Genomic DNA, 115,343 nt, shown 5'->3' on the forward strand with positions numbered 1-115,343 from the left:
CCTGCATGGCCGCCAGCGAACCGGGCACCTGCTTGCACTCGGCCAGGGCGTCGCGCGCCAGTTCGACCAGCGGCCGGGCGCTGATCGCCTCGCCGAAGAACTGTCCGGCCAGTTCCGGCAATTGGTGCGCTTCGTCGACCACGAAGGCCTGCGCGCCGGGCAGGATTTCGCCGAAGCCTTCCTGCTTCAGGGCCAGATCGGCGAGCAGCAGATGGTGATTGACCACCACCAGGTCGGCGGCCTGGGCGCGCTGGCGCGCCTGCACCACGAAGCAGTCGGCGTACATCGGGCAGTCGCTGCCCAGGCAGTTTTCGGCGGTCGAGGTGACCATCGGCAGCAGCGGCGAATCCTCGGCCAGCGCCTCCAGTTCGGCCAGGTCGCCGGAACGGGTGCGCCCGGACCAGGCCACGATGCGCTGGAATTGCGCCGCGTATTCGCGGCTGGAGAAGCGCGGCTCGCCCTTGGCCTGCTCGGTGCGGTAGCGGCACAGGTAATTGGCCCGGCCCTTGAGCAGCGCGGTCTTGAGCCCGGTGCCGAGCGCGTCGCGCACCCGCGGCAGGTCGCGATGATAGAGCTGGTCCTGCAGCGCGCGGGTGCCGGTGGAGACGATGGTCTTGAGCCCGGACAGCAGCGCCGGGACCAGGTAGGCGAAGGTCTTGCCGGTGCCGGTGCCGGCCTCGGCGAGCAGGGTCGAGCGCGCCTCGAAGGCGTCGGCGATCGCGCCCGAGAGGTCTTGCTGTGCCGGGCGCGGGGCGAAGGCGGCGATGTTGCGCGCCAGGTCGCCGCCTTCGCTCAGCGCGGCACGACTGGCGACGCCAAGGCGGCTGGGTTCCATAGACGAAAGATCAGTAGCGTGGCGGTGCGGCGACCGTGCAGGTGTCGATGCGGGCCTGGGCCTGCTTGCGCGCTTCGGTCAATTGGCTGCGTTGCGGCAACAACGCATCGTAATGCTCTTGGCGCTGGGCCAGCTTCATCGCCGCGTTGACGCCGTCGAGCTTGCCCTGGCGGGCCTGGGCGATCGTCGCCCAATGACGCCGGCACAGCGGGCCGACCTGCGAACCGCCGTCGAAGGCCTGCTGGGCGTAGCGCTCGGCGTCGTCGAGCCGGTGCAGCAGCAAGGCGGTCTCGGCGCGTTCCTGCAGCAGCGCGGGGTCGCTGGGGTTGAGCTGCAGCGCCTGGTCGAGCGCGGCTGCGGCCTCGGGGTACTTGCGCGTGCGTTCCAGTTGCGCCGCCTGCTGGCGCAGATCCTCGACCTGCGGGTCGCGGATCGGCTGTACGTCGAGCTCGCGCGCGGCGGCGCCGCCGGCCGAACGCACCGCGGCGATCGCCGCTTCGCCGTTGAAATTGGCTTCGGCCAGGGCGCTGGGCTGCGGCGGTGCGACCGAACAGGCCGCGGCCAGGACGCTCAGTGCGAGCAACGCGGCGCCGCGGGGGACAGCGCCGGAAAAACTACGACTCATGACTCATTGCTCCGGGGGCGGGGGATCCGACGGCGCCGGCGGCGCGGGTTCGTCCTTGTCCCGGCCGAGGCCGAACCATTCGCGCCAGCCGCCGCCGGATTCTTCGCCGCCTTCCGGCTGCGGCGCCGGGCACGGCGCGTATTCCGGAGCGAAGCCGGCCACGAACGGGAAGCGGCGCGCGCCGGCGCAGCTGGCGTCGGTGACGTGGGTGCCGATCACCGACTGCCAGTCCAAGCCCTTGTCGGTGACCTTCAGCGGTGCGCTGGGCAAGCGGGTGAAGATCGACGACCACACCCGCATCGCGCCGGTGGCGCCGTACAAGCCGGTGGTCTGGTTCTGGTCGTTGCCGACCCAGATCACCGCCAGGTGATCGCCGGTCCAACCGGCGAACCAGCTGTCGCGGCCATCGTTGCTGGTGCCGGTCTTGCCGGCCGGCGCCAGGCGGCCGAGGCCGTCGCCGATCAGCTGGCGGCCGGTGCCGTTGCTGACCGCCTGCTGCAGGGCGATGGTGATCAGGCGCGCGGCGATCGCGTCGCCTTCCTGCGCCGGCGCCGGTTCCTTGTCGTAGCGCTTGACCGCCTTGCCGTTGGCGTCGAGCACGCCGCGCACCGCGTGCAGCGGCTGGATCTCGCCGCCGGACGCGAGGAACTGGTACAGCTGCGCCATCGCGTACGGGCTCTGGTCGACCGCGCCGAGGATCAGCGAGGGGTTGTTCGTCGCCTCGATGCCGGCCAGGGTCTTGATCAGGTCGGCGATGCGCTCCGGCGCGACCTTCATGCCGATCCGCACCGTGGCCTGGTTGTAGGACATGGCCAGCGCGTCGACCATGCGCACCATGCCGTGGCTGCGGCCGTCGGAGTTGCCCGGGTTCCAGTTGCGGCCGCGTCCGAGCTTGACCGTCACCGGCGAGTCGTCGATCCACGACGCCAGGTTGAACTCGCCCGGCTGCGCCAGCGCCAACAGGTACACGAAGGGCTTGAGCAACGAGCCGACGGGACGCTGCGCCTCGACCGCGCGGTTGAAGCCGTGTTGGGTGAATTCGCGGCTGCCGACCACCGCCACCACTTCGCCGTTGTGCACGTCGGTGACCACCAGGCCGGCCTGCAGCGGCGGGCGGCGCTTGCTGTCCAGGCTCTTGAGCGTGCGCGCGACCGCGCCTTCGGCCTGGGCCTGGGCCGAAGGCGCCATGCCGCTCATGACGCTGAGGCCGGCGCCGGCCAGCGCATCGGCCGGATAGTCGCGGGCCAACTGGCGGCGGACCAAGTCGACGTAGGCCGGGAAGCGGTTGGCGGCGATGTTGCCCGGGTTCTGGGTGATGCCGAGCGGAGTCTTGAGCGCGCGCTGGAACTCCTTGTCGTCGATCAGTCCGGTCTCGTGCATTTCGCCGAGGACGAAATTGCGCCGCTCCAGCGCGCGCTCGGGATTGCGCCGCGGGTCGTAGTAGGACGGGCCGCGGACGATGCCGATCAACAGCGCGATCTGTTCGGTGTTGAGATCGCGCAGGTCGCGGCCGAACCAGAACTCGGAGGCCGCGGCGACGCCGTGGATCGCCTGCGAGCCGCGCTGGCCGAGGTAGACCTGGTTGAAATAGGCCTCGAGGATGGTGCGCTTGTCGTAGCGCGCCTCGATCAACAAGGCATAGATGATTTCCTTGCCCTTGCGGGTCAGGGTCTGCTCCTGGCCGATGCCGAGCAGGCCGCTGCGCGCCAGCTGTTGGGTCAGGGTGCTGGCGCCCTGCTTGGCGCGGCCGGCGGCGACGTTCTTGAACGCCGCGCGCGCCATGCCGCTGAGGTCGATGCCGAAGTGGTGGTTGAAGTCGCGGTCTTCCACCGCCTGCAGGCCGGTGACCAACAGCTCGGGCACTTCCTCGATCCGCACCAGCCGGCGCTCTTCCTGCTTCTGTCCGTACAGGGTCGCGATCCGCGCCGGGTCCAGGCGCGCCACGCGCAGGGACTTGCGCGTGGTCAGGTCGCGCAACGCGGCGACGCGGCCGCCGGACACGGTGACTTCGATCCGGCGCGGCGCGACCTTGCCGTCGACGTCGTTGAAGCCGCGGCTGGCGATGGTGAAGCGGCCGCCGTCGCGGGCGTAGGTGCCCGGGCGGGCGCCGCCGTCCTCGCGGTAGGAGGCGGCATCGAGCTCGGTCTTCAACGTGGCGGCGTCCAGCGCCAAGCCCGGCGCCAGTTCCAGCGGGCGCGCATACACCCGGGTCGGGATCTGCCAACGCAGCTGGCCGAAGCGTTGCCCGACTTCGTGGTTGAGATAAAGCGTGTACGGAATCAGGAACCCCAGCCCCAGGCCGGCGACGGCCAGGCCCCAGGTCACCAGGCGGCGGCGCCAAGTCGGCGCGCGGCCGTCGTCGCTGTCGTCGTCGTGCTGGTCTTCGTCGTAATCGATGCGGGCCACGGGCTTACCGTACGGGGAGTCGCGGCAAGTCTAGCGCAGGCGTCCGCAGGCCGGGCCGGGGCCTGCGGCATGGTGCGCGGGCGTTCAGAAGGGGGGACGCGCGACGGGGATGGACGGGCGCTCGGCGGGGCTGTCGCCAGGATGGGCAAAGCGGCGAACGACCGGGTCCGGCGTGCGTGCGTCCGTTCGACCGGGTTCCCGGCAACGAGTGCCGGCATGGGCCCCTCGCTTCGGAGCGCGGCTTCGGAGTGGGGTGACGGATCGGGGCGGCGATCCCGGCGATCGGCCCGTCGGCATAGCGCGATTCGAGCCGAGCCCCCGCTCAGTGGCATGCGCCTGCGCGCCCCGGTTTTCGGCAGGAAGGCCCGGGCGCAGCTCTATCGCTTCGGATCGGAACCTCGGCCGTGGGCGTCGCCCGTCCGGCTCGGCATCGGCCCGTCGCGCCCGCACAGACCGTCGCGCAAGCCGCGCAGCATCGCCCGCACATAGCCCAGGCGCGGACGCAGGAACACTGCGGTGCCGGCGAACTTGAGCAGCAACCGCGGCAGATCTTGCGCCGCCCAGCGCAACGGCACTTCGGCGCGACGGTATAGCAGAACGCGGTTGCGCATCATGTAGTACAGCCGGGTCGGGCTGTGCACCACGGTGCGCAGCGGCAACCACGACGCCAGCGGCACCAGGTCGCCGATGCGGTGCTGCATGCCGGCGTCGCAGACCCCGTACAAGCGGTAGCCGCGGTGGCGCGCGCGCGAACTCCATTCGATGTCGACGTTGTCGATGAACAGTCCTTCGTCCATGCCGCCGACCGCGTCGAGCGCGTCCAAGGGCAGCAGGCTGCCGGAGGTGATCAGGAAATCGCAGTCCACCGTCTGTCCGGGCCCGCCGTAGAGCTTGCGGTTGAGCGGGAAGCCGATGCGCACGAACGGCGCGACCGCGCCGGTGCGGGCGTCGCGGAACTGCGGCCCGACCGCGGCCACCGGCCCTTGCGCGCGCAGCCGGTCCAGCGCCGCGCGCAGCTGCGCGACCATGTCCGGATCGACCGTGCTGTCCTGGTCCATCAACAGCACGTGCGCGAAGCCGGCGGCGCGCGCGGCGCGCGCGGCGTGGTTGATCGCGCTGCCCAGGCCGACGTTGCGCGGCGAGCGGAACACCTCGACGCCGCGCGCACGCAGACCGTCGAAATAACCGTCCAGCGCCGGATCGGGGCTGGCGTTGTCGAATATCCGCAATTGCCCGACCTGGCCCTGCACCGCGGCGACCACGCCGTCGAGCAGGTCGGTCTGTGGGTGATAGGTGACGATGACGGCGCAAACGTCGGCGCCGGGATTCGCGGCCGCGGCGCTCATCAACGCAACCCCAGCAGATCGCAGACCAGCGAACGCAGGCCGGCCGAATAGCGCCGGTAGCGACCGTGGCGCCACTCCTGGCGGATCAACGGCCACCGCTGCAGAAAGCGCGGCGACAAGCCCAGCCGCAGTTGCAGGTGGTTCAAGCGCTCATCCAGCATGGCGCGCTTGCCGGCGTCGACCGCCAGGCCGGCGCGGTCGATGTGGGCGCGCAGCGATTCCAGCTTGGCCACCATCGCCTGCATGTGCTCTCGGCGCTGCTTGCCGCCGCCGAGGCGCTCGGCCAGGCTGCGCCGGCGCGCACCGATCTGGTTGCCGCCGTGCTGGCGGTAATCGATCGTCGCCGCCTCGATGCAGTCGATGCGGCCGGTCGCGGCGGCGATCAACGCCAGCCATTCGTCGTGGACCCAGCCCAAGCGGCCGATGTCCAACGCCGGCAGGTTCGGAATCGGCAGCGCGCGATCGATCAGCTCGCGCCGCATCGCCAGGGTCGCGCCGGTGACGATGTTGCGCCGGACCAGCACCTCGAAACCGCGCCCCTCGTGCAAGGCCTGCAGTTCGGCCTCGGCGACTTCCAGGGTCTGGAACATGCGCCCGCCGAGGTCGCGGCCCTCGCCGTCGACCAGGCGCGAATCGCTGTGCAAGGCGATCAGGCCCGGGTCGGCGCGGAAACGCTCGACGAAATCGCCGATCTTGTTCGGATGCCAGACGTCGTCCTGGTCGCACAGGAACACCAGCCCGGCGCCGGCGCGGGCCAGCGCGGCCTCGAAGTTGCGCAGGTAGCCCAGGTTGCGTGGATTGCGCTGCAGATCGACCTCGATGCCGCGGGCGCGGGCGCGGGCGGCGAAGGCTTCGAGCAGGGTCCAGGTGGCGTCGCTGGAGGCGTCGTCGGCGATCGCGATCCGGTCCGGGCTGCGCTCCTGCGCCAACAGGCTGTCGAGCTGGGCGCTGAGATAGCGCGCGCCGTTGTACGTGCACAGCACCACGGTGACGCGCAGCGCCGGGTCGGCGTGGGTGTCGAAGCGGTTCATCGCCCGGCTCCGCACTCCGCCCGCGCGCGCAACGGCGACGGCGGGGACGGGATCGGGAAACAGGAGGCGGCAGGCACGGCGGGCGAGGCTCGCGACGGATCGGGGGCCGGCATTATCGCTCAGCCCGCCGGCGGCGCGCGTTCAGCCGCGGTCCAGCCGTCTCAGTTCGACGCCGCCTCGGCGCTGCGCACCCGCGCCGCCAGTTCCGCCAAGCCCGGTGCGGCGGCGTCGAGCGCATGCGCGGCGTCGACCGCGGCGCGCGCCGCGCGCAGTTCGCCGGCGCCCAGGCGCTCGTCGCCGACCGCGACCCAACGCTGGGCCAGGCGCACGGCCGCTTCGCGCACCGCCGTGCCGCCGCCTTCCAGCGTGCGGCGCGCGGCCAGGCACTCGCCGGCGCGCGACAAGCGGTTGCCGCTGAGTTCGCGCTCGAAGCAACGCCGCGCCGCCGGCAGCAGACGCGCCGCGGCGGCGCGCACCGCCGGGTCCTGCGGCGCGATCGCTTGCGCCGCGCGCAGCTTGTCGTAGGCACTGTCGCCCGGCGGCGTCAGCAGATCGCCGCGCTGCTCCGCCGCGGCGGCTTCGGCCAGCAGGCGATGCAGGGATTGCCGGCGCACGGCGGGCGGCTCCTGGTGCAGGCGCTTGCGCGATTCGCGCGCGCGCTCCAGGTGCTGGCGCGCGCTCGCCACCGCGGGCGCGTCGACCGCCAACGCGCGCGCGCGCGCCCACTCGGCCTCGGCCTGCGCGAGCCGGAAATCGGCGGCATAGCGCTCGCTGCGCGCGGCGTGCGCCTCGGCCACCGCGATCAAGCCGCGCCGTGCCGCTTCGTCTTCGGGATGCACCGCGAGCAGGTCCTGAAAACCGGCCGCGGCCTGCTCCAGGCGGCCGCGCTGCAAGGCGCGCTCGCTGTCGCGACGGCGACGCTCGACTAGGGTCTCCAGCTGCGTCAACGCGTCCGGCAAATCGGCATGGCCCGCATCGGCGGCCTGCACCCGCTGCACGCCCTGCGCGCCGCGCGCCAGTTCGCCGCGCTGCAGCGCGGCGCGCGCCTGTTGCAGCAGGTCGGCCAGGGTGTCGTCGCGCCCCTCCAGGGCGGCGTTGTGCTGCGGCTGCAGCTCCAGCACGCGCTGGTACAGCGGCAGCGCGGCGTCGGGCCCGCCATCGAGCCGGCCCTGCGCGCGTGCCGCGGCGGCGGCGGCGATCACTCCGTCCAGGCCGGCGTGCGCGGCTTCGCGCTCGCGCAACTTGCGCGCCAGCGGTTCGACCCGGTCGCGCGGGGTAGCCAGCTCGCGCGCTAGGGTCAGGCGTTCGCGGGCCTGATCGAATCGGCCACCGGCGATCGCCGCCTCGGCCTGGTCCAGCGCGGCCAAGCCGACCCGCGCCAGGCCGGCGCGGGCATCGTTGCGGTCCGGGTCCAGCGCCAGCGCAGCCTCGTAGAGTTCGCGCGCGCCGCGGCCGTCGGCGGCGCTGAGCCGCCCTTGCGCCAGCGCCTGCGCGGCCTGTTCGCGCAGCACCTGGGCGCGGGTGTCCGGCCACAGCCATTCCGACAGCGCCTGCCGTTCCAGAATCATCGTCAGCACGATCACCGCCGCCAGCGCGATGGCGGCGCGCAGGCCCCATTGCTGCAGGCGCGGCGGCGTCTCGCGCAGCGGCGCCGGGTCGTCGAAGCGCAACCGGCTCCAATCGCCCGATGCCGGCTCGATGCGCGTGCGGGAAACGGGGGACGGCGACGGCGGATCCGGATTCACCGTCACAGGATAGCGCCGACGCATGACTGTCGCGTCGCGACCGCGACGCCGCCGCGGCACAGCGCATCGCCGGCACGGCCGCGGCCGACGCGGATCACATTGCCGGCCCGTGCCGGCGATCGTTCCGATTCCGTGCCGCCCGGCTCAATGCCGCTGTGCGTACTCCACGCCCGGCAGCGAGGACAGCTTGCCGAGCAGGGTCGACAACTGGCCGTAATCGGCCACGCGCAGACGCAGGCGCAGCCGCACCTGAGCGCCGTTGCGCTCGACGTCGCTGCGGATGCTGACCACGTGGGCATTGCCCTGGGCGATCACGTTGGTGACCTCCTTGAGCAGCCACTTGCGGTCCAGCGCCAGCACTTCGACGTCGATCTCGTAGCCGCTGCCCTTGCGCCCCCACTCCACCGGCAGCACGCGCTGCGGCTGGGCCGCGGCCAGACGCTCGAACGCGCCGCAGCCGGGACGGTGCACGCTGACGCCGCGACCGCGGGTCAGGTAACCGACGATCGGCTCGCCCGGCAGCGGCTGGCAGCAACGCGCCAGCTGCACCAGCAGGTTGCCGACGCCTTCGACGGTGAAGTCGGTGCTCTTGCCCACCGACTTGCGCGGCGCCGGCGGGGTCAGCACGGTCGTGGTGCCGGCGCCGGTGCCCGGCGCGGGCGCCGGCGGCGGTGCGGCCAGGGCGCGTTCGTGCTCGAGCAGGGCGCGGCCGATCTGGTGCGGACCCAGGTCGCCGAGTGCGACCTGCACGTACAGGTCGCCGTCGTTGGCCAGGTTGAAGCGCTCGCGCGCCGGCGCCAGATCGGCGCCGAGCAGGCCCAGCCGGCGCAGCTCCTTGTCCAGCAGCTCGCGCCCGGCGCTCTCGTTGCGCGAGCGGTCGAGCTTGTGGAACCAGGTCCGCACCTTTTCGCGCGAGCGGTTGCTGGCCAGGAAGCCGTTCGCCGCGACCAGCCAGTCGCGGCGCGGTTCGCCGGTCTTGGCGGTGAGGATCTCGACCCGGTCGCCGCTGCGCAGCTTGTGGTCCAGCGGCACGATCCGGCCGTCGACCTTGGCGCCGCGGCAGCGATGGCCGACCTCGGTGTGCACGTGATAGGCGAAGTCCAGCGGCGTGGCGCCGGCCGGCAGGTCGATCACCTCGCCCTTGGGCGTGAGCACGTAGACCCGGTCCTCGACCAGTTCGGTGTCCAGCTCGCTGGCCAGCGCGGCCTCGTCGCCGCCCTTGGCGTCGAGCAGGCGCCGCATCCAGGCGATCTTGCGATCGAACGCGGCGTCGGCGCTGTGGCTGCCGACTTCCTTGTACTTCCAGTGCGCGGCCACGCCGAGCTCGGCCTGGCGGTGCATCTCGTGGGTGCGGATCTGCACTTCCAGGGTCTTGCCTTCCGGCCCGACCACGGCGGTGTGCAGCGAGCGGTAATCGTTGCGCTTGGGCCGGGCGATGTAGTCGTCGAACTCGCTCGGAATCGGCGTCCACTGGGCGTGGACCACGCCGAGCGCGGCGTAGCACGAGGCCAGGTCGTCGACCAGCACCCGCACCGCGCGCAGGTCGTAGAGCTCGCCGATCGGCACGTCCTTGCGCTGCATCTTCTTCCAGATGCTGTAGATGTGCTTGGGCCGGCCGGCGACATCGGCCTGCAGGCCCTGCGCCGCCATGGCCTCGCGCAGGGTGCGCTTGACCTGTTCGATGTAGCGCTCGCGGTCGCCGCGCTTCTCGTCGAGCAGGCGGGCGATCTTCTGGTAGGTCTGCGGCTCCAGGTAGCGGAACGCCAGGTCTTCCAGCTCCCACTTGAGCTGCCAGATGCCCAGCCGGTTGGCCAGCGGGGCGTGGATGTCGCGGGTCAGCGCGGCCAGCTCGCGGCGGGTGTCCGGCGCCAGCCGCTCGGCGTAGCGCATGCGCGCGAGCTGGCGCGCGAGCAGGATCGGCACCACCCGCAGGTCGCGCACGATCGCCAGCAGCAGGCGGCGCAGGCCCTCGGTGCCGGAACGCCGGCCCTGTTCGGCATGCAGCGCCCAGACCTGACCGGCGGCGCGCTGGCCGTCGAGCAAGGCCGCGACCACCGGGAAATCGCGCTCCAGCCCCGGGCCCAAGGCCGCCGCCCACCCCGGGTAAGCGTGCAGGATCGCGGCCGCGACGGTATCGCTGTCGGCATCGAGCAAGGCCAGTGCGTCGAGCGTCGCGGCGACCACCTCCGGCGCGTCCAGCGCGCCCTCGCCCGCCTGCGCCTGCGCCGCCGCAGCGGTCAGCGCCTTGCGCAGGGGCGCGGCCAGGCTGCGCGCGGCAGGCAGGGCCAGGACATCGGCGAGGGCAGGACGGGGTTCGGCGGCGGACGCGTTCACAACGGGGGCGGCGCAGGTGCGAAGCAAGGGGGACCAGCGACTACACTAGCGAGCATCCGTCCTGAGGAACAGCACAGATGTCCGCGATTCACTCCGTCCTGACGCGCCCGCTGCTCGCCGCCTGCATCGCCGCGGCCCTGGCGCTGGCCGCGCCGGCCGCGCTCGCGCAGGCCAAGATCGAGCAGCAGATGAGCGCCGAGCAGTTCAAGGCCGCCGGCCTGGACCAGCTCAGCCCGGAACAGCTCGCCAACCTGAACGCCTGGCTTAACCGCACTCTCGACAGCGAGACCAGCAAGGCCGTGGTCAAGGCCAAGGAAGAGACCCGCGAACAGGTCAAGCACGAAAACCGCGGCTTCCTCGGTTCGGGCTCGAAGGAGCCGGTCGAAGCGCGCATGACCGGCCCCTTCACCGGCTTCGGCCGCGGCCAGACCTATGTGCTCGACAACGGCCAGGAATGGCGCCAGGACGACAACGCCAACCTGCCCGGCGTGAAGCTGGATTCGCCGCAGGTGCGGATCACCCCGAGCCTGATCGGCAACGCCTGGTACATGGCGGTGCAGGGCTACAACACCCGCGCCAAGGTCACCCGCACCAAGTAAGCCGGACGAGCCGGCGCCGGCCGGCTTCGCCGTTTCTTCCTTATCGTCCCGTCTTCCGGAGTCCACCATGCGTGCGCTGTCTTCGTTGAGCCTCGCCGTCCTGCTCGCCGTTTCCGCCGCCGCGGCCGGCGCCGAACGCCAATACGTCCCGGTCGAACAGCGCTTCAGCGCCGAACAGATGAAGGCCACCGGCCTAGACACGCTGTCGCCCGAGCAGTTGGCCCTGCTCAACCAACTGTTGAGCCAGGAGCGCACCGCGACCGTGGCCGAGGCCAAGCGCGAAGTGCTGGCCGAACGCAACGACCCGTTCTCCAAGGTCAAGGCCGACCCGGTCAGCTCGACCGTCAAGGGCGATTTCCGCGGCTTCGCCAACGGCGACGTGATCCAGCTCGAGAACGGACAGCGCTGGCGCGTGATCGAAGGTTCGCTGTTCATCGGCAAGCCGGTCAGCGCGCCCAAGGTCACCATCCGCCCCGGCATGATGGGCGCCTGGTACCTGGAGGTCGAAGGCCAGATCCCGAAGGCCAAGGTCAAGCGGCTGGATTGAGCTGGGATTCGGGATTTGGGATTGGGGATTGGGGATTCGGGATTGGCAACGGCGGTCCGACGCCGTCTGCCGGCATCGCCAGTTGCCGTTGCCGTAAAGAGCTTGGCGCCGCATCGAACTTGCGAGAACGCCCTGACGCCCCGGAGGGCGGCCCGCAGGGAGGCGGGCCGTGCGCAGCCAGGCCAGGGATGGCCTGTGCGGAGCAGCCCGGCGAAAACCTCGTCCCATAGTGGCTTTTGACTCGAAACCGTTATGGCGTTTTCTTTGGTTACTTTCTTTGTCGCCTTGGACAAAGAAAGTGACCCGGCCGCTTGCGGATGGAAGCTTGGCTTCGGAGCTTTGAGCTTTGAAGCTTCACAGGCCTTCGAACGACAGACGCCGCGAGGCGAAAGGACGCGGTCGCGGCTTACGCCGCTCCTACAGGGGGCCCAGGACAAACACGCGGCGAGAGTGAAGGATGGCGGTCGCGGCTTGCGCCGCTCCTACAGGGCCCCAGGACAAAGCGCGGCGAGAGTGAAGGATGGCGGTCGCGGCTTGCGCCGCTCCTACAGGGCCCCAGGACAAAGCGCGGCGAGAGTGAAGGATGGCGGTCGCGGCTTGCGCCGCTCCTACAGGGGTCCCAGGACAAAGACGCGGCGAGAGTGGAGGATGGCGGTCGCGGCTTGCGCCGCTCCTACAAGAGGCTCGATCCCGAATTCCTAGCCTGAACGCAGCGACGCCAGCCGCTGCGCCAGCTTTTTCGGCGATACCCCGCCGCGTACGCCCAACTCTTGGGCGAACAGCGACACGCGCAGCTCCTCGATGTCCCAGCGCAGCGACTGCCAGCCAGGCTCGTCCGCGCGCCCCTGCGCCGAGGCCTGCGCATAGGCGTCGACGAAGGGCTTGAGTTCGAGCATGCGCGCCTGGTCGCGCACCGGATCGCGCAGGGCGCGCTCGCTGCGCACCGACAAGGCCTTGAGATAACGCGGATACTCGGCCAGCACCGCGGTCGGCACCGTACGCAGGAAGCCGGGCGGAGTCAGCGTCGCCAACTGCGCGCGCATGTCGTCGAGGTTGCCGCTGGCCCAGCCCATCAGCGGCGATTCCAGCCGCGCGCGCACTTCGGCGACCGCGGTCAGGATGCCCTCGGCCTGCTTCAGCCGCTCCATCGCTTCCGCGAACAGGCGCTTGGCGACCGCCTCGCGGCGCGCCTCGAACGCGGCCGCATCGCGCACCGCCAGCAACTCCTCGTCGCTGCCGAACAAGGACTGCAAGGCGCCGTCGACCAGGTCCTCGCGCAACCGGTCGCCGTCGCGCGGCCGGTCCTGCGCGGCGCGGCCTTGCGGCGTGGCGGCCTGCGCCTCGCGGGTCGCCGATACGCGCTCCTGGCGCGGCGCGGCCGATTCGATCGCCGCGTACAGCAAGCCGGTCTTGGGCTGCACCGGCAACTGCTTGCGCGCCTGCTTGAGCTTGTCGCCCAGGCCCAGCGCCAACAGCCGGCGCACGCCGTCCGGATGCGCGCGCTGCGCCGCCTCGCGCTCGGCGTGCACGCGCAGCGACACGCTGTCGCCGTCGTCGTGCAGGGCCGGAAACGCCGGCACCCCGGCCGCGCCGGGCACCGACCGCGGTATGGCCTGTTCCGGGAAGGCGGTCAGCCCGCGCTGGCCCAAGCCGTCGGCGGCGCGCGCCGCGAACGCGCGCGCAGCGCGCTCGCCGAAACGCGCGCGCAGCTCGTCGAGATCGCGCGACTCGGCCAGCACCGTGCCCTCGCCCTTGCCGCGCCCGGTCGGCACGTCCAGCAGGCACAGGTTCATGCGCAGGTGCGGCTCGATCGCGGCGGCGTCGAAGTCGGTCGCCGCCACCTCCACCCCGGTCAGCTTGCGCAGGAAACGCGCCAGCACGCCGGCCAGGTCGTCGGCCTCCGGCTTGGGGTGGGCCTCGCAGAAGGCCTTGGCGAAGTCCGGCGCCGGAACGAAATTGCGGCGCAAGGTCTTCGGCAACGACTTGATCAGCGCCGCCGCCTTGTCGGCGACGAAGCCGGGCGCCAGCCACGACAGCTGCGCCGGGTCGAGCGCGTTGAGCAAGTGCAGCGGCACCGCCAGGGTCATGCCGTCGTCGACCGCGCCGGGTTCGAAGCGATAGCGCACCGCCAGGCGCGCGTTGCCCAACTGCAGGTAAGGCGGGAACCGCGCCGCCTCGCTTTCGCCGCCGATCATCAGATCGTCCAGCGACCACTCCAGCGCCGCTTTCTCCGCCGCCGGCAGCTTGCCGTACCACGCGTCCAGCGCCTGCACGTTGTGCACCTGCGCCGGCGTGCGGTCCAGGTACCACTGCGCCATCCATTCGTCGTCGACCACCAGGCCGGCGCGGCGGCGCTTGGCTTCTTCCTCGCGCGCCTTGGCCAGGGTCGCCAGATTGCGCGCCAGGAACGCGGCGCGGGTGTTGATCTCGCCGGTCACCAATGCGTCGCGGGCGAAGATCGCCCGGCTTTCCTCCGGGTACAGCGCGCCGTAATGCACCGGCCGCTTCGGCGCCAGCACCAGGCCGAACAGACTGATCTGCTCGCTGCCGACCACCCGCCCCTGCGAACGCGCCCAGCGCGGATCGTGGTGGCGTCGCGACAGCAGATGCGGCAATTCCTGGATCGCCCAGTCCGGTTCGATCGCCGCATTGGTCATCGACCACACCCGCTCGGTGTCGAGCAGGGTCGCCGACAGGACCCACGGCGGCGGCTTCTTGGCCAGCGGCGAACCGGGGAACAGGGTGAACTTGCGCCCGCGCGGACCGTCGTACAGGCCCTTGTCGCCGCGAAAGCCGATCTGGGTCGGCAGGCCGGCGATCAGGGCCCGGTGAAGCGTGGCATACGCCTCGGCATGGGGTATGGGAGATTCTTCGCGGTCCAGGCTGGGGTGGGCCGCCCTTGCCTTTACCGATCCCGAATCCCCCATCCCGAATCCCGTCTCCTCACACACCAACTTCAACTGCCGGTGCAGCTCGCGCCACTCGCGCATGCGCAGGAAGCCGAGGAAGTGCTTGTCGCACCACGCGCGCAGCTTGGACTGGGTCAGTTCCTCGTGCGCGGCCTGGTAGGCCTCCCACAGCTTGAGGATGCCGACGAATTCCGAACGCGGGTCGGCGAACAGCGCATGCGCGTTGTCGGCGGCGGCGCGTTGGTCGGCCGGGCGTTCGCGCGGGTCTTGGATGCCCAGGAACGACGCGATCGCGATCATCTCGCGCAGGCAACCGTGCTGGTTGGCGGCCACCAGCATGCGCGCCAGCTTCACATCGACCGGCAGGCGCGCCATGGCGCGGCCGACGGCGGTCAGCTTGCGCTGCTCGTCGATCGCGCCGAGTTCGCTCAGTTGCTGCCAACCGTCGGCGATGGCGCGGCCGTCGGGCGGTTCCAGGAACGGAAACTCCTCGATCTGGCCCAGGCCCAGCGAAAGCATGCGCAGGATCACCCCGGCCAACGCGGCGCGGCGGATTTCCGGGTCGGTGTAGCGCGGCCGCGATTCGAAATCGGCCTCGCTGTAGAGGCGGTAGCAGGTGCCTTCGCTGATGCGGCCGCAACGGCCTTTGCGCTGGTCGGCGCTGGCCTGGCTGACCGGCTCGATGTGCAGCCGGTCGAGCTTGCCGCGCGGGCTGTAGCGCTTGACCCGGGCCAGGCCCGGGTCGACCACGTAGCGGATCCGCGGCACGGTCAGCGAGGTCTCGGCGACGTTGGTGGCCAGCACGATGCGCCGCTTCGGCCCGGGGTTGAACACCCGGTCCTGGTCGCGCACCGACAGGCGCGCGTACAGCGGCAGCACTTCGGTCTCGCGGTACTTGCGCCGCTCCAGCGCCTGGTGGGCGTCGCGGATCTCGCGCTCGCCGGACAGGAACACCAGCACGTCGCCGCGCGGATCCTCGCGGGTGATTTCGTCGCAGGCCGCGACGATGCCCTCGTTGACGCTCATCGCCGCCTTGGAGTCTTGCGACGAAGCGCCTCCCGTCCCGCGGCGTTCCGCTTCTGCCAATCCCGAATCCCGATTCCCGAATCCCGGCTCCAACGGCCGATAGCGCACGTTGACCGGATAGCCGCGGCCTTCGACGCTGACCACCGGCGCGCCGCCGAAGTGGGCGGCGAAACGCTCGGTGTCGATGGTCGCCGAGGTCACGATGACCTTCAGGTCGGCCCGCTTTTTCAGCAGCTGCTTCAGATAGCCGAGCAGGAAATCGATGTTGAGGCTGCGTTCGTGCGCCTCGTCGATCAGGATGGTGTCGTAGGCCGACAGCCAGCGGTCGGATTGGATTTCGGCCAGCAGGATGCCGTCGGTCATGAACTTGACCGCGGTGCGCTCGCCGACGTTCTCGTTGAAGCGCACCTGGTAGCCGACCGCGCCGCCCAGCGGAGTGTTCAGCTCCTCGGCCACGCGCCGCGCGACCGCGCGCGCGGCGATCCGGCGCGGCTGGGTGCAGCCGATCAGGCCGGCGGCGCCGCGGCCGGCGGCCAGGCACAGCTTGGGCAGCTGGGTGGTCTTGCCCGAGCCGGTTTCGCCGGCGATCACCACCACCGGATGCTTGCGGATCAGCTCGACGATGGTGTCGGCCTGGCCGGCGATCGGCAGCGCGGGGTCGACCGGCGCCTGCGGCAACGCCGCCGCGCGCGCTTCGCGCTGCGCGACCGACGCCGCCAGGGTCTGGGCGAACGCGGCCTGCGCGGCGGCGTCGCCGGGCTTGCCGCTCCAGCGCGACCACAGTCCGTGCAGACGCCCGCGATCGCGGCTCAGGGCCCCGTCGATCGCGCGCCGCGCTTGCCGTAACGCAGCGCTCGCATCGGCGTGGCTAGACTGTTTGGAAGACTCGGTATTCATCGATAGATCGTCTGCATCGCAGCGCCAGAAACAAACCATTTCACATCCGCGGCGACAGCGCCTATTGTCGCCGCTAACGCCCGGCACCATATCCGGCGAACGTCCACCCCATCCGCATCGGAACAGGAGTCCCGCATGGCCAAGTCCAACCAGTCCGACAAGAACAAATCCGGCAAAGCCAAGCCCGCCGGCCCCGCCGCGTCGCCGGCCCCGGGCGATCGCGCGCCCTCGATCGATATCGGGATTTCCGCGGCCGATCGCAAGACCATCGCCGAGGGCCTGTCGCGGTTCCTGGCCGACAGCTACACGCTTTACCTGAAGACCCACAACTTCCACTGGAACGTGACCGGGCCGATGTTCAACACCCTGCACGTCATGTTCGAAACCCAGTACACCGAGCAGTGGACCGCGCTGGACGAGATCGCCGAGCGCATCCGCGCCCTGGGCTTCAACGCGCCGGGCTCCTATGCCGAATTCGTGCGCCTGAGCTCGATTCCGGAAGAACCGGGACTGACCGACGCCGCCGACTGGCGCGAGATGGTCCGCCAGTTGGTGATCGGCAACGAGGCCGTGTGCCGCACCGCGCGCAAGGTACTCGACCAGGCCGACGACGTCGACGACGCCCCGACCGAGGACCTGCTGACCCAGCGCCTGCAGACCCACGAGAAGTACGCCTGGATGCTGCGCTCGCTGCTGCAGTAATCCGCTTCGCCCCGGTGCCGGCATGGCTCACCCTGCCGCCGGCGGCCGCGATCGCGGCCGCCGGCGCCTGAAGCGCGGAGGCGGCGGGCAGGCGCGGCGAAACGCCTGTCTGCGCATCATACCCGTCGCCGCCAGGGCCAATATCCGAACGGCGCCATGACCCCGCCCAGTCCCCATCCCTCGGGCGCCCGCGGCCTCGGCCTCGGCACAGGCGGCCGCGAACGCCGCCAGTCCATAGGCCATCGGCGCTGCGCCGCCGCTCCGCCCGCCACGGCCTGAATCCTTTACCCACGCCCAACCACGCCGCATTCCGCCCCCGCCCGGGCCCCTGCTCCGAACGGCGCCGCCGGGCCAGCCGTTAAACTAGCCGGCATGTCCTCCGCACTCGAACTGCTCCACCGCGTCTTCGGCCATACCGCGTTCCGCGGCGAGCAGGCGCAGATCGTCCAGCACGTGACCGACGGCGGCGACGCCCTGGTGCTGATGCCCACCGGCGGCGGCAAGTCGTTGTGCTATCAGCTCCCCGCGCTGCTGCGCGACGGCTGCGGCCTGGTGGTCTCGCCGCTGATCGCGCTGATGCAGGACCAGGTCGAAGCGCTGCGCCAACTGGGCGTGCGCGCGGCCTACCTCAACTCGACCCTGGACGCGGCCGCCGCGGCCGAGGTCGAACGGCAGTTGCTGGCGGGCGAGCTCGACCTGCTCTACGTCGCGCCCGAGCGCCTGCTCGGCGCGCGCTGCCTCAACCTGATCGACCGCGCGCCCATCGCCCTGTTCGCGATCGACGAGGCCCACTGCGTCTCGCAATGGGGCCACGACTTCCGCCCCGAGTACCGCGAACTCACCATTCTCCACGAGCGCTGGCCGCAGATCCCGCGCATCGCCCTGACCGCGACCGCCGACGCGCCGACCCAGCGCGAGATCGCCGAGCGCCTCAACCTGGAGGACGCGCGCCGCTTCGTCAGCTCCTTCGACCGCCCCAACCTGCGCTACCGGGTGGTGCACAAGGACAACGGCAACCGCCAGCTGCTGGATTTCCTGTCCGGCCACCGCGGCGAAAGCGGCATCGTCTATGCCTTCTCGCGGCGCCGGGTCGAGACGGTGGCCGAGCAACTGGTCGCCGCCGGCATCCGTGCCCTGCCCTACCACGCCGGCATGGACGCGTCCCTGCGCGCGGCCAACCAGCGCCGCTTCCTGCAGGAGGACGGCGTGGTCATGGTCGCGACCATCGCCTTCGGCATGGGCATCGACAAACCCGACGTGCGTTTCGTCGCCCACGTCGACCTGCCCAAGTCGATCGAAGGCTATTACCAGGAAACCGGCCGCGCCGGCCGCGACGGAGAGCCGGCCGAGGCCTGGCTGTGCTATGGCCTGGGCGACGTGGTCAATCTGCGCCAGCTGATCCAGCAGGGCGAGGCCGGCGAGGAGCGCAAGCGCCTGGAGCTGCGCAAGCTCGATTCGCTGCTGGGCTATTGCGAATCCACCGAATGCCGACGCCAATCGCTGCTGGGCTGGTTCGGCGAAGCGCATGCCGGCGCCTGCGGCAATTGCGACAACTGCCTGGACCCGCCGCGCAGCTGGGACGGCACCGAGGCCGCGCGCAAGGCCCTGTCCTGCGTCTACCGCACCGGCCAGCGCTTCGGCGCCGGCCACGTCATCGACGTGCTGCGCGGGGTCGAGAGCGAAAAGGTCTCGCGCTTCGGCCACGAGTCGCTCAGCACCTACGGCATCGGCCGCGACCTCGACGCGCGCCAGTGGAGCAGCGTGTTCCGGCAACTGGTCGCCGCCGGCCTGCTGGAAGCCGATATCGAACGCCACGGCGCGCTGCGCCTGACCGCGGCCAGCGCGCCGGTGCTGCGCGGCGAGCGCAGCCTGCGCTTCCGCGCCGAAACCGCGAAACCCAGCGGCGGCGCGCGCCGTTCGCGCAACGGCGGCGGCGCCGCAGCGGCGGCGGCGATGGAGCTGGACGAGGACGCGATGGTGCGCTTCAACGCACTGCGCGAATGGCGTTCCAGTACCGCGCGCGAGCAGAACGTACCGGCCTACGTGATCTTCCACGACGCCACCCTGCGCGCGATCGCCGAGCACTCACCGGAAGACCTGGACGAACTCGGCCGCATTCCCGGCATCGGCGCGAGCAAGCTCGAACGCTACGGCGACGCGGTGTTGCAGCACTTGTTCGACCACCGCTGAACGCCGAAAGCGGTACAGGCAAGGCAAACGGACGCAGGGGCCGAGCAGCACGCCCCCTGCGATGCCTTACTGCAGCCGGTACGAGAAAGTCAGGTTCCAGCGCGCCTTGCGATCGTCGGTTTCCAGCGGCAGGTCCGCGGTCGGCTTGGCGTAGGCGAAATCGACGTTGTAATGGCGGTTGTCCGACAACCGCACGCCCAGGCCGACCGAGCCCAGGTCGTCGATCGGCGGCCGGCCGGTGTTCAACGACACCCGCGCGTGCTGCACGACCAGATACGGCACCACCGACTTCATCCAGCGCGCCTGCGGACGGAAATTACGGCTCAGCTCCAGCGATGCGCCCCAGCCCTTGTCGCCGACCGCCTCGCCGGGATCGTAGGCCAGTGCGAAGCGCGACGCGCCGAAACTGATCTGCTCCGAAGAGGGCAGCCGGTCGCGGCTGTACTGCCCGGTCGCGCGCAGCACCGCCAGATAGCGCTGCTCCTGCCAGCTGCGGCTGTGCGCCAGGCCCAGGCTGTAGCGGGTGAAGGCCACGTCGCTGGGCGCCGGCAGTTGCACGCCGGGCAGGTTGGTCAGCGTCGCCGATTGCGCCCCCCAAGCGTCGAAGCCGCGGCCGATCGCCAGGCTGACTTGGCTGGCGCGATCCTTCTTGGCCTGGGCGTAGTCCAGCGAGACCTGCGCCACCCGGGTGCGCGATCGCTGGTCCAGCCATACGCCGTTGTCGAGGTTGCGGTAGATGTCGGACTGATTGGCGCCGTACAGGCCGGCGCCGACGAACAACGAACGCTCGGTGCGCAGCAGGATCGGATAACGCGCGCTCAACGCAAGGCGGTCCTGTTCGACCCGATGGTCGAGGACGTCCGGCAGCGGGCTGCGCGTGGCCGGTTCGCCGCGATAGCGGGAGGCGTCGGCGCGGCCGGTCCAGCCGTCGCTGCCGAACAATTGCGAATAGCCGGCGCCGTAGAAGCGCTCGTCGCCGCGTCCGTCCGGGTACAGCGCCGACAGCGTCCATTGCTCGGCCAGCGGCGTCAGCGCATTGAGGCTGAGGCTGATCAGCCCCTGGGTGCCGGGATGATTGAACTCCAACGCCCAACTCGCGTCGTAGCGCTTGGCGGCGACATCCAGTTCGAGCGTGGTCGCACCGTCGGTGGTGGTCGGCGCCGGCACGTTGATGCCCAGCGTCGCGCCGGGCAGGAAGCCGAGAATCTGCGAATAACGTTCGAAGGTGGCCTGGCGCAGCGGACGATCGTCGAGGATGTGCTGCGCGATCGCGCGGATCTTGCGCTCCAGCTTGCCCGGCTTGCCGCTCAGGCGCAGTTGCGCGACATAGCCCTCGACCGCGATCACCCGCACCACGCCGTCGGCGAAGTCCTGGGTCGGGACATAGCAGAAAGACAGCGCATAGCCCTGCTTGCGGTACAACTCGCTGCACGACTGCGCCGCGGTCAGCAGTTCGGCGACGGTGATGGTCTTGCCGGCGAGCGGACTGAACAAGGCGCTGATCTGTTCGGCCGGCACCGACTTGACCCCGGACACGTCGAACCGGCTCGGCGTGAGCTGCAAGGCCAGCAAGGCCGCCATTTCCGGATTCTGCTGCGGCGCTACCGTCGTGCGCACCGTCGGTTCGGTGCGCGGCGCGGGCGCCTGGGGAAGGGTTTGCAATGGGTTGCCGGTCGGCAATCGGGTCTGGGAAAACGCCGGGGCGGCGCCGCCTGCCGCCAGCGCCAACGCGAGTAAGCAATGCCGCTCCCACGCACTCGTCCGCATGCACGACCCCTGTGTTGTACGCCGGGCGGGCGGCTGCGCCGTCCCGCTCGCGTCTCGCTCGTGCGCGACGCCGCGTCCTCGTCCCGTGCGGCGCCGTCGCGATGCCACCGACGACTGCATCGCATCGTTGCCAAACCGGCGTGACGCCGGCGTCGCGACGCGGGAACGGACGTGACGTCCGTTCCCGCGCACACGCTCCCCTGCTCGTTCGCTTACTTCTTCTTGCCCAACAGACCGGTACCGAGCAAGCCGCCCTTGCCGTCGGTGCCGCTGACCGCGCCGCCGAGCAGGCCGCCGTTCTGGTTGTTGAGCGGGGTCGCCGCCGCCGCACCGTTGACCACGGTATTCAAGGCCTGGGTCACCGGCTGCAGCACGCCGCCGTTGGTCGCCGCCGCGGCAGTACCGCCGACCGTGGTCACGACACTGCCGGCGCTGGACACCGCGCCGCCGAGCGCGCTGGTCGCCGGCGCCAACGGCGTGGAGGCGCCGGCGCTGGCGACCGCCGCACCGAGATTGCCGACCGTGCCGCCGAGCCCGGCGACGCCGCCGGCCGTCGAGCCTACGGTGATGCCGGCCGGATTGGCGATGCTGCCGGCATTGCCCATGCCGGCGGTGATGCCGGCGCCGACCGTGCCGAGATTGCCGCTGACGCCCTGCACCGCACCGCCGACCAGGCCGGCCGCGCCGCCGGGTACCGGCGCCCCGGCGATCTGGCCGCCCAGAGTGCCGCCGGCGGCGGCTACGCCCGAGGTCACGCCGCCGACGCTGCGCGAGACATTGGCCACCAGGTTGCCGCCGCCGTTGCCGCCGGCCGTGCCGCCGTTGGCTTGGCCGATGCCGGCGACCGGATTGAGGATGCCGCTGACCGCGCCGGTCAGGGCCTGGCCGGTCGAGCCTTCGAGTACGCCGCCGACCTGCGCGCCCGCGGTCTTGATCGTGCCGCCCGCCGTCGATACCAAACTGCCGGCCGCGCTGGTCAAGGGCTGGATCGGCGAGCCTTGGAAGGCGCCGACCGTGGCTACGGTCTTGCCGAGGTCGTCGACCGCGGTGCCGGCATTGATCACCACCGTATCCAGACCGGCCGCCGTGGTGCCGACCGGATTGGCGATATTGCCGGTCTGGCCGAGGCCGCTGCTGGTCGCGGTGCCGAGGCTGCTGACCGTCTTGCCGACATCGTCGACGACCTTGGCCAGACTATTGGACGTCGGCGTACTGCCGCCGAGGATCACCTGGTTCGGAATCTGCCCGCTGAGCCCGCTGATGGCGCCGCCGACGGAGTTGAGCAGGTTGCCGCCGGTCGTCGCGACCGAACCAATCGGATTGCCGGGGGCCGAGGTACCGGTGCCCGGATTGCCCGGAGTACCGCCACCGCCGCCGCCACCGCCGCCGGAACCGCCGCCTCCCGAGCCGCCGCCGCCCGAACCGCCGCCGCCGGAGCCGCCGCCGCCCGAACCACCGCCACCGGAGCCGCCGCCGCCCGAACCGCCGCCACCGGAGCCGCCGCCGCCCGAACCATCGCCGCCGCCCGCACCGGGGTTGAAGTTGGATTTGACGCCCCCCGAACCGGAACACCCGGTGGTCGAGACCGTCGCCGCGGCGATGCACGCGGCGAGCAGGCTATAAGAAAGGGCCTTGAGCAGGGTCTGAGAGTCCATCACGTCCTCCTGTAGCGGCGCGCGGCCGCCTCGTGCCTGAGATGGTCAGCCAGGCCGCGCTCGCTGGGGGCACGACTTCGGGCCAGGCGCCGACAACACACTTTCGAGGTGCTTTTAAGTGTGCATCGCGATTTAGCCTGCTCCCGTTCATCGCAAATAAAATGTGATCAAAGTCTCTTTTTAGATAGAAGCACGCCACTTTCTGACAGCCGGCGCGCTTGGTGAGCGAAGGTGATTTTCGTTCATTTTCCCGGGCAGAAACGCAAATCCCCCGACCGGCAGGACAGTCCGCAGGTCGCTGCCGCGAGCCGGGCCGCCCGGGGTCTTTCGGCCGCCGAAGCGGCGGACCAACGACCACCCAAACGTGCACGAATGCGCTCCATGCGCGTGCGTACGCAAATTCGGCCAGGACCCGGGCGATGCGATGCAGACTCGCATTTGTTTACGCATCGTCTAGACATTCAGACATCGACTACGCATTCGGCTTGACCGGCAATGCGCGCATCGCGCGCCACATCGGCCGGACGCGATCGCGGCCCGTACGCCAGGCCGTTCACCAGATCAGGCGACCGCGAATCGTCGCCTGTACTTCGCCGCCGACCCACACCTCGCCGTCCTCGTCGACGCCCACCTCGACACGGCCGTCGCGGCCCAGCTCGCGCCCCTGACTGACCCGGTAAGCGCTGCCTGGCGCGACGCGTCCGGCCTCAAGCAAGGCCGCGGCGATCGCCGCGTTGGCGCTGCCGGTAACCGGATCTTCGTCGATGCCGTCGCCGGGACAGAACGCGCGCACCACGTAGTCCGCATCGGCGCCCTCGCCGCCGCGCGCGAACACCGCCACGCCCAGCGCATGGCCGTCGGTCGCGGCGCGGATCGCGGCGACATCCGCACGCAGACCGCGCACCGCGGCCTCGTCCGCCAGTTCCAGCAGCCACCATCGCGGTCCGTTGTCCCATAGCCGCACGTCCAGCGTACCGCGTGCGGCGCCGGCGAAAGCCCGCTCGATCGCGCGTGGCCGGACCTCGTCGACCTCGCAAGGCCGTGCGCGCGGCGCGCGCACGGCGATGCGGACGCGCGCGCCGCTGCGCTCGACCCGCACCGGCAAGCGACCGGCCGCGCAGTCCTGCAGCAATTGCCCGGCCGCAGCCGGCGCCCAGCCGGCGTCGAGCGCGGCCCAGGCCGCGCCGACGCTGGGATGGCCCGCGAACGGCAGTTCCTGCGTCGGAGTGAAGATGCGCACGCGGTAGTCCGCGCCAGGAGACGGCGGCAGCAGGAAGATGGTTTCCGGCAGATGGGTCCAGGCGGCGAAGGATTGCATCCGCGCGTCGTCCAGATCGTCCGCATCCAGCACCACCGCGAGCGGATTGCCGGCGCCGACCCGTTCGGCGAACACGTCCAGTTGCAGATAGCGGCGCGATCTCATGCGCGCAGCCTAACGCCGATCGGCGCCGTGCCGCGAGGGAGTTGCGCTCGCGGGGCATCGCGCATCCTGACGCCGCACGGCGCTCGAGCGGGACGAGAAAACCGCCGCACGACGCGCTGGAAGGACGACGCGACGGCGTCGCATCGCGCGGCAAGAAGACGGTGCGGCGCAGCCGCACCGTCCGCCATCGATCAATCGCAGTACCAGGTGCGCTTGTCGTAGGTCGCGGTATGGTCGCCCCAGGACAAGTATTCGCCGCTGCAGTGCGCGGTGGCGCCGCCGACGACTTCGCCGTCAGTGCCGAAGTACGTGATCGAATACCCCTGGCCCGGCGGTGCGGCCAGGACGTTGCCGGCCAGCGCGAGCGCGCCGGCGAACGCGGCCACGGCCGCGGCGGTGATGAAGTGACGCATGTGGGTCTCTCCTGTCGTGACGACGATCGGTAAGACGACTCCGCCCATGCGGCGGCGATCCATTACGAAAGGCCCGCTTCGACGGGCCCTCCGGCGACGTGGCCGTCGCGACGGCCGGCATGGGATCCGGCGCGCGGAACTCAGCTTTCGGCCGCGCAGCCCTGCACGAAGCGCTTGTTCTCGGTGACCTGGCCCCAACGGCCGTCGGCGGCGCCGCAGCCCGCGGTCCACTTGCCGACCTGCGCGCCTTCGGCGTCGTAGTAGTACCAGGTGCCCTGCCAGCTGAAGGCCAGAGCATTGAACGACACACTACCCGCCAGCGCCACCGCGAACACGGCAGCGAACATTCCGATACGACGCATGCAGTCTCTCCCTTTGGTGCGGCGCCAATTCGCCGCTCGCGCACCATAGGCCAGCCCTGCCGCACCGGCATAAAACCGGCGTTAAGCGATTGTCATCACTTTTCGCAAACGTGATTGCTATCGCGATTGCCGCGCGCCCCGCAGGAGCGGCGCAAGCCGCGCCAGGCAACGCGCAGAACAGACCACGACGACGCGCTGCCGTCGCCGGACGCCGCGAGGGCGACCGGGCACGATCGCGAACGCTGCAGAGCGACCACCGGGGCCGCTTGTTTCACCCGAGAAAACGGCAAAGGCGCAGCGTCGGATCGATGGCGGGCCGGACGCCGCGAAGCGATGCCGTCAGGCGGCGAACAGTTCCGGCAACTGCGTCGGCGAACGGGCCAGCCGCTGAGCGCCGGCCTCGCGCAGTTCGTCCTCGCTGCCGAAGCCCCACAGCACGCCGATGTGGCCCATGCCGTGCTCGGCCGCGCCCTCGATGTCCATGCGCCGGTCGCCGATCATCAGGCAGTCCTGCGCGCGCAATTCCAGACGTCGCAGCGCCTCGCCGATCAGGTCGACCTTGTGGGTCAGGCGGCCGTCGACGGTCGAGCCGACGACGTCGTCGAAACGATCGCCGAACGGCAGGTGGGCGAGGATCTTGCGCGCATTGTCCTCGTTCTTGGCGGTCACCACCGCCAGGCGATGGCCCGCCGCGTGCGCCGCATCCAGCATCTCGGATACGCCGTCGTAAACGGTGTGCTCGGTCCAGCCTTCGCGGCCGTAACGCTCCAGGTACAACGCCACCGCCTGCTCGACGCGCGCCGCGTCGCCGAGCAGGGGCAGGAAGCTGGTGCGCAGCGCCGGCCCGATCCAACCGCGCAAGGCCGCCTCGTCGGGCACCGGATGCTCCAGCCGCTCCAACGCGTAAGCGATGGAGCGGGTGATGCCGAGTGAGGAATCGATCAGCGTGCCGTCGAGATCGAAGAACAGCGCGGGGCGGACGCTCACGCTCAACCCGCGCGCTGCTTCAGCGCGGCCACCGCCGGCAGTTCCTTGCCTTCCAGGAATTCGAGGAAGGCGCCGCCGCCGGTGGAGATGTAGGACACGTCGCCGGCGATGTCGTACTTATCGACCGCGGCCAGGGTGTCGCCGCCGCCGGCGATCGAGAACGCCTTGGACGCGGCGATGGCGCGCGCCAGGGTTTCGGTGCCCTTGCCGAAGGCGTCGAATTCGAACACGCCGACCGGGCCGTTCCAGACCACGGTGCCGGCGTTCTGGATCAGCTCGGCGTAGCGGGCGGCGGTGTCCGGGCCGATGTCCAGGATCATGTCGTCGGCGGCGACCGCGTCGACCGCCTTGACCGTGGCCGGGGCGTCGGCGGCGAAGGCCGGCGCCACCACCACGTCGGTCGGCACCGGGATGTCCGCGCCGCGCGCCTTGGCGTCGGCCATGATCTGCTTGGCGGTGTCGATCAGGTCGGTTTCGACCAGCGACTTGCCGACGCCGTGCCCCATCGCGGCGATGAAGGTGTTGGCGATGCCGCCGCCGACGATCAGCTGATCGACCTTGGACACCAGCGAGGACAGCAGTTCCAGCTTGGTCGAGACCTTGGAACCGGCGACGATCGCCAGCAACGGCCGCGCCGGGTTGTCCAGCGCCTTGGCCAGCGCGTCGAGTTCGGCCATCAGCAGCGGGCCGCCGGCGGCGACCTTGGCGTGGCGGATCGCACCGTGGGTGGACGCCTGGGCGCGGTGCGCGGTGCCGAACGCGTCCATCACGAACACGTCGCACAGCGCGGCGTACTGCTTGGACAGGGCCTCGTCGTCCTTGCCCTCGCCGACGTTCATGCGGCAGTTCTCCAGCAACACCAGTTGGCCCGGCTGCACTTCGACGCCGCCGACCCAATCCTTGACCAGCGGCACCTCGATGCCAAGCAGCTCGGACAGGCGCTTGGCCACCGGCGCCAGCGAATCAGCCTCACTCCACTGGCCTTCCTGGGGACGGCCCAGATGCGAGGTGACCATCACCGCCGCGCCCTTCTCCAGCGCCAGCTTCAAGGTCGGCAGGGCGGCGAGGATGCGCTGTTCCGAAGTGATCCGGCCATCGTCGATGGGCACGTTGAGATCTTCGCGGATCAGCACGCGCTTGCCGGCGAGATCGAGATCGGTCATGCGGACGATGGACACGGGGCCTCCTGAGGCGATGCGGGGAATGCGGACGGGGGACGCGACCGGCGCAGCCGGCGCCGGGAACGACTATTGTCGCGGCGCGGGAGGCCGAAAGGAACCGTTGGGGCTGAATGGTGGGGATTGGGGATTGGGGATTGGGGATTCGGGATTCGGGATTCGGGATTCGGGATTCGGGATTCGGGATTCGGGGTTCGGGATTCGGGATTCGGGGTTCGGGGTTCGGGATTCGGGATTCGGGATTCGGGATTCGGGATTCGGGATTCGGGATTCGGGATTCGGGATTCGGGATTCGGGATTCGGGATTCGGGATTCGGGGTTCGGGATTCGGGGTTCGGGATTCGGGATTCGGGATTCGGGATTCGGGGTTCGGGGTTCGGGATTCGGATTCGGATTCGGATTCGGGGATTCGGGGATTCGGGGATTCGGGGATGGTCACTACAAAGCCATCGGATGGTCTGCACGATGGTCGGACACGGTGCTTAGCAATCAACGCCGGTAGTTGCCGTTGCCGTGAACAGCTTGGCGCCGCAGCGATCTCGCGAGAACGCCCTGAAGCCCCGAAGGGCGGCCCGCAGGGAGGCGGGCCGTGCGCAGCCAGACCAGGGCGGGCCTGTGCGGAGCAGCCCGGCGAAAACCTCGTCCCATAGTGGCTTTTGATCCGAAAACAGCCATGGCGTTTTCTTTGGTTACTTTTGACCGAAGGAAATCCAGTAGAACGTTGTCGCCTTGGACTAAGAAAGTGACCCGGCCGCTTGCGGACGGAAGCTTGGCTTCGAAGCTTTGAGCTTTGAGCTTTGAAGCTTCACAGGCCTTCGAACGACAGACGCCGCGAGGCGAAAGGACGCGGTCGCGGCTTACGCCGCTCCTACAGGGGGCCCAGGACAAAGACGCGGCGAGAGTGAAGGGTGGCGGTCGCGGCTTACGCCGCTCCTACAGGGCCCAGGACAAAGCGCGGCGAGAGTGAAGGATGGCGGTCGCGGCTTGCTCCGCTCCTACCCCGCGACGGTTGCGGGCTTCGATCGATGACGCCGGCGCCGAGATTTCTGCGCGTCCCGGGTCGCGGCGTGCGCCCACAGGAAATCCCTGCGGGACACCGCTTCCTGCTGGGAGCGACGCGGCAGGGTTACGCCGCCGGCGGCGGATTCGTGCGCAGCAGGCTGAAGGCGAAACCGGCGACGATCAGCGCGCCCGCCACCAGCACCGCCCACAACGTCCACGAACGCCAATCCCGCTTCGGCGCCGGGGGTACCAGGGCCGCGTCGCCCGCCAACGGCGCCGCCGCGCCCAGGCTCGCCTCGGCCGGCTGCCAGTCGCTGCCGCGGCGCTGGCGCAAGGTCTCGATCAATTCCGCCAACGGCGAGTCGGCGCGCGTCGTGCGCGCGCTGCCGGCGACCAGGGCGTAGGGCGGCGCACCTTGGGCCAGGAACACCGCGACCTCCGGCCGATAGCCCAGGCGCAGCACCGGTTCGCCCGGCACCGCGCCGTTGGCGCGCAGCCGCCAGTAGCGGTCGCGCACTGTCGCCGCCAATTGGCGCGCGGCGGAGCGATCGTCCACGCCCTCGCCGTCGACCCGGTACGCCATCCACGGGCCGGCGCGCGCGACCCAATGCCCTTCGGCCTCGTCGCGGCTGCTCAAACGCCACTCCAGCGCATGATTGCCCGGCAGGGCCACGTCGGCCTGCTGGATCGGGAAGCGTCCGTCGAGTTCGAATTCGAACTCGACCCGGCCTTCGCTCTGCTCGATCCGGCGTCCCTTCAACTCGCGCCATTGCAAAGGCGTGGTCGCCGCATCGGCGGCCAGTTCGGCCACGACCGCGCTGATCGGCACCGCCGCGTTCGGGTCCTGCGGCGTCAGGCGCAGATAGCGCGCCTGTTCGCCGATCGGATCGAACACGATGCGCCGTTGCACCAGGCGCTGGCCGCCGCGCTGCAGATCGATCAGGCGCCCGCTGCTGGACACGGCGCGCCATTGGTCGAGATCGTCGCTGGCCTCGACCCGGTACGCCGCCTCCAGTGCCGCGCCGGGCGTCCATTCCAGTTCCAGCGCCAGGATCGGCGAACGCACCCGGCTGGCATCGATCAGCAACGCCGTCTGCGGCGGGCGCGCGGCGCCGCCGGTGCTGCGCGCCTCGACCCGGCGCAAGCGACCGTCGCTTTCGACTTCGCTGACCAATTCCCAGCCCGCACCGGCGCCGTCCGCGGGCGCCGCCGGCAAGGCGAACCAGGGCAGGCCGGCGCGCTGCGGCGCGCGCGCCAAAGGCTGTTCGGGCGCGAACACCGCCGCCGGCACCGGCTTGCCGGCGCCGTCGAGCACGTCGAGATCGCGCAACCGCGCATCGCGCGCCTGCCGGTACACCGATTCGTCGAGCACGACCCGGTAGGCGCCGCCGTCGTCGCGGCTGAGCTGCAAGGGCCATTGCCGGGCGTAATCCTCGCGCGGCGCGGCGGAGGCGAGCGCGACCGGCAGCAGGCACAGCCAGGCCAGCGCGCGCGGCGCGCGGCGGAACGAAGCGGACAGAAGATTCAAACGCCGGTCTCCGCGGAGTCGGATGAGGAAGCGGTCGAGGACGAAGAACGCGGCGTCGGCGCCGAAGCGGACGGCGGCGCCGGAGCGAAATAGCCGACCACGGTGCACAGCAGGCCGTAGGCGATGAACGAGGCGATGCCGAGCAGATTGCCGAGATGACCGCGATCGACCAGCACCAGCTTGGCCAGCACCACCGCCATCAGCACCGCGCCGGCCAGCCACAGGCCGCGTTGGCCGCGACGCGAGCCGGCGATCCAGCCGGCCACGCCGAGCACGCTCCAGACCACGGTCAGGCTGGTCTGCACCAGGCTGGTGTCGAACATCGACGGCCCCCAGGGGGTTCCGCCCCAGGCATGCGCGCTGCGCAGCACTTCCAGGGTGATCAGGCCGAAACCGGCCGCCACCAGCAGCGGTACGCGGCGCCGCTGCAGCCCGGCATCGACCCACGGCGACGCCAGCCACGCGCCGGCGATCGCCAGCGCCGCCCACTGCAGCAGACCCAGCGGATTCAACAGCGGCAGCCACGGCAGCGGCGAAGACGACGCCGGGTCGAAGGCGTACGCTGCGATCGCGGCCCACGCCGCCAACAGGAACGAGGCCAGCGCCGGCGCACGCCAACGCGGCAATTGCGCCGCCACCGGCCAGCCGACGACGCGTGGGCGCCACAGCAACAAGGCCGCGCTCAACAACATCGGCAGCAGCACCGCGGCCGCGGTCCAGCCGCTGCCATAGATCTCGTCGAGCGGCACGGCGCGGCCGTCCGGACGCAGCCAGCGATGCAGGCCGATGCCGATCGCCAAGACCCAGGCCCACAGCCAACCGCTGTGCGCGAAACCGAGCTCGGGCCCGGCACGCTCGCGCAGCGCGGCCAGGCTGCGCGCGCCGCACAGCGCGTACACCGTCCAGGCCAGCCACCCCAGAGCGGCGAACGGCTGCCCGTGCGCTTCGACCTGGGCGAACAGCAGCGGCACGGCCGCGAGCAGGGCCAGGGTCGCGGTCGCCGACAGCGCGCGCCAATCGTGGCGACGGAACACCTCGGCCGCGGCCAGGCCGGTCGCGGCGACCAGCATCAGTACGGCGTCGACGCGTTCGCGCGCTGCGACAAATTCGGCGATCTCGCTGCCGACCGCGCCCAGCCACCAGGCCAGTCCCCAGACGTAGTACGGCAGCGCCAGCCGCGGCGCGGCGCTGCGGCGATGGCTCCAGGCGCTGGCGAAACCGGCGCCGGCGATCAGCAAGGCGCCGGCGAAGCTGGGGTTGAGCAACGGCCGCTGCGCGTCCCAGACCGCATCGCTGGCGCCGATCGCGAATGCGAACGCGGCGGCCAGTTGCAGGCCGGCGCCGGTCAGTTGCGGCAGCGGGCGCCGCTGGCGCAGCCCCAGCCAGACCAGGGCCGCGCCTTCCAGCGCGAACACGCAGGCGGTGGCCTCGGCGGCCAACGCCAGCGGGATGGCCAGGGTCGCGAAGCCGACCGCAAGCAAGGCATAGGGCGTGGCCAGGCCGAGGAAGCGCGGGTCGCGACGCAGGCCAACGGCCAGCAGCGCGTACAGCGCGCCCAGGCCCAGGGCGCAGAACGCCAGCGGCATGCGCTCGCCTTCGAGCAAGCCGGCCTGCAGCGAGAACGCGATCAACGGCGTGCCGAACACCAGGCAGCCGTCGATCAGATCGCGTCGGCCGGCGGCGCGGCGGCGCGCGTACAGCACCGGGATCAGCAGGTAGAAGGCGAAGAACAGCAACAGGAAGGGTTCGCTGCTGGCGAAATGCTCGGGCCGGTAGCGCAGCACGCCCCACAAGGTGCCGATGCCCCAGGTGAAAGCGAAGCCGAGCAGGTTCAGCGCGCGCCACGGCCGCCACCAGGCGATGGCGAAGATGCCGGCGTTGAGGACGGCGTAGTAGCCGAACAGGGCGACATGGTTGCCCGAGCCGGTCGACAGCCAGATCGGCGCGAGGAAACCGGCCAGTATCGCCAGCACCGCCAGCGCGAGCGCGTTCTGCCGCACCGCCAGCACGCCGGCGCCGGCGACCAGGGCCACGCTGAGGCCGAACGCGGCGCCGGCCGGGATCATGCCGTAAAGCTTGAACGCCGCGAACACCACCAGCAGCAGCACGCCGATCGCACCGCCCTGCAGGCTCAACGCGAACGCGCGCTTGCGCTCGCGCTGGCGCCAGCCGAACACCAGCCCGGCCATCGCCGCCAGGGCCACGCCGCTCAGGCGCAACTCCATCGGCAGGCGCATCCAGCCTTGATCGCTGGCGTACTTGAGCAAAGCCGCGACGCCGGCGAACAGCACCAGCACGCCGACCTTGACCGGCACGTTGCCCTCGCTGAACCAGCGCCGCAACCAGCGCAGGCCAAGGGTGAACACATCCGGCGGCGGCGGCGCGGCCGGCGCTCGCGGCGAGGCCGGGCGCGGCGGCAACGTGGGCGGCGCGACCGCCGGCGCGGCGCGCGCGGCGGCCGGCGGCGCGGACGGCAACGGCGGCGGCTCGGGGGCGGCGGGCACCGGACCGGCCTGGGCAGCGGCCGGCGCCGGGGGCGCCGGCCGTGGCGGCGCTTCGCGCGCCATGCGCTCGGCCAGGGTCGGCGCGCGCGCTTCGGCCTCGCTGCGCAGGCCGGTCAGCGCGCGCTCCAGCTCGGCCACGCGCGACTTCAGCCCGGCGATCTGGACCAGGGCGACCACCAGCAGGACCGGCACCAGCAGCACCGCCAGCGCCAGCAACACGAGTAGTGATTCCATCACGTTTTCCCGGTCCTTATGCCGCGCACGTTACACCATGCCGGGCTTGGCGATTAAGGGGCTTGACGCTCCCTGCACATCGCCTCCTCACCAGATATCGCGTTGACGGATCGACCGAACCACACTATGTTGTGCCCGTCGGTGCCGGTCGCGAGATCGGCTGAAAAGGGAAGCCGGTAGGGGCATGGCGTTGGACGCCGCCCGAAGCCGGCGCTGCCCCGCAGCGGTATGGGAAACGAACGGGTCATGGCACTGGGCGGAGCGCCTGGGAAGCGGCCCTAGTAGGAGGAACGAGCCGAGAGCGCAGAGACCTGAGCAGCGAACGAGCGGTCGCCCCGCTCTCACTCTCATGTCTCTGCGCTCTTTCTCGCTCTGAAGTCCCGAGCCCGAAGACCTGCCGACAGCCGCGCGCCTGCACACCGCGCGGTACCGGCCCAGGAGTCTTCGGGGGAAGACGGCCGGTGTCGCAACGCGAGGGCCTCACGGCCGTCGCGTCCGTCCGTTTCGGCGCCACGCGCGGAACGGACCGCGCCCGTCTCGGCGCGTGCGACACCCTGCCAGCACGCTCCGGAGTTTCCGCGCCCGCGGGGGCACGGCCGTGCCATCGGCGACGCCGCGCGCGCGGCCCGTCGCGATGGCGCGTCCGCGTCCTCCGCACGCCGCCTTCGCGGGAAGGTCCGGCGACCCGTGCGCCCTTGCCCCGGAGTAACGCCCATGACCACGCTCGCCACCGATCCTTCCGTCGCCGCCGCCCCCGCCGGCGCCGCTTCGCCCCGCCAGGACGCGTCCGCCGCGCCCGGCTTCGCCCTGACCCCGCCCGCGGCCAACCTCACCATGAGCGTGACCAAGCGCAGCGGCCGCCGCGAACCGGTCGATCTGAACAAGATCGTGCGCGCGGTGACCCGTTGCGGCGAGGGCCTGTACTCGGTGGATCCGATGCGCGTGGCCACCCGCACCATCTCCGGCCTGTACGACGGCGCGACCACGCGCGAACTCGACGAACTGTCGATCCGCACCGCCGCCCTGCTGACCGCCGAGGAGCCCGAATACGGCCGCCTCGCCGCGCGCCTGCTGGCGGGGGTGATCGAAAAGGAAGTCGCCGGGATCGAGATCCACGCCTTCTCGCAGTCGATCCAGCGCGGCCATGAGCTGGGCCTGATCAACCAGCGCCTGCTCGAATTCGTCCAGGCCAACGCGCGCAAGCTCAACGACGCGATCGACCGCAGCCTGGACGCCAAGTTCGACTACTTCGGCCTGCGCACCCTGTACGACCGCTACCTGCTGCGCCACCCGACCGCGCGCACCGTGATCGAAACCCCGCAGCAGTTCTTCCTGCGCATCGCCTGCGCGCTGAGCGAAGACGTCGGCGACGCGCTGGCGCTGTACCGGCGCATGGCCCAGCTCGACTACATCCCGTCCTCGCCGACCCTGTTCAACGCCGGCACCACCCACGAGCAGTTGTCGAGCTGCTTCCTGCTGGATTCGCCGGACGATTCGCTGGAAGCGATCTACAAGCGCTACATGGACGTGGCCAAGCTGAGCAAGTTCAGCGGCGGCATCGGCCTGAGCTACACCCGCATCCGCTCGCGCGGCTCGCTGATCCGCTCCACCAACGGCCTGTCCAACGGCATCGTGCCGTGGCTCAAGACCCTCGACGCCTCGGTCGCCGCGGTCAACCAGGGCGGCAAGCGCAAGGGCGCGGCCTGCGTCTACCTGGAACCGTGGCACGCCGACGTCGAAGAGTTCCTGGAGCTGCGCGACAACACCGGCGACGAAGCGCGCCGCACCCACAACCTCAACCTGGCCAACTGGATTCCGGACGAATTCATGCGCCGGGTCGAGGCCGATGGCGAGTGGTCGCTGTTCGACCCGGCCAAGGTGCCGCAACTGACCGACCTGTGGGGCGAGGCGTTCGAGCGCGCCTACCACGCCGCCGAAGCCGCCGGCCTGGCGACCAAGAAGGTCAAGGCGCGCGACCTCTACGGCCGGATGATGCGCACCCTGGCGCAGACCGGCAACGGCTGGATGAACTTCAAGGACAAGTCCAACCGCGCCTGCAACCAGACCCTGTGCGACGGCAACGTGGTCCACCTGTCCAACCTGTGCACCGAGATCCTCGAGGTGACCTCGCAGGACGAAACCGCGGTGTGCAACCTGGGCTCGATCAATCTCTCCCACCACGTCGAGATTTTCGAGGACGGCAAGGGCGCATTCGACTTCGACAAGCTGGCCGAGACCGTGCGCCTGGCCGTGCGCCAGCTCGACCGGGTGATCGACCTGAACTTCTACCCGATCGAGACCGCTCGCCGCGCCAACCTCAAGTGGCGCCCGGTCGGCCTCGGCGCGATGGGCCTGCAGGACGTGTTCTTCAAGCTGCGCCTGCCGTTCGACTCCGAACCGGCGCGCAAGCTCGGCCGCGAGATCGCCGAAGCCATCTACTTCCACGCCCTGGCGGCGTCGAACGAACTGGCGATCGAGCACGGCAAGCACCCCAGCTTCGACGACACCCGCGCCAGCGCCGGCGAACTGCAGTTCGAGGCCTGGGGCGTGGAGCCCTCGCAGCCGGAACGCTGGACCGAGCTGCGCGCGCGGATCAAGCAGCACGGCCTGCGCAACTCGCTGCTGGTGGCGATCGCCCCGACCGCGACCATCGCCTCGATCGCCGGCTGCTACGAATGCATCGAACCGCAGGTATCGAACCTGTTCAAGCGCGAGACTCTGTCCGGCGACTTCCTGGTGGTCAACAAGTACCTGGTCGAGGAGCTCAAGCGCCTGGGCCTGTGGACCGCCGACATGCGCGACCGGATCAAGATGGCCGAAGGCTCGATCCAGTCGGTGAACGAGATTCCCGAATCGCTGCGCCAGGTCTACCGCACCGCCTGGGAGCTGCCGATGCGCTCGCTGATCGACATGGCCGCCGACCGCGGCGCGTTCATCGACCAGAGCCAGTCGCTCAACCTGTTCATCGAGAGCCCCAACATCGGCCAGCTCAGCTCGATGTACATGTACGCCTGGAAGAAGGGCCTGAAGACCACCTACTACCTGCGCTCGCGCCCGGCGACCAAGATCGCCAAGACCACGGTCAGCGCCCCGGCGGCCGCGACCGCGCCGAAGCCGGAGTACACGCCCAGCGAAGCGATCGCCTGCTCGCTGGAAAACCCGGAAGCCTGCGAAGCCTGCCAGTAACGACCACCCTGTTCCTGTAGGAGCGACGCGAGTCGCGACCGCGACATCGCGCATACGGCGCGAGCTTGCGACCCCGCGGTCGCGGCTCGCGCCGCTCCTACAGGGCTGCATCAAGGAACCACGATGTCCATCGCTCCGCCCCGCCTGCTCGACCCCGGCTTCGATCTCACCCTGCGCCCGATGCGCTACGCGCAGTTCTACGAGATGTACCGCGACGCGATCCGCAACACCTGGACCGTCGAGGAGGTCGATTTCTCCCAGGACGTCAACGACCTCAAGCACAAGTTCGGCCCGGCCGAACGCCATCTGGTCGAGCGCCTGGTCGCGTTCTTCGCCACCGGCGACAGCATCGTCGCTAACAACCTGGTGCTGAACCTGTACCAGCACATCAACGCGCCGGAAGCGCGCATGTACCTGTCGCGACAGCTGTACGAGGAAGCGCTGCACGTGCAGTTCTACCTGACCCTGCTCGACACCTACCTGCCCGATCCCAACGAGCGCGCCAAGGCCTTCGCCGCGGTAGAGAACATTCCCTCGATCCGGGCCAAGGCCGAGTTCTGCTTCCGCTGGATCGACTCGATCCAGGGCCTCAAGCGCATCGAGACCCGCGAACAGCGCCGCCAGTTCCTGCTCAACCTGATCTGCTTCGCCGGCTGCATCGAAGGTCTGTTCTTCTTCGCCGCCTTCGCCTACGTCTACTACCTGCGTTCGCGCGGCCTGCTCAACGGCCTGGCCTCCGGCACCAACTGGGTGTTTCGCGACGAGAGCTGCCACATGGCGTTCGCGTTCGAGGTCATCCGCACCGCGCGCGAGGAAGAGCCCGACCTGTTCGACGCCGACCTGCGCGCGCAGGTGGTGAAGATGTTCGAAGAAGCGGTGGAGTGCGAGTACCTGTTCGCCCAGGACGTGTTGTCCGGCGGCGTGGTCGGCCTGTCGCTGAAGGACATGCGCCAGTACCTGCAGTACTGCGCCGACCAGCGCATGGTCCAGCTCGGCCTGCCCAAGCACTTCGGCGCGACCAATCCGTTCGCCTTCATGGATCTGCAGGACGTGCAGGAAGTGACCAACTTCTTCGAGCGCCGGGTCTCGGCCTACCAGGTCGGCGTGCAGGGCGAAGTCGCGTTCGACGAAGCGTTCTGATCCACGAAAGCCCCTCTCCCGCCGACGGGAGAGGGGCTGGGGTGAGGGCGCGCCTCCGCCCGGCGTCGTGGTCGCCCCCGTCCCTCTCCCCAACCTCTCGGCCCTGCGCTTGCTTCGCTCGCCGCCAGCGTGGGAGACGCCGTTACCTTGCGCTCTGGAATGTTCGAATTCATCGCCTCCCCCGCTGCCGACTCCGCCGCCATGACCGAAGCCCGCATGACCGAAATCGTCTTCCCCGACCACACCAACCACCTGGGCACGCTGTTCGGCGGCCAGGCGCTGGCGTGGATGGACAAGGCCGCGTTCATCGCCGCCTCGCGCTATGCGCGGCGCACCGTGGTCACCGCGCGCTCGGAACAGATCGACTTCCACACCGCGGTGCCCAAGGGCGCGCTGGTCGAGCTGATCGCACGCGTGGTCGATACCGGCCGCACCTCGATGCAGGTCGAAGTCGAAATGCACAAGGAAGATCTGCTCTCGGGCGAGTCGCAGCTCGCCACCCGCGGGCGTTTCACCATGATCGCGCTCGACGAGACCGGCAAGCCGACGCCGGTGCCGACGCTGCCGCGCTGAACGACGCGTAGGCCACGCGGCGGCCCACGTCCGCTTCGCCAGCGCAAACTGCGGATATTCCGCCTCCACCTCGCTTCCTAGACTGCGCGCACTTCCCCCCGACAGGAACTGCGATATGCGTCTGGACCATTACCGCACCCTCGGCCGCTCCGGCCTGCGCGTCAGCCCGGTCAGCCTGGGCACGATGACCTTCGGCGACGACTGGGGCTGGGGCAGCGACCGCGACGAAGCGCGGCGCGTGTTCGATCTCTACCTCGAACGCGGCGGCAACTTCTTCGACAGCGCCAACTTCTACACCGGCGGAAGCTCCGAGCGCCTGCTCGGCGAATTCGCCCGCGGCCGCCGCGACGCGCTGGTGATCGCGACCAAGTATTCGCTGAGCATGGACCCGGCCGATCCCAACGCCGGCGGCAACCATCGCAAGAATCTGCAACGCTCGGTCGACGCCAGCCTGCGCCGGCTCGGCAGCGACTACATCGACCTGCTGTACCTGCACGCTTGGGACGACACCACGCCGGCGGAAGAGGTGATGCGCGGCTTCGACGATCTGGTCCGCGCCGGCAAAGTGCTCTACGCCGGCGTTTCCGACCTGCCGGCCTGGCAGGCCGCGCGCATGCAGACCTTGGCCGAGCTGCGCGGCTGGTCGCCGCTGATCGCGCTGCAGATCGAAGCCAGCCTGGCCCAGCGCGACGGCGAGCGCGAACTGCTGCCGATGGCGCAGGCGCTGGGGCTGGGGGTCACCGCATGGTCGCCGCTGGCCTCGGGCGTGTTGACCGGCAAGTACGCGCGCAGCGACCTCGACCCGGCCAGCGCCCAGGGCCGGCGTGCGGTGGCGATCGGCAACGGCGCGCTGACCGAACGCGCGCTGGATATCGCCGAGGTGGTCAAGGCGGTCGCCGCAGAGCTGCAGCGCAGCCCGGCGCAGGTCGCGCTGGCCTGGTTGTTGCAGCGCCCGCAGGCGATCGTGCCGGTGATCGGCGCGCGCACGCCGGCGCAGCTATTGGAGAATCTGGACGCACTCGACGTGGCGTTCGAACCGGCCCAGTTGCGACGGCTGGACGAAGCCAGCGCGGTGCGCCTGGGCTTCCCGCACGATTTCCTGGCCCTGCCCGGCATCCGCCAGGCCATGCTCGGCGCACAGCCCATCCAGCGCGGCTGGTAATCCGCCAGGCGCCGACGCGACGGGCGCTTTAATCGCGGCGCTTGCCGCCGCCCTTGCGCGCGACGACCTTGTCGGCCGGTTTGTCGGTCGCCTCGTCGTCCGCGACCGCCGCCGCCAGCGGCGGCAGCGCGGGCTCGTGCAGGTACAAGTCGGCCGGGCTGTCGTTCGGGCAGCTGCGGTCCGGGAAACCATGGCGCGACTGCACGTCGCGCGCGCAATCGGGCAGTTCGCCGAAATCCTTGCCGGCGGCCATGCACTGCGCGTCGACCTCGCGCCGTACCTGTTCGCGCCTGCGCACGAAGTCCTCGCCGCATTTGCGGGTCAGGCGGATGCGGTCGAGATCGTCCTGGGCGGCGTTGCTGCCGTCCAGGCCGTACAAGGTCAATTCGTCGGGCGTGAGGATGCGCAGATCGCGGTTGGCGATGGTCATCATCAGATCGGCGACTGCGGTGGCGACGCCGTTGCGCTCCAGGTAGTCGCGCACTTCGCGGCTGATCGCGCGCAGTTCGCGGCTGAGTTCGGCGCGCGAGGTCGCGGTGGAACGGTCGCGCATCAGCCGATGGATGCCGACCTTGCCCTCGACCGAGCGGGTGTCGCCGGCGGCCAGCACCAGTACGCAGGCGCTGTGGCAGACCGCGCCGTCCCGGACCCAGATCGACCAGCCCGACTCGGCGATCGAGTCGCCGGCGCGGATCGCCTCTTCGACGTGGCCGCCGCTGGAATCGATGTCGAGGACCCGGGTCGGGATCTCCATCCGCGTCGCCATCGCCGCGACGCGCTGCACCAGGGCGGTGAAGCCGGCGCCGATCTTGCCTTCGTAGCGCACCCGCACCACCCCGGCCGACTGGCACGGCGCCAGGGCGTCGACCAGGCTGAAGAAATCCAGCCCGCTCAGGCGCTCGCCGTCGCCGTCGCCCAGGTAGTCGTAGCCGCAGCTGATCCGCGCACTGCCGTTGTCGAGCTTGGCCGGCGGCCAGTAGGTGCCACGCAAGACTTCCGCCTCGCTGGGCGGCGTCGAGCGCGCCGGTGACGCCGCCCGCGCCGGCTCGTTCTGGCTGCCCAGGGTCACCGCCTCGCTGCGGGCCGGATCGGGTGCGGCGTCCTTCGCGCAGCCTGCCAGGCCCAGCAGACACAAACCCAGCGCAAGCGACCATCTGTAAAACATGTTCCACCCATCGGATTCGGGATTGCGGGCCGTCCCGGGCCCGCCTCGCGCATCGTTGCGACGATGCCACGTTAGCCGCAGCCGTTATCCGACTCAACGGCGTCGCGACGCCGCAAGCGGCCGCCGCGGCCGTGCGCTTCATCTTCGTCGGCGCCGCATGAACGCCAGCCGGCGAAATCCGCCTCGCGCGCGCCCCGTCGCCGGACCCGTGCGCAGCCGGCAGACCGGGCAAAGCCGCGCGCACCGATTGACTCCGCCGGCCGCGCTGCGTAACTTGGCGTCGTTACGGTGAACATCGCTTCATAAAGATATAGCGATGCGACACGCCGCCACCGGTCCCCCGGAGGCGGCCAGAGGGAATCCGGTGCGAATCCGGAGCTGCCCCGCAGCGGTATGGGAAACGAACGGGCCTTGGCACTGGGCGGTAATGCCTGGGAAGCGGCCTCAGTAGGAGAAGCCTGAAACGGGAAACGCGTGGTCAGGAACGAGCCGTGCTCGTTCCTCCCCCCCTTCCCGGCTTCAAGTCCCGAGCCCGAAGACCTGCCGCGACCGGAAGGCTCGCCTTCCGTCCGACTCCGGCGCGTGCGCCGGTCGCGCGCCCTCGCGGCGCCGGCCGCCGCGCGCAGCCGGCTCGCCCGCGGGGGCGAAGGTCGAAACCAGGGTCGTCGCAGCCGGGCGCGCCAGCGCCGGGCCGGCGCCGCCGTGGTCTCCTTCGTTGCCCTGCGTCATGCCCACGCATCGCAGGTACTCATCATGATCAGCGTTACCCATCTCGGCTTCCCGCGCATCGGCGCGCGGCGCGAGCTCAAGCAGGCCCTGGAATCGTTCTGGAAAGGCGAGTCCGCGGCCGACGCCCTGTACGCCGCCGCCGCAGCGCTACGCGAACGCCACTGGCGCCTGGCCGGCGCCGCCGGCGCCGACAGCGTGCCGTGCAACGACTTCTCCCTTTACGACCAGGCGCTCGACACCGCGGTGCTGTTCGACGCGATTCCGGCCAGTCACCGCGAGCTGTACGAACACGATCCGTTGGCCGGCTACTTCGCCCTCGCCCGCGGCGTGCAGGACGGACGGCGCGATCTGCACGCGCTGGAAATGACCAAGTGGTTCGACACCAACTACCACTACCTGGTGCCGCAGTTCGAGCCCGGCCAACGCTTCGCCCTGCGCGCCGACAAGCCGCTGGCCGAACTGGCCCAGGCGCAGGCGCTGGGCCTGCAGGCGCGGCCGGTGCTGCTCGGCCCGGTGACCTGGCTCAAGCTCGGCAAGCGCCGCGACGGCGGCGACCCGCGCGAACTGCTCGAGGCCCTGCTGCCGGCGTATGCGCAGTTGCTGGAACGGCTCAAGGCCGCCGGCGCGCAATGGGTGCAGATCGACGAGCCGGCGCTGGTGCTGGACCTGGACGACGCCGACCGCGCCGCCTACCGCCGCGCCTACGCCGCCCTGGCCGAGGCCGACGCGCCGCAGCGCCTGCTGGCCACTTACTTCGGCGGGCTCGGCGACAATGCCGCGCTGGCGGCGCAATTGCCGGTGCAGGGCCTGCACCTGGATCTGGTGCGCGCACCGCAGCAACTGGAAAGCCTGCTCGCCCTGCTGCCGGCCGAGCGCGCGCTGAGCCTGGGCGTGGTCGACGGCCGCAACATCTGGCGCGCCGATCTCGATGCGGCGCTGAGCCTGGCGCGCCGCGCCGGCGAACGTGCGCGCTGGCTGGCGCCGTCGTGTTCGCTGCTGCACGTGCCGACCGATCTGGAACTGGAACGCAAGCTGCCCGGGCCGCTACGGCAGTGGATGGCCTACGCCAAGCAGAAGATCGAAGAACTGCGCCTGCTCGCCGACGCCCTGGCCGGCGACGAGCGCGCTGCGCGCGAACTGGCCGCCGCCGCGAGCGCGCGCGCCGCGCGCCTGGCCTCGCCGCTGCTGCGCCATCCGCAGGTGCGCAAGCGCCTGGCCGACGTGCGCCCTGAAATGGGCCGGCGCGCCTCGCCGTATCCGCGCCGCATCGCCTTGCAGCAAAAACGCCTCGGCTTGCCGCCGTTTCCGACCACCACCATCGGCTCGTTTCCGCAGACCGCGCAGGTGCGGCGCGCGCGCGCCGAGCACAAGGCCGGACGCCTGGACGACGCCGGCTATCGCCGCTTCCTGGAACAGGAAACCCGCGACTGCTTGAAGGAGCAGGAAGCGCTGGGCCTGGACCTGCTGGTGCACGGCGAATTCGAACGCAACGACATGGTCGAGTACTTCGGCGAGCGGCTCGACGGCTTCGCCTTCACCGCCCACGGCTGGGTGCAGAGCTACGGCTCGCGCTGCGTCAAGCCGCCGGTGTTGTACGGCGACGTGGCGCGGCCCAAGCCGATGACCGTGCGCTGGACCCGCTACGCCCAGACCCAGACCGAGCGTCCGGTCAAGGGCATGCTGACCGGCCCGGTGACGATCCTGCAGTGGTCGTTCGTGCGCGACGACCAGCCGCGCGCCGACAGCTGCCGGCAGATCGCCCTGGCCTTGCGCGAAGAAGTGCAGGACCTGGACGCGGCCGGCATCGCCGCGATCCAGATCGACGAGCCCGCGTTGCGCGAAGGCCTGCCGCTGCGCCGCGCCGACTGGCCGGCTTACCTGGCCTGGGCCGGCGACTGCTTCCGCCTCGCCGCCAGCGGGGTCAGCGACGCGACCCAGATCCACACCCACATGTGCTACGCCGAGTTCAACGACATCATCGAGGCGGTCGCCGCGCTCGACGCCGACGTGATCTCGATCGAGACCTCGCGCTCGCGCATGGAGCTGCTCGACGCCTTCGCCCGCTACCGCTATCCCAACGGCATCGGCCCGGGGGTCTACGACATCCACTCGCCGCGGGTGCCGAGCGAGGCGGAAATGCGCGCGCTGCTCGACAAGGCCCTGCAGGTGCTGGCGCCGGAGCAACTGTGGGTGAACCCGGACTGCGGCCTGAAGACCCGCGGCTGGCCGGAAGTGCGCGCGGCGTTGCAGGCGATGGTGCAGGCCGCGCGCGGCCTGCGCGAATCGGTCGCCGCACCGGCCTGAGCGACCGGCAAGCTTGCGCGGTTGCTGTTGCTGTTGCTGTTGCTTTTGAGCTTGGCGTCGCGACGGACTCGCCAGAACAAAAGCAGTCCCGGAGGGAGGCCCGCAGGGAGGCGGGCCGTGCGCAGCCAGGCCAGGGAGGGCCTGTGCGGAGCAGCCCTGCGCAAACCTTGCCCCATAGCGGCTCTTGATTCGAAACAGTTGTGGCGTTTTCTTTGGTTACTTTTGACCGAAGGAAATCCCGTGGGACGTTGTCGCCTTGGACAAAGAAAGTGACCCGGCCGCTTGCGGACGGAAGCATTGAAGCTCTGAAGACTTCGAAGCCTTCGAACGACAAACGGCGCGAGACCGCAGCAGTGCGGTCGCGGCTTACGCCGCTCCTACAGGGGGCTTGGACAAAGAAAGTGACCCGGCCGCTTGCGGACGGAAGCTTGGCTTTAGAGCTTTAGAGCTTTAAAGCTTCAAAGCTTTAAAGCTTTAAAGCTTTGAAGCTTTCGAAGCCTTCGAACGGCAAACGGCGCGAGATCGCAGCAGCGCGGTCGCGGCTTACGCCGCTCCTACAGGGGCAAAAGAAAAAGCCCCGCGGATGCGGGGCTCTTCCGGATCGTTGCCTACGCCGGGGGCGCCGGCGACCGCCGCTTACTTGGCGGCGACGACCTTGACCATTTCCAGGCACTTGTTCGAGTAGCCCCACTCGTTGTCGTACCAGCTGACCAGCTTGACGAAGGTGCCGTCCAGGGCGATGCCGGCCTCGGCGTCGAAGATCGAGGTGCGCGCGTCGCCGCGGAAGTCGGTCGCCACGACCTTGTCTTCGGTGTAGCCCAGCACGCCCTTCAGCGCGCCTTCCGACTGCGCCTTCATCTCGGCGCAGATCTCGGCGTAGGTGGCTTCCTTGGTCAGCTCGACGGTCAGGTCGACCACCGACACGTCCGAGGTCGGCACGCGGAACGACATGCCGGTGAGCTTCTTGTTGAGTTCCGGAATCACCACGCCGACCGCCTTGGCCGCGCCGGTGCTGGACGGGATGATGTTCTCCAGGATGCCGCGGCCGCCGCGCCAGTCCTTGTTGGACGGGCCGTCGACGGTCTTCTGGGTGGCGGTGGCGGCGTGCACGGTGGTCATCAGGCCGCGCTTGATGCCCCACTTGTCGTTCAGCACCTTGGCCAGCGGGGCCAGGCAGTTGGTGGTGCACGAGGCGTTGGAGACGATCGCTTCGCCCTTGTAGGTCTTGTCGTTGACGCCGTAGACGAACATCGGCGTGTCGTCCTTCGACGGCGCCGACAGCACCACCTTCTTGGCGCCCGCATCGAGATGCTTCTGCGCGGTGGCCTTGTCCAGGAACAGGCCGGTGGACTCGATCACCACCTCGGCGCCGACCTCGTCCCACTTCAGGTTGGCCGGGTCGCGTTCCTGGGTCAGACGGATCTTCTTGCCGTTGACGATCAGGGTGTTGCCTTCGACCGCGACCGTGCCCTTGAAGCGGCCGTGGACCGAGTCGTACTGCAGCATGTAAGCCAGGTAGTCCGGCTCGAGCAGATCGTTGATGGCGACGATTTCGATCTCGTTGCCGAAGTTCTGCACGGCCGCGCGCAGGACATTGCGCCCGATGCGGCCGAAGCCGTTGATGCCTACCTTGATCGTCATTGAGGTACTCCTGCGGCCGCCCCGGGGCGGGTCGTTTGGGGAAACCGCCATTCTAACAAGCCCCGCCCCCGGCCCGCAGGACCGGCACCCGACGGTCTCCGGGGCCGGGGGCCGGGGGCCGGACGGGCGGCAAGGGGGCCGGAAAGGACTGGGATCGGGGTCAAAGTTTGATTTTGCCGCCCCTCTTTAGAGTGCGCAGTGGCGCAAGCCCCGTTCAGCATGATTACAATCCGGCCTTTCCGACCACCCAGGGGACTCAAGGAATGAACCATCGTCTGATCGGCGGCGCCCTCGCCGCAGCCCTCGCCTGCGCGGCCCAGCCGGCCCTGGCCCAGCAAGCCGGCAACTTCACCGTCGGCATCGGCGTCCACCAGGTCAACCCGAAGTCCAACAACGGCACCGTCCTCAACGGTGCGGCCCAGTTGGAAATCGACGACAACGTCCAGCCGACCTTCACTTTCGAATACTTCATCCGCGAGAACCTCGGCATCGAGGTGCTGGCCGCAACGCCGTTCAAGCACGACATCGCGGTCAAGGGCGTGGGCAAGGTCGGCGAGACCAAGCACCTGCCGCCGACCTTCTCGCTGCAGTACCACTGGAACAGCCGCGGTACCGTCTCGCCCTTCGTCGGCGTCGGCATCAACTACACGACCTTCTTCAGCGAGAAGACCACCGGCGCGCTGGACGGGCTGGACCTGCGCCTGGAAGACTCGGTCGGCGTCGCCGCCCACGCCGGCATCGACTTCATCCTCAGCGAGCGCAGCGCGATCCGCGTCGATGCGCGCTGGATGGACATCCGCAGCGACGTCGAGCTGGAAGGCGAGAAGATCGGCAAGGCCGACATCGACCCGACCGTGTACGGCCTGGCCTACGTGATGAAGTTCTGATCCGCGGCGGGCTTCGGCCCGTCGTTCCGGCCGCCGCCGCGCCCGCGGCGCGGCCGTCGCGCGGCGACCGCGAGCGACGCCGCGCACCGCCATGTTCGGACAGTCGCGGCCCGGCCGGCTCGGCTAAAGTGCGTCCGATGAACGCATCCGGTCACCGCTCACGTCCGTCTTCCCTGGCCGCGCGCGCGCTGCGCCCGCTGGCCTGCGCCGCGCTGTTGCTGACCGTGCCCGCGCAGGGCCTGGCCTGGGGTCCGCAAGGCCATCGCCTGGTCGCTGCCCTGGCCTGGGACGGCATGACCCCGCAGGCCCGCGCCGAGGCGCTGCAGTTGCTCGCCGGCGAAGCCGACCCGAGCCTGCCCGGCATCGCCAACTGGGCCGACGAACTGCGGGCCAACGACCCCAAGCTCGGCAAGCTCAGCGCCAAGTGGCATTACGTCAACCTGGCCGAACGCACGGCCGGCGACGATTGCGGCTACGAGCCGGCCCGGCATTGCCCCAACGGCGACTGCGCGATCGAGGCGATCCGCACTCAGACCGCGATCCTCGCCGACCCCGGCCGCAGCCGCGCAGAACGCCGGCAGGCGCTGAAGTTCGTGGTCCACCTGGTCGGCGACGTGCACCAGCCGCTGCATGCCGGCTATGCCGACGACAAGGGCGGCAACGATTTCCAGATCCATATCGACGGCGAGCCCGAGCCCGCCGACGGCTACGGCACCAACCTGCATTCGCTGTGGGACAGCCGCATGTTGACGATGGCCCGGCTCGACGACGCGGCTTATCTGGCCAAGTTGCGGCGCAGCCCGGTGCCGGCGGCGAAGGCGACCGGCGTGCCGCCGGCGGCTGCGGACTGGGCCCGGCAATCGTGCCGGATCGCCGAGCGACCGGGCCTGTACCCGCCCAGCCATACCCTCGCCCCGGCCTATGTCGCGACCTGGCGGCCGGTCGCCGAGCAGCAGCTGCGGCTCGGCGGCGCGCGCCTGGCCGCGGTGCTCAATGCCGCGCTCGCGCCCAAGCGCTGAACCAGGGCCGCGGCGCCCTGCGGGCGCCGTATCCTTCGCGGTAGCCCCTCGTCGCAGGAGACCGGCATGACGCCGCAGGTTCTGCCCTTCCACCATCGAGACACCGGCACCTGGTCCTACCTGGTCGCCGACGCCGATAGCGGCGCGGCGGCGATCGTCGACCCGGTGCTGGACTACCAGGCGGCATCCGCGCGCACCGCGCTCGATTCCGCGCAACGCTTGCTCGATGCGGCCGCGCAGCGCGGTTGGCGGATCGAGTGGCTGCTGGAAACCCACGCCCACGCCGACCACCTCAGCGCTGCGCACGCGCTGCGCGAGCGCCTGCGCACCGCCGGCGGCGCGCCGCAGTTGGCGATCGGCCGCGGCATCGAGCAGGTGCGGCGCCACTTCGCGCCGCTGTTCGGCCTGCCGGCGCACGACCCGGCGCCGGCCTTCGACCGCCTGTTCGACGACGACGAACGCTTCCGCATCGGCGGCCTGCCGGCGCAGGCGATTCCGGTGCCCGGCCACACCCGCGACAGTCTGGCCTATCTGATCGGCGATGCCTTGTTCGTGGGCGACTCGCTGTTCCTGCCCGACAGCGGCACCGCGCGCTGCGATTTCCCCGGCGGCGACGCGGCCCAGTTGTACCGCTCGATCCAACGCCTGTACGCCCTGCCCGACGCCACCCGCGTGTTCGTCTGCCACGACTACGGCCAGCCCGACCGCGAACCGGCCTGCGAAACCACCATCGGCGAACAGAAGCGCAGCAACGCGCATGTGCGCGCCGATACCGGCGAGGCCGAGTTCGTGGCCCTGCGCCAGGCGCGCGACGCGACCCTGGCGGTGCCGGCGCTGATCCTGCCGGCGCTGCAGGTCAACCTGCGCGGCGGCGCCCTGCCCGAGCCGGACGCCGACGGCCAGCGCTATCTGAAACTGCCGCTCGACCGCCTCTGACGCGATCGCCCATCGGCGCGGAGGACGCTCTCCGGCGGCCGATCGCGCCGGCCGGATCGCGTCCGGCGCGGTGGGTGCGCCAGGCCGAATCGATCCGGACCATCGACGCGCCCTGAGCGCAGGCACGGCGGCGGCGCTTCGCGCTACTCTCGCCCTACCCCACACGCCGAGGCTTCGCGCCATGCTCCGCCCGTTCCGCCGCTTGCTCGGCGCCTTGTGCGTCGCCGGCCTGCTCGCCGGTCCGCTCGCCGCGCAATCGCGCCACGATGCCGCCCCGGTCACGGTATTCGCCGCCGCCAGCCTCAAAGAGTCGCTGGACGAAGCCGCCGCCGCGTTCCGGCGCAGCGGCGGCGCGCCGGTGCGGGTGTCCTACGCGGCCAGCTCTGCGCTGGCGCGCCAGATCGAACAGGGCGCGCCGGCCGATGCCTTCGTCTCGGCCGACCTGGAGTGGATGGACTATCTGCAAGAGCGCGGCCTGATCGACGTCCCCAGCCGGCGCAACCTGCTCGGCAACCGGTTGGTGCTGATCGCGCCGCAAGCCAGCCGCGCGCCCGCGGTGGCGCTCAAGCCCGGGGTGGATCTCAAGCCGCTGCTCGGCGACGGCCGCCTGGCCCTGGCCCTGACCGCGAGCGTGCCGGCCGGCAAGTACGCCCGCGCCGCCTTCGTCCGTTACGGCGTCTGGGCCGCGCTGCAACCGCGCGTGGCCGAAGCCGAGAACGTGCGCGCCGCGCTGATGCTGGTCGCGCGCGGCGAAGCGCCGCTGGGCGTGGTCTACGCCAGCGATGCGCGCGCCGAACCGAAGGTGCGGGTATTGGCGACGTTTCCCGCCGACAGCCATCCGCCGATCGTCTATCCGGTGGCGCGGCTGGTCTCGAGCAAGAACCCGGGCGCGGCCGCGTTCGTGCGCTGGCTGGGCACGCCCGCCGCGGCCACGATCTTCCGCCGCCACGGCCTGGCCGTATTGAAGTAGCCGCACTGCGATGGAGTTCAGCGACGCCGAACTGACCGCGATCTGGCTCAGCCTCAAGATCGCCACGGTCGCGACCTTGGCCAGCTTGCCGTTCGGCATCGGCCTGGGCTGGTTGCTGGCGCGCGTGCGCTTTCCCGGCAAGCTGCTGCTCGACACCGTGCTGCACCTGCCGCTGGTGTTGCCGCCGGTGGTGACCGGCTATGCGCTGCTGGTCCTGCTCGGCTCGCAGGGGCCGCTCGGCCGTTGGCTGCACGAGCAATGGGGCATCGGCTTCGCCTTCCGTTGGACCGGCGCCGCGCTGGCCAGCGCGATCATGGGCTTCCCCCTGCTGGTGCGGGCGATCCGGCTGTCGATCGAAGCGGTCGACCCGCGCCTGGAACAGGCCGCCGCGACCCTGGGTGCGAATCGCTGGCGAGTGTTCTTCGGCGTGACCCTGCCGCTGGCCTGGCCCGGCCTGCTGGCCGGCGCGGTGCTGTCCTTCGCCAAGGCGCTGGGCGAGTTCGGCGCAACCATCACTTTCGTGTCGAACATTCCCGGCGAAACCCAGACCCTGTCCTCGGCGATCTACGGCCTGATGCAGGTGCCCGACGCCGAGGCCGGCGTGCTGCGCCTGGCCGCGGTCGCGGTGGCGATCTCGTTCGCCGCGGTGCTGGCCTCGGAATGGCTGGTGCAGCGCCAGCGCGCGAGCGCGCAGCGATGAACGCGACGACCTTCCTGCTCGACCTGGAACTGCGCCGCGGCGGTTTCGCGCGCCGCATCGAGATCCGCAGCGACCGCCGGGTGATCGCCGTGATCGGCGAATCCGGCGCCGGCAAGACCTCGCTGTTGCACGCCATCGCCGGCCTGCTGCGGCCGGCGCGCGGGCGCATCGAGATCGCCGGCCAGTGTCTGTTCGACAGCGCCGCGCGCATCGACCTGCCGGCGCACCGGCGCCGCATCGGTTACGTGTTCCAGGACGCGCGCCTGTTCCCGCACCTGGACGTGCGCCGCAACCTGCTCTACGGCTGGCGCGGGGAGGCGCGCCGCGAAACCCGCTTCGAGTTCGACGCCATCGTCGAACTGCTCGGCATCGGGGCCCTGCTCGGCCGCGGCACCGCCGGCCTGTCCGGCGGCGAGACCCAGCGCGTCGCGCTGGGCCGCGCGCTGTTGTCGCAGCCGCGCATCCTGCTGCTCGACGAACCGCTGTCGATGCTCGACATGGACCGCCGCGACGAATTGCTGCCCTACCTGCAACGGGTCCGCGACGAGACCGCGCTGCCGATGATCTACGTCAGCCATTACCCCGAGGAAGTGCGGCGCATCGCCGAGGAGACCCACCGCATCGGCTGAGGCCGGCGCCGCAGCCCGTCGCGCGGATCATCGCCGGGCGTTCGCCGCCGGCGGCGCGCGGCGCTTGACGCCCGGCACCAGCCGCACCGCTTCGCCGCGGAACTGCGCGGCCAAGCCGAATTCGGCCTCGATCAGCTGGAATGCGGTTTTGGCGCTGACGCGCTGCAGATCGAACGTCAGCATCCGGCGGGTATCGTCCAGCGCTTCGGGGTTCTCCAGGCGCAATCCGGCCTCGGTCGCGACCCGCAAGGCGAAGCCACGCTGGCTGACCGGCCGTTCGATGCTCATGGTGATCAGCCGGTCCTGGGGCGCTAGCGTCGGTTGGGTCGCCCAGGCGGCGAATGCGGTCGCGCCGCCGAGCACGGCCAACGCGACCGCGCCGATGCGCGCCCGGACCGCACCGGGCAAAGGATGTCTGAGCATGGCGATTCGCTCCGTGATCGGATGGGTGGACGCCCACGAACACGTCAGCGGTGCGGCGCCGACGCGCAGCGCGCTCTTCAGCATCGCTTCGGCGTAGTAGCGCCGCGCACCGGGGTATCGACGCAACACGCGCGCATCGCAGGCGAATTCCTGATCGGCGCGGAAGCGGCCGACGGCGTAATGCAACAGCGGGTTGAACCAGTACAGGCAGGACAGCAGGGCGACGAAGGCGTTGAGGTGCAGGTCGCCGCGGACGATGTGGCTGCGTTCGTGGGCGCGCACCAGGCTTCGCTCGACGGCGCTGTAGCGCCGTTCGAAATCGCGCGGCACCACGATCCTCGGCCGCCACAGGCCGAACGCCGCCGGCAAGCCGCAATCGGTGCGGGCCTCGTGCAGGCCGTCGGCGCGGCGACGCAGCGCGCCCAGGCCGCGCACGAAGCGCCACTGCCGCCAGAGCAGCAGCAGCGCCATCACCGCCGCGCCCAGTGCCCAGACCGTGCCCAGCCCCCTCCAAGACTCCTGGACCACGGCCGCCGCCTGCATGCGCTCGGCATAGAGCGCAACCGGCTGCATCGCCATGGACAGCACGCCCGCGTCGCGGGGCGGCCAGGACGGCAGCAACACCGCCAGCATCGACGCAGGCACGATCAGCCAGGCCGCGTAGGCCACTCCTGCGCCGAAGCCGCGACGCAACGGCGCGCGCAGCAGCAGGACCAGCGCCAGGGCGGCGCTCATCGCCAGCGTCGTTTCGATCAGCGCGGCGCTCCAGTCGTGACGGCCCATCCTCCAACTCCTTCGGCAAAGCGCGCGCTCGGGCGCGGGAACCCATCGATCCGGCGACCGCGCAGACACCGCGGCCGCCGCGGGCGGGAGATCAGCGCTGCGCGCCCTTGCGGTAGAACATCACCGACTGCGCGCCGGGCGCCTGCGGGCGCTCGCCGGCGGCGAAGCGCACGCGGTCGCCGTCGATTTTCGCGGTCAGGCCGGTTTGCATCTGCAACAGGGCGAAGGCCATGCCCGCATCGATCTGGCTCAGGCGCGCCTCGCGCACCGCGACCGCATCGCTGAGGATCTCCGGATTGTCGATGCGCAGGCCGGCCAGTTCGGCGACATGCGCGGCGTACTGGCGTTGGCTCATCTGCGCGGTGTTCAGATCGAAACGGCGTTCGGCCGGCGCCGAGGCGGGCTGCGCCGCCCAGGCGCCGAAGCCGGTGACGGCGGCGAGCGCGATCAGGACGGCGGCGCCCAGGCGCAGGCGGGAAGCGGAGGGAGCGGTGCGATTGAGCATGGCGATACGTTCCTTGAGCGGATGCGAAGAGGACCACGTGCAGGCCAACGGCGACGGCCCGCCGCGCAAGCCGGCTTTGAGCAAGGCCTCGCCGTAGCTGCGCCGCGCCGTGGGAAGGCGGCGCAGCACGCGTTGGTCGCAGGCCAGTTCCTGGTCGCTGCGGAAAGCGCGCGCGGCGTAGTGCGACAACGGGTTGAACCAGTACAGGCACGACAACGACAGCACCGCGGCATTGGCGTACAGATCGCCGCGGGCGATGTGAATCCTTTCGTGCAGGGCGATGAGCCGGCGCTGGCGGGTGTCGTAGCGGCATTCGAAGTCCCGCGGCAGGACCACTTTCGGCCGCAACAGGCCCATCGCGGCGGGCAGGCCGTAATCGGTCTGCGCCTGCATGCTGCCGTCGGCGCGCGGATGCAGCCGGCCCAGGCGCCGCTCGAACCGGTGTTGCTGCCGCCATGCACGCAACGCCATCGCCAACGCACCGCTCAGCCAGAGCAGGCTCAGCGCGACCCACAGCGTGGCGACCGGCGCTTGCGGCGCGGCCGGCGCGAGCGCCATCGGCGCACCGGGCACGACCTGCCATGCCGTCGCCGTTGGCGGCCGCGGCGCGGCCGGCAACAGCACCGCCACGACCGCCAGCGGCACCAGCCACCACGCGGCATAGGCCACCCCGGCCCCGAACGCGCGTCGCAAGGGCCGGCGCAAGGCCAGCACCAAGGCGATCGCGAGGCTCATCGCCGCAGCGGTCTCGGCCAACGCGCGCAACAGTTCAACGGCGCTCATCGTCGAGCTCGTCCAGCAGTTTGCGCAGCTCGGCGATGTCCTTGCGGCTGAGCTTGCGGTGTTCGCTGAAATGCGCGACCAAGGGAGCGACGCGGCCGCCGAACAAGCGCTCGAGCAGCCCCTGGCTCTCTTCCATGACCCAGTCCTCGCGCTTGAGCAAAGGCGCGTAGAGATAACGCCGGCCGTCCTTTTCGGCGCGGATCGCCCCCTTGTTCAACAGCCGGTTGAGCAGGGTCTTGACCGTGGCCTCCTGCCACGACTGGGCGCCGGCCAGGGCCGCGACCACTTCTTCGGCGCTGAGCGGGTGGCGTTGCCACAACACGTCCATCACCACGGATTCGGCATCGCTGATCTGCATCGTTTACATCCGTAATTTTTTGTAGATTACATGCGTAAACGAAAATCGCAAGCGCCGTTCGTCGGCACGCCGGCCCCCGCCGATGAAGGCCGCCTCACCCGCCCGGATGCGATACTGCGGCCATGACCGCACCGCTCCAATTCGATTCGCTCGACGCCGCCGTCGACTTCCTTTACAGCCGCATCGACGGCCCGCTGCACCTGGGCGCCCCGCTCGGGCTGGGCAAGCCGCATCGCCTGCTCAACGCGATCTACGCCCGCGCCGAACACGAGACGGCGCGGCCGCTGCATCTGTACACCGCACTGTCGCTGGACCCGCCCGGCAGCGGCCGCGGCCTGGAGGGGCGGTTTCTAGCGCCGTTCGTGCAGCGCCACTTCGGCGCCGATTTCCCGCGCCTGCGTTATGTCGAGGCGCTCAAGCGCAACGCCTTGCCGGCGCACATCGAGATCGAAGAGTTCTACCTGCAATCCGGCGCGCTGCTGAACGCCGCCGCCAGCCAACGCCGCTACGCCAGCCTCAACTACACCCATGTCGCCCGCGCCCTTGCCGACCGCGGCGTCAACGCGGTGGTGCAGAAAGTCGCCGCCGATCCGGCGGGCAGCGCGCGCTTGTCGCTGTCGTGCAATACCGACCTGACCTTCGACGTGATCGACGCGATCGTCGCGCGCGGCCTGCCGCGACCGCTGCTGATCGCCGAGGTCGACCCGCAACTGCCCTGGCTCGGCGGCAACGCCGCGGTCGACGCCGACTTCTTCGATGCGGTCGTGCTGCCGCCGCCGCCCTACCCGGCCCTGTTCGGCCTGCCACGCCAGCCGGTGAGCGACGCCGACTACGCGATCGGCTTCTATGCCAGCACCCTGGTCCGCGACGGCGGCACCTTGCAGATCGGCATCGGCACTCTGGCCGATGCGCTGTGCCATGCGCTGGTGCTGCGGCATACCGACAACGCCGCGTATCTGCGCGTGGTGCGGGCGCTGGGGATCGAGGTCGCGGAAGAAACGACGACGCCGCTCGACGCGGCTCCTCTGCAGGGTGACCTGGCCGGAGACCGTAACGCGAAGGCGCCGGTTGCGCCGCTCGACGCGGCTCCTCTGCAGGGTGACCTGGCCGGAGACCGTAACGCGAAGGCGCCGGTTGCGCCGCTCGAGCCGTTTTACGTTGGGCTTTTTGGTTGTTCCGAGATGATCAACGAAGGCTTCCGGCGGCTGGTCGAAGTCGGCGTGATCAAGCGCAAGGTGGTCGACGACCTGGAACTGATGCGGCGCTTGCGCGAGGACACGGCGAGTGCGGACGACCGCGCGCGCTTGGAGCGCGAAGGCGAGTTCCTGCAAGGCGGGTTCTACCTCGGTTCGCCGGACTTCTACGCCTGGCTGCGCGCGCTGCCCGAAGCGCAGCGCCGCGGCATCGGCATGCGCCGGATCAGCGAGGTCAACGAACTCTACGGCGGCAACGAAACCCTGGAGCGGCTGCAGCGCCGCGACGCGCGCTTTTTCAACAGCTGCATGATGGCCACCGCGCTCGGCGCGGCGGTGTCGGATACTCTCGACGACGGCCGCGTCGTGTCGGGCGTCGGCGGCCAGTACAACTTCGTCGCCATGGCCCATGCGCTGCCGGACGCGCGCTCGGTGCTGATGCTGCGCGCCACCCGCGAAAGCGCCGGCGAAGTCCGTTCCAACCTGGTCTGGAACTACGCCCAGACCACGATTCCGCGCCACCTGCGCGACGTCTACGTAACCGAGTACGGCATCGCCGATCTGCGCGGCAAGACCGACGAGGACTGCATCCAGGCCATGGCCGCGGTCGCCGAGGCCGGCGCGGGCGTCGCGCTGCGCCTGACCGCGATGCGCCACGGCAAACTGCCGACGCATACGCCGCAACCGCATTCGCGCAACACGCCGCAGCACCTGCGCGAAGCACTGGCGCCGTTCCGCGCCGACGGGAGCTTGCCCGACTACCCGCTGGGCAGCGATTTCAGCGCGGTCGAACAGCGCCTGGTCAAAGCCCTGGGGTGGCTGAAGGCCCATACCGCGACCCGCGCGGCCAAGCTGCGCACGCTGCTGCGTGCGCTGACGGCGCCGTCGTCCGCGACCGATCCGGACGCGATGCAACGCATGGGGCTGCATGCCCCGCGCGGTCTCGGCGAACGTCTGGAGGCACGATTGCTGCGGCTGGGTTTGCGCGAAACCGCCTGACGCCGGCGGGACGGCGCCGCCTCAACCGGCCCGATCGGCCGCCGCCTGCGCCGGCAGCGCGCGCCTGCCGGCGTTCGCGCAAACGCGCGACGAGACGATGGCCGAGACGGATGCCGGGCTTCTCGATTCAGCGATAGATCAACCATGAGGCCGGCACGACCAGCGCCAGACTCAATGCCAGGCAGGCGAAATACGCGACGCCCGGCGGCCATTCGGCATGGAAGCGGGCGAACGCATCGTACAGGCGCGACACCAGGAACGGGGGCACCAGGTACAGCGAATAGCTGATGGCGCCGAAAAGCAGTTCAGCCGGTTGACCAGCCATCGGTTGCTCGCCAGCAACAGCCCCAGCAGCAACAGACCGCAGAACAGCGAGGCCAGGTACCAGCCGTCGCCGATCATCGGGATCGGCGGCAGCAGGCCGTAAAACAGGGTGCCGAGCCGCCCGATCGGGCAACCCGCGGCGCGCAGGTCCGGTGCGCCGGACCTGCCTGCGGGCAGGCTCAGCCCAGCCGCTTGACCGCCTCGACCACGCGCTCGACGGTGAAGCCGAAGTGCGGGAACAGGGCTTCGGCCGGGGCCGAGGCGCCGAAGGTGTCGATGCCGATCACCGCGCCGTCCAGGCCGACGTACTTGCGCCAGAAGTCGCTGACGCCGGCCTCGACCGCGACCCGCTTGCGGACCGCGTTGGGCAGCACCGATTCGCGGTAGTCGGCCGGCTGGCGATCGAACACGTCGCTGGACGGCATCGACACCACGCGCACCTTGACGCCTTCGGCGCTCAGGCGCTCGGCCGCCTGGGTGGCCAGGCCGACTTCCGAACCGGTGGCGATCAGGATCGCCTCCGGCGCGCCGTCGCTGTCGCGCAGTACGTAGCCGCCGCGCGCGATCTGCGCGACCTGCTCGTCGTTGCGCGGCTGATGGGCCAGATTCTGGCGCGAGAAGATCAGGCAGCTCGGGCCGTCCTGGCGCTCGATCGCCGCACGCCACGACACCGCCGACTCGACCGCGTCGCAGGGACGCCAGACGTCGTTGTCGGGAATGTAGCGCAGCGAGGCCAGGTGCTCGATCGGCTGGTGGGTCGGGCCGTCTTCGCCCAGGCCGATCGAGTCGTGGGTGTAGACGTGGATCGCGTGCGCGCCCATCAGCGCGCTCATGCGCACCGCATTGCGGGCGTAGTCGCTGAACACCAGGAAGGTGGCGTCGTAGGGAATGAAGCCGCCGTGCAGTTGCAGGCCGTTGCCGATCGCGGTCATCGCGAACTCGCGCACGCCATAGTAGATGTAGTTGGCGTTCGGGTCGCTGCTGGCGACCGACTTGCTGCCCTTCCACAGGGTCAGGTTGGAGTGGGCCAGGTCGGCCGAGCCGCCGACCAGCTCCGGCAGCAGCGGAGCGAAAGCTTCGATCGCCATCTGCGAGGCCTTGCGCGAGGCCACGGTCGGGCCGTCGGCCTGCAGCTTGGCGATGTAGGCGTCGGCCTGGGCGCGGAAGTCCTGCGGCAGCTCGCCGGCGGTGCGGCGGCTCAGTTCGGCGGCCTCGGCCGGGAACTGCGTGGCGTAGGCGGCGAAGGCGCGGTTCCACTCGTCCTCGCGGGTCTGGCCGGCGGCGCGGGAACGCCAGCCGTCGTAGATCGCTTCGGGGATCTCGAATTCGGCATGCGGCCAGTTCAGCGCGGCGCGGGTGGCGACGATCTCGTCCTTGCCCAGCGGCGCGCCGTGCGAGGATTCCTTGCCCGCCTTGGCCGGCGAACCGTAGCCGATGGTGGTGCGGCAGCAGATCAGGGTCGGCTTGTCGCCGTGCTTGAGCGCGGTGTCGATCGCGGTCTTGATCTCGACCGCGTCGTGGCCGTCGACGTTGCGGATCACGCGCCAGCCGTAGGCCTCGAAGCGGGCCGGGGTGTCGTCGGTGAACCAGCCGTCGGTGTTGCCGTCGATCGAGATCTTGTTGTCGTCCCAGAACGCGACCAGCTTGCCCAGGCCCCAGGTGCCGGCCAACGAAGCGGCTTCGTGCGAGATGCCTTCCATCAGGCAGCCGTCGCCCATGAACACCCAGGTGCGGTGATCGACGACGTCATGGCCGTCGCGGTTGAAGCGCTGCGCCAGCAGCTTCTCCGCCAGCGCCATGCCGACCGCGTTGGCGAAGCCCTGGCCGAGCGGGCCGGTGGTGGTTTCCACGCCCGGGGTCATGAAGTTCTCGGGATGGCCCGGGGTCTTGGAGTCGAGCTGGCGGAAACGCTTGAGTTCGTCGATCGACAGGTCGTAGCCGGACAAGTGCAGCAGCGCGTACTGCAGCATCGAGCCGTGGCCGTTGGACAGCACGAAGCGGTCGCGGTTGGGCCACTTGGGGTTGTTCGGGTTGTGGCTCAGGTAATCGTTCCACAGCACTTCGGCGATGTCGGCCATGCCCATCGGCATGCCGGGATGGCCGGAGTTGGCGGCCTGCACCGCGTCGATGGCGAGGAAACGGATGGCGTTGGCGAGGTCGCGGCGGCTGGGCGTCGTCATTGGGCTTGGGCGGCTGGAGGCTGGGAGGCGGAACTGGGAGGCCGGTCCCGCAAGCGAGCGCGGTTCGGGGAGCGGCGAAGAGCCGCTATTGTCCCATCCCGGGCCCCGCCCTGTCGCCCCAAGCCCCCGCTCGCGCCGGCGGCGATGCCGGTTCAGGCGGCGCCGCGCCCGGCTGCGACCGGGCTACGGCCAGGATCGGCATGCCGCCCGGGCGGTCCTGCCGGTCCGCGGCGGCGCCGAAACGCAACGGCCCGCCATGCGGCGGGCCGGACGAGCTGCGCAACGGGGACCCGGCTCAGTCGCCGAGTTGCTCCGCCGGCGGGTCGCTGACGCCGCGCGAAACCATCGAGGCGATGGCGATGTCGCCGGTGACGTTGAGCGTGGTGCGGCACATGTCGAGGAAGTGATTGACGCCCAGGATCAGACCGATGCCTTCCGGCGGCACCTTGACCATGGCGCAGATCATCGCCACCACCGGCAGCGAGCCCGAGGGCACGCCGGCGGTGCCGATGCCGCCGAGGATGCAGACCAGCATGACCATGACCTGCTGGCCCAGGCTCAGGTCGACGCCGAAGAACTGGGCCAGGAAGATCACCGTGACGCCCTCGAACAGCGCGGTGCCGTTCTGGTTGGCGGTAGCGCCGACAGTGAGGACGAAGCGCGACACCCGGCGCGGCAGCTTGAGCTCCTCTTCGGCCACGCGCAGCGCGGTCGGCAGGGTGGCATTGCTCGATGCGGTCGAGAACGCCAGCACCATCGCTTCCTGCACGCCCTTGAAGAACGCCGTCGGCGAGCGGCCGCCGATGAACTTCAGCGCCAGCGAATAGACCACGAACAGGTGGATCGCCAGCGCCGCGACCACCACCGCGACGTACTTGGCCAGCTTGAACAGCAAGTCCCAGCCGAACGCCGAAGCCAGGTTGAACATGAAGCAGAACACCGCGTACGGCGCCAGCTTGATGACCAGGCCGATCAGGGTCATGGAGATGTCGAACAACCCCTGGATGCCTTCGCGCAGCGTGTCCACGGCCTTGGAGCGGGTCAGCACCATGCCCACGCCGATCATCAGGGCGAAGAACATCACCGCCAGGATGGCGTCGTTGGCCGCGGCCTGGATCACGTTGCTGGGCACGATCGAGACCAGCATCTGGATGCCCTTGGGCGCTTCGGCGCTGCCCTTGACGATGCTCTGCGCGCGCTCGGCGTTCTCGCTCATCAACTGCTGGGCCTGGGCCGGATCGACCCCGGCGCCGGGCTGGAACAGGTTGACCATGACCAGGCCCAGCACCACCGCCAGCGAGGACATCAGGATGGTCAGGCCGAGCGTGCGCCAGCCGACCCGGCCGAAGGCGCGGATGTCGCCCATCTCGCTGACGCCCATGACCAGGGCCGAGAACAGCAGCGGGATCACCAGCATGAAGATCAGGCGCAGGAAGATCTCGCCCGCGGGGCCGGTGAGGGTCTCGGTGAGCAGCTTGAGCAGCGGCCGGCACTGCCAGATCTGCTCGGCGCCGGCGACCGCCGGCACGCAGGTCTGGCCGCCGAGCTGGGCCCAGGTGAGGCTGTTGAGGCCGGTGGCGTAGACGATCAGGCCGAGGGTGAGGCCGGCCAGAAAGCCGATCGCCATCTTCCAATGCAGCGGGAGCGACTTGCGCGCGTTCAGGGTTTCGCTCATGAATCCGGCCCGGCCAATACAGCCGGCAGGATACACCAGGGCCCACGGTCGGCCGCCGCAGCGGCCGGGCCCCGGCTCAGGCCCCGCGGCGCGGCGGGTACAGCGGCGCCAGCGGCGAGTCCGGTTCGGTCTCGGGGGCCTGCCAGCGCGGCCCGCGGGCGAAGGCGTCGCGCAGCAGAGCGCGCGCGGCGACGCCGTCGCCACCGCCCCAGCGCGCCCGGCGCAAGGCCTGCACGGCCTCGCGTTGCAAGGGATCGGCCAGGCGCTCGACCAGTTCGTCGTCGTCGGCCGCCGGCGGCGTGGCCGCCGCGCGCAGCGCCGCAGCGATCTGTTCGAAGTCGCCGCGGTCCAGCAGTTCGCGCAGCGCCGCCGAGGGCTTGGCGAGCTTGGAGTTCGGCGCGGCACTCTGCGCGGCCTTGGCGGCGCTCGCGGCCGGGGATGCCGCCGGATGCGCGCGCAGGTGCAGCGCCCAGAGCAGGGTCGCCAACCACAACGCGGCGAAGAAGAACGCCGCCACGGCCCAGAGCTTGCCGCCGGCCGGGCCGGCACCGGCACCGGTTTCGGTCGCCAGGGCATCGGCGGCGACGCCGTCGGCGACCGGCGCGCTCGAACGCGGCGCGGCGCCGGGCGCGGTCGAGGGCGCACCGCCGGCCAGCACGTTCCAGTTCAATGGCGGCAGGGTCGCACTGCGCGCCTGGCCGGCACCGACGTCCCACCAATCCATGCGCACGCCGTCCAGGCGCACCGCACCGGCGCGTGCCGGCACCAGCGAGAACTTGCGCGTCAGCACCACCCTGGGCCGACCGTCGACGAAGCTCTCGTCGGCCTGCACGGGTTCGGGAAACACCTGCACGCCGTCGATCGGCGGCAATTGCAATTCCGGCAGTTGCGCCGCACCGGCGCCGTCGACGCGCGCCTCGATCACCAGACTGGCCGCACCGCCGGCGCGCAGTTCCTGCGGTGCGGTGCGGTAACGCAGGCTCAGCGCGCGCAACGGCAGCCAGGGCTGCGGCGCGTTCGCCGGCAACGCCTGCACTTCGAGCGTGCGCGGGCGGGTGCGGGCGCGCTGTTCGTCGCCACTGCCGCCCATCATCTGATCGATCATGCCCGGCGCGCTGCGCCCTTCGAACACCGCCGGCGGCACGGTCAGTGCGCCGCTGCGCTCGGGCACCAGCAAAAAGCGGCGCTCGACCACGGTGTAACGGCGGCCGCCGAGGTCGCGGCTGTACTGGGCGTCGTCGCCGACCCGCATCAACGAAGCGCCGTCCGGCGCGGGCTGATCGATCTTGCCCGACAGCAACGGCACCGCCGCGTACAGCCGCACCACCCAACCCACCGCCTGTTGCACGTAAGGGCTGAGGTCGTCGCCCTCGTTTTCGATGAAGACATCGGCGCCGGCGCCCTGCGGGGTACCGCCGGCATCGGCTACGACCTCCAATTGCAGGGGCCGGGTGCGCTGGCCGGCGACCTGCAGCGCGGGAATGTCGATCCGCCCGCTGCGTTTGGGCGCCAGCGAAACCGCATACAGGCTGCGCACCGACAAGCCGCCCCGATTGGGCACGACCTGGCTGTTGCTGGTGCTGCCGGTGACTTGGAAGTCGGCGTGCAGCGGGCCGTAATCGGGACGCCCGCCGACCGAACCGACCAGTTCGATGTTGAGGGTGACGGTCTCGCCGGCATGGATCCGCTCGCGGTCGAGCCAGGCGCGCGGCTGCGCGAACGCACCGGCGCTCAACGTCGCCAGCAACAGCCACAGTCCGAATTGAACCAGCCTACGCGCCATCGCCTCAGTCTCCCTTCAGCGACTGCATCTGCCGCCGCTCGTATTCGATCTTGAACTTCTCCCGCAACAGCCCGCCCGGGTCGTCCGGGACGCGCTTGAGCCAGGCCTCGTTGGCCATCCGGCGTTCGCGCTGCTGCGCACTTTCGCGGCCGGGCGCCGGCGCCTTGCGATCGCCGCGTTGCGCACCGCCGCCCTGCGCCGCCCCCTGGCGCTCGAGCTCGCGCCGGATGCGTTCGCGCTGCGCCGCGTCGGCTTGCTGCTGCGCGGCCTGATCGGCGGCGCGCGGCGCTTCGCTGCGGCCGTTGCCGGCCCCCGAAGAACCGGGCTGCGGCTGGGGTTGCGGCCGCGGGGCGTTGCGGTCGCGCCGCGGATCTTGCGCGCGCTGACCGTCCTGCTGGCCCTTCTGCGACTGCGGCTTCGATTGCGAGCCTTGGCCGCCGTCGCGGCCCTGCCCCTTTTGTCCGCCGCCGTTGCGCTGCGGCGCGTCCTGCTTTCCCTGCTCCTGCGGCGACGGCGGACGCTGCTTGGCCGCAGCGACCGCGCGCCGGTTGGCCATCGCGTCGGCCATGCCCGGTTGCAGTTTCAGCGCTTGGTCGTAGGCCTGGATGGCTTCGTCGTAGCGGCCCTGGCGCGCCAGCGCGTTGCCGAGGTTGTACTGCGCATCGGCGCCCTGGCCCTGACGATACAACTCGCCGGCGCGCTCGAACTCGCCCTTGCGATAGGCCGCCGTGCCCTCCTCCATGCGCGCGTGCGCGGCCTGGTCGGCGCGTTGCCACAGACCCTGCGCGCGCGCCGGCGACAGCGGCAGGCCCAGGCACAGCAGCAGCGCCAGCGCCGCCGCGCCGCTGCGGCGGCGGAACGCGAACAAGCCCAACAGCAGCAGCGGCGGCAACAGCCAATAGCCGTTGTCCTCGCGCATCCGCCCCTGCTTGCCCTGCGCCGCGCCGGCATCGCCGATCTTCGGCGCCAGCACGCCGAGCGCGCGCAGATCGGCGTCGCCCTGGCCGATCGCGGCATAGCGGCCGCCGCCGTCGCCGGCCAGGCGACGCAGCGAATCGGCGTCCAGCGCCACCGAGACGATTCGGCCGTCGGGCCGGCGGAACGGCGTCGCCGTGTCGCCGCCCAGGCCCAACGCCGACACCCGATAGCCTTGTTCGCGGGCCTTCTCCGCCGCCGCGCGCGCGGCGCGATCGGCTTGGTCGGTGATCAGCAGGATCTCGCCGCGCTCGAAACCGGCCTGGCGCAGCAAGCGCGCCGACCAGGCGATCGCGCGATCGGCGCGCTGGCCGTCGCCAGGCATGATGTCCGGCGTCAGCGCGTCGAGAAAGATCGCCACGTTGCGCCCGTCGTCGGTCAACGGAGCGACGGTGTAAGCGTCGTCGGCGTAGACCACCAGACCGACATGGCCGCCGTCGCGCTCGCGCAGCAGGACCGACAACTTGGCCCGCGCCTGCGCCAACCGGGTCGGCGGCAGATCGCCGGCCAGGCTGCGGCTGGACAGGTCCAGCGCCAGCACCAGCGGCGTGCGCGCCTGCCACAACGGCTGTTCGCTTTCGCGCCAGCTCGGCCCGCTCAAGGCCAGCACCGCGACGACATAGCCCAGCGCCGCGGCGACCGCCGCCAGGCGCGACGCCCGGCCAGCACGGCCATCCAGCAGATGCGGCAGCAGGTGCGCATCGACCGCGCCGCGCCAGACGCTGCGATCGCGCCGGCGCCGACGCCACCACCCGGCCAGCAACGGCAGCGCCGCGAGCAGCCACAGCCACTGCGGCCGCAGCCAATGCAGATCGGTCCACAGCGACCACACCGAAGCGCTCATGCCGGCCTCCGCCGCGGCCACAGGAAACCGAGCAGGGCCAAGGCCAGGGCGCCGCCCAGCGGCCAGGCGTAACGTTCGATGCGCGGCCGCACCGCCTGGCCCGGTCGGCGGATCGGCTCGAGCCGGTCGATCTCGGCGTAGATGCCGACCAGCTCGCCGGTGTCGCGGGCGCGGAAGAAGCGGCCGCCGGTGGTCCGGGCGATGTGGCGCAACGTGCTTTCGTCGAGCGCGTCGCCGCCGGGCACGGCGATCTTGAAGCCGAACAGCGACAGCGAGCCGTCGCCGCCGAAAGCGATGGTGTGGATGCGCACCCGATCGTCGCGCGCCAGCTCGGCGGCCTTGCGCGGGTCCAACGCACCGGCGGTGTTGACGCCGTCGGTAAGCAGGATCAGCACGCGCTGTTCGGCCGGCTGCTCGCGCAGACGCTTGACCGCCAGCCCGATCGCGTCGCCGATCGCGGTCTCCTGGCCGGCCAGGCCGACCACGCTGTCGCGCAACTGGTCGCGCACGGTGGCGCGGTCCAGGGTCAAGGGCGCCAGCGCGTAAGCGCGGCGGCCGAACACGATCAGGCCGACGCGGTCGCCGCTGCGCCGCTCCAGAAAGTCGGCCAGCACCGCTTTGGCCGCGGTGAGGCGATCGACCGGGCGGTCGTTCAAACTCATGTCGGGCTCGCTCATGCTGCCCGACAGGTCCAGCGCCAGCATCAGATCCCGTCCGACTTGCGGCGGCTGCACCGCCTCGCCGAGCTGTTGCGGCCGCGCCGCGGCCACGCACAGCAGCGCCCACGCCAGCCACATCCATCCGCGCGCACCGCCGCCGCGCAAGCTGCGGCCGCCGTGGCCGGCGACCGCGTCCAGGCGCGCGCCGAACGGCACCTTGAGCGCGGCCGACGCTTCGCGCGCCGGCGGCAACAGCCAGCGCGCCAGCCACGGCAGCGGCAGCGCCAGCAGCCACCACGGCCAGGCGAAGAGCTCGCTCCACCGGCTCAGCCAGTCGCTCATGCGTCGGCGTCCGTGTCGTGCGCGCTCATCGGCCCGCCCCCATCCACTGCAGGAAGCGGCGCCGGGCCAGGTCGCGCAACGCCGCGACCCGACCGGGCTCGACCTCGCGCCGATAGGCGCCGTCGAGCAGAACGCGGCCGTCGCCTTCGGCGAAGTCGCGGCGGCGGCTGTCACGATCGAGGAATTCCAGCCAGGCCTCGCCCTGCAGACGGTCGGCCTGCGGATCGCGCCGGCGCGCGGCGCGACGCAGCAGTTCGGAAATCGCCGCGACCTGGGCCGCGGGCGTTTCGGCCGCGGCCAGCGCCTGATCGAACACGCGTTCGATCGCCGCGCGGCGTCGCGCACGGCGACGGCGCCAGAACCAGACGACCGCGGCGACCGCCAGCAACGCGGCGGCCAGCAGCCACCAGCCCGGCGCCGGCGGCCACCACGACGGCGCCGGCGGCAGATGCACGTCGCGCAGCGGCAGTTGCGCGGCCATCAGGCCACCAGCGGCCGCGCGCAGCCGAGCAAGGGCAGCCAGGATTCGCTGGTCGCGTCGGTCGCCAACGCCTGCACGCGCACGCCTCGCGCCGGCAGTTGCTCCAGCGCGGCGTCGACCGGCGCGACGAAGGTCTCGCGCCAGCGCCGGCGCGCGTCGTCGGCGCCGAGATCGAGTTCGATCCGCTGCCCGTCGCGACTGAACGGAAGCATCGCCCGCGGCGGTTGCGTCTCGACCGGATCGGTCAACAGCAGCACCACGACTTCGTGATGCTGGGCCAGGGTCGCCCAACGCCGGGCCGGCAGCGCTGCGACGCTGGCCGGATCGGCCAGCACCAGCAGCCGCGAACCCGGGCGCAGCAGGCGCGCGGCATGGTCCAGCCCGACCTCCAAGCCGGCATCGTCGGCCGGAGCCTGGGCGTACCAGCGCACCATCGCGTCGAGCACGCGCAACGCGCCGCGCGGGCCGGCCGCAGGCGTCACCGGCGGCTCGCGCAGGCTGCCGCGCAAGGCGGCGATGCGGTCGCCGTCGCGCACCGCGGCCCAGGCGGCTACCGCGCCGGCGCGCGCCGCCTGCACCGACTTGAACCGCACCCGGGTGCCGAAATACAGCGACGGCGCGGTATCGGCGACGATCAGGCTGAGCCGTTCGCGCTCGGCCTGGAACAGTTTGGTGTGCGCACGGCCGGTGCGCGCGGTCAGGCGCCAATCGATATGGCGCGCGTCGTCGCCGTGCGAGTACTCACGCGACTCGGCGTACTCCATGCCGCGACCGCGCAGCGGCGACAGCGCTTGGCCGCTGACGCCGTGGCGGCCCTGGCGGGCAGCGCGCCGCCCGCTCGCCGCCGCACGCAGCGCGACCAGCTCGCTCAGACTCGGCACCACCCCTTCGCTCACCGCAAGCCTCCGTCAAACTGCGGATTCGAACGGGGATCTCCCGTCGCCGCGCAACCGCTGCGAATCCCCGATCCCGAATCCCGAATCCCCGCCCTCAAGGCAACGGCACCCGCTTGAGCAGTTCGCCGAGCAGGCGATCGCCGTCCCAACCCTCGGCGGTGGCCTCGTAGCTAGGCAGGATGCGGTGGCGCAATACCTCCGGGGCGATCGCGCGCACGTCGTCGGGGGTGACGAAATCGCGCCCGGCCAGCCAGGCGTGCGCGCGCGCGCAACGCTCCAGCGCGATCGAACCGCGCGGGCTGGCGCCCCAGGCGATGCGCCGGGCCAGCGCCGGGTCGTAGCGGCCGGCGTCGCGCGAGGCCAGCACGATCTCGATCAGATAACGCTCCACCGCCGGCGCCACGTGCAGGTCGAGCACTGCGGCGCGGGCGGCGAACACGTCGGCCTGCGGCATCCGCGTCAGCGCGGCCGGGGCGGGCCGCAGCGTCTGCCGCGCGCGTTCGCGCGCCAGCCGCAGGATCTCGGTTTCGGCGGCGGCCTCGGGGTAGCCGATGCGCACGTGCATCAGGAACCGGTCCAACTGCGCTTCCGGCAAGGGGAAGGTGCCTTCCTGTTCGATCGGGTTCTGGGTCGCCATGACCAGGAACAGCGGCGGCAACGCATAGGTCGCCCGACCGACGGTGACCTGACGCTCGCCCATCGCCTCCAGCAACGCCGATTGCACCTTGGCCGGGGCACGGTTGATTTCGTCGGCGAGCAGGATCGGATGGAAGATCGGCCCGGCCTGGAACTCGAACCGGCCTTCCTGAGGGCGCCAGACTTCGGTGCCGGTCAAATCGGCCGGCAGCAGGTCGGGAGTGAACTGGACCCGGGCGAAGTCCGCCTCCAGGCGCGTGGCCAGGGCGCGCACCGCGCTGGTCTTGGCCAGGCCGGGCGCGCCCTCGACCAGCAGGTGGCCGTCGGCGAGCAAGGCGATCAGCAGCCGCTCGATCAGCTCGGCCTGGCCGACGATCTCCAGCGCCAGCGCGTCGCGCAGGGCCCGGAAATCGTCGTGCAGGCGGGCGCCGTCGGCGCCTTGGGGGTCGCGGGAGCGGTCGATTGCGCTGTCCATCCGGTATCCAGTGACGATCGGGAGCGATACGCCCCGATTTTGACCCAAGTCGGCGGGAGAGGTTCAAAACCGCCGCAGCGCGGCCGCGGCCAGTTCATGCCGCGCTCACGGCGCAGGCGATGCAAGGCCCGGTCCGACGCCAGCCGCAAAAACGCGAAAAGGGCCCGAAGGCCCTTTCCGCACGGCGTCCAGCGCGAATCAGCGCTGGGTGACCTGCATCACCTTCGGCGTGACGAAGATCAGCAGCTCGGCCTTTTCCTTGCTGCGGCTCTTCTTCTTGAACAGATTGCCGAGGAACGGGATGTCGGCCAGGAACGGCACCTTGGACAGATCGGTGCGGTCGCGGAACTCGTACACGCCGCCGATCACGACGGTCTGACCGTCCTCGACCAGCACCGCGGTGTTGATGTTGCGCTTGTTGATCTGCGGCACCTGGCCGATCGAGGTGTCGACGAAACCCTGGATCTCGTCCTTCTTGACGTTCATGTTCAAGAACACGCGGCCGTCGTTGGTGATGGTCGGGTTGACCTTCATCTCCATCAGCACGTCCTTGAACTGCACGTTCGGGATCGGAATGCTGTTGCCGCCCTGCTGCGGCGAGATCGTCACGTAGCCGACTTCCTGGCCCTGGCTGATCACCGCCTCGCGCTGGTTGCTGGTGACCACGCGCGGGTTGGACACGACTTCGCCGCGTCCCTCGGTCTGCATCGCGCTGAACTCCATGTCCAGGTTGACCCACTTGCCGAGGATGGTGAAAGCCAGCGCGCCGGCCGGGTTGAGCACGCCGACGTTGCTGTTGAGGCTGGCCGGGAACAGGAACGCCGGATTGGTCAGGGTCTGCAGCAGCGAGCGGGCCTGGTCCTGCAGCGACTCGGCCTTGGTCCGGTCGCCGGCGTCGGCGTACCGGGCCGCAGCGGTGCTCAGGCTGTCCGCCTGACGACGGATCAGATCGTTCTTGGCCTCGATGTTGCGGTAGTTGTTGATGCTCTCCAGCGTACCGCTGGTGATCACGTCGCCCTTCTGGCCGGAGACGCCGAAGCGCGCGCCCAGGTCGCGGGCGAAGCTTTCGGTGGCGATGACGATGCGGGCCTCGATCAGGACCTGGTCGACAGGACGGTCGATGACCCGGATCAGTTCCTTCATCTGCGCGACCTTCTTCGGAATGTCGCTGATCATCAGGGTGTTGGTGCGCTCGTCGGCGACCAGTCGGCCGCGCGGCGAGAGGAAGCCGTTCTCGTTGTTCCCGCTGCCTTCGCCGCCGCCGCTGCTGCCGCCACCGATGCCCTTGGCCTCGGTCAGCGCCTTATAGATCTGCCCGGCGTTGTGGTAGTTGATCTGGATGTATTCGGTGGTCAGGTCGACGCGGTTGTCGAGGGCGATGCGCGCGTCCTCGCGATCCTGCTCGTACTTGGCCACTTCCGCCTGCGGCGCGACCCACACCACGTTGCCGCTGCGGCGCTTGTCCAGGCCCTTGGCCTGCAGGACGATGTCCAGCGCCTGGTCCCACGGCACGTTGACCAGGCGCAGGGTCACGTTGCCCTGCACCGTGTCGGCGGCGACGATGTTGAGGTTGGACTCTTCGGCGACCAGCTGCAGCACGGTGCGCACCGGCACGTCCTGGAAGTTGAAGGTCACCGGGCGGCCGGAGTAGGTACGGGTCACGCCCGCCGGAGCCGGCGCGGACGCCGCGGCGGTGGCGCCGGCGGCCGACTTGCCGCCTGCAGCGCCGACCGCGCGATTGCCCGCCGCGGCGGCGCGCGGCACCACCTCGACGATGTACTCGCGGCCGGTCTGGTAGGCCATGGTGTCGTAGGCGCCGGCGGTGTTGAGCACCAGTTGGGTGCCCGTGCCGCTGGTGCGCGCGTCGATGCGTTGCACCGGAGTCGCGAAGTCGACCACGTTCAGCGGCTTCTGCAGCGCATCCGGCAGCTGCGCGTTGCCGACGTTGACCAGGACTTGCGCGCCCTGGTTGCGCAGGTCGGGCATGGCGCCGTCGCCGCTGAAGCGAACGATGAGCTTGCCGGAGCCGCCGTCGCCGCGCTTGAAGTCGATGTTGGCGACCGAGATCGCGCCCGGCAGCTGCTTGGCCGGATCGTTGCTCGGGGTCGGCGCGACCTGGGGCGCGGGCACGGCGGCCGGCGCGGTCGCAGCGGTCTGGGGCGCCGCCTGGACTGCGCTGATGCCGGCCAGCAGGCCGATCACCAGCCCCGCCAGGCGCGGGCCGGATGCCATGGGGCGTCGGGCCGACGGCATGGTTTTGGCGTTGAATACGATCATCATGCTATCCCCTAATCATTGATCTTCCAGCGCCACGGAGGCCGGTCGTTCCAGCCAGCCGCCTGCGCCATCCGGCACCAGCTCGACCAAGTCGATGCGCTCCTCAGACACGGCGGTCACACGACCGTCGTTCTGCCCCATGTACGCACCGGGTCGAACACGATAAGTCACTTTGTCGGGCGCCATGACCAGCGCCACCATACCGCCCCCGCGGCCCAGGGTCCCGACCATGTCGAGACCGTCGAGCGGGAACATCTCCAGCGGCTGCTTGCGCCGCGCCTTGTCCGGACGCAGGCCGGAGCCGGTGTCCTCGTCGGTAAAGGCGGTGCTGAAGGGATCGCGCATATCCTGCGCGTTGTATTCGAAGGTTTCGAACTGCTGCATGACCGGCAGCGGGTCCAGCGGCGGGGCCGGCTTGGCCTTGACCTCGGCGACCCACTTTTCCAGGTTCGGCGCGTCGCCCGGGGTGCTGGTGACGCTGCGGAAGCAGCCGGTCGCCAGCAGGGCCAGAGCGAGCGCGCTCAGGCCGGCGAGGGAAGAACGGCTAACGAAGCGAGCGCGCATCTCAGCTGCCCTCCTTCTTGCTGTCGCCGCCCGCGGCGCCGTCGGCGGCGGGGGCAGGAGCGGAACCGTCTGCCGGCGGATTCTGCGCGGCCATTTCTTCCTCGTCCAGATAACGATAGGTCTTGACCGTGCCGGCCAGCTCGAGCGGGCTGTTGGGGGTGATCCCGCCGGCCGCGTCCTTGTTGTTGTTGCCCTTGGGCTTCAGCGAGATGTCGTGCATGGTCATGATGACCACGCGCGGCAGCGAAGCCACGCCGCTGACGAAGGCGCCGAACTGGTGGTAGGTACCGACCATGCGCAACGCGATCGGCTTCTCGGCGTAGAACTCCTTCGGCACTTCCGCGCCCGGCTGGAACAGCTCGTTGGAGATGCCGGTGGCCAGGGCGGTCTGGGAGATGTCGACGATGAGGTCGGGCATCTCGGTCTTGCTCGGCAGCTGGCGCAGCATCTGCTGCAGCTGCTGCTCCATCTGCGCGAGCTGCTGCTTCAGCGGTTCCAGGTTGGCGGCGCGGCCCTGCTTGGTCTCGAAGGTGGTGCGCAGCTCGGTTTCCTGGCGCTCCAGGCCCTCGAGCTCTTCGCGCTTCTCGCGCACGAACAGCCACCAGGCCAGACCGACGATCACCAGCCCGACCACGGCGCAGAACACGATCTGCGCGCGGCGCGGCCAACCGCCGATGTTGTTGAAGTCCAGATTCTTCATAGAAGCCTTCTTGCTCACGACGCGGCTCCTGTCTTGGTCGGGGCGGCCGGCGCGGCGGCAGGCTTGGCGGGGGCGGCGGCGGGCTTGGCGGCCTCGGCCGGCTTGACCGCCGGCGCGGCGGCCGGAGCGGTCGCGGCACCCGGCTGGGCGCCGGCGGCGGCCGGCTGGCCAGCGGCGGAAGCGGCCGCCGACGCAGCGGCAGCGGCCGCGGCTTCCGGCGCGGCCGGCGGCGCCGGCTCGTCCGGCACGCCATCGCCGTCCTCGTCCTTCGGCGCGTTCGGGTTGGCCAGCTTGACCTGCAGCTTGAACTCGTACGGCAGGCCCTTCTCGTTGCCCTTGGCCTCGATGACGTTCAGGTCGGGCTTGGTCATCCAGCCGGACACTTCGAGGTTGCGCATGTAGGTACTGACGCGGGCGTTGGACTGGGCGCGCCCTTCCAGGGTCAGCGTCTCGGCGTCCTGCTTGATCGCGGTCAGCACCGCGCCGTCGGGAATGGTGCGCACCAGCGAATCGAACAGGTGCACCATCTGCGAACGGTTGGACTGCAGCTTCTCGATCACTTCCTTGCGCGCGAGCAGCTTGCTCTTCTTCTTGTCGAGCTCTTCGATCTCGGTGATCTTCTTGTCGACTTCGGCGATCTGCGCGTCGAGGAAGGCGTTGCGCTTGCGCTGGCCGCTGATTTCGCTGTTGTAGTAGAAGACGATCAGCACCGACAGGGCGACGGCGACCAGGGCCGACAGGCCGAGGATGGCGCCGAATTCCTTCTGGCGGGCTTTGCGCCGTTCGGCGCGCCACGGGAGCAGGTTGATGCGTGCCATCAGTCGAAGCTCCTCAGGGCCAGGCCGCAAGCGATCATCAGCGCGGGGGCGTCCTGCGCCAGGGCATGCGCCTGGACGCGCGGGCCCAACGTCATGTGCGCGAGCGGGTTGGCCACCGTGGTCGGCACGCCCAGTTGCTCTTCGACCATTTCGGCGATGCGCGGGATCGAAGCGCCGCCGCCGGCCAGGACGATCTGGTCGACGCGGTTGAATTCGCTGCCGGCGTAGAAGAACTGCAACAGACGGCTGACCTGCTGGACCATCGCCTCCTTGAACGGCTCAAGCACCTCGGCCTGGTAACTCTCCGGCAGACCGCCCTGGCGCTTGGCCAGACCGGCTTCCTCGTAGCTCAGGCCATAGCGGCGCATGACCTCGTCGGTCAACTGCTTGCCGCCGAACACCTGCTCGCGGTGATAGAGGCTGCGGCCGTTGCGCAGGACGTTCAGGGTGGTCATGGTGGCGCCCGAGTCGACCAGGGCGACCAGACCGTCGCGCGGACCGCTGAGCGTGTCGGCCAGCAACGAGAACGCGTTCTCGATCGCGAAGGCCTCCACGTCCATCACCTTGGGGATCAGGCCGCCGAGCTCCAGCGCCGAGGCGCGCACTTCGACGTTCTCCGAACGCGACGCGGCCAACAGCACCTGGACCATGTCCGGGCTGCCCGGCATCGGGCCGAGGATTTCGAAGTCGTGGTTCACTTCGTCGATCGGATACGGCACGTAATTGGCCGCCTCCAGCTCGATCTGCGATTCCATGTCGTCGTCGTCGAGATCCGCGGGCATGCCGATCACGCGGGTGATCACCGACGAGCCGGCGACCGCCGCGGCGGCGTGCTTGATGCGGGTCCCCGACCGCGCAACGGCACGCTTGATCGCTTCGCCGACCGCCTCGACCTCGACGATGTTCTTCTCCACCACCGCGTTCGGCGGCAGCGGTTCGACGGCGTAATGCTCAACGCGGTAGCGGTTGCCCACTCGAGAGAGTTGCAACAGCTTTACCGCGGTCGAACTGATGTCCACACCGACCAGCGCCGGTTGGCTTTTTGTGATGAGTCCCACAATTATCTCCCCATGCCACAAGCGCTTACGCGCACTTCGTGTGGCCCCGGCTTAGATAACGGACTTTTCACAGGCTGGCAACCACTTTGTTCACGATTGCCAACCCAGTCGTGCTTTTTTGACCCGCAACGTCATGTGACCCGCTCCGTCAGTCCTCACGATCCGCGCCGGGACAAGGCGGACCGTTCGTCGGCCAGAGCGAGACTGCCCTGAATGGGGAAACCGGAACGTGCCGGGATCGGCGGTTCGGAAGTACGGCACAACCGCGCGTCCGCTGGCCGGCGCCCCGCCCGGCCGCCCTCCCCGCCCCCTGGCCGGGCGGCGTCTCAGCGCTCGACGGGAGCGCCGGCCCGCTCCTCTATACTGGCCGACCATAACCACACGATCCGGAACCCGCTTCGATGTCCCGTATTCGCCGTTGGCTGCGCTGGGCGCTCTACGCGTTCATCGGCGCGGTCCTGCTGGGCGCGATCGCGCTCGGCGCCCTGTACTACCTGATCGTTCCCAAGCTGCCCGACGTCGAGACCCTGCGCAGCATCGAGCTGCAGGAGCCGATGTACGTCTACGCCCGCGACGGCCGCCTGATGGCGATGTTCGGCGAAACCAGGCGCTATCCGGTGGCGATCGAGGACGTGCCCGAGCGGCTGAAGCAGGCCTTCATCGCGATCGAAGACGCGCGCTTCTATAAGCACCACGGCGTCGACTACAAGGGCGTGGCGCGCGCGGTCTGGCTGCTGGCGACCACCGACGACAAGCGCGTGCCCGGCGGTTCGACCATCACCCAGCAGGTCGCGCGCCAGTACTTCCTGAGTTCGGAATACAGCTACAAGCGCAAGCTCGGCGAAATGCTGCTGGCGATGCGCATGGAGCGCGAACTCAGCAAGGACGAGATCTTCGAGCTGTATCTCAACAAGAGCTTCTTCGGCAACCGCGCCTACGGCGTCGGCGCCGCGGCCGAGTTCTACTACGGCAAGAAGATGAGCGAACTGTCGCTCGACGAGATGGCTTCGCTGGCCGGCATCCCGAAGTTCCCGTCCAGCGGCAATCCGCTCAGCAACCCCGAGCGCGCCAAGATCCGCCGCGACTACATCCTCGACCGCATGGCCGAGCTGCAGTTCATCAGCGCCGCCGAGGCCGCCCAGGCCAAGACGGTGGCGATGCACGCCAGTCCGCACGAGCGCCCGATCGAGGTCTACGCGCCCTACGTCGCCGAGATGGTGCGCCAGGAAATGGTCGCCCGTTACGGCGCCGAAGCGCTGACCAAGGGCTATCACGTCACCACCACCATCGACCCGACCCTGCAGGCCGCGGCCGACAAGGCGGTGCGCGACGGCCTGTCGGTGTACGACCGCCGCCACGGCTGGCACGGAGTCGAGCAGCACTTCGATCTCGCCGCCGGCGACGACGCGGCCGCAGCCAAGCTGCGCCTGCGCGGCATCCCAGCCCAGGCCCACCTGCTGCCGGCGGTGGTGCTCGGCACCCGCGGCGGCCAGGCCCAGGTGGTGCTCGGCGACGGCACCGAGCTGAGCCTCAGCGAGAAGCAGGGCTTCGCCGGACGCAGCCCGGGCAGCCTGCTCAAGCGCGGCGACATGGTGCGGGTGGCGAAGATCGAAACCCCGGCCGCCACACCGGCCAAGCCGGCCGGCGAAGCGTCCAGCGACGCGCCCGCCGCGCCGGTCGCGCCGCCGACGATCAGCTACCGTCTCGACCAGCTGCCGCAGGCGCAGGCCGCGCTGGTTTCGCTGGAGCCGGCCAACGGCGCGTTGCGCGCCTTGTCCGGCGGCTACAGCTTCGCCGGCGCCAAGTTCAATCGCGCCACCCAGGCGCGGCGCCAGCCGGGCTCGAGCTTCAAGCCCTTCGTCTACGCGGCCGCGTTCGAGCGCGGCTACAACCCGGCTTCGATCGTGCTCGACGCCCCGGTGGTGTTCAAGGACCGCCGCGGCCACCTGTGGCGGCCGCAGAACGACAGCGGCAACTTCGCCGGCCCGATGCGCATACGCGAGGCGATGGTGCAGTCGCGCAACCTGGTCTCGGTGCGCCTGCTCGATGCGATGGGCGTGGATTTCGCGCGCAAGTACATCAGCCACTTCGGCTTCGAGATCGAACAGCTGCCGCCGAATCTGTCGATGTCGCTGGGCACCGCTTCGCTGACCCCGCTGTCGGTGGCGCGCGGCTATGCGGTCTTCGCCAACGGCGGTTTCCGCATCACTCCGTGGTTCATCGACGAGGTCAAGGACCGCGCCGGCGCGGTGGTATTCAAGGAGAAGCCGGCGGTGGCCTGCCCCGAATGCGGCGGCCGCGGCCAGGCGGTGGCGGCGCCGGTCAGTCAGATCGTCGACGGCTTCGACCTGGGCCCCTCGCCGAGCGCGGGCGCGGACGGCGACGCCAAGACCGCGGCGGCCAAGCCCAAGCAGCCCGAGGCCGCGCCCGCTCCGGCGAAGAAGCCGCCGACCAAGGAAGAGATGGCGGCGATGCACATCGCCCCGCGCGCGATCGACGACCGCATCGCCTACCAGATCGTTTCGATGCTGCGCGACGTGGTCAAGCGCGGCACCGGCACCGCGGCCAAGGTGCTCGGCCGCGAAGACGTCGGCGGCAAGACCGGTTCGACCAACGACCACCGCGACGCTTGGTTCTCCGGTTTCGGCGGCCCCTACGTCACCACCGTCTGGGTCGGCCGCGACAACTACAAGTCGCTGGGCTATCGCGAGTACGGCGGCAAGGCCGCGTTGCCGATCTGGATCGACTACATGCGCGTCGCGCTCAAGGACCAGCCGGTGGCGGCCAACGAACCGCCGCAGGGCATGGTCAAGGTGTCGGTGGCCGGCAACGGCGCGCTGATCCCGGACGGCGCCGGCGGCGTGATCGAGTGGGTCAAGGCCGAAGACCTGGAGCGCATGCAGACCTACACCGACTACGGCCACGAAGACGCCGCGCCGTCGGAGGAGTCCTTCGACATCTTCTGATCGCCGCACCGCGCCGCGGCGGGCCTGGGTCCGCCGCGGCGCGCGAGCCTACGCAAAGGGCCGCACGCCGCGCGTGCGGCCTTCTTTTTTGCCTGCGACGCGGCGTTCTTGCCCAATCTGGCGCCTCGCCGGCGCCGGTTTCGGTCCGTACATCAACCCGACCGGTGGACGTGCTAGCGTTGGGGCGCCGGCAGGTTCCGGCCGCGGCGAGCGCCCTCGCCGTGACGTGCCCGCCCGGAGGTCGAGATGCACCAGGCCCGACAGCACGCACACCAGCACGCGCAAACCCGCATCCGCGAGCGCCGTCACCGGCTCGCTCACGAAGCGGCCCGTCTGATCGCCGAAAGCGGCATCCGCGACTATCACCAGGCCAAGCTCAAGGCCGCCGAGCGCCTGGGCATCTTCGACGACGCCTCGCTGCCGCGTAACCGCGAAATCGAAGACGCGCTGCGCGAGTACCAGCGCCTGTTCCAGCGCGACAACCTCGGCGGCCTGCGCCAACGCCGCGAGGCCGCGCTGCGCGCGATGGAGTTCTTCGCCGAGTTCGAACCGCGCCTGGTCGGCCCGGTGCTCGACGGCACCGCCGACGCGCGCAGCCCGGTCGCCCTGCACCTCTACAGCGACGATCCCGATGCGGTGCCGCGCTTTCTCGAACAGCACCGCATTCCGGCCGAAGCGCGCGAGCGCCGCCTGCGCCTGGACCGCGAACGCAGCCTGGATGCGCCGGTATGGCTGTTCTCGGCCGAAGAGCTGAGCTTCGACCTCAGCGTGCTGCCGCTGGACGTGCTGCGCCAGGCGCCGCTGTCCAGCATCGACGAGAAGCCGATGAAGCGCGCCTCGGCGGCGCAGCTGCGCCAGTTGCTGGCCGACGAGGAAATCTCCGAGTTCGAGCGCGGCTGAGTTCGAGCGCGCTCGCCCCAGGCACCGGCGGCAATAGGCGCGTCACGACACGCCGGGCAAACCGCAGCGGAGCAGATTCGACGCGCGCCCGATGACGCTGGCGCGCACTGCGGCCACAATCGACCGTTTCCCCGATCAAGGACGTCCGATGCGAATCAAGGAAACCGCCGCGCTGTGCCTGCTGCCCCTCGCCGCCATCGTCGCCGGCACCGCCGCCGCCGCGACGCCGATCGCCCTGTCCAAGCTGTACGCGAGCTACGAGAGCGCCGACTACAGCGCCCTGTCGATGCCCGAGTACGACCAGCGGGTGCGCTTCACGGCGGTGGTGCTGGAACAGAACACCTCGCTGGCCGACACCGCGCTGACTTCGGCGACCGACGCCGGCAGCGAGGCCGAATACGCGCGCCTGAGCAGCGAGGACCCGGGCCAGAGCCGCAAGCTGTCGGCGCTGGAGCCCGGCACGGCGTTCACCGCGACCTGCACGGTCGGCTTCAGCTCCGGCAGCGACTACATGACCCTCACCGACTGCACGGTCGAGTAAGCCGCCGCGCGACCCAACGGGTCGCCGCAACGAAAAACGCCCCGCCGAAGCGGGGCGTTTTCGCATCCGGGAACCGGCGCCGGTCAGCGACGGTCGACGCCGACGTAGTCGCGGGTGGCGTGGCCGGTGTAGATCTGGCGCGGGCGGCCGATCTTGTTCTCGGGATCGTTCTGCTGCTCCAGCCAGTGCGAGACCCAGCCGGCGGTGCGGGCGATGGCGAACATCACGGTGAACATCTCCACCGGGATGCCGAGCGCCTTGTAGATGATGCCCGAGTAGAAGTCGACGTTCGGGTAGAGCTTGCGCTGGACGAAGTACTCGTCCTGCAGCGCCGCCTCTTCCAGCTTCATCGCCACTTCCAGCAGCGGATCGTTGACGCCCAGCGCGCCGAGCACATCGTGGGTCATCTTGCGGACCAGCGCGGCGCGCGGGTCGTAGTTCTTGTAGACGCGGTGGCCGAAGCCCATCAGGCGGAAGCCCGATTCCTTGTCCTTGGCCTTGTCGACCGCCGACTTGACGTTCTCCGGGCGGCCGATCTCTTCCAGCATCTTCAGCACCGCCTCGTTGGCGCCGCCGTGCGCCGGCCCCCACAGCGCGGCGACGCCGGCGGCGACGCTGACGTAGGGGTTGGCGCCGGTCGAACCGACCAGGCGCACGGTCGAGGTCGAGGCGTTCTGCTCGTGGTCGGCGTGCAGGATGAACAACAGGTCCATCGCCTTGGCCGCGACCGGATTGAGCTCCAGCGGCTCGCTCGGCACTTCGAACAGCATGTGCAGGAAGCGCGTGGTGTAGTCGAGGCTGTTCTTCGGATAGCGGATCGGCCAGCCGATCGAGTAACGGTGGCAGGCGGCGGCGATGGTCGGCACCTTGGCGATCAGACGGATCGCGGCCAGGCGGCGCTGTTCCGGATCTTCCAGGTCGAGATCGTTGTGGTAGAAGCTCGCCATCGAGCCGAGCATGCCGACCAGCATCGCCATCGGATGGGCGTCGTGGCGGAAGCCGTAAAGGAAGGTGCGGAAGGCCTCGTGCATCATCGTGTGATGCGTGACCTCGTGCTCGAACTTGGCGAACTCGCCGGCGCTGGGCAGTTCGCCGTTCATCAGCAGATAGGCGACTTCGAGGAAGTTCGACTTCTCGGCGAGCTGCTCGATCGGATAGCCGCGGTACAACAGGACGCCCTGGTCGCCGTCGATGTAGGTGATCGCGGACTTGCAGCTGGCGGTGGCGGTGAAACCCGGGTCGTAGGTGAACATCCCGGTTTCTTTCGGCAGCTTGGCGATATCGACGCAGGGAGCGCCGAGCACCGGATGCTGCACCGGCAGGACCACGTTCTTGTCGCCGGCGGTCAGGGTGACCTGATCAAGGCCGGCTTTTTTGGAATCATCGGACACGAAACACTCCTCGGTCTGCTGCCGCAGGGAGGGCCGCGGCAGGAGGGCAACAGGGGTCACAAACGGATTGCGATACTGAATTATCGCACAACGATTCCAGAGCCCAAGCTCGGACTTTGGTCGGGACGCCGCCGGCAGCGACACGGTGCGTTGCCGGTGCGGCACGGGAAAGCTCGCCGGCACAGGGTGGCGGCGGGCGCGACGGAAACCGGCTTGCATGTCCTGGCGGGAGCGCTAGCGGGGATGGGCCGCTGGCGCGGAACGGGACACAGGGGCCTGGGCCGCGGCTTATGCCGCCCCGGCAGGAAAGCCCGCAACGTGCGCCGACGCGGGGTTGACCGCAGGTGCCGCAACGCTACCGAAAGCAGCGCGATGCGCAAACGCAAACGGCCGCCCTTGCGGGCAGCCGTTGGGTGTACAGCGATGCGGCGCGGAATTACTTCTGCGCGTAACGCTTGCGGAACTTGTCGACGCGGCCGCTGGTATCGACGATCTTGTGCTTGCCCGTGTAGAACGGGTGCGAGGCCGACGAGATATCGACCTTGATCAGCGGGTACTCGGCGCCATCGAGCTTGATCGTTTCCTTGCTCGACAGGGTCGAACGGGTCAGGATCTGGAAATCGGTGGTGACGTCCTGGAACACGACGTCGCGGTACTCGGGATGGATGCCTGCCTTCATGGCACTCAACCTTAAGGTGTGCGGGAAAGTCGCGCAGTATAGCCAGCTCCTGGCAGTGCGCGCAAGCCCGGAGAGCATTGGATTTCATCGCACGGAGCGGTGAGAGCGATGGAGTCGGACTTCCGGGCCAGACGGCAAAAATCTCCTGACGCCGGCGCCTTTGCCACTCAAAAGCGGCGTTTGGGCGACGCCGGCGGAGGGCCGCGCGCGGCCGCCCCGGGGCGGCCTTGGGAACGGGCCCCGGTGACCGGCCTTCATAGGCGCCCGCTGTGCGCGGGACCCGCTCCCGGTCGCCGACTGCCTACGCGGGGGACGCGCTTCGGACGCTGGCGCCGGTCGCCGGCTGCCTACGCGGGGGACGCGCCTCGGACGCTGGCGCCGGTCGCCGACTGCCTACGCGGGGGACGCGGATAGGGCGGCCTGGAGGAGGGATTCGAAGCGCTGTTGATCGTATTTCATCAGAATCGACACCTTGTCCGGCCGCCCTTCCTGGCGCCGCCAGTCGACGATCGTCGCGCCGCGACTGTGAGTACCGTCCAGCTCGATCGACAGCGGCCGCGCCTGCAGTTCCAGCGCGCCTTCGGGTTCGAGCGCGAAGGCCATCGCCAGTGCGTCGGCGGCGTGCCAGTGGTCGCCGCGGCGGTCGATCGACCACATCCGGGTCTTCTCGGAAATGCGCTCGTAGAACTTGCCGCGCGCGGAATCGGTCTTGAACCACTCCAGCACGCGGTCGTGGTGCAGGCCGTGGGCGATCACCGCTTCCCAGTCGGCCAGATCGATGCGCTCGAAGGCTTCGAACACGATGTGCGCGGCCTCCGGATCGAAATAGATGTTGAATTCCGCGGCCGGGGTGATGTTGCCCTGGCAGGTCACCGCGCCGCCCATCACCACCAGGCGCGCGATGCGCTGCGGCAGGGTCGGGTCGAGCTTGAGCGCGAGGGCGACGTTGGTCAGCGGGCCCAGCGCGACCAGCAACAGCTTGCCGGCGTGCTGGTGCGACAACCGAATGATCGCCAGCGCCGCGTGCTCGGCCTCGGCCCGGCGCTGCGCGGGCTCGTAGCCGACGTCGCCGAAACCGTCCTGGCCGTGCACGTAGCCGGCGTCCGGCGAGGGATGCAGCAGCGGCGCGTCGGCGCCGGCGAACACCGGCACGTCGACGCCGGCCACTTCGCACAGCTTCAGCGCATTGGCGACGGTGTGCTTGAGACCGACGTTGCCGGCGGCGATGGTCAGGCCGACCAGTTGGTGGCGCGGATCGTTGAACGCCATCAACAGCGCCAGCGCGTCGTCCACGCCGGGGTCGGTATCGATAAGCAGGGGAATGCGATCGGTCATGTAACCACTCTTTCGACAGGATCGGCCGATTCGGCCGGGACAGCGTGCAGTGCGCCTTCGTAGCGCAGCAGTTCGCCGAAGGGAAACCAGGAGAACGCGACGGCGAAGCGATAACGCTCGCCGTCGGGATGGGACTCGATGCGCTTGTAGGCATCGGTGCGCGGAAACAGGAAGCGCGGTGCCGGCAGACCGCCCACGCGCAGGCCGAGCAGTCGCCAACGCCAGCCGCCGCCGTCGAGGTCGACGCCGAGCCGCATCCGGACCGGACCGGTGGATTCCAGCCAATGGCCGTGCGGATAAGACCCGACCGGCCGAAACACCGACAGCAGTTCGCTGCCGTCGTCGAAACGGCGGTGCCAGCGCATGGCGTCTTGGCTGTGGGAAATGTCGACCCGGAACCCGCGCTGCGCGCGGTCGGTGGGAATGCCCAGGCGCTCGGCGAGGCGGCGACCGAGCAGGCCGGCCAGACCGCGACCGGTGGAAATCCCGATCTGCCCGTCCAGCGCACCGCCGCTGCGGTGCAAAGCTTGCAGGCGCGGGTGCAGCCGCTCGAAGGCCGGGCCGAACCAGTGCATCGCCGCGTTGTGAGGGGCTCCCGGCATCCGGGTGAGGCGCTCCAGCGGGCGGGACACTATAGCCAAATCCCACCGCCGAAATGCAAGCCCCTTCGGCGCTCTTCGGGAACCCTCGTGCCCGGGCCGGCCGGGCACGAGGGTTTCGGCAAAGCGCCGGGCTTCCCAACCAAGCGCTTCAAGCGCTCGGGCACGCCCTCGCCGCGCTTACAAGGCCCCGCCCCGGCGCCCGGGCGAGAGCGCCGTCGCGCACGGCGGCGACGCCCGTCCGGCAACCGGCACCGGCGAAACGCCGCCGCGCCAGCCTGCCGACGCGGTCGCGGCGCCGGGCAGGCGGGCGAGGATGTCGCTCATTTCCCAGGCCGCTCCTTCCTGGAACCAGAACTGGTCCACCGCGCGCGGCCACTGCCAGGGATCGTCGGCGGGCGGGAAGAAAGCCGCCAGGGTGACGGTTTCCGCGCTGGCCAGGCGCACGACCAGATCCAGGCCGTCGCGCTCGAGCTGCACCTGGTCCGGATGAACGCCGGGCTTCAGCACCAGGATGGTGAGGAACTGGCCCTCGACGTCGCTCTGGTGGATGCGGTCGTGGCCGTCGCCCAGGCCGAACACGTAGGCGTCGTTGCCCAGCTCGCCGTGCAAGGCGTCGTCGCCGCTGCCGCCGGCGAGGATGTCGTCGCCGTCGCCGGCGTACAGCGTGTCGTTGCCGCCCTCGCCCAGCAGCAGGTCGTTGCCGTCTAGGCCGTACAGCGTATCGTCGCCGGCGCCGCCGGTCAGGGTGTCGTCGCCGGTAGTGCCGGTCAGCACCTGTCCCGACAACTGCACGCGCCACAAGCGGCCGGCCGGGTAACGCAGCGCATCGCGCGTCGCCCGGCCCCATTCCATATCGCCGACCTGGCGGACTTCGCCGGCCACCGCCGGCAGCGAAGCGAATTCGTGCTGCGGCACATCGAACAAAGCGGGCATGGGACGCTCCTGTCGTGAATGCGCGGGACTCCCTCCGCGCTCGGTGCGGGCCGTGCGGCGCACGCTCGCGCGATCATTGCAGCAGAGCCGTGTCGCACAGGCGCAGACGCAGGCGAAGATCGCCTTGGATGTTCAGGCCGAGGCGTAACGCGCCGCGCCGCCGACCCAGCGCGCGACGATGCGCTCGGCCTGTTCCGGCGATTGCGCGAGCAGCTTCTCGCCGAGCTCCTGCACCAGCGGCAGCAGGTCGGCGTCGCGGGCCAGGTCGGCGACGCGGAAACCGGCCAGGCCGGTCTGGCGGGTGCCGAGCAGTTCGCCGGGGCCGCGCAACTCCAGATCCTTTTCGGCGATGACGAAACCGTCGTGGGTCTGGCGCATGGTCTCCAGGCGTTGCCGCGCCAAGCCCGACAGCGGCGAGCGATACAGCAGCACGCAGGTCGAGGCGGCGCTGCCACGGCCGACCCGGCCACGCAGCTGATGCAACTGGGCCAGGCCCAGGCGCTCGGCGTTCTCGACGATCATCAGCGAAGCGTTGGGCACGTCGACGCCGACTTCGATCACCGTGGTCGCGACCAGCAGATCCAGCGCGCCGTCCTTGAACGCCTGCATCACCGCCTGCTTTTCCTTGGGCTTCATGCGCCCGTGCACCAGCCCCACGCGCAGCGGCGCGAGCTGGCGCGACAGTTCTTCGAAGGTGGATTGCGCGGCCTGCGCCACCACCTCGTCGGACTCGTCGATCAAGGTGCAGACCCAATAGGCCTGGCGGCCTTCGGCGCAGGCGTTGCGGATGCGCTGGACCAGCTCGGGCCGGCGCTCTTCGCTCAGCGCCACGGTCTGCACCGGCGTGCGGCCGGGCGGCAGTTCGTCGATCGCCGACACGTCCAGGTCGGCGTAGGCGGTCATCGCCAGGGTGCGCGGGATGGGCGTGGCGGTCATCACCAGCTGATGCGGCACGATCGCGTCGTCGCCGACGCTGCCGCCGGCGCCCTTGTCGCGCAGCGCCAGGCGTTGGTGCACGCCGAAACGGTGCTGTTCGTCGACGATGGCCAGGGCCAGATCCTGGAAGGCCACGCCCTCCTGCATCAGCGCATGGGTGCCGACCACCACCTGGGCCTCGCCGGCCGCGACCTGCGCCAGCACGTTCTTGCGCGCGCGACCGGTGACCTTGCCGGCCAGCCAGGCCACGCGCACGCCCAGCGGTTCCAGCCAACGGCGCAGATTATTGAGGTGCTGCTCGGCCAGCAGCTCGGTCGGCGCCATCAGCGCGGCCTGGCGGCCGTGCTGCACCGCCAGCATCGCCGCCAGCGCGGCGACCACGGTCTTGCCGCTGCCGACGTCGCCCTGCACCAGCCGCAGCATCGGCGAAGGCTTGGCCAGGTCGGCGCGGATTTCGTCGAACACCCGCCGCTGCGCCGCGGTCAGCTTGAACGGCAGCGATTTGCGCAGGCGCTCGGCCAGCGGCAGTTGCTTCAGCGGCCGCGCGCGGTGCGCCTGCTGGCTGATGCGCTGGCGGCGCAGGCTCAGGTGATGGGCCAGCAGCTCTTCCAGCGCCAGCCGGCGTTGCGCCGGATGCCGGCCTTCGATCAGCGCGGCCACATCGGCATCGACCGGCGGCCGGTGCACGGTCAGCAGCGCTTCGCGCAGGGTCGGCAGTTTCAGTCGCCGACGCAGCTCGCCAGGCAGCAGCTCCAGCGCGGCGTCGTCGGGCAGGCGGTCGAGGGCGAAGCCGATCAGCTTGCGCAGGGTGGCCGGGCCGATGCCTTCGATGGCCGGATACACCGGGTCCAGCGACTGCCCGAGTTCGACCTCGGCCGTGTCGTCGAGAATGCGATAGCTCGGATGGACGATCTCCAGCCCGTGCTGGCCGGGCTTGGGCGTGCCGTACAGCCGCACCCGCGCGCCGACCCGGAACTGAGCGACCTGGGCGGCGCGGAAATGGAAGAAGCGCAACACCACCGTGCCGTGCGAATCGTCGCCGACCGCGACCCGCAGCATCGGTCGGTAGCGGAAGCCGCGCTCGACCGCCTCCACCCGTCCTTCGACCTGCGCCGCGATCCCCGGCTGCAGGCGCCGGATCGGGGTGAGTTGGGTGCGGTCTTCGTACTGGCGCGGCAGTTGCAGCCAGAAATCCTGCAGGGTCAGCAGCCCCCGCGCCGCCAGTTTTTCGGCCACGGCCGGGCCGACCCCGGGCATGCGCGGCAGCGGTTGCGTGTGGAGATCGACGGCGGGACCGTCCTTACGGCTCTGCATGGCGTAAGGATAGGGCCGGAACTGCGGGTCGGGAAAGCGCGCGGCGCGACGCCGTCGACCGTCGACGAGGGCGCGACGGACGACGCGACCGGCGCGTTCGCTGGCGCCGCGGCGGGGCGAGCGGGCGTTCGCCGCGCCCGCCCGCCGGTCGAACGAGTCAGTACCGGGCGCTGAACTCCAGCCCGAACGTGCGCGGCTCGCTGACGCGGGCGCCGACGGTGCCGAGCACGGTCTTGCCGTAGGTGCCCAGCGCGTTGACGTACTGGTGGTCGAACAGATTGTTCGCGTAGGCGGCCAAGCCCCAGCGGCCCTGCGGCGAGGTCCAGGCCAGGCGCAGGTCGGTGCGGTTCTGCGCTTCGCCCAGGTCCAGCGCCGGGCTCACCCCGCAGCGGTTCTGCGAGCGCGACTCGTCGCTGCAGCGGACCTTGCCGCGGTAAGCGTGGCGCAGCGAGGCGCGCAGGTCGCCGCGACCGCCCAGATCCCAGCGGTAGTGCGCGCCGCCGGCGAACGACCAGTACGGCAGGCCGGTCGGGTCGCCGCTGGCGTCGATGCCGTCGGCGGTGACGTAGTTCTTGTAGGTGGAATCGATGAAGCCGGCGTTGAAGTCCAGGCCGAAGGCGTCGCTGACCTGCCAGCGCAGGTCGAAGTCCAGGCCATAGGCTTCCAGGTCGGAGGTATCGATCACGAAACGCGGGATGTCGGTGCTGTTGTCCAGCCGCACCGCCTGGCGGTTGTCGTAGACGTAGTAGTAGACCGAGGCGTTGAGCTGCAGGCGCTGGTCCGGGAAGGCCTTCTTGATCCCGGTCTCGAAGTTCCAGACGTCCTCGTTCTCGAAGCTGCTGCCGATCTGCAGCGAGTTGAAGCCGCCGGCCTTGTAGCCCTTGGCCAGCGAGGCGAAGACCATGGTGTCGTCGTCGAAATGGTAGTCGACGACGAAGCGCGGGCTGAAATCGGTCCAACTGTCGGAAGTTCGCCGCAGGACGCCCTTGTTCATCAGCGCAGGCGGGTCGATGAAGGCGACGTCGAAGACGAAGAACTCGCGCGGGATCCCGGCCAGATCGAAGAAGCCCAGCGCGTCGAGCTGGTCCAGCGCAGCGTCCAGTTCCGGCGCCGAACGCGGCGTGTTGAGCCAGCTGAACTTCTTCTCGTCGCGGGTGTAGCGCAGGCCCACGGTCAGATTGAGCTTGTCGGTGGCGTGCCAGATCACGTCGCCGAACACCGCGTAGGCGCGGGTGTCCAGGGTGTTGTTGAACTTCTCGTTCCAACGGTGGCCGAGCAGGCTGATCGGAATGCCGAGCGCGCCGAGCTGCTGGTCGACGTAGCCGAACAGGTAGCCGGTCGGGGTCGGCGCCAGGCCGAGGTTGTGGACGATGGTGTCGACCGAGTCGGTCATCGCGTTGACTTCGCTGGTCTGCCTGGCGCGCTCGTCGAAATAGCTGGCGCCGGCGACCCAGTCGATCTTGTCGGTGCTGCCGGCGAACTTGAACTCCTGGTAGAAGCTGCGGTTGCTCTCGGTGTTGGTCGAGTCGACATAGAGATAGCGGCGGTTGGTACCGTCTTCTTCGACCCGGTTGAGCGAGTCGTAATCGCGCCACGAGGTGGTCGAGGTGAAGCCGCCCCAGTCGGTGCCGTGATCGACGATCAGGGTGACGCCGTCGAAGCGCCGCGATTCCTCGTTGCCCTCGGCGTCGCTGAAGGTCGGCACCTTGCGCGGATCGAGATAGGCCGACTCGTCGACCGGCAGTGCCGGCAGGCCCGGCGCCGGCGGCAGGGCGACGATGCCGGTCGTGGCCTGCCCGAGCTGATCCAGACTCTCATGATCCCAGCTCAGCAGCACCGAGGTGCGCTCGCCGAGCCGGGTCTTGAACGCCGCGCGCGTGGCCCAGTTGTTTTCCGGATTGAGATCGCGCCCGGTCTGCGCATCCTGAATCCAGCCGTCGGCGTGATTGATCAAGGCATTGAAGCGGAACGCCGAGTTCTCGCTGACCGGCAGGTTGAGCATGCCGTCGACGTACTGCTTGCCGTGGTTGCCGACGCGCAGCTTGGCCGCCACTTCGGTCGCCGCGGCGCTGGGCTTGCGGGTCACGATCGAGATCGCGCCGGCGGCGGTATTGCGGCCGAACAAGGTGCCCTGCGGCCCTTTCAGCACTTCGATCCGCTCCACGTCGGTGAACGGCAGCAGCACGCCGCCGCCGCGGCCGGCATAGACGCCGTCGACGTAGACGCCGACCGCCGGATCGGTGCCGATGCCGAAGTCGTCGGTGCTGATGCCGCGCAGTTGGAACCCGGGCTGGGTCGGCTGCTGGCTGTCGACCACCAGGCCGGGCACGAAGCTGTCCAGGTCGCCCAGGTCCTGCGCGGCGACCTCGTCGATCAGCTGGTCGGTGACCACCTGCAACGCGATCGGCACGTCCTGCAGCTCCTGCTCGCGGCTCTGCGCGGTGACGGTGATCTTGTCCAACTCCTTGGGCTGATCCGGCGTTTGCGCCGCAGCGGGCAGGAAGGCGCCGCCGCACAACGCGGCGATGGCGGTGCCGGTCGCGACGACCAGGCGGTGTTTGCGCAACGACATCGAAAGCTCCCCTCTCGTTCGTTCCAGACCCGAACGCGCGTATTCGGCGCGTTCCCCAACCGCCGGGCGCCTAGCCGCAGCTCCCCTGCTGCGCGGCGATCCAATCGCGGATCAGTTGTACGCCCTCGGCATGCACCACGCTGCGACCGAGTTCCGGCATCATCACCGCCGGATCGTCGCTGAGCATGCGATAGACCAAAATCGATTCGTCCGGCTTGCCCGGCACCAGGCCGTAGCGGCGGTCGCCGGTGCCCTTGCCCGCTGCGATCGGCAGCTTGCAGCGCCCCAGCCGCAGCGGCTCGCGAGTGGCCGCGTCCAGCCACAGGCCGGAGGTGTTGCCGGGCCCGCTCGGGCTGTGGCAGTGGCCGCAATTGACGTCCAGGTACGCACGCGCCTTGGCATCCAGCGGCGCTCCCGGGTCGCGCCAGTTGGCGGCGCGCGGCGCGGCCTGCGGCGCCGGCGCACCGCGCAGGTAGCCGGCGCGGGTCCAGCGCGCGATCTGATTGGCCAGGCCGTCGTCGTAGGCGAAATCGCGATTGAGTTGGCGCGCCTTCGGTCCGATCGGCTGCAGCGCCTTGCTCTTCATGTCGGTGCCGTGGCAACCGGCGCACTGGTTCTGGTCCGGCACCTGATATTGCGCCGGTTCGCTGCGTCCGTCGGCGCCGGTCAGGCGCAACGGCACCAACTCGCCGGCGCGCATCAACCGCGCCCGAGTCTGCTGTTCGTTCCAGACATAGGGCAGCGCGATCCAACCCTCGCGACGCCGCACCAGCAACCGGGTTTCGACCAGCCGCACCTTGCTCAGCTCCAGCCCTCCGCCGCGCAGGTCCGGGCCGTCGTCGGCGCTGCGCAACACCGTATCGCCCTCGCCGCGCGGGTAGTAGAAGGTCTTACTGAGAATGGTGCCGACCGGGAAGTCGAACGCGCGCTCGGCGTCGTAGGCCGCGGCCTGCCCCTGTGGCATCCACACCGTGCGCAGCTTGTGCGCGTAGTCGGAGAACAGCGGCGTGTTGAGGTCGTAGGGCATCACGCCCCGGTTCAGGCGCAGGCGCCCGTCGGCGACGCGCAGCAGGTTCCATTCGGCCAGATCCGCCGGCTGGCCTTCGGCGAAGAAGCGCACCGGCGGCGGCGCGGCTTCCCGCGCGCACGCCGCCAGGCACAGCGACAGCAACAACCCGATCCAACCGCGGCCCATCGCGTTCGTTCGCATCGATCAGCCGCGCTTGAGGTCGATGGCCGGCAGCTTGGGCAGGGCGCAGTCGTAACGCTTGGTGTCCTGGCTCGGGCTCTTGTAGCCGCCGGGGCCGTCGGCGTCGATCACCCCGGACACGTCGCGGATGCAGATCTGCGGGCCGCCGGCGAGCTTGGCGTTGGCGTAACCGTCCCACAGCACGTCGGGGAAACGGCCGCGCAGGCCGTAGATCGCGGTCTTCAGCGCCTTCAGGTCCAACCCGTCGGGCGAGTCTCCGCCGCCGGACAGGCGGTTGCCGTAGATCGCGATGCGCTCGGGATAAGGATCGAAATCCTTCGACGCCTTGTCGTCCTTGTAACCGGTGGAATAGACGCTGGACACGATGATGTTGGTGGTGGCGTTGTCGCTGATCTCGTTGTCGAAGATCTCGACGTCGTCGTTGGAGTTGATCACGATGCCGCTGCCGGCCGGCACGCTGGCCACCGGCGTGCCCTTGGCGCCGAAGTTGGCGGTGTTGTTCCGGTAGACCTTGTTCTGGAACACCCGGATCGCGCCGCCCTGCTGCGACAGCGCCGGCATGTTGAACACCAGGATGCCGCCGGTGTTGTTGGTGGCGACGTTGCCGTAGACGTCGGCGTTGACGGTGTTCTCGATCTCGATTCCGGCGACGTTGAACTCGGCGCGGCTGTTGCGCACGATCACGTCGCGCGACTGGCCGACGTAGATGCCGGCGTCGGAGGCGCCGATCGCCACCGAGTTCTCGATCAGCACGTTGCGGGTCTTGACCGGGTACAGGCCGTAGGCGCCGTTCTTGGTGCTGGGGCCGCCGGTCCACTCCACCCGCACGTTGCGGATGGTGATGTGCTCGCCCTCGTTGACCTTGAGTCCGTCGCCCTTGCTGTCCTCGATGGCGAGGTCCTCCAGCACGAAGCGGCTGGCGTTGACCAGCAGGCCTTCCGCGCCGGCCTTCTGGCCCTTGAAGCTCAGCACCGACTTGTCCGGGCCGGCGCCGCGGATGGTCACGCCGTCCACGCGCAGGGTCAGGCTGCGGTCGAAGCTGTGCCGGCCCGGCGGCACCTCGATCACGTCGCCGGGCTTGGCGTCGAGCAGGCGGGTGCGGAAGGCCTCCGCGAACGCGGCGTCGCCGGCGGCGACTTGCGCGGTGGGCGTGTGCTGGGCCTGCTCGGGGCCACAGGCGGCGGCCACGGCGGCGGCGAGGACGGCGACGGCGAAAGCGCGGATCGGCGGGCTCATGGGTCTCTCCGGATTTGGCTTGCGGCGCGCGGATGCGACGCCGGTCCGCATCGCTCCGTGCCCCCGCACGGCTAAGCCAGGAGTCTCCGCCGGGGCCGTGAGCGCGCGTGAGGGCGGATGCGGCACACTAGGGGGGCAATCGCGGTCAACCGTGCGGCCAGGAGCGTGGGGAGATGCGCCAGCCATCCGATCGGGACCCAACCCAGGACGACGTCGCGATGATGTCGCCGAACCTGCTGTGGGGTCTGCTGGAAACCGCGGACCGGCTCGGCGCGCCCAGCGACGACTGGTTCGCCGGCACCGGGCTCAGCCGCGCCCAGGTCAGCGACCCGGGCGTGCGCCTGCCCGACCGCCCCACCGCGGTGGTGATCGAACGCGCGCTGCGGGTGCTGCCGGCGAGCATCGGCCTGGACATCGGCCACGCCCAGCACATCGGCAACTTCGGCCTGCTCGGCCTGGCCATGACCACCGCGCCGACCTTCGGCGACGCACTGCAGATCGGCCTGCGCTTCACCCCGGTGGTCGGCAGCCTGATGCGCTTCGTCGAAAGCGCGTCCGAGCCCGGCACCCTGGCCTTGGCCGGCCGGATGACCCTGACCTACCCGGCGATCCACCGTTTCGTCTGCGAAGAGTTCTTCAGCAGTTGCCTGGCGCTGGCGCGCGGCCTGGTCGGCGAGCGGTTGCGGCCGCTGCGGGTCGAGTTCAGCTACCCGGCCCCGCCTTACGAGTCGCGCTATCGCGACGTGTTCGATTGCCCGCTCGCCTTCGCCCAGCCGCAAGACCGGCTGGTGCTGGATGCGCAGTGGCTGGCCGCGCCGTTGCCGACCCACAACCCGATCGCCTCGCGCCAGGTGCTGGCGCTGTGCGAGGCGCAGATGCCGCAAGGCCCGCTGCCCGGCGAAGTCACCGCCGCGGTGGAACGCCTGTTGCGCGCGCAACTGGCCCAGGACCCCAAGCTGGCCGGTATCGCCGCGCAGTTGCACGTCAGCGAGCGCACCCTGCGCCGCCAGCTCACCGGCGAGGGCACCAGCTTCCACGAGATCCACGACCGCCTGCGCATCGACCGGGCCTATGCCCTGCTACGCGAACGCCAGCCGACCATCGCCGCGGTCGGCGCCGCGGTCGGCTACAAGGATCCGCGCGATTTCCGCCGCGCTTTCAAGCGCCTGACCGGCGAAACGCCGCGCGCCTTGCGCGAGCGGTTTTTGTCTGGGCGGGGATTGGGAATTGGGGATTAGGGATTCGCGGAGCGGGGATTCGGGATTCGGGATTCGGGATTCGGGATTGCCGGAGCGTAAAGCGCGACGGCCGCGTGGGCGGCCGTCGTTTCGAGCGGTGTTCGACGCTGCGGCTCAGCGCAGGACCAGGATCGCGTCGACTTCGAACCCGACGCCGCGCGGCAGGGCCGAGACTTCGACCGTCGAGCGCGCCGGATACGGCGGGTTGAAGTACTCGCCCATCACCGAATTGACCTTGCCGAACGCGCCCAGGTCGGTGAGGTAGAGGCCGAGCCGGACCACGTCGGCCAGCGAGCCGCCGGCGGCTTCGCACACCGCCTTGAGGTTCTGGAACGCGCGATGCGCCTGCGCCTCGATATCGCCCTCGATGACCAGGCCGCTGGCCGGGTCGAGCGGAATCTGGCCGGACAGATACACCGTGTCGCCGACGCGCACGGCCTGGGAGTACGGGCCGATCGCGGCCGGGGCTTGGTCGGTGTGGATGATTTCTCGGGACATGGTTTGGGGCCGGGATTGGGGATTGGGGATTCGGGATTGGCTAAAGCCAGGAGCAAGAGCGTACGCCGGTACATGCCGCCTTTGCCAATCCCGAATCCCGAATCACAAATCCCGCTCTTGCGAATCCCCAATCCCCAATCCCGGCGGCGGCGGCAAAGCCGCCGACGCTCACATCCGCTGCACGCCCAACACCACCGTCAAGCGGCGCACGCGGCGCATGACGTCGGCGAGGTGGCGGCGGTCGCTGACTTCGATCGCGAAACGCATGATCGCGATGTTGGCGTCGCGTTCCAGGTACTCGACCCGGTCGATGTTGGATTCGGCCTCGGCGATCGCGGCGGCGACCTGGGCCAGCGAGCCCGGGCGGTTGTCGACTTCGATCCGCAGCGCGGCGGAGAAGTCGCCGGAGACCTGGCGGTCCCAGCCGATCGCGACCCAGCGGTCGGGCGACTTGCGGTAGTCGGCGACGTTGGGGCAGTCCAGGCGGTGCACCACGATGCCCTTGCCGGCGGTGTGGTAGCCCATGATCTCGTCGCCCGGCAACGGCAGGCAACAGTTGGCGAAGCTGATCACGCCGCGCTCGGCGCCGGTGATCAGGATCTTGTCTTCGGGCAGGCGCGCGCGGTCGATGGCGCGGCCGCGCGACTTGCCCGGCGCCTCGCGCGCCAGCGCCAGCGCGACCTGGTTAGGCATGCGGTTGCCCAGCGCGATGTCGGCCAGCAGCGCCTCCAGGCGCGGGTAACGGTATTCGCTCAGATAGCCTTCCAGGCGCAGCGCCGGAATCCGATCGAGCGAGGTCTCCAGCGCTTCCAGCGCGCGGTCGAGCATGCGGTGGCCGAGCTGGACCGCATCCTCGTGTTCGAGCTGCTTGAGCTGCTGGCGGATCGAGGTGCGGGCCTTGCCCGACACCACGAATTCCAGCCACTGCGGCTTGGGCGTGGACGACTTGGCGGTGATGATCTCCACCCGCTGGCCGCTGGCCAGCTTGGTGCGCAGCGGCACCAGCTTGCTGTCCACGCGCGCGGCCACCGCGCGGTTGCCGACGTCGGTGTGCACGGCGTAGGCGAAATCCAGCGCGGTCGAATTGCGCGGCAGCGACATGATGTCGCCCTTGGGCGTGAACAGGTAGACCTCGTCCGGGAACAGATCGACCTTGACGTTCTCCAGGAACTCCAGCGACGAGCCGGTCGCGCGCTGCGACTCGACCAGGCTGGCGATCCAGCTGTGCGCGCGCGACTGGGCGCTGTTCGGGCCTTCGCCGCCGTGCTTGTACGACCAGTGCGCGGCGATGCCGCGTTCGGCGATCAGGTCCATGTCCTCGGTGCGGATCTGCACCTCGACCGGCGAGCCGTAAGGGCCGAACAGCACCGTGTGCAGCGACTGATAGCCGTTGGCCTTGGGAATGGCGATGAAATCGCGGAAGCGCGAATCCAGCGGCTTGTACGCCGAATGCACCACGCCCAGCGCGTGATAGCAGTCCGGCACGCTGCGCACCACCACGCGGAAGCCGAACACGTCCATCACCTGATTGAAGCTCTTATGTTCGTGATGCATCTTGGTATAGATGCTCCACGGCGACTTCACCCGGCTGATCAACCGATGTTGAAGCTTCTCCTTCGCCAGCCGCTGGGCCAGATGCGCTTCGATCTGCACCAGCGACTCGCGCCGCACCACCGGCTGGGTGCGGATGCGTTTTTCGATCACCGCATGGCGCCACGGATGCAGCGCGCGGAAGCCCAGGTCCTGCAACTCGGCCTTGATCAGGTTCATGCCCAGGCGCTGGGCGATCGGCGCGTAGATCTCCAGGGTCTCGCGGGCGATGCGCTCGCGCGCTTCCGCGCTCTGCGCGCCGAGGGTGCGCATGTTGTGCAGGCGGTCGGCGAGCTTGATCAGGATCACGCGCAGGTCGCGCGCCATCGCCAGCAGCATCTTGCGGAAGCTTTCCGCGGCCGCTTCCTGGCGGTCGCGGAACTGCAGCTTGTCCAGCTTGGTGACGCCGTCGACCAGCTCGGCCACGGTCGGGCCGAATTCGGTCGCCAGGCATTCGCGGGTCAGCGGCGTGTCTTCGATGGTGTCGTGCAGGATCGCCGCGACCAGGGTCTCCACGTCCAGGCCCTGGTCGGCCAGCACCTTGGCCACCGCGACCGGATGGGTGATGTAGGGCTCGCCGGATTTGCGCGTCTGTCCGGCGTGCGCGGCCGCGCCGACCGCCCAGGCGCGGCGCAGCAGCTGCCGCTGCGGTTCGGGCAGATAGTGCGCGGCCAATTCCAGTTCGCGCACGTAGTCCGGCAGCTCCGTGTCTTCGGGAGCGGCGGGATAGACGGTAAGCGCGGGCTCGGCAGGAGTCATTACGGAAATTTACGCGCGCTCAGGCGCAGGAAGCAACGCGATCGACGGTTTCAAAGGTGGCGCCGGCCGCGAACGGCGCAAGCGGCCGGGTCGACGCGGCGGGCACGGCGCGCGCTGCGGTTCAGCTAGGCCAATGGCGGCGGCCTGCCCAGGCCGCCCGCAGGACCGATCCCGCAGACCCCGCCGGTCCGAGCCGCAAACGAAAACGGCCCCGCCGCAGCGGAGCCGTTTCGCGATGCCGGCGCCCGCGCGATGCGCGGACCGGGAGATCAGTCGTCGCCCTTGGACAGGTCGTCGTCGGCGACCACTTCGGCCGCGGCCCATTCCAGGGCTTCGCGCTCTTTGCGCTCGCGCTCGGCCTTCTCGACCGCATCGATGTAGTCCGGGTTGACCTGGCGCGCGGCGATTTCGCGCAGCGCCAGCACGGTCGGCTTGTCGTTGGCTTCGCTGTTGTCCAGCTGCGGTTCGACGCCGTTGGCCAGCTGACGGGCGCGCTTGGCGGCCAGCATGACGAGTTCGAAGCGGTTCGGGACCACTTCCAGGCAATCTTCGACGGTGATGCGGGCCATGGGGCTCCTGCGGCCGGTGCGGCCGTCTTGCAAGCGGTTGGGGACCGGGGATTTTAGAGGCCCGCGCCGGCCGAAGCAAGGTTTTCGCCGGCAAGGCCTTAGCAATCAATCAGTTAGCGAGCGGTCGCGACCCGTCGACCGGTCGAAACTCGACCCGGAGAAGAGCCCACCCCTTAGCCGGCCCCTTTTAGAGGGAAAGCCGGAGCGGGGCTCGGGCGGGGTATCGGCCACCGCCGCGGCCAGCCCCTCCCGGGAGGCCCACACCAGCCCCCCCCTAATCCCTAATCCCCAATCCCGCCTCTCCAACCAACCTATTCGTCCGTCAGCAACGCGGTGATCAGGCGCGAATGGCGCGCCACCTGGAGCTCGCGGCGCAGTCGGCTGGCGAGGAAGATCGCGCACATCTCGTCGACCGCGGTATCGAAGACCTCGTTGACGATGACGTAGTCGAACTCGTGGTAGTGCGACATCTCTTCGCGCGCGGCGGCCAGGCGGTGGCGGATGGTTTCCTCGCTGTCCTGGCCGCGCGAGCGCATGCGCGACTCCAGGGCCTGGCGCGAGGGCGGCAGGATGAACACGCTGACCGCGTCCGGCACCTTGGCCCGCACCTGGCGCGCGCCCTGCCAGTCGATTTCCAGCAGCACGTCCTTGCCGGCGGCCAGGAACGGTTCCACCGACTGCCGCGCCGAGCCCTTCCAGTCGCCGTGCACGCGCGCGTGCTCGAAGAAGTCGCCGGCCTCGACCATCGCTTCGAACTCTTGCGCGCTGACGAAGTGGTAGTGCTCGGCGTGACGCTCGCCGGGACGCGGCTGGCGCGAAGTGAAGGAGATCGACAACCGGATGTTCGGGTCGCGCGCGAGCACCGCGTTGACGATGCTGGATTTGCCGGCCCCGGAGGGGGCGGCGACGATGTAGAGGGTTCCGCGCATTGGGGCCGGGATTCGTGATTCGGGAGTCGGGATTGGCAAAGCGGCTGGCGGGAAAGGAACCGGCGACGAGAATCCGCTCCTGGCGAATCCCGAATCGCGAATCCCCATTCCCGGCTACTCGATGTTCTGGATCTGCTCGCGCACCTGATCGATCAGCACCTTGAGCTCGACCGCGGCGGCGGAACTGCGGGCGTCGACCGATTTGGAGCCCAGGGTGTTGGCCTCGCGGTTGAATTCCTGCAGCAGGAAATCCAGGCGGCGGCCGACCGCTTCGCGCAGCTTGAGCACGCGGCGGGCCTCGGCGACGTGCGAATCCAGCCGGTCGAGCTCTTCGTCGACGTCCAGCTTCTGCAGCCACAACACCAGTTCCTGCTCCAGGCGGCCGTTGTCGGCCGGCTGGGCCAGGTCGGCCAGGCGGGTTTCCAGCTTGGTGCGCTGGCCGGCGCGGATGGCGGGCATCATTGTGCGCACTTCGCCGGCGATGCGGGCGATGCCGTCGACGCGCTCGGCGATCACCGCGGCGAGCTTGGCGCCCTCGCGTTCGCGCGAGGCGACGAACTCGTCCAGCACGCCGTCGAGCAGGGCCAGCGCCTCGGCCTGCAGCGCCGCCGGGTCGGCGGCCGGCGCCTGCAGCACGCCGGGGAACTGCAGCAATTCGGTGAACTCGGTGCGCAGCGCCGGGAAGCGCGCCGACAGGTCGATCGCCAGGTCGCTGAGTTCGCGCAGCCGGGTCGGATTGAGCTGCAGCGCATCGCCTCCTTCCGGCGCGCGCAGGCGCAGGGTCAGGTCGAGCTTGCCGCGGCTCAGGCGCGCGCCGATCCTCTCGCGCAACGCCGGTTCGAGCACGCGCAGCTCGTCGGCCAGGCGCACGCCCAGTTCGAGGAAGCGGTGGTTGACCGAGCGCAACTCGCAGCCGAGCGTGCCCCAGGGTGTCGCGCGTTCGCCGCTGGCGAAGGCGGTCATGCTGCGAATCATTCGCTGATTCCGAGCCTTACGGGGGGTGAATGGTAAACTCGCCGGCCCTCAAAACGGTAACTTCGTCCCATGACCGGTCCCCTCGCCGCCCCCGCCCCGCCCCCGGCCGGCCCGGTCGCCCGTCCCAGCGGCCGCGCCGCCGGGCAGATGCGCGAGGTCCGGATCGAGCGCGGGTACACCCGCCACGCCGAGGGCTCGGTGCTGGTCAGCTTCGGCCAGACCCGGGTGCTGTGCACCGCCAGCGTGGACAACAAAGTGCCGGCCTTCCTGCGCGGCAAGGGCGAGGGCTGGGTCACCGCCGAGTACGGCATGCTGCCGCGCGCCACCCACACCCGCAGCGACCGCGAGGCCGCGCGCGGCAAGCAGGGCGGCCGCACCCTGGAAATCCAGCGCCTGATCGGCCGCGCCTTGCGCGCCTGCATCGACCGCAAGGCGCTGGGCGAGCGCACCATCACCCTGGACTGCGACGTGCTGCAGGCCGACGGCGGCACCCGCACCGCCGCGATCACCGGCGCCTACGTGGCCCTGGTCGATGCGGTGCGCTGGCTGCAGGCGCGGCGCGAAATCAACCGCGACCCGATCTTCGGCGCGGTCGCCGCGGTCTCGGTCGGGGTCTACCGCGGCGTGCCGGTGCTGGACCTGGACTACGCCGAGGACAGCGACTGCGACACCGACATGAACGTGGTCATGAACGACGGCGGCGGCTTCATCGAGCTGCAGGGCACGGCCGAAGGCCACGCGTTCCGCCGCGAAGAACTCGACGGCCTGCTCGCCCTGGCCGAAGCCGGGATCGCCGAACTGATCGCCAAGCAACGCGAAGCGCTGGCCGGCTGAGGCCGGCCCGGCAACGAAACACACCGACACCGCGCACCGGTTCCGGCCAAGGCCGGACCGTGTGCGCAGCCGCGCGGGGCTGCCGCCGCGGCAACGGCGCGCGCACACTGGCCGGCCCTCCCCGAACGAGCCGCGCCCATGCATCGCACCCTCGGCAGCCTGACCCTGGTGGTCGGCGACTACGACCAGGCCATCGCCTACTACACCCAGCGCCTGGGTTTCGTCCTGCTCGACGACGTCGACCTCGGCAGCGGCAAGCGCTGGGTGCGGGTCGCGCCCAGCGCGCAGGCCGAAACCGCATTGTTGCTGGCGCGCGCCGACGGCGACGCGCAAAGCGCCCGGATCGGCGACCAGACCGGCGGCCGGGTCGGCTTTTTCCTGCACACCGACGACTTCGCCCGCGACCACGCCGCAATGCTCGCGCACGGCGTGCGCTTCCTGGAATCTCCCCGCGCCGAGACCTACGGCACGGTCGCCGTATTCGAAGATCTGTACGGTAACCGCTGGGATTTGCTGGAACCGAAGGCATGAGATTAGTGCTGGCCAGCAGCAACGCCGGCAAGCTGGCGGAACTGCGCGACCTGCTCGGCGACACCGGGATCGAACTGGTGGCGCAAACGGATCTGGGGGTCGAAGACATCGAGGAAACCGGCAGCACCTTCGTCGAGAACGCGCTGCTGAAGGCCCGTCATGCGGCCGCCGTCACCGGACTGCCGGCGTTGGCCGACGATTCGGGCATCTGCGTCGACGCGCTCGGCGGCGCCCCGGGGCTGTACTCGGCCCGCTACGCCGGCCGCCACGGCGACGCCCAGGCCAATATCGACAAGCTGCTCGGCGCCTTGCACGGCGTGCCCGACGAACAGCGCAGCGCGCATTTCTACGCGGTCATCGTGCTGCTGCGCCATGCCGGCGACCCGCGCCCGATCATCGCCGAGGGCGTCTGGAACGGCCGCATCCTGCACGCCCGCCAGGGCGATCGCGGCTTCGGCTACCAGCCGGTGTTCTTCGATACCGAGTACGGCGTGTCCGCCGGCGAGATCGAGGACGAGCTCAAGAACCGGGTCAGCCACCGCGCGCGCGCCCTGGCCGCCCTGCGCGCGCGCCTGCCGGAGCTGCGCGGGTGAACCGCCTGGCCCGCACCGCCGCCCCGCACCGGCGCTTGTTCCGCGCCGGCGGCCACACCGTGCTGGCGGTGGCGGTGCTGTACCTGCTGGCGATGCCGATCGCGATCTGGATCCACCACGACGGCCTGAGCCGCAGCGGCCACAGCTTCGGCTCGGACCTGGAACTGGCGCTGTGGCTGCTGGCCGCCCTGGTCGCCCTGGTCGCCCTCGCGGCGATCCAGCGGGTCAGCCTGGACGCCGACGGCGGGGTCGGCACCATCCGCTACGCCAACATCACCAGCGGCCACCGCAGCCGCTGCTTCGAACCGGCCGAAGTGGTGTCCATGTCCCTGCATCGGGCCAAAGACGGGCGCCTGCGCCTGACCTCGACCCTGGAACTGCGCCTGGCACCCTCGCCGCACCGGCGCTGGAACACGGTCGCGATCTTCGACGGCGACATGTCCGGCGACGGCCGCGCCGAGCCGCTGGCGACCATCGTCCGCCAGGTCGTGCGCGCCCGCCCCGAGGTCGGCCTGGACGCCAATCTGCGCGCCCTGCTCGCGCCGTATCGCTACGGTACGGCCGCCGACCGGTAAGCTGTCGGCCTGTGTCCTTTTCTCGGGCCGGCCCGAGCGGCCGGCCGCAAGCCGTTGAGCCAGACCTCCGCCAACCCCGCCCTGAGCACCCCGCCGCTGTCGCTGTACGTGCACCTGCCCTGGTGCGTGCGCAAATGCCCGTACTGCGACTTCAATTCCCATGAGGGCCGCGGCGCGCTGCCGTTCCAGGCCTATGTCGACGCCCTGCTCGCCGACCTCGAGCACGACCTGCCGCTGGTCTGGGGCCGGCCCGTGCACAGCGTGTTCTTCGGCGGCGGCACCCCGAGCCTGTTCCCGCCGGAATTCATCGACCGCTTCCTGCAGGGCGCCGGGGCACGCCTGCGCCTGGCGCCGGGCTGCGAGATCACCCTGGAGACCAACCCCGGCACCGCCGAACACGGCCGCTTCGAGCTGTACAAGGCCGCGGGGGTCAACCGGCTGAGCTTCGGCATCCAGAGCTTCGACGACGACTGCCTGCGCCGGCTGGGCCGGATCCACGACAGCGGCGAGGCCGAGGCCGCGGTCAAGCTGGCCCAGGACGCCGGCTTCGACAATCTCAACCTGGACCTGATGTACGCCCTGCCCGGCCAGACCCTGGCCATGGCCGAGCGCGACCTGGAGCGCGCCTTCGCCCTGCAGCCGGCGCATATCTCGCATTACCAGCTGACCCTGGAACCCAACACCGTGTTCGCGGCGCGCCCGCCGCAGGGGATTCCCGACGAGGACGGCGCCTGGGACATGCAGGAGCACTGTCAGGCGCTGCTGGCCGAGCGGGGTTATGCGCAATACGAAGTCAGCGCCTATGCGCGCGAAGGCCGGCGCTGCGCGCACAACCTCAATTACTGGCGCTACGGCGACTACCTGGGCATCGGCGCCGGCGCCCACGGCAAGATCACTCTCGGCGCCGAGCAGACCATCCTGCGGCGTTGGAAGCACAAGCATCCGACCCAGTACCTGGCCGCCGCCGGCAGCGCCGCGGCGATCGGCGGCGACGACCGGATCGACCCGGCGCGGCGTCCGTTCGAGTACATGCTGAACCTGTTGCGCCTGGTCGAAGGCTTCGCTTTGAGCGATTTCGAGGCGCGCACCGGGCTGGCGCGGCCGGCGATCGCGCCGCAATTGCGGCAGGCCGTGGAAGCCGGCTGGCTGGACTGTGACGGCGAGCGGGTTCGCCCGACCGAACTCGGCCGCCGCTTCACCAACGACGTCGTCGCCTTGTTCCTGTCCGACTCGCCCCCGCCCGGATAGCGCGGACCGTTCGCGCCGGAATGCGCAATGCGGCGCGCGCGGTGGCCGCCGCTCCCCCCTCAAGCCGTTGCTGCGAATGGCCGCCTCCTATCGGCTGTCGCGCCCGTCCGCTCCCGCACACGGGATTCGGGCTGGCGAGCGCCCGGGAGGCGTGGTTATATCTCGCGGTCGTCTGCAACCAATTCCCATGCCCGCCACGTACGACCCTCTGGACGCTTCGCCGCCGCGGCCCACCCTGGCCACGGCCGCCCTGCCGCGTCGCGTGCGCCGGGCGCTGGAACAGCTCTACGCTTTGATCAGCGACGAGACCGCGCCGCCGCTGGAGCGGATGCTGGCCGAGTTCGAGCAACAATTGTTCCGCCAGGCCGATCAGGCCCGCCTCCCCAGTCTGCAAGCCGGCTATCTGGAAACCCTGCGCCTGGTGCGGCTGCGCCGCGCCGACCTGATCCCGCGTTTCCTGGTCCTGCTGGAAGCCGCCCTGACCCGGGTGCGCGAGCCGCCCCCGCGCGCGGTCAAGGCCGGCACGCCGAGCTTCGGCGACCTGCGCCTGCTCGACGACAGCGAAATCGACGAGGACACCGTCCTGCGCAACATCGCCGTGCGCCAGGAGTCGCGCTCCAGCCTCGGCCTGATGCTGCTCGGCCAGCGCTTCGGGGTGCTGGCCGGCGGCCCGGCATTCGATGCCGAGCGCCTGCCGGTCGGCCCGCACCGGCTGGGCCGGATCTTCGCCGACGCCTGCCAGCCGCTGCAGATCGGGCTGGACTCGCGCCTGGATCTGTACCGGGTGTTCGACCAGCAGGTCATGCCGGGCTATGCCCACCTGGTCGAGCAGATGAACGCCCTGCTGGCGCGCGAGAACGTGCTGCCCGGCTTGTCGTTCGTGCCGCTGCGCACCACCCGCGACCGCAGCGCCGTCGACCCCGCCGCCGCCGACAAACCGCGCGCGGCGCCGGCGGAGACCGCCCCGGGCACCGCACAACCGCGCCCCCACACCGCTTGGCTCGGCCAACGCAACGCCGCCGCGCCGGCCGAGCGCAACCGCGACGAGTTCGCCACCCTGCAGCGCTGGCTGGACGAGCGCCGCGGCTTGGTCGACCGGTTGCGTCCGCGCATTCCCGGCCAGCCGCCGACCGCGATCGCGCTGGACACCGGCGAAGTGCTCGATGCCCTGACCCGGGCCGACCAGGAACTGCCGCGCGGCGAACAGCGGCTGCGCAAGATCGCCGAGTTGCGCCAGGCCGTGCTCAGCCGCGCCCAGGCCGGCACCTCGCTGTCGCGCGACGACGGCGACGTGTTCGAACTGCTCGACCTGCTCTACGACGAAATCGAACACCGCCTGCGCGGCGACTCGAACATCGCCGCCCTGCTCAACCGCTTGCAGGCCCCGCTACTGCACGCCGCGCTGCGCGATCATTCGCTGCTCGGCCAGCAGAGCAACCCGGCGCTGCAGCTGCTCAACACCGTCGCCGAAGCCGGCGCGCGCTGGACGCCGAACGACGATGTCGATCCGCAGTTGCTCGAACCGCTGCACCGCGCGGTCGACCATGTCGCCACGCACTTGAGCGACGGCGAGGCCGCGTTCGACTACGCCAATCAGCGCCTGCAGGAGCAATTGCAGACGCTGAACCGCAAGGCCGAAGTGACCGAACGCCGCCACGTCGAGGCCGCGCGCGGCAAGGAAAAGCTCGAACTGGCCAAGCGCCGCGCCGCCGAGACGGTCGAATCGATCAGCGCCGACCAGCGCCTGCCGCGCTTCGTCCAGAGCCTGCTCAACCAGGCCTGGGCCGATGTGCTGACCCTCACCCTGCTGCGCCACGGCGAAGACTCCGAAGCCTGGCGGCGCCAGCTCGAAATCACCGGGCAGATCGTCGCCGCCAACAACGGCGAAACCGGCCCGGCCGCGCCGGCAGGGCTGGAAGCGGACATCGAACACGCGCTGGGCCTGGTCGGCTACCACGCCGACGACGCCCGCGCGATCGCCCACCAGCTCAGCCTGGGCGCCGCGCCGGGCGAAGACGCGGCCTCGCGCACCGAACTGGCGATGAAGCTGCGCGCGCGCGGCCGCCTCGGCGAAGAAGCCGCTCCGGTGCGGACCGAGCTGCCGCCGCGCAACGAAGCCGAGCAAGACTGCTGGGAGCGGATCCGCACTCTGCCGTTCGGCACCTGGTTCGAATTCGTACAGAACCAACAGGGCGACGTGGTGCGGCGACGGCTGTCCTGGTTCAGCACCGTCACCGACAACGCCCTGTTCGTGAACCAGCGCGGCCAGCGCGTGGGCGAGCAATCGCTGGACAGTCTGGCGCGGATGATGGCGCGCGATCAGGCGCGGGTGGTCGCCGCCGAACGCAGCGGCCTGGTCGAGCGCGCCTGGCACGCGGCCCTGGACTTGCTGCGCGGGTTCGGCGCCAAGCCCCACGATGCCGGAGACGGCGCATGAACGATCCTTTCCGCCGCGCCCGCCGGCGCCGCATCGCCGACACCGTGCAGGTCGTGGACACCATGACCGAGACCGTGATCGGCCACCTCGGCAATCTGTCCGAGACCGGCATGATGCTGATCGCCAGCGCGCCGCTGACCGAGGACGCGCTGTACCAGCTGCGCTTCGATCTGCGCGACTCGGCGCAGCAGCCGCCGATCGAGGTCGGCGCGCACCTGCTGTGGCAAGACCGCGCCAGCATGCCCGGCCAGACCTGGGCCGGCTTCCGCTTCATCTGCGTGCCCGAGAACGGCATGCAGCATCTGCGGCGTTGGCTGGATTCGCCGGGCGGCAACTACGCGTAGCGGACGACAGCGGCGCAGTCGCGAGCCGGGACCGGGGCGCAGGGCCAACGGACAAACCGCGCAAAGCCGGCCGCCGCCGCTTTGGCCGAGGCCTATCCGCCGACTCCTGGCTTCAGGCACTGCCGGCCGCGAGGGCGCAAAATAGCCCCCGTCCCCGCCAGTCCGCGCCCGCAATGACCGCTTCCGACCGCTCCGCCGATCCGTCCGCCCTGTACGCCTCGCACGTCGCCGAACTGCAGCGCCGCGCCGAAACCGCGCTGGAACGCGGCGGCTTCGATCACCTGGTGGTGCCCAGCGGCACCTTGCACTATCAGGTCTTCGACGATCGCGACTACCCGTATGCGGTCAATCCGCAGTTCAAGGCCTGGGTGCCGCTGGTGCGCAATCCCGGCAGCTGGCTGGTGTTCACGCCGGGCGCCAAGCCCAAGCTGGTCTATCTGCAACCGTTCGACTACTGGCACGTGGTGCCGCAGGCGCCGAGCGGCTGGTGGGTCGAACACTTCGAAGTGATCGTGATCCGCGAGCCGCAGCAGGCGCTGGCGCATCTGCCCGCCGACGCCGCCCGCTGCGCGATCCTCGGCGAGCCGCAGAGCGCGCTGGGCGCGTTCGCGCCGAACAATCCGCCGCCGGTGATCGATTACCTGGAGTACCACCGCGCGTTCAAGACGCCCTACGAAGTGGCGATGATGCGCGAGGCCACGCGCAAGGGCGTGCGCGCGCACCGCGCCGCCGAAGCCGCGTTCCGCGCCGGCGCCAGCGAATTCGACATCCACCTGGCCTACTGCGCCGCCGCGCGCCAGGACGCCAACGAACTGCCCTACGGCAACATCGTCGCCTTGAACCAGAACGGCGCGGTGCTGCACTACATGGAACTCGACCGCGAAGCGCCGGCGCAATCGCGCAGCTTCCTGATCGACGCCGGCGCCAGCCACGTCGGCTACGCCTGCGACATCACCCGCACGTACGCCGCCGACCGCGACGGCGAGTTCCAGGCCCTGATCGACGCGGTCGACCTCGCGCAACGGCGCATGTGCGACCAGGTCCGCGCCGGCTTCGACTACAAGCAACTGCATCTGGACGCGCATCTGGCCCTGGCCGGCATCCTCAAGGACTTCGGCGTTTTGAAGACCTCGCCCGAAGCCGCGGTCGCCACCGGCGTCAGCGGCGTGTTCTTCCCGCACGGCATCGGCCACGGCATCGGCCTGCAGGTGCACGAGGTGGCCGGTTTCGCCGCCTCCGACCGCGGCGGCCGCATCGACAAGCCGGCCGGGCACCCCTATCTGCGCCTGACCCGCGTGCTCGAACCGGGCATGGCGGTGACGATCGAGCCGGGCTTGTACTTCGTCGACTTGCTGCTGCAGGGCCTCAAGCAGGGCGAACACGCCGACAGCGTCGACTGGAACCGGATCGAACAGTGGCGCCCGTACGGCGGCATCCGCATCGAAGACGACGTGGTCTGCACCGAGGCCGCGCCGGTCAACCTGACCCGCGAAGAGTTCGCTGCGGTGGACTGAGCGCCGCCAGCCGTAGCACGAAGGCGCGAGTCGCCGTCCAGAACTTTGCAGCTGCTGTTGCTGCTGTTGCTGCCGTTGCCGTTGCCGTTGCGGTGAAGAGCTTGGCGTCGCAGCGAACTCGCGAGAACGCCCTGAAGCCCCGAAGGGCGGGCCGCAGGGATGCGGCCCGTGCGCAGCCAGGCCAGGGATGGCCTGTGCGGAGCAGCCCGGCGAAAACCTCGTCCCATAGTGGCTTTTGATCCGAAAACAGCCATGGCGTTTTCTTTGGTTACTTTCTTTGTCGCCTTGGACAAAGAAAGTGACCCGGCCGCTTGCGGACGGAAGCTTTGCTTTGAGCTTTGAGCTTTGAAGCTTTCGAAGCCTTCGAACGACAGACGCCGCGAGACCGCAAGAACGCGGTCGCGGCTTGTGATCAAAGGAAATCCCTATGGGGCGCCGCTCCTACAGCGATGATTTCGGGCTTCGATAGATGGCGGAGGCGTTGACTCCTCTGCGCGTCCCTTGGTCGCGGCTCACGCCGCTCCTACAAGGGCGCAGGACAAAGACACGGCGAAGGGCGAGATGGCTTTGAAGCCTTCGAAAAACAAACGGCGCGAGACCGCAGCAGCGCGGTCGCGGCTTGTGACCGAAGGAAATCCCGGTGGGACGCCGCTCCTGCAGGGAGCGGTGGCGCGACCGCCATGCGCGGATCACCAAACCTTGTACACCCGCCCGCTCTGCACGCCCTCGACGCTGCGCTGGTAGGCCAGCGCCGCCTGCGCGGCGGTCACCGTGCCGAAGCCGGGGAAGAAATCGCCGTACGCTTCCAGCGACTCGGTCAACAGGGTCGGGCTGACCACGTTGATCCTCAGGCCGCGCTGCAATTCGCAGGCCGCGCCCTGGACGAAGCCCTCCAGCGCCCGGTTGACCGCGCTGGCGTTGGCGCCGGCGCGGATCGGCTCGTCCGCGACGATGCCGCTGGTCAGGGTGATCGAGCCGCCATCGTTGAGGTGGTGCTGGCCGAGCAGGGCCAGGCGCACCTGGCCGAGCAGTTTGTCGTTGAGGCCGATCGCGAACTGTTCGGGGCGCATCTCCGGCAACGGGCCGAAGTGCAGCACGCCGGCGGCCGAGACGATCGCATCGAGCTTTCCGGTGCGCGCGAACAGCGCTTCGACGCTGGCGTCGTCGGTGATGTCGACCGGGTAGTCGGCGCTGCTGCGGCCGGCGGCCAGGATCTGGTGCTTCGGCGCGAGCCGTTCGGCGATGGCCCGGCCCAGCGTGCCGCTGGCGCCGACGAGGAGGATCTTCATGAGGGCGAGTCCAAGTGAGGGAACAGCGGCCAGTCTGCGCGCCGGGCCGGCGCCGGTGAATGCGCTAGGATTTCGCGCACCCCTAACCAGCGGTTAGCCCATGGACAAGCTGCGCAGCATGGCCGTGTTCGTCGCCGTCGCCGACACCGGCAGCTTCGCCGCCGCGGCCGAGGCCGAAGACCTGTCGGCGGTGATGGTCGGCAAGCACATCCGCCAGCTCGAACAGCACCTCGGCGCGCGCCTGCTCCAGCGCGATACGCGCAAGCAGCGCCTGACCGAAGTCGGCGCGGCGTTCCTCGACGATTGCCGGCGCATTCTCGACCAGGTCCGGCAGGCCGAAGCGGTGGCCGAGCGGCTGCGCGACGACGCCCGCCCCAGCGGCCGCTTGCGGGTCACCGCGCCGCTGACCCTGGGCGGCAGCGCGGTCGCCGCAGTGGTCGCCGAATACCTGCAGCGCTATCCCGAGGTCTCGGTCGAACTGGTGCTGGCCGACCGCCTGTCCGACCTGATCGCCGAAGCCTTCGACGTGGCGATCCGGATCGGCCCGCTGGCCGACTCCGATCATCTGACCGCGCGCCCGCTGCGGCCCTACCGGATGATCGTCTGCGCTTCGCCGGACTATCTGCGCCGCCATGGCACGCCGACCGAGCCGGCGCACCTGGCCGAACACAACTGCCTGCATCACCTGCTGTGGCACCGCAACGCCGGCTGGCGCTTCGACGCGCTGGGCCCGGAGCCGCTGCAACTGCACGGCAACTTCGCCACCAACCACGGCGAAGCCCTGCGCCGCGCCGCGGTGGCCGGATGCGGCATCGTCCTGCAACCGGAAGTCCTGCTCGCCGACGACCTCGCCAGCGGCCGCCTGGTGCGCCTGCTCGAGGATCAGTTGCCGCCGCCGCGCCCGGTGCACCTGCTGTACCCGCGCGACCGCCAGCCGTTGCCCAAGCTCAGCCGCTTCGTCGAATTGGCGATGCAGCGCATGGGGCCGGAGTCGGAGTAGCCGCCTGCGGCTGTACCGGAGGAGCGGCGGGCCGCAGGGGTGTCCTCCGATCATCGACCGCGACCAGCGAAGCGGTGAGTACCCGGCCGCCTGCCAAGGCCAAGCTCCCACGGGAGTGACCGGCGCAAGGTCCTGAAGTCCAGGCTTCGGTCACTGCGCTCGCGTGCATCGTCGCGGTTGTCGCGGCTTGCGCCGCCCCACCCCAAGGCGCATACGTCGCCCAAGCTGTTCCCGCCTTTGCAAAAGAGGGCCAGTGGGGATTGCCCTCGCTCTTGTTCTAGGGCTTGGTCTCGCTTCGGCAGCCCGGCCCGCCTCAGGCCGCGCGCCGGCGCGCCATCAACGCCTCGATCTCGTCCGCGCTGCGCGCCAGGCGATCGGTCAACACCTCGCAGCCGGCCTTGGTTACCACCACGTCGTCCTCGGTGCGGATGCCGATCCCGCGCCATTTCGGTTCGACCGTGCTGTCGTCCGCGCTTACGTACAGGCCCGGCTCGATGGTGAACGCCATGCCCGGCTCCAGCAACCGCGACTCGCCGTCGATGCGGTACTCGCCGACGTCGTGTACGTCCATGCCCAGCCAATGCCCGGTCTTGTGCCGGTAGAAGCGCTTGTAATGGCCCTCGGCCAGATTCTTTTCCAGCTTGCCCTTGAGCAGGCCGAGCCGCAGCAGGCCTTCGGTCAGGGTCTCGACCGCGGCCAGATGGCCGGCCTCGTAGGGCACGCCCGGCCGCGCCTGGGCCAGCGCCGCCGCCTGCGCCGCGCCGACCAGATCGTGCAGCGCGCGCTGCTCCGCCGTGAAGCGCCCGTTGACCGGGAAAGTACGGGTGATGTCGGCCGCGTAGCCGCGGTACTCGGCGCCGGCGTCGATCAGGACCAGTTCGCCGTCGCGGATCGGCGCGTTGTTGGCGCGGTAATGCAGTACGCAGGCGTTGCTGCCGGCGCCGACGATGCTGCCGTAGGCGGACTCGGCATCGTGGCGGCGGAACACCGCCTCGATCTCGGCCTGCAACTCGTATTCGTGCAGGCCCGGACGCGCCGCGGCCATCGCCGCCTCGTGGGCGAGCACGCTGATGTCGGCGGCACGCTGCATGAAACGCAGCTCGTCGCGGTCCTTGAACAGGCGCAATTCGTCGAGCAGATGGCCGAGTTCGAGGAATTCGTGCGGCGGCTGCGCGCCTTGGCGCACCATCGCCCGCACCCGGTTGAGCCAGCCGATCAGCTTGAGATCGAACTCGACGTCGCGGCCGAAGTGGTAGTAGACCCGCGAACGGCCTTCCAGCAGCCCCGGCAGGATGTCGTCGATGTCGGCGATCGGATAGGCGTCGTCGAGGCCGAACGCCTCGACCGCCCCTTCCGGCCCGAAACGCGGGCCGTCCCAGGCTTCGCGCTCGGCATCGCGTTCGCGGCAGAACAGCAGGGTCTCGCCGTGGCGCCGGCCGGGCACCAGCACCAGCACCGCCTCCGGCTCGGGAAAGCCGGTCAGATAGCTGAGGTCGGAATCCTGGCGGAACGGGTAATGGGTGTCGCGGCTGCGGATGCGTTCCACCGCCGACGGCACGATCACGATCGCGTCGTCGCCGGCCATGTCCATCAGCTGCTTGCGCCGCCGCGCATAGGCCTTGGCCGGCATGGTCAACGCGGTCAGCATGTCAGTTCAACCGCTGCCGGTGCTGGGCCGCCATCGCCACGTCGCCGTGCAACAGCAGGGCGACGATGCGGACGAATTCTTCGATTTCGGTCAACGCTTCTTCGTCCTCTTCGTCGCCATCGTCCTGCGGCGCGGCCGCGGCCAGCCGGGCCAGGTCGCCCAGGGCCTCGCGGCTTTCTTCCGATAGGGTCGGCGCCGAACCGGCCGAGAGGCCGAAGCCGCCGAGGAAGCCGCGGCACCAGTCGAACAGGGCGCCGCTGCGCTCGGACAGGGAGGCGTCGGCGTCGGGCAGCAGCAGGTCGAAACCGAAGCTGCGATCGCCGAGTTGGGCCGCGCTGGCCAGGCGCAGGCGGTCGAGCGGACCGCGCTCTTCCGGCGTGGCCACGGCCTCGTCGGCCAGCACCTTGGCCGGCCATTCGCGCACCGAGGCGCCGCCGCCGGCCAACCAGCCGCACAAGGCGCCATGCAGTTCGGAGGCGGACGCGCCGAGGGAGAGGCGGCGGCTCTCGGCATCGACGTCGGACAACGCAGGCAGTTCGGTCGCGGCCACAGGCTTCAGGTCGGGGGAGTCGACCGCAGTTTAACAACGCCGGGCCGGAGCGGGCGCGCCGGCGCGGCCGCGTGCGGGCCGCAGCGACGGAACCGGCGATTCCGCCAATCTGCGCCAAACCCGCCGATCCGCGCCCGCCGCGCCGCGTCGGGCCCTGGCGTGAGATCGGGCGCGAAACCGGGCCGCAACGCTTGTTGCCGCCATCGGCGCCTGCCTACACTGCGGCTCTTGCGTCTCCCGCGACGGTGTCCGTGCGTTCCTCTTTCCCCGCCGCCCTGCTGAGCACCGTTTTGTCCGCCCTGCTGCTGTGCACGGCGGCGATGCCGCAACCTGCCGCGGCGACCACCCGCGATTTCTATTTCTCTCGCCTGGGCAGCGACCTGGGGCTGAGCCAGAACTCGGTCACCGCCTTCGCCCAGGACGTGCACGGCTTCGTCTGGGTCGGTACCCAGGGCGGCCTGCACCGTTACGACGGTCAGCGCTACGTCGCTTATCGCCACGACCCGCGCGACCCGGCCAGCCTGCCCGACAGCTACGTCACCGCCCTGGCGCTGGACGGGCAACGGGCGATGTGGATCGGCACTCATTCCGAGTACCTGGCCCGGCTCGACCTGGCCAGCGGCAGCATTCATCGCTATGAACCGCCCGACTCGCAGGCGGGGCGCCAGGTGGTCTCGCTGTTGCCCTGGCGCGATTCGCTGCTGATCGGCACCCTCGCCGGCCTGGAACGGATGGACCCGCGCAGCGGCGCGCGCGAGCTGATCCTGGCCCTGCCCGGCGACCTGGCCCGGCAATCGCCGTGGCAGGCCCTGGCCCAGGCCCGCGACGGCAGCGCCTGGTTCGCCAGCGCCGCCGGCCTGCACCGGATCCAGGCCAACGGCAAAGTCGAGCGGATCGGCGCCGGCAAGCCGTTGCGCAGCCTGCTGATCGACCGCCGCGGCCGGCTCTGGGCCGGCGCCGTCGACGGTCTGTACCGCCTCGACGGCCGCACCGGCATCCTGGTCAAGGTCGAGGACGAGGCCTTGGCCGCCCTGCGCGACGCGCGCGCCCTGGTCGAGGCGCCGGACCGGCGGATCTGGATCTCCGGCTACGGCAACGGCCTGTACCGGCACGACCCCGACAGCGGCCAGACCCAGCGCGTGCACGCCGAGCGCGGCATCGACGCGACCCTGCCCGAGGACACCATCGATGCCTTGATGATCGACCACGGCGGCCTGCTCTGGGCCGGCGGCCAGTACCGCGGCGTCGCGGTCGCCGATCCGCGCGGCACCCGCTTCAGCTACGTACTCGATCTGCAGGACCACGACGGTGGCGTCGCCTCCGACGCCAGCATCCGCGGCCTGGCCCAGGACGAGACCGGGGCGTTGTGGATCGCCACCGACAGTCACCGACTGCGCCGCTACGACCTCGGCCACGACCGCTTCGAAGACATCACCGCGCTGCTGCCGCCCGACCTCGCGGCGCGCCGGATCGCCGCGATCGCACGCGAACCGCGCCCGGCCAACGCCCCGGTCACCGCGGTCGAGAAGCTGTGGCTGGCCACCGGCCGCGGCCTGCTGCGCCTGGACCCGGTCAGCCGCCGGATCGAGCGCATCGGCCTCGGCGGCCAGAACGACATCGCCCTGCGCGCGATCGGCTTCGGTCGCGACGGCAGCGTCTGGCTCGGCAGCGACGACCAGGGCGCGCTGCACTATCGGCCGCAAACCGGCGCCGTGGTCCGCTACGCCTACCGCGAGGGCGATCCCAGGGCGTTGAGCCACCCGCGCGTCAACGCGGTGCTGGAAGACCGCCGCGGCCGGGTCTGGATCGGCACCGGCGACGGCCTGGATCTGCTCGATCCGGCCAGCGGCTATCTGCGCCACTACCGTCACGCTATCGACGAAGCCGACAGCCTGCCCGGCAATTTCGTCCGAGCGCTGCACCAGTCGGGCGACGGCACGGTCTGGGTCGGCACCCAGGCCGGCCTGAGCCGGGTGGTCGAATTCCCCGACGGCCGAATCCGCTTCGAGCACCCGCTGGCCCAAGTGCTCGGCGAGCATCCGGTGCCGGTGGTGTTCTCGATCGCCGAGCGCCCTGCCGGACGGCTGTGGCTGGGCACCGACGCCGGCATCCTGCGCTTCGACAGCGGCGCCTCGCTGGTGCGCCGCTACGGCCTGGCCGACGGCCTGCAAGACCTGGAGTTCAATGCCGGCGCGGTCGCCGGCCTGAACGACGGCCGGCTCGCCTTCGGCGGCGTGCGCGGCCTGAACCTGTTCGACCCGACCCGCATCGCCGACTCGCGCTACACCCCGCCGGTGCGTCTGCTCGGCGCCTGGATCGGCTCGGACACCAGCGCCGGCGCCAGCGTGCTGTGGCAGTCGACCCAGCTCGAGATTCCGGACGGCGCCGGCATCCTGCGCCTGCGCATCGGCGCGCTCGACTACGGCCCCAACAGCGGCATGCGTTATCGCTACCGCATGGAAGGCTTCGACCGCGACTGGGTCGACAACGGCCCACGCCAGGACATCACCTACACCCGCCTGCCGCCGGGCCGCTACCTGTTCCGCGCCCAGTCGACCAACCGCGACGGGGTCTGGAACACCCAGGAGCTGCACATCCCGGTCAGCGTCGACCCGCCGCTGTGGCGGCACCCGCTGGCGATCACCGCCGCCGCCCTGGCGGCCCTGGCCCTGCTGCTCGGCTTCGGCTGGCGCTGGCACCGCGCGCGCCAACGCGAACGCGGCTACTTCGCCCAGATCCGCGAGCGCGAGGAACGCCTGAAACTCGCGCTGTGGGCCTCCGGCGAGCAGTTCTGGGACTACGACCTCAAGCGGCGCGAGCTGCATCGCATGCGCGTCGACGACCAGAACGCGGCCTCGCCGGAGATCGGCGTGCAGGCCGACGTCGCCGACGATCATGAGATCCACCCCGACGACCTGCCGCGGGTGAGCGAGTTGCTGCGCAAGCACCTCGACGGCGACGCCGCACTGTTCCTGTCCGAGCACCGCATGCGCACGCCCAAGGGCGACTGGGGCTGGATCCGCGCCCGCGGCCGGGTGGTCGAACGCGACGCCGAGGGCCAGCCGGTGCGCGTGGCCGGCACCGGCCGCGACGTCACCGCGGTGCGCAGCGCCGAACGCGAACGGCGCATCTCCAGCGAAGTGCTGCGCTCGATGGCCGAAGCGGTGGCGGTGTTCGACCGCGACTTCGTGTTCGTCTCGATCAACCCGGCGTTCTCGCGCATGACCGGCTATCCGGAGCACGAGGTCATCGGCCAGACCACCGGCCTGCTCGACAGCCGCCAGCACGATCCGGAGTTCTACAGCGACATGCGCGACGAGTTGCAGCGCAGCGGCCGCTGGTCGGGCGAAATCTGGCAGCAGCGCAAGGACGGCAACGAATTCCTGTGCTGGCTGCAGGCCTCGATCGTGCTCGACAGCAGCGGCCAGCGCGGCCACTACGTCGCCGTGCTGACCGACATCACCGACCAGAAGCGGGCCGAACAGGAGCTGCGCTACCTGGCCAACTACGACACGCTCACCAGCCTACCCAACCGCACCCTGCTGTCGGAACGGCTGTCGCGGGCGATCGTGCGCGCGCGCCGCCACGGCCACCGCATCGCCCTGCTGTTCCTGGACCTGGACCGGTTCAAGGACATCAACGACTCGCTCGGCCATGCCGCCGGCGACCGCATCCTGCGCGCCGCGGCGGTGCGCCTGCAGGAAACCGTCGGCGCCGAACACACCGTCGCCCGCCTCGGCGGCGACGAGTTCACCGTGGTGCTGGAAAACCTGGAGACCCCGGAACAGGCCGAGGAAGTCGCGCGCCGGCTGATCAAGGCTTTCGAGGCGCCGCTGGACTTCGACGAGCGCCACGACGTGGCGATCTCGCCGTCGGTCGGCATCAGCCTCTACCCCGACCATGCCCAGGTGCCGACCGACCTGCTCAAGCACGCCGACACCGCGATGTACCAGGCCAAGGCCGCCGGCCGGCGCACGTTCATGCGCTACACCGAGGCGATGGACATCGAGATCCGCCAGCGCGCGACCATCTCCGCGGCGCTGCGCAAGGTGCTGGACCGCAACGAGCTGCGCCTGGTGTTCCAGCCGCGGCTGTCGCTGCCGGAAGCGCGCATCACCGGGGTGGAGGCGCTGCTGCGCTGGAACAGCGCCGAGTACGGCAACATCCCGCCCTCGCAGTTCATTCCGCTGGCCGAGGAGAGCGGGCTGATCCTGGAGATCGGCGAGTGGGCCATGCGCGAAGCCTGCAGCCGCTTGCGCCAATGGCGCCTGCACGGCCTGGACCAACTGTCGGTGTCGGTCAACGTCTCGGCGATCCAGTTGCTGCGCGGCGACCTGCCGAAAATGGTGGCGCGCGCGCTCAGCGAAAGCGGCATCCCGCCGTGGCGGCTGGAGCTGGAACTGACCGAAACCGTGGTCATGGCCAACGCCGCGCACACCTCCAACATCATGCAGGCCTTGCGCGAACTCGGCGTGGCCCTGGCAGTGGACGACTTCGGCACCGGCTACTCCTCGCTGGCCTACCTCAAGCGCCTGCCGATCAACACGCTGAAGATCGACAAGGAGTTCATCGGCGACCTGACCCGCGACCCGGACGACGAGGCCATCACCAGCACGGTCATCACCATGGCTCACTCGCTGGGCCTGAACGTCGTGGCCGAGGGCGTGGAACTGGAGGAGCAGATGGAATTCCTGCGCAACCACGGCTGCGACGAAATCCAGGGCTATTGGCTGGCGCGCCCGCTCGAGGCCGACGACTGCCTGGCGTTCATCCAAAAGTGGCAGCCGCCGCAGAGCGTGCGGGCGGTTCGTTGAGGCCGGGATTGGGGACTGAGGATTCGGGATTGGCAAAAAGCCGGGGCGCTGTCCCTGGGTAGGCGCGGCGTTAGCCGCGGCGACGGCGGCGGATGAGGCCGGGCTCGGGGTTGGGTTGGGTTGGGGATCGGCAGTCTCCGGCCTTCTGTCCCCAGTCAGGGTGGCTTGCCCCAACCGCGTCGCATCGGGGGGCGCGAACGCTGCGCGCCCTGCCCCGCCGGATCTCCCGCTGCCCGGTCGCACCGACCCAATCCCGAATCCCCAATCCCGACAACCGCCTTGACCGCCCCCGCCCCGGCCTGCCATCGTGCCGGAATGGATCGCGCCGAACTGATCGCCGAACTGCACTCGCTGGTCGCCCGCGTCGACGAGCTCGGCGAGCGCGTGCGCCGGCTCAGCGAGGAAAACCGCAGCCTGCGCCAGCAGCAAGAGCAACTGGTCGGCGAACGCTCCGCCCTGCTGGCCAAGAACGAGCAGGCCCGGACCCGCGTCGAGGCGATGATCGCGCGCCTCAAATCGCTCGAACAGCACACCTGAACGCACCGATGACCAGCGAAGCCGTCAGCATCCGCCTGCTCGATCGCGAGTACACCGTCGGCTGCGAACCCGCCGAGCGCGAGGAATTGCTCGCCGCCGCGCGCATGCTCGACAGCAAGATGCGCGAGATCCGCGGCAGCAACCGCATGGCCGCGCTGGATCGGGTCGCGGTGCTGGCGGCGCTGAATTTCGCCCACGAACTGCAGCAGCTGCGTGGCGAAGGCGACCAGCGCGATCGCGAACTCTCGCGCACCCTCGACGAGCTGCACCGCAAGCTCGACAGCCTGTTCGACGCGGCGATCCGCTGATCGCCGTTTGCGGCGTCGTTGCGCTCCGTCCCGTTCATCCGCGCGCGTGCGCGCATCGAGCACATGAATCGCAACGCAGCATCGCCGACGAGCGGGGGCCGCATCGGCGCGGCATGCGCGCTATACTGCGCGCACGTCCTCTGCTGTGCGCGACGGCGTGCGCAAACATTCGCCTTGTCCCTTAATGACGACCACGGGGGCGCAACGGAGGCCCGGAGTGCAAGTCCGCCTCGCAGCGGGAAGCCCGAAGGCCGCCAAGCGTCCCCACTTGAACCCCGGGTTCAAGGTCGTTTCGCACGCATCGTCATTGGCGGAGGACTACTTTTCCCGGAACGGGCGCGACGTCACCCAGCGTGATCTCGCGCCCGTTTCTCTGTGGCCCGTGCGCCGCCCCCAACCAGGACCGAGCGCCGAATGACGGCCGACCGTACGACGCTGCGCCGCGATCTGCGCGCGCAACGGCGCAATCTCGCCGCCCCCGCCCGCATCGCCGGTGCGCAAGCCGTGGCCGCGCGCCTGCTGGCCTTGCCGTTCGCGCCGCGCTCGGGCTATGTCGCCGGCTACTGGGCGATGGACGGCGAAATCGCCCTTCACGCCTGGCAACTGCGCCTGCCGCCGGACTGCGTGTACTGCCTGCCGGTGCTGCACGACGATCTGCGCCTGCGATTCGCGCCCTGGCGCCCGGGCGATGCGCTCAGCCCGAACCGCTACGGCATTCCCGAACCGGACCTGGCCGCGACCTCGCTGCTCGAGCCCGAGCAGATGAGCCTGGTGGTGGTGCCGCTGGTCGGCTTCGACCGCCGCGGCCACCGGCTCGGCATGGGCGCCGGCTGGTACGATCGCAGCTTCGCCTTCCGCCAACGCGGCCCGGCGCCGCCATGGCTGGTCGGCGCCGCCTTCGAACTGCAGCGCGTCGACGCGCTCGACGCCGCCGACTGGGACGTCGCCCTCGATGCGGTCTGCACCGAGAGCGCGACCCACGACCATCGCTCCCCTCTGTTCGCCTGACCGAGTTCCGCATGACCGCACGCCGCCGCTACTGGCTGATGAAGTCCGAACCGGACACCTTCTCCATCGACGACCTGCAACGCGTCGGCGTCGAACCCTGGAACGGCGTACGCAATTACCAGGCGCGCAACTTCATGCGCGACGGCATGAAAGTCGGCGACGGCGTGCTGTTCTATCACTCCAACACCGCAGTGCCCGGCATCGTCGGCCTGGCCACGATCGCCGCCGAAGCCTATCCGGACCCGACCCAGTTCGACCCCAAGTCCGACTACTACGACGCCAAGAGCTCGCGCGAGGACCCGCGCTGGCTGCTGGTGGACGTCGCCTTCGAGCGCAAGCTCAAGCGCACCATCGCCCTGGACGAGATCAAGGCCCGCGCCGACGACCTCGGCGAAGACTTCGCCCTCACCCGCCGCGGCAACCGCCTGTCGGTGCTGCCGGTGACAGCGGCGCAGTGGAAATTGTTGCTGTCCATGGAGTGAGGCCGGGATTCGGGAGTGGGGATTCGGGATTCGCAACAGCGGTTCCGCCTCGACCGAATCGCGCTCGCTCTGTTCCGTTTTTTTTCCGATCCCCAATTCCGAATCGCCAATTCCCAATCCCATGTCCGAATCCAAACGCCTGGCCGGCGAAAAAGCCATCGACTACATCGAAGACGGCATGATCGTCGGCGTCGGCACCGGGTCCACGGTCGCCTACTTCATCGAGGCCCTGGGCCGGGTCAAGCAGCGCATCAAGGGCGCGGTGTCGAGCTCGGAGCAGAGCACCGCGCGGCTGCAGGCGCTCGGCATCGAAGTGCTGGACCTCAACGCCACCGGACCGCTGTCGTTGTACGTCGACGGCGCCGACGAATGCGATCCGCACAAGCGCCTGATCAAGGGCGGCGGCGCCGCGCTGACCCGCGAGAAGATCATCGCCGAAGCCAGCGCCAAGTTCGTCTGCATCGTCGATCCGGCCAAGCGCGTCGACGTGCTCGGCCGCTTCCCGCTGCCGGTGGAGGTCATTCCGATGGCGCGCAGCCTGGTCGCGCGCGAGATCCTGGCCATGACCCGCGGCCAGCCGGTGTGGCGCCAGGACGCCGCCGGCAACGGCGTGGTCACCGACAACGGTAACGTCATCCTCGACATCCACGGCCTGGCGATCACCGATCCGGTGGCGATGGAATCGGCGATCAACCAGATCCCCGGTGTGGTCAGCGTCGGCCTGTTCGCGCGCCGCCCCGCCGACGTGGTCATCGTCGGCGGCGAGCCGCCGCTGGTGCTGTAAACCCGACACCACCGTTTCACCGCGCGGGCCATGCCGGCCCGCGCCCACGCCGCGGCCATGGATGCCGCGGCCCCTGCCCGGGCGAAGCGCCCACTTCCGCATGAACTCCGAAACCCAGCGCTACAGCGCAAGCCTCAGCCAACAGATCTGGGACTTCCCGTCCCTACTGCTGAAATCCCGGTTCGCCGACGCATTGGAACGCGGCGTCAGCCGCTACCCGATCCGCCGTTCGCTGCGCCTGGCCGCCCGCGCCGGCGTCGACGCCGTATTCGACGACATCGCCCTCAACCTGGGCTATCGCGCGCATCGCATCGACGGGCACAGCCTAGTGCTCGACGGCGAAGGCGTGTTCGTCGATGTCGACGTCAGCCGCAAGGCCGATTACTGCTCGTTCTATTTCGCCATCTGGGCCGATTCGGTCGGGCGCGCCGAAAACGCCATCCAGCAGTTGCAGCAACGGGTCGAGGCGGTACGCATCCGCGAACCGATGTTCTCGATCGACTGGCACTTTCTTACCGGCCGCGGCGAACTGCAGAGCGCCAGCATCGAGGAACTGGCCGACGACGTGCTGATCGACGAGGCCTACCCCGAGATCGGCAACGTCGCCGGCTTCATCGACCGCTATCTGCGGGCCAAGGAGACCGTGCTGGTGCTGCA

General features: G+C 70.2%; 87 protein-coding genes, 1 other RNA gene, 2 pseudogenes and 2 riboswitches (2 of these 92 running past the window's edge). Of the genes and pseudogenes, 37 read left to right on the forward strand and 53 right to left on the reverse strand.

What is annotated here, in order from left to right; genetic code table 11:
* From yoaA to V2J18_RS17930, 7 genes are all read right to left on the reverse strand, one after another.
* A protein-coding gene (yoaA, locus tag V2J18_RS17900; RefSeq protein WP_336132497.1) for a DNA repair helicase YoaA crosses the window boundary here: on the reverse strand, window positions 1–835 show its 5' end (the start). Its footprint begins 1,325 nt before the window's first position; the window shows 835 of its 2,160 coding nt (coding positions 1–835); it begins with the start codon at window positions 833–835; its stop codon lies off the left edge, out of view.
* Between the two features lie 10 nt (window positions 836–845).
* Window positions 846–1,460: a hypothetical protein gene (locus V2J18_RS17905; RefSeq protein ID WP_261370084.1), complete on the reverse strand. Its 615-nt coding sequence runs from the start codon at window positions 1,458–1,460 to the stop codon at window positions 846–848.
* Between the two features lie 3 nt (window positions 1,461–1,463).
* Entirely contained in the window at window positions 1,464–3,866 is a 2,403-nt protein-coding gene (gene mrcB / locus V2J18_RS17910; protein WP_064747621.1) for a penicillin-binding protein 1B, read from the reverse strand.
* Between the two features lie 377 nt (window positions 3,867–4,243).
* Window positions 4,244–5,212, reverse strand: coding sequence for a glycosyltransferase family 2 protein (locus V2J18_RS17915; RefSeq protein ID WP_064747620.1), 969 nt, complete (start codon window positions 5,210–5,212; stop codon window positions 4,244–4,246).
* Window positions 5,212–6,243, reverse strand: a complete 1,032-nt coding sequence (locus V2J18_RS17920; RefSeq protein WP_075575080.1) for a glycosyltransferase family 2 protein — start codon at window positions 6,241–6,243, stop codon at window positions 5,212–5,214. Before V2J18_RS17920 ends, V2J18_RS17915 begins: the two co-directional genes overlap by 1 nt.
* A gap of 161 nt (window positions 6,244–6,404) precedes the next feature.
* The gene (locus V2J18_RS17925) at window positions 6,405–7,994 is read right to left on the reverse strand and encodes a tetratricopeptide repeat protein (RefSeq protein ID WP_336132498.1); all 1,590 of its coding nucleotides are present in this window, start codon (window positions 7,992–7,994) and stop codon (window positions 6,405–6,407) included.
* 138 nt (window positions 7,995–8,132) lie between these two features.
* The gene (locus V2J18_RS17930; protein WP_336132499.1) at window positions 8,133–10,322 is read right to left on the reverse strand and encodes a RelA/SpoT family protein; all 2,190 of its coding nucleotides are present in this window, start codon (window positions 10,320–10,322) and stop codon (window positions 8,133–8,135) included.
* A 77-nt stretch (window positions 10,323–10,399) separates the two neighbouring features.
* Between V2J18_RS17930 and V2J18_RS17935 the strand changes: the two genes are divergently transcribed.
* Together V2J18_RS17935 and V2J18_RS17940 are read left to right on the forward strand one after the other, a co-directional pair.
* Entirely contained in the window at window positions 10,400–10,921 is a 522-nt protein-coding gene (locus V2J18_RS17935) for a hypothetical protein (protein ID WP_064747617.1), read from the forward strand.
* A gap of 67 nt (window positions 10,922–10,988) precedes the next feature.
* Window positions 10,989–11,468 (forward strand): hypothetical protein, encoded by a 480-nt coding sequence (locus V2J18_RS17940; protein WP_064747616.1) that lies wholly within the window; start codon window positions 10,989–10,991, stop codon window positions 11,466–11,468.
* A gap of 698 nt (window positions 11,469–12,166) precedes the next feature.
* Here V2J18_RS17940 and hrpA read toward each other — a convergent pair.
* The gene (hrpA, locus tag V2J18_RS17945; RefSeq protein WP_336132500.1) at window positions 12,167–16,300 is read right to left on the reverse strand and encodes an ATP-dependent RNA helicase HrpA; all 4,134 of its coding nucleotides are present in this window, start codon (window positions 16,298–16,300) and stop codon (window positions 12,167–12,169) included.
* A 222-nt stretch (window positions 16,301–16,522) separates the two neighbouring features.
* Here hrpA and V2J18_RS17950 point away from each other — a divergent pair.
* Together V2J18_RS17950 and recQ are read left to right on the forward strand one after the other, a co-directional pair.
* Window positions 16,523–17,002, forward strand: a pseudogene (locus V2J18_RS17950) (Dps family protein); the annotation flags it as partial.
* 372 nt (window positions 17,003–17,374) lie between these two features.
* The gene (recQ, locus tag V2J18_RS17955) at window positions 17,375–19,192 is read left to right on the forward strand and encodes a DNA helicase RecQ (protein ID WP_336132501.1); all 1,818 of its coding nucleotides are present in this window, start codon (window positions 17,375–17,377) and stop codon (window positions 19,190–19,192) included.
* Between the two features lie 66 nt (window positions 19,193–19,258).
* Here the strand turns inward: recQ and V2J18_RS17960 are convergent, their stop codons facing one another.
* The 9 genes from V2J18_RS17960 to V2J18_RS18000 form a co-directional block, all read right to left on the reverse strand.
* On the reverse strand, window positions 19,259–20,809 hold the full coding sequence (locus tag V2J18_RS17960) for a ShlB/FhaC/HecB family hemolysin secretion/activation protein (RefSeq protein ID WP_336132502.1): 1,551 nt from the start codon (window positions 20,807–20,809) through the stop codon (window positions 19,259–19,261).
* A gap of 362 nt (window positions 20,810–21,171) precedes the next feature.
* A complete protein-coding gene (locus V2J18_RS17965) occupies window positions 21,172–22,614 on the reverse strand; it encodes a collagen-like triple helix repeat-containing protein (RefSeq protein ID WP_336132503.1) in 1,443 nt (480 codons plus the stop codon).
* A 553-nt stretch (window positions 22,615–23,167) separates the two neighbouring features.
* Complete coding sequence (locus V2J18_RS17970; protein ID WP_064749555.1) at window positions 23,168–24,037, reverse strand: PhzF family phenazine biosynthesis protein; 870 nt, start codon at window positions 24,035–24,037, stop codon at window positions 23,168–23,170.
* Window positions 24,038–24,228: 191 nt separating this feature from the next.
* Window positions 24,229–24,450 carry a DUF6289 family protein gene (locus V2J18_RS17975; RefSeq protein WP_064749556.1) on the reverse strand — a complete coding sequence of 74 codons (222 nt, stop codon included), beginning with the start codon at window positions 24,448–24,450 and terminating at the stop codon, window positions 24,229–24,231.
* Between the two features lie 140 nt (window positions 24,451–24,590).
* Window positions 24,591–24,812, reverse strand: coding sequence for a DUF6289 family protein (locus tag V2J18_RS17980; protein WP_336132504.1), 222 nt, complete (start codon window positions 24,810–24,812; stop codon window positions 24,591–24,593).
* A 339-nt stretch (window positions 24,813–25,151) separates the two neighbouring features.
* Window positions 25,152–25,799 (reverse strand): HAD hydrolase-like protein, encoded by a 648-nt coding sequence (locus V2J18_RS17985; RefSeq protein WP_064749558.1) that lies wholly within the window; start codon window positions 25,797–25,799, stop codon window positions 25,152–25,154.
* A 2-nt stretch (window positions 25,800–25,801) separates the two neighbouring features.
* The gene (locus V2J18_RS17990; RefSeq protein WP_336132505.1) at window positions 25,802–26,977 is read right to left on the reverse strand and encodes a phosphoglycerate kinase; all 1,176 of its coding nucleotides are present in this window, start codon (window positions 26,975–26,977) and stop codon (window positions 25,802–25,804) included.
* Between the two features lie 1,126 nt (window positions 26,978–28,103).
* The gene (locus tag V2J18_RS17995) at window positions 28,104–29,507 is read right to left on the reverse strand and encodes a DUF3999 domain-containing protein (protein WP_336132506.1); all 1,404 of its coding nucleotides are present in this window, start codon (window positions 29,505–29,507) and stop codon (window positions 28,104–28,106) included.
* Window positions 29,504–32,245 carry a DUF2339 domain-containing protein gene (locus V2J18_RS18000; protein ID WP_336132507.1) on the reverse strand — a complete coding sequence of 914 codons (2,742 nt, stop codon included), beginning with the start codon at window positions 32,243–32,245 and terminating at the stop codon, window positions 29,504–29,506. The genes V2J18_RS17995 and V2J18_RS18000 overlap by 4 nt, the downstream gene beginning before the upstream one ends.
* A gap of 122 nt (window positions 32,246–32,367) precedes the next feature.
* Window positions 32,368–32,661: riboswitch (cobalamin riboswitch) on the forward strand.
* A gap of 418 nt (window positions 32,662–33,079) precedes the next feature.
* Between V2J18_RS18000 and V2J18_RS18005 the strand changes: the two genes are divergently transcribed.
* The 4 genes from V2J18_RS18005 to V2J18_RS18020 all read left to right on the forward strand — a co-directional run bounded on the left by V2J18_RS18005 (window position 33,080) and on the right by V2J18_RS18020 (window position 38,306).
* Window positions 33,080–35,431, forward strand: coding sequence for a ribonucleoside-diphosphate reductase subunit alpha (locus V2J18_RS18005; protein ID WP_336133134.1), 2,352 nt, complete (start codon window positions 33,080–33,082; stop codon window positions 35,429–35,431).
* Window positions 35,432–35,554: 123 nt separating this feature from the next.
* Complete coding sequence (locus tag V2J18_RS18010) at window positions 35,555–36,571, forward strand: ribonucleotide-diphosphate reductase subunit beta (protein WP_064749711.1); 1,017 nt, start codon at window positions 35,555–35,557, stop codon at window positions 36,569–36,571.
* A 159-nt stretch (window positions 36,572–36,730) separates the two neighbouring features.
* Window positions 36,731–37,144 carry an acyl-CoA thioesterase gene (locus V2J18_RS18015; RefSeq protein ID WP_425606056.1) on the forward strand — a complete coding sequence of 138 codons (414 nt, stop codon included), beginning with the start codon at window positions 36,731–36,733 and terminating at the stop codon, window positions 37,142–37,144.
* Window positions 37,145–37,259: 115 nt separating this feature from the next.
* Entirely contained in the window at window positions 37,260–38,306 is a 1,047-nt protein-coding gene (locus V2J18_RS18020) for an aldo/keto reductase (RefSeq protein WP_336132509.1), read from the forward strand.
* Here the strand turns inward: V2J18_RS18020 and V2J18_RS18025 are convergent.
* A pseudogene (locus V2J18_RS18025) lies at window positions 38,298–39,471 on the reverse strand (COG3904 family protein); the annotation flags it as partial. The gene V2J18_RS18020 and the pseudogene V2J18_RS18025 overlap by 9 nt on opposite strands.
* Before the next feature lie 333 nt (window positions 39,472–39,804).
* Window positions 39,805–40,017: riboswitch (cobalamin riboswitch) on the forward strand.
* A 207-nt stretch (window positions 40,018–40,224) separates the two neighbouring features.
* On the opposite strand from V2J18_RS18025, the gene metE reads away from it, so the two are divergent.
* A complete protein-coding gene (metE, locus tag V2J18_RS18030) occupies window positions 40,225–42,504 on the forward strand; it encodes a 5-methyltetrahydropteroyltriglutamate--homocysteine S-methyltransferase (RefSeq protein WP_336132511.1) in 2,280 nt (759 codons plus the stop codon).
* A 636-nt stretch (window positions 42,505–43,140) separates the two neighbouring features.
* Here metE and gap read toward each other — a convergent pair.
* On the reverse strand, window positions 43,141–44,145 hold the full coding sequence (gap, locus tag V2J18_RS18035) for a type I glyceraldehyde-3-phosphate dehydrogenase (RefSeq protein WP_064747641.1): 1,005 nt from the start codon (window positions 44,143–44,145) through the stop codon (window positions 43,141–43,143).
* 263 nt (window positions 44,146–44,408) lie between these two features.
* On the opposite strand from gap, the gene V2J18_RS18040 reads away from it, so the two are divergent.
* From V2J18_RS18040 to V2J18_RS18065, 6 genes are all read left to right on the forward strand, one after another.
* Window positions 44,409–45,032, forward strand: a complete 624-nt coding sequence (locus V2J18_RS18040; RefSeq protein ID WP_064747640.1) for an OmpW/AlkL family protein — start codon at window positions 44,409–44,411, stop codon at window positions 45,030–45,032.
* A gap of 137 nt (window positions 45,033–45,169) precedes the next feature.
* Window positions 45,170–46,051, forward strand: coding sequence for a S1/P1 nuclease (locus tag V2J18_RS18045; protein ID WP_336132512.1), 882 nt, complete (start codon window positions 45,170–45,172; stop codon window positions 46,049–46,051).
* A gap of 66 nt (window positions 46,052–46,117) precedes the next feature.
* The gene (locus tag V2J18_RS18050) at window positions 46,118–46,987 is read left to right on the forward strand and encodes an MBL fold metallo-hydrolase (RefSeq protein WP_064747639.1); all 870 of its coding nucleotides are present in this window, start codon (window positions 46,118–46,120) and stop codon (window positions 46,985–46,987) included.
* Between the two features lie 181 nt (window positions 46,988–47,168).
* A complete protein-coding gene (gene modA, locus V2J18_RS18055; protein WP_064747638.1) occupies window positions 47,169–47,957 on the forward strand; it encodes a molybdate ABC transporter substrate-binding protein in 789 nt (262 codons plus the stop codon).
* A 10-nt stretch (window positions 47,958–47,967) separates the two neighbouring features.
* The gene (modB, locus tag V2J18_RS18060; protein WP_064747637.1) at window positions 47,968–48,657 is read left to right on the forward strand and encodes a molybdate ABC transporter permease subunit; all 690 of its coding nucleotides are present in this window, start codon (window positions 47,968–47,970) and stop codon (window positions 48,655–48,657) included.
* Window positions 48,654–49,286: an ATP-binding cassette domain-containing protein gene (locus V2J18_RS18065; protein ID WP_336132513.1), complete on the forward strand. Its 633-nt coding sequence runs from the start codon at window positions 48,654–48,656 to the stop codon at window positions 49,284–49,286. Before modB ends, V2J18_RS18065 begins: the two co-directional genes overlap by 4 nt.
* 27 nt (window positions 49,287–49,313) lie before the next feature.
* On the opposite strand, the gene V2J18_RS18070 is transcribed toward V2J18_RS18065, so the two are convergent.
* From V2J18_RS18070 to V2J18_RS18080, 3 genes are all read right to left on the reverse strand, one after another.
* On the reverse strand, window positions 49,314–50,492 hold the full coding sequence (locus V2J18_RS18070; protein ID WP_336132514.1) for a M56 family metallopeptidase: 1,179 nt from the start codon (window positions 50,490–50,492) through the stop codon (window positions 49,314–49,316).
* A 91-nt stretch (window positions 50,493–50,583) separates the two neighbouring features.
* Window positions 50,584–51,780, reverse strand: coding sequence for a M56 family metallopeptidase (locus tag V2J18_RS18075; RefSeq protein WP_336132515.1), 1,197 nt, complete (start codon window positions 51,778–51,780; stop codon window positions 50,584–50,586).
* On the reverse strand, window positions 51,767–52,138 hold the full coding sequence (locus V2J18_RS18080) for a BlaI/MecI/CopY family transcriptional regulator (protein ID WP_064747633.1): 372 nt from the start codon (window positions 52,136–52,138) through the stop codon (window positions 51,767–51,769). Before V2J18_RS18080 ends, V2J18_RS18075 begins: the two co-directional genes overlap by 14 nt.
* Before the next feature lie 122 nt (window positions 52,139–52,260).
* Between V2J18_RS18080 and V2J18_RS18085 the strand changes: the two genes are divergently transcribed.
* Window positions 52,261–54,330 (forward strand): acetyl-CoA hydrolase/transferase C-terminal domain-containing protein, encoded by a 2,070-nt coding sequence (locus tag V2J18_RS18085; protein WP_336132516.1) that lies wholly within the window; start codon window positions 52,261–52,263, stop codon window positions 54,328–54,330.
* Between the two features lie 127 nt (window positions 54,331–54,457).
* Here V2J18_RS18085 and V2J18_RS18090 read toward each other — a convergent pair whose 3' ends face one another.
* The 14 genes from V2J18_RS18090 to V2J18_RS18155 form a co-directional block, all read right to left on the reverse strand.
* Window positions 54,458–54,655 carry a hypothetical protein gene (locus tag V2J18_RS18090; protein WP_064749124.1) on the reverse strand — a complete coding sequence of 66 codons (198 nt, stop codon included), beginning with the start codon at window positions 54,653–54,655 and terminating at the stop codon, window positions 54,458–54,460.
* A 178-nt stretch (window positions 54,656–54,833) separates the two neighbouring features.
* Window positions 54,834–56,834 (reverse strand): transketolase, encoded by a 2,001-nt coding sequence (tkt, locus tag V2J18_RS18095; protein ID WP_336132517.1) that lies wholly within the window; start codon window positions 56,832–56,834, stop codon window positions 54,834–54,836.
* 295 nt (window positions 56,835–57,129) lie between these two features.
* Entirely contained in the window at window positions 57,130–58,509 is a 1,380-nt protein-coding gene (locus tag V2J18_RS18100) for a dicarboxylate/amino acid:cation symporter (protein WP_064749126.1), read from the reverse strand.
* 76 nt (window positions 58,510–58,585) lie between these two features.
* Window positions 58,586–60,292, reverse strand: coding sequence for a BatD family protein (locus tag V2J18_RS18105; RefSeq protein ID WP_336132518.1), 1,707 nt, complete (start codon window positions 60,290–60,292; stop codon window positions 58,586–58,588).
* A 4-nt stretch (window positions 60,293–60,296) separates the two neighbouring features.
* Window positions 60,297–62,111 (reverse strand): tetratricopeptide repeat protein, encoded by a 1,815-nt coding sequence (locus tag V2J18_RS18110; protein WP_336132519.1) that lies wholly within the window; start codon window positions 62,109–62,111, stop codon window positions 60,297–60,299.
* Window positions 62,108–63,112, reverse strand: a complete 1,005-nt coding sequence (locus V2J18_RS18115) for a vWA domain-containing protein (protein WP_336132520.1) — start codon at window positions 63,110–63,112, stop codon at window positions 62,108–62,110. Before V2J18_RS18115 ends, V2J18_RS18110 begins: the two co-directional genes overlap by 4 nt.
* A 25-nt stretch (window positions 63,113–63,137) precedes the next feature.
* On the reverse strand, window positions 63,138–63,596 hold the full coding sequence (locus tag V2J18_RS18120) for a DUF4381 family protein (protein WP_425606120.1): 459 nt from the start codon (window positions 63,594–63,596) through the stop codon (window positions 63,138–63,140).
* Window positions 63,593–64,489: a DUF58 domain-containing protein gene (locus tag V2J18_RS18125; protein WP_336132521.1), complete on the reverse strand. Its 897-nt coding sequence runs from the start codon at window positions 64,487–64,489 to the stop codon at window positions 63,593–63,595. Before V2J18_RS18125 ends, V2J18_RS18120 begins: the two co-directional genes overlap by 4 nt.
* Before the next feature lie 94 nt (window positions 64,490–64,583).
* Window positions 64,584–65,600: an AAA family ATPase gene (locus V2J18_RS18130; protein WP_064749132.1), complete on the reverse strand. Its 1,017-nt coding sequence runs from the start codon at window positions 65,598–65,600 to the stop codon at window positions 64,584–64,586.
* Window positions 65,601–65,798: 198 nt separating this feature from the next.
* The gene (locus V2J18_RS18135; protein WP_079248276.1) at window positions 65,799–67,877 is read right to left on the reverse strand and encodes a type IV pilus secretin PilQ; all 2,079 of its coding nucleotides are present in this window, start codon (window positions 67,875–67,877) and stop codon (window positions 65,799–65,801) included.
* Window positions 67,878–67,892: 15 nt separating this feature from the next.
* A complete protein-coding gene (locus tag V2J18_RS18140) occupies window positions 67,893–68,441 on the reverse strand; it encodes a pilus assembly protein PilP (protein ID WP_064749133.1) in 549 nt (182 codons plus the stop codon).
* 1 nt (window position 68,442) lies between these two features.
* The gene (locus V2J18_RS18145) at window positions 68,443–69,159 is read right to left on the reverse strand and encodes a type IV pilus inner membrane component PilO (protein ID WP_064749134.1); all 717 of its coding nucleotides are present in this window, start codon (window positions 69,157–69,159) and stop codon (window positions 68,443–68,445) included.
* The gene (locus V2J18_RS18150) at window positions 69,156–69,959 is read right to left on the reverse strand and encodes a PilN domain-containing protein (RefSeq protein ID WP_336132522.1); all 804 of its coding nucleotides are present in this window, start codon (window positions 69,957–69,959) and stop codon (window positions 69,156–69,158) included. Before V2J18_RS18150 ends, V2J18_RS18145 begins: the two co-directional genes overlap by 4 nt.
* Window positions 69,959–71,017 carry a pilus assembly protein PilM gene (locus V2J18_RS18155; RefSeq protein ID WP_064746591.1) on the reverse strand — a complete coding sequence of 353 codons (1,059 nt, stop codon included), beginning with the start codon at window positions 71,015–71,017 and terminating at the stop codon, window positions 69,959–69,961. Before V2J18_RS18155 ends, V2J18_RS18150 begins: the two co-directional genes overlap by 1 nt.
* A gap of 401 nt (window positions 71,018–71,418) precedes the next feature.
* Between V2J18_RS18155 and V2J18_RS18160 the strand changes: the two genes are divergently transcribed.
* From V2J18_RS18160 to V2J18_RS18170, 3 genes are all read left to right on the forward strand, one after another.
* The gene (locus tag V2J18_RS18160; RefSeq protein ID WP_336132523.1) at window positions 71,419–73,983 is read left to right on the forward strand and encodes a penicillin-binding protein 1A; all 2,565 of its coding nucleotides are present in this window, start codon (window positions 71,419–71,421) and stop codon (window positions 73,981–73,983) included.
* Window positions 73,984–74,229: 246 nt separating this feature from the next.
* Window positions 74,230–74,883 carry a hypothetical protein gene (locus V2J18_RS18165; protein WP_064746593.1) on the forward strand — a complete coding sequence of 218 codons (654 nt, stop codon included), beginning with the start codon at window positions 74,230–74,232 and terminating at the stop codon, window positions 74,881–74,883.
* 148 nt (window positions 74,884–75,031) lie between these two features.
* The gene (locus tag V2J18_RS18170) at window positions 75,032–75,424 is read left to right on the forward strand and encodes a hypothetical protein (protein ID WP_064746594.1); all 393 of its coding nucleotides are present in this window, start codon (window positions 75,032–75,034) and stop codon (window positions 75,422–75,424) included.
* A gap of 83 nt (window positions 75,425–75,507) precedes the next feature.
* Here V2J18_RS18170 and V2J18_RS18175 read toward each other — a convergent pair whose 3' ends face one another.
* From V2J18_RS18175 to V2J18_RS18215, 9 genes are all read right to left on the reverse strand, one after another.
* Window positions 75,508–76,815: a citrate synthase gene (locus V2J18_RS18175; RefSeq protein WP_064746616.1), complete on the reverse strand. Its 1,308-nt coding sequence runs from the start codon at window positions 76,813–76,815 to the stop codon at window positions 75,508–75,510.
* A gap of 436 nt (window positions 76,816–77,251) precedes the next feature.
* Entirely contained in the window at window positions 77,252–77,494 is a 243-nt protein-coding gene (locus V2J18_RS18180) for a type B 50S ribosomal protein L31 (protein ID WP_064746595.1), read from the reverse strand.
* Window positions 77,495–77,887: 393 nt separating this feature from the next.
* Window positions 77,888–78,829: a nucleoside hydrolase gene (locus V2J18_RS18185; RefSeq protein WP_064746596.1), complete on the reverse strand. Its 942-nt coding sequence runs from the start codon at window positions 78,827–78,829 to the stop codon at window positions 77,888–77,890.
* Window positions 78,826–79,461: a DUF4166 domain-containing protein gene (locus V2J18_RS18190; RefSeq protein WP_336132524.1), complete on the reverse strand. Its 636-nt coding sequence runs from the start codon at window positions 79,459–79,461 to the stop codon at window positions 78,826–78,828. The genes V2J18_RS18185 and V2J18_RS18190 overlap by 4 nt, the downstream gene beginning before the upstream one ends.
* Window positions 79,462–79,608: 147 nt before the next feature.
* Entirely contained in the window at window positions 79,609–80,364 is a 756-nt protein-coding gene (locus V2J18_RS18195; protein WP_064746598.1) for a calcium-binding protein, read from the reverse strand.
* Window positions 80,365–80,496: 132 nt separating this feature from the next.
* On the reverse strand, window positions 80,497–82,614 hold the full coding sequence (gene recG / locus V2J18_RS18200; protein ID WP_336132525.1) for an ATP-dependent DNA helicase RecG: 2,118 nt from the start codon (window positions 82,612–82,614) through the stop codon (window positions 80,497–80,499).
* Between the two features lie 157 nt (window positions 82,615–82,771).
* Window positions 82,772–85,186 carry a TonB-dependent receptor gene (locus tag V2J18_RS18205; protein ID WP_336132526.1) on the reverse strand — a complete coding sequence of 805 codons (2,415 nt, stop codon included), beginning with the start codon at window positions 85,184–85,186 and terminating at the stop codon, window positions 82,772–82,774.
* Between the two features lie 70 nt (window positions 85,187–85,256).
* Complete coding sequence (locus V2J18_RS18210; RefSeq protein ID WP_336132527.1) at window positions 85,257–86,396, reverse strand: SO2930 family diheme c-type cytochrome; 1,140 nt, start codon at window positions 86,394–86,396, stop codon at window positions 85,257–85,259.
* A 3-nt stretch (window positions 86,397–86,399) separates the two neighbouring features.
* The gene (locus V2J18_RS18215) at window positions 86,400–87,632 is read right to left on the reverse strand and encodes a parallel beta-helix domain-containing protein (RefSeq protein ID WP_064746602.1); all 1,233 of its coding nucleotides are present in this window, start codon (window positions 87,630–87,632) and stop codon (window positions 86,400–86,402) included.
* A 173-nt stretch (window positions 87,633–87,805) separates the two neighbouring features.
* On the opposite strand from V2J18_RS18215, the gene V2J18_RS18220 reads away from it, so the two are divergent.
* The gene (locus tag V2J18_RS18220) at window positions 87,806–88,870 is read left to right on the forward strand and encodes an AraC family transcriptional regulator (RefSeq protein WP_336132528.1); all 1,065 of its coding nucleotides are present in this window, start codon (window positions 87,806–87,808) and stop codon (window positions 88,868–88,870) included.
* 114 nt (window positions 88,871–88,984) lie between these two features.
* On the opposite strand, the gene V2J18_RS18225 is transcribed toward V2J18_RS18220, so the two are convergent.
* From V2J18_RS18225 to V2J18_RS18245, 5 genes are all read right to left on the reverse strand, one after another.
* Window positions 88,985–89,368, reverse strand: a complete 384-nt coding sequence (locus V2J18_RS18225) for a RidA family protein (RefSeq protein WP_064746604.1) — start codon at window positions 89,366–89,368, stop codon at window positions 88,985–88,987.
* A gap of 168 nt (window positions 89,369–89,536) precedes the next feature.
* The gene (locus tag V2J18_RS18230; RefSeq protein ID WP_064746605.1) at window positions 89,537–91,717 is read right to left on the reverse strand and encodes a RelA/SpoT family protein; all 2,181 of its coding nucleotides are present in this window, start codon (window positions 91,715–91,717) and stop codon (window positions 89,537–89,539) included.
* 269 nt (window positions 91,718–91,986) lie between these two features.
* Window positions 91,987–92,286, reverse strand: a complete 300-nt coding sequence (gene rpoZ, locus V2J18_RS18235; protein ID WP_057946389.1) for a DNA-directed RNA polymerase subunit omega — start codon at window positions 92,284–92,286, stop codon at window positions 91,987–91,989.
* 311 nt (window positions 92,287–92,597) lie between these two features.
* Window positions 92,598–93,215 (reverse strand): guanylate kinase, encoded by a 618-nt coding sequence (gmk, locus tag V2J18_RS18240; protein WP_336132529.1) that lies wholly within the window; start codon window positions 93,213–93,215, stop codon window positions 92,598–92,600.
* 114 nt (window positions 93,216–93,329) lie between these two features.
* The gene (locus V2J18_RS18245; protein ID WP_064746607.1) at window positions 93,330–94,190 is read right to left on the reverse strand and encodes a YicC/YloC family endoribonuclease; all 861 of its coding nucleotides are present in this window, start codon (window positions 94,188–94,190) and stop codon (window positions 93,330–93,332) included.
* 69 nt (window positions 94,191–94,259) lie between these two features.
* Here V2J18_RS18245 and rph point away from each other — a divergent pair, with 69 nt between their 5' ends.
* The 8 genes from rph to pepQ all read left to right on the forward strand — a co-directional run bounded on the left by rph (window position 94,260) and on the right by pepQ (window position 102,266).
* Window positions 94,260–95,024 (forward strand): ribonuclease PH, encoded by a 765-nt coding sequence (rph, locus tag V2J18_RS18250; protein WP_336132530.1) that lies wholly within the window; start codon window positions 94,260–94,262, stop codon window positions 95,022–95,024.
* Between the two features lie 138 nt (window positions 95,025–95,162).
* On the forward strand, window positions 95,163–95,555 hold the full coding sequence (locus tag V2J18_RS18255) for a VOC family protein (RefSeq protein WP_336132531.1): 393 nt from the start codon (window positions 95,163–95,165) through the stop codon (window positions 95,553–95,555).
* Complete coding sequence (gene rdgB / locus V2J18_RS18260; protein ID WP_064746610.1) at window positions 95,552–96,148, forward strand: RdgB/HAM1 family non-canonical purine NTP pyrophosphatase; 597 nt, start codon at window positions 95,552–95,554, stop codon at window positions 96,146–96,148. Before V2J18_RS18255 ends, rdgB begins: the two co-directional genes overlap by 4 nt.
* Window positions 96,145–96,723 (forward strand): hypothetical protein, encoded by a 579-nt coding sequence (locus V2J18_RS18265; protein WP_064746611.1) that lies wholly within the window; start codon window positions 96,145–96,147, stop codon window positions 96,721–96,723. Before rdgB ends, V2J18_RS18265 begins: the two co-directional genes overlap by 4 nt.
* A 54-nt stretch (window positions 96,724–96,777) precedes the next feature.
* Window positions 96,778–97,971, forward strand: coding sequence for a radical SAM family heme chaperone HemW (hemW, locus tag V2J18_RS18270; RefSeq protein ID WP_064746612.1), 1,194 nt, complete (start codon window positions 96,778–96,780; stop codon window positions 97,969–97,971).
* A 187-nt stretch (window positions 97,972–98,158) separates the two neighbouring features.
* Window positions 98,159–100,408 carry a DUF1631 family protein gene (locus V2J18_RS18275; protein WP_064746613.1) on the forward strand — a complete coding sequence of 750 codons (2,250 nt, stop codon included), beginning with the start codon at window positions 98,159–98,161 and terminating at the stop codon, window positions 100,406–100,408.
* A complete protein-coding gene (locus V2J18_RS18280; RefSeq protein ID WP_336132532.1) occupies window positions 100,405–100,752 on the forward strand; it encodes a PilZ domain-containing protein in 348 nt (115 codons plus the stop codon). The genes V2J18_RS18275 and V2J18_RS18280 overlap by 4 nt, the downstream gene beginning before the upstream one ends.
* 173 nt (window positions 100,753–100,925) lie before the next feature.
* Window positions 100,926–102,266, forward strand: coding sequence for a Xaa-Pro dipeptidase (pepQ, locus tag V2J18_RS18285; RefSeq protein WP_064746615.1), 1,341 nt, complete (start codon window positions 100,926–100,928; stop codon window positions 102,264–102,266).
* 689 nt (window positions 102,267–102,955) lie between these two features.
* On the opposite strand, the gene V2J18_RS18290 is transcribed toward pepQ, so the two are convergent.
* On the reverse strand, window positions 102,956–103,555 hold the full coding sequence (locus V2J18_RS18290; RefSeq protein WP_336132533.1) for a short chain dehydrogenase: 600 nt from the start codon (window positions 103,553–103,555) through the stop codon (window positions 102,956–102,958).
* Between the two features lie 100 nt (window positions 103,556–103,655).
* On the opposite strand from V2J18_RS18290, the gene V2J18_RS18295 reads away from it, so the two are divergent.
* Window positions 103,656–104,555, forward strand: a complete 900-nt coding sequence (locus V2J18_RS18295) for a LysR family transcriptional regulator (protein WP_336132534.1) — start codon at window positions 103,656–103,658, stop codon at window positions 104,553–104,555.
* 313 nt (window positions 104,556–104,868) lie between these two features.
* Here the strand turns inward: V2J18_RS18295 and V2J18_RS18300 are convergent, their stop codons facing one another.
* Complete coding sequence (locus tag V2J18_RS18300) at window positions 104,869–106,203, reverse strand: aminopeptidase P N-terminal domain-containing protein (RefSeq protein ID WP_336132535.1); 1,335 nt, start codon at window positions 106,201–106,203, stop codon at window positions 104,869–104,871.
* A gap of 1 nt (window position 106,204) precedes the next feature.
* Window positions 106,205–106,753: a UPF0149 family protein gene (locus V2J18_RS18305; protein ID WP_336132536.1), complete on the reverse strand. Its 549-nt coding sequence runs from the start codon at window positions 106,751–106,753 to the stop codon at window positions 106,205–106,207.
* 251 nt (window positions 106,754–107,004) lie between these two features.
* Between V2J18_RS18305 and V2J18_RS18310 the strand changes: the two genes are divergently transcribed.
* The 8 genes from V2J18_RS18310 to V2J18_RS18345 form a co-directional block, all read left to right on the forward strand.
* Complete coding sequence (locus tag V2J18_RS18310) at window positions 107,005–111,567, forward strand: EAL domain-containing protein (protein ID WP_336132537.1); 4,563 nt, start codon at window positions 107,005–107,007, stop codon at window positions 111,565–111,567.
* Between the two features lie 315 nt (window positions 111,568–111,882).
* Window positions 111,883–112,104: a TIGR02449 family protein gene (locus V2J18_RS18315; RefSeq protein ID WP_064747712.1), complete on the forward strand. Its 222-nt coding sequence runs from the start codon at window positions 111,883–111,885 to the stop codon at window positions 112,102–112,104.
* 8 nt (window positions 112,105–112,112) lie between these two features.
* On the forward strand, window positions 112,113–112,412 hold the full coding sequence (locus V2J18_RS18320; protein ID WP_064747713.1) for a cell division protein ZapA: 300 nt from the start codon (window positions 112,113–112,115) through the stop codon (window positions 112,410–112,412).
* 134 nt (window positions 112,413–112,546) lie between these two features.
* A non-coding RNA gene (gene ssrS / locus V2J18_RS18325) (6S RNA) lies at window positions 112,547–112,733 on the forward strand.
* A gap of 93 nt (window positions 112,734–112,826) precedes the next feature.
* Window positions 112,827–113,420, forward strand: coding sequence for a 5-formyltetrahydrofolate cyclo-ligase (locus V2J18_RS18330; RefSeq protein ID WP_064747714.1), 594 nt, complete (start codon window positions 112,827–112,829; stop codon window positions 113,418–113,420).
* A gap of 11 nt (window positions 113,421–113,431) precedes the next feature.
* Entirely contained in the window at window positions 113,432–113,902 is a 471-nt protein-coding gene (locus tag V2J18_RS18335) for an EVE domain-containing protein (protein ID WP_336132538.1), read from the forward strand.
* Between the two features lie 121 nt (window positions 113,903–114,023).
* Window positions 114,024–114,686 (forward strand): ribose-5-phosphate isomerase RpiA, encoded by a 663-nt coding sequence (rpiA, locus tag V2J18_RS18340; protein WP_064747716.1) that lies wholly within the window; start codon window positions 114,024–114,026, stop codon window positions 114,684–114,686.
* Between the two features lie 100 nt (window positions 114,687–114,786).
* Window positions 114,787–115,343: the 5' portion of an AAA family ATPase gene (locus V2J18_RS18345; RefSeq protein ID WP_336132539.1), read on the forward strand. 514 nt of this gene lie beyond the right edge of the window; only the first 557 of its 1,071 coding nucleotides appear in the window; it begins with the start codon at window positions 114,787–114,789; the stop codon falls past the right edge of the window.

Source organism: Lysobacter firmicutimachus (assembly GCF_037027445.1).
Lineage (GTDB): Bacteria > Pseudomonadota > Gammaproteobacteria > Xanthomonadales > Xanthomonadaceae > Lysobacter > Lysobacter firmicutimachus.

Bases quoted from the DNA above. Each gene is read 5' to 3' on its own strand.
- V2J18_RS17905 (WP_261370084.1), bottom strand. From the start codon at position 1,460: ATGAGTCGTAGTTTTTCCGGCGCTGTCCCCCGCGGCGCCGCGTTGCTC.
- V2J18_RS17915 (WP_064747620.1), bottom strand. From the start codon at position 5,212: ATGAGCGCCGCGGCCGCGAATCCCGGCGCCGACGTTTGCGCCGTCATC.
- V2J18_RS17920 (WP_075575080.1), bottom strand. From the start codon at position 6,243: ATGAACCGCTTCGACACCCACGCCGACCCGGCGCTGCGCGTCACCGTG.
- V2J18_RS17935 (WP_064747617.1), top strand. From the start codon at position 10,400: ATGTCCGCGATTCACTCCGTCCTGACGCGCCCGCTGCTCGCCGCCTGC.
- V2J18_RS17940 (WP_064747616.1), top strand. From the start codon at position 10,989: ATGCGTGCGCTGTCTTCGTTGAGCCTCGCCGTCCTGCTCGCCGTTTCC.
- hrpA (WP_336132500.1), bottom strand. From the start codon at position 16,300: ATGAATACCGAGTCTTCCAAACAGTCTAGCCACGCCGATGCGAGCGCT.
- recQ (WP_336132501.1), top strand. From the start codon at position 17,375: ATGTCCTCCGCACTCGAACTGCTCCACCGCGTCTTCGGCCATACCGCG.
- V2J18_RS17965 (WP_336132503.1), bottom strand. From the start codon at position 22,614: ATGGACTCTCAGACCCTGCTCAAGGCCCTTTCTTATAGCCTGCTCGCC.
- V2J18_RS17970 (WP_064749555.1), bottom strand. From the start codon at position 24,037: ATGAGATCGCGCCGCTATCTGCAACTGGACGTGTTCGCCGAACGGGTC.
- V2J18_RS17975 (WP_064749556.1), bottom strand. From the start codon at position 24,450: ATGCGTCACTTCATCACCGCCGCGGCCGTGGCCGCGTTCGCCGGCGCG.
- V2J18_RS17980 (WP_336132504.1), bottom strand. From the start codon at position 24,812: ATGCGTCGTATCGGAATGTTCGCTGCCGTGTTCGCGGTGGCGCTGGCG.
- V2J18_RS18000 (WP_336132507.1), bottom strand. From the start codon at position 32,245: ATGGAATCACTACTCGTGTTGCTGGCGCTGGCGGTGCTGCTGGTGCCG.
- V2J18_RS18005 (WP_336133134.1), top strand. From the start codon at position 33,080: ATGAGCGTGACCAAGCGCAGCGGCCGCCGCGAACCGGTCGATCTGAAC.
- V2J18_RS18010 (WP_064749711.1), top strand. From the start codon at position 35,555: ATGTCCATCGCTCCGCCCCGCCTGCTCGACCCCGGCTTCGATCTCACC.
- V2J18_RS18015 (WP_425606056.1), top strand. From the start codon at position 36,731: ATGTTCGAATTCATCGCCTCCCCCGCTGCCGACTCCGCCGCCATGACC.
- V2J18_RS18020 (WP_336132509.1), top strand. From the start codon at position 37,260: ATGCGTCTGGACCATTACCGCACCCTCGGCCGCTCCGGCCTGCGCGTC.
- metE (WP_336132511.1), top strand. From the start codon at position 40,225: ATGATCAGCGTTACCCATCTCGGCTTCCCGCGCATCGGCGCGCGGCGC.
- gap (WP_064747641.1), bottom strand. From the start codon at position 44,145: ATGACGATCAAGGTAGGCATCAACGGCTTCGGCCGCATCGGGCGCAAT.
- V2J18_RS18040 (WP_064747640.1), top strand. From the start codon at position 44,409: ATGAACCATCGTCTGATCGGCGGCGCCCTCGCCGCAGCCCTCGCCTGC.
- V2J18_RS18045 (WP_336132512.1), top strand. From the start codon at position 45,170: ATGAACGCATCCGGTCACCGCTCACGTCCGTCTTCCCTGGCCGCGCGC.
- V2J18_RS18050 (WP_064747639.1), top strand. From the start codon at position 46,118: ATGACGCCGCAGGTTCTGCCCTTCCACCATCGAGACACCGGCACCTGG.
- modA (WP_064747638.1), top strand. From the start codon at position 47,169: ATGCTCCGCCCGTTCCGCCGCTTGCTCGGCGCCTTGTGCGTCGCCGGC.
- modB (WP_064747637.1), top strand. From the start codon at position 47,968: ATGGAGTTCAGCGACGCCGAACTGACCGCGATCTGGCTCAGCCTCAAG.
- V2J18_RS18065 (WP_336132513.1), top strand. From the start codon at position 48,654: ATGAACGCGACGACCTTCCTGCTCGACCTGGAACTGCGCCGCGGCGGT.
- V2J18_RS18070 (WP_336132514.1), bottom strand. From the start codon at position 50,492: ATGGGCCGTCACGACTGGAGCGCCGCGCTGATCGAAACGACGCTGGCG.
- V2J18_RS18075 (WP_336132515.1), bottom strand. From the start codon at position 51,780: ATGAGCGCCGTTGAACTGTTGCGCGCGTTGGCCGAGACCGCTGCGGCG.
- V2J18_RS18080 (WP_064747633.1), bottom strand. From the start codon at position 52,138: ATGCAGATCAGCGATGCCGAATCCGTGGTGATGGACGTGTTGTGGCAA.
- V2J18_RS18085 (WP_336132516.1), top strand. From the start codon at position 52,261: ATGACCGCACCGCTCCAATTCGATTCGCTCGACGCCGCCGTCGACTTC.
- V2J18_RS18090 (WP_064749124.1), bottom strand. From the start codon at position 54,655: ATGGCTGGTCAACCGGCTGAACTGCTTTTCGGCGCCATCAGCTATTCG.
- tkt (WP_336132517.1), bottom strand. From the start codon at position 56,834: ATGACGACGCCCAGCCGCCGCGACCTCGCCAACGCCATCCGTTTCCTC.
- V2J18_RS18100 (WP_064749126.1), bottom strand. From the start codon at position 58,509: ATGAGCGAAACCCTGAACGCGCGCAAGTCGCTCCCGCTGCATTGGAAG.
- V2J18_RS18105 (WP_336132518.1), bottom strand. From the start codon at position 60,292: ATGGCGCGTAGGCTGGTTCAATTCGGACTGTGGCTGTTGCTGGCGACG.
- V2J18_RS18110 (WP_336132519.1), bottom strand. From the start codon at position 62,111: ATGAGCGCTTCGGTGTGGTCGCTGTGGACCGATCTGCATTGGCTGCGG.
- V2J18_RS18115 (WP_336132520.1), bottom strand. From the start codon at position 63,112: ATGAGCGACTGGCTGAGCCGGTGGAGCGAGCTCTTCGCCTGGCCGTGG.
- V2J18_RS18130 (WP_064749132.1), bottom strand. From the start codon at position 65,600: ATGGACAGCGCAATCGACCGCTCCCGCGACCCCCAAGGCGCCGACGGC.
- V2J18_RS18135 (WP_079248276.1), bottom strand. From the start codon at position 67,877: ATGATCGTATTCAACGCCAAAACCATGCCGTCGGCCCGACGCCCCATG.
- V2J18_RS18140 (WP_064749133.1), bottom strand. From the start codon at position 68,441: ATGCGCGCTCGCTTCGTTAGCCGTTCTTCCCTCGCCGGCCTGAGCGCG.
- V2J18_RS18150 (WP_336132522.1), bottom strand. From the start codon at position 69,959: ATGGCACGCATCAACCTGCTCCCGTGGCGCGCCGAACGGCGCAAAGCC.
- V2J18_RS18160 (WP_336132523.1), top strand. From the start codon at position 71,419: ATGTCCCGTATTCGCCGTTGGCTGCGCTGGGCGCTCTACGCGTTCATC.
- V2J18_RS18165 (WP_064746593.1), top strand. From the start codon at position 74,230: ATGCACCAGGCCCGACAGCACGCACACCAGCACGCGCAAACCCGCATC.
- V2J18_RS18170 (WP_064746594.1), top strand. From the start codon at position 75,032: ATGCGAATCAAGGAAACCGCCGCGCTGTGCCTGCTGCCCCTCGCCGCC.
- V2J18_RS18180 (WP_064746595.1), bottom strand. From the start codon at position 77,494: ATGAAGGCAGGCATCCATCCCGAGTACCGCGACGTCGTGTTCCAGGAC.
- V2J18_RS18185 (WP_064746596.1), bottom strand. From the start codon at position 78,829: ATGACCGATCGCATTCCCCTGCTTATCGATACCGACCCCGGCGTGGAC.
- V2J18_RS18195 (WP_064746598.1), bottom strand. From the start codon at position 80,364: ATGCCCGCTTTGTTCGATGTGCCGCAGCACGAATTCGCTTCGCTGCCG.
- recG (WP_336132525.1), bottom strand. From the start codon at position 82,614: ATGCAGAGCCGTAAGGACGGTCCCGCCGTCGATCTCCACACGCAACCG.
- V2J18_RS18205 (WP_336132526.1), bottom strand. From the start codon at position 85,186: ATGTCGTTGCGCAAACACCGCCTGGTCGTCGCGACCGGCACCGCCATC.
- V2J18_RS18210 (WP_336132527.1), bottom strand. From the start codon at position 86,396: ATGCGAACGAACGCGATGGGCCGCGGTTGGATCGGGTTGTTGCTGTCG.
- V2J18_RS18215 (WP_064746602.1), bottom strand. From the start codon at position 87,632: ATGAGCCCGCCGATCCGCGCTTTCGCCGTCGCCGTCCTCGCCGCCGCC.
- V2J18_RS18220 (WP_336132528.1), top strand. From the start codon at position 87,806: ATGCGCCAGCCATCCGATCGGGACCCAACCCAGGACGACGTCGCGATG.
- V2J18_RS18225 (WP_064746604.1), bottom strand. From the start codon at position 89,368: ATGTCCCGAGAAATCATCCACACCGACCAAGCCCCGGCCGCGATCGGC.
- V2J18_RS18230 (WP_064746605.1), bottom strand. From the start codon at position 91,717: ATGACTCCTGCCGAGCCCGCGCTTACCGTCTATCCCGCCGCTCCCGAA.
- rpoZ (WP_057946389.1), bottom strand. From the start codon at position 92,286: ATGGCCCGCATCACCGTCGAAGATTGCCTGGAAGTGGTCCCGAACCGC.
- gmk (WP_336132529.1), bottom strand. From the start codon at position 93,215: ATGCGCGGAACCCTCTACATCGTCGCCGCCCCCTCCGGGGCCGGCAAA.
- V2J18_RS18245 (WP_064746607.1), bottom strand. From the start codon at position 94,190: ATGATTCGCAGCATGACCGCCTTCGCCAGCGGCGAACGCGCGACACCC.
- rph (WP_336132530.1), top strand. From the start codon at position 94,260: ATGACCGGTCCCCTCGCCGCCCCCGCCCCGCCCCCGGCCGGCCCGGTC.
- V2J18_RS18255 (WP_336132531.1), top strand. From the start codon at position 95,163: ATGCATCGCACCCTCGGCAGCCTGACCCTGGTGGTCGGCGACTACGAC.
- rdgB (WP_064746610.1), top strand. From the start codon at position 95,552: ATGAGATTAGTGCTGGCCAGCAGCAACGCCGGCAAGCTGGCGGAACTG.
- V2J18_RS18275 (WP_064746613.1), top strand. From the start codon at position 98,159: ATGCCCGCCACGTACGACCCTCTGGACGCTTCGCCGCCGCGGCCCACC.
- V2J18_RS18280 (WP_336132532.1), top strand. From the start codon at position 100,405: ATGAACGATCCTTTCCGCCGCGCCCGCCGGCGCCGCATCGCCGACACC.
- pepQ (WP_064746615.1), top strand. From the start codon at position 100,926: ATGACCGCTTCCGACCGCTCCGCCGATCCGTCCGCCCTGTACGCCTCG.
- V2J18_RS18290 (WP_336132533.1), bottom strand. From the start codon at position 103,555: ATGAAGATCCTCCTCGTCGGCGCCAGCGGCACGCTGGGCCGGGCCATC.
- V2J18_RS18295 (WP_336132534.1), top strand. From the start codon at position 103,656: ATGGACAAGCTGCGCAGCATGGCCGTGTTCGTCGCCGTCGCCGACACC.
- V2J18_RS18300 (WP_336132535.1), bottom strand. From the start codon at position 106,203: ATGCTGACCGCGTTGACCATGCCGGCCAAGGCCTATGCGCGGCGGCGC.
- V2J18_RS18315 (WP_064747712.1), top strand. From the start codon at position 111,883: ATGGATCGCGCCGAACTGATCGCCGAACTGCACTCGCTGGTCGCCCGC.
- V2J18_RS18320 (WP_064747713.1), top strand. From the start codon at position 112,113: ATGACCAGCGAAGCCGTCAGCATCCGCCTGCTCGATCGCGAGTACACC.
- V2J18_RS18330 (WP_064747714.1), top strand. From the start codon at position 112,827: ATGACGGCCGACCGTACGACGCTGCGCCGCGATCTGCGCGCGCAACGG.
- V2J18_RS18335 (WP_336132538.1), top strand. From the start codon at position 113,432: ATGACCGCACGCCGCCGCTACTGGCTGATGAAGTCCGAACCGGACACC.
- rpiA (WP_064747716.1), top strand. From the start codon at position 114,024: ATGTCCGAATCCAAACGCCTGGCCGGCGAAAAAGCCATCGACTACATC.